Genomic DNA, 115,343 nt, shown 5'->3' on the forward strand with positions numbered 1-115,343 from the left:
CGCTGCGGTCCTTCACCCGCGGCGCGCTGATCAGCCTGAGCTACTTCGCGGGCTTCACCACGGTCTTCTTCGTTCTCGCCCTGTTCCTGCAGAACGCGGCCGGATACAGCGCGCTGGCCTCCGGTCTCACGGTGCTGCCCTTCGCGGTCTCCTCGGCGGTCGGTGCCGCCCTCGGGGGCCGGCTGGTGGTGCGCCACGGGCGCAGGCTGGTCGTCATCGGCCTCAGCGCAGTGGCGGTGGGGCTGCTCGGGATCGCCGCGGTGGCGTGGCTGGTGCCGCTGGAGGACCTGGGATGGGCCGCGGCGGTACCGATGATCATCGGCGGGATCGGCTCCGGTGTCACGGTCCCCCCCAATACGACGCTCACCCTCACCCTCGTCCCGGTGAAGCGCGCCGGCGCGGCCGGCGGGGTGCTGCAGACCGGCCAGCGCGTCGGCTCGGCGGCCGGGATCGCCGTGGTGGGCGCGGTGTACTTCGCCCACCTGGCGAACGGCGGCCCGGCGACCGAGGCGCTCCAGCTGGGCCTGCTCACGTCCGTCGGGCTCATCCTGCTGGCGTTGTGCCTGGCCGTCGCCGACCTGCGCGACCGCTCGCACGCGCCGCAGGACGACTGAACCCAGGAGGTCCTGGGCCGGCGCCCGTACGACCGGCGGCCTACGACCGGCGGCGGGGCTTCCCGCGTTTCGCCGGCTTGCCGGACTGGACGCGCTTGGCTCCGCCGGCTCCGGCCCGGCCCTGTGCGCCACGACCCGCCGCGGTCGCCTTCTGCAGCCGTTTCGGCTGCGTCCGCGCGCCCTGGGACCCCTGGGAGGGCTGTTCGGTCTGGCGGCCACGCGTGCTGTTGACCGTACGGCCGCGGACGATGCCGATGAAGTCCTCGACCAGGTCCGTGGTCGCCTCCTCGGGCCAGGACAGGGCGACCGTCGACCGGGGGGCGTCGGTGAGCGGCCGGTAGGTGAGGTCCCGGCGGTGGTAGAGCCTGGCCAGCGACTGCGGAACGGCCAGCAGGCCGACGCCGGCGGCGACCAGTTCGACGGCGTCCTCGGTGGTGGCCGGGCGCTCGAAGGCGGGCTCGCCGGGCGGTGCGTCCCAGTCGAGGACGTCGTCCAGGGGGTGGAAGAGGACCTCGTCGGCGAGGTCGGCGACGGTGACCTCCTCGGCCGCCGTGATCACGTGGTCCTTGGGTACGACGACCACCGTGGCCTCGGTGTAGAGGGGGATCGCGCTGAAGAACGTGCGGTCCACCGGGAGCCGTACCAGACCCGCGTCCGCGCCGCGGGCGCGCAGCAGGTCGGACGCCTCGGCGGGCGTGACCTGGTGGAGGCTGAGAGGAATGCCGGGCAGCCGCTCGTTCCAGATCCGAACCCATTTGGCGGGCGTCGCGCCGGGGACGTACGCGAGCCGGAACGACGGTGTTTCCTCCGAGCCTGTCACCTGGCCAGGTTAACCGCCCGGCGGCGGCCGCCCCGCACCGGCCGTGGCCGGCGGCCCGGCACCGGCCGTGGCGGGCCGCCCCACGTCAGGCGTGGCGGGCCCCCCGCGTCGGCCGTGGTCGGCGCTCACGTACCCGGCCGATACCCTTGACCTCATGAGTTCGCACCAGACCACCCAGACGATGAAGCCCGCGACCGCGGCGAAGAAGCTGGGTGTGTACCTGCCCGCCACGCCCGCCGCCTTCCAGGAGGGTGTCGTCTCGCGCGCCGAGCTGACCGGACTCCAGGCGGATCCGCCCGAGTGGCTGCGCGAACTGCGGGCCAACGGGCCGCACCCGCGTCCGGTGGTCGCGGAGCGGCTGGGCGTGTCCATCGCGGGGCTGACGCGCGGCGGAGTGACCGAGCCGCTCACCACCGAGCAGATCGAGGAGCTCAGGCGCGAGCGGCCCGAGTGGCTGGAGAAGGAACGCGCCACCCAGGCGGAGGTCCGCAAGGAGGGCGCACGCCTGAAGAACCTGAAGCGGGAGAAGGAGGCGCGGCAGGGCTGAGACCCTCGCCCGCGTGACATCGGTACGGCCCCGGTCCAGGCGTGTCCGCCTGGACCGGGGCCGTACGCGTACCTTGCCGCATGTCGTCGGACCGCCCCGCTCACCCGCGACGCGATGCGTTCTTACACCGCCGCCGAGGACCGCGCGGGGCGTTGTCAGTGCTCTCCCCTACAGTCGCCCTCACTTGATCACTGCGGTGCGGGGAGGCACGCATGGGGTGGGTGACGGCCGGGGACTACGAAGTGGCCCTGGACGACGGGAAGGTGATCTGCCGCAACGCGGCCGGGCGGCGGCTGAAGTCCGTGCCCGCGAAGCTCGCGGACGATCCGGCGGTGGTGGGACTGCGGCAGCTCTCCGAGTGGCTGGAGCGGCACGAACGGCAGTGCCTGGCCGATGTGGAGCGGTGGTTGACCCGTTCCCTGCCGGTGCCGCTGGAGGTCCTCACCCGCGTCTGGCCGGACCCCGCCTGGCAGGCGGCGCTGCGCGACCTGGTGGTCACCGGCGCCGACGGCGAGGTCGCCGGTTTCCTGCGGGACGCCGACACCGAGCGCGGGCTCGGCCTGGTGGATCTCGACGGCGACACCGTGCGCATCACACCCGACCTGGTCCGGCTGCCGCATCCGGTGCTCCTCGAAGACCTCGAGGAACTGCGGGAGTTCGCCGTCGAGCTGGGCGTCGAGCAGCAGGCCCGGCAGCTCTTCCGTGAGGTCTGGCACCGCCCCGCCGGCCTGGACGCGGACGCCACGCAGGTCGAGGAGTACGCGGGCGGGGTCTTCAAGGAGCTGCGCTTCCTGCACGGCAGGGTCACACAGTTGGGGTACCGGGTACGCGGCGGCCACGCGGTGTGCTCCGTGCTGGAGGAGGGCCGCGGGATCGAGGCCCGGGTGTGGGTCGGCGACTTCGACGCCTGCTACGAGACCGAGACCGGCCCCCTGGTGTGGACCGATCCGGCGGGCCGGGCGCTGAAGCTCAGTCAGGTCGGCCCGGTCGCCTGGTCGGAGGGCATGCGGATGGCGGCGGCGCTGTACGCCGGGCGGGACATCGAGGACGAGGAGCGGGCGGCATGAGCACGTACGACGACACCAGCACGGCCGCGCTGCTGGACGCCGGCGCGATCCTGCCGTCGGGCACCACCGGACGCGAGGACGCCGACGTCCTGACCGCCCGCACCTACACCCATCCCGCTCTGGACGACCGCCCGGTGGTGCGCCTGGTGCCGGGCACCCTCGGTGAGGCCGAGGACCTGGCCCTGGAGTTCCTCGGCCTCGCCCGGGAGCCCGAGGCGCCCGAGGTCGGTCAGGTGCGCCGGGAGACCCTGGGCTTCCCCGCCTGGGCACTGGTCCACGACCCGGCCAACGGCCATCACGCCCTCGCCCTGGTCAAGGACGTCGAGCGGCTGGCCCGGCAGGCCAAGTCCAGGCCGGGCAACGCGAAGGAGGGCTTCGAGGCGCTCGGCGAACGGCTGGGCCGGGCCGTCCCGCACTTCCTGCCGACCTTCTACGAGCAGGCCGCGCGGGTCTTCCTCCAGTACGAGAACACCACCTACGCGGCGGCCTTCTTCGGCAAGGCCCGCGAGGCGGAGCGGGTGCACGCCCTGGCCGTGGACGAGGAGCGGCAGCGTGCGGTGTTCCTGGAGTTCGCCTTCGCCGGGGCGCTCACCGTCAAGGCGCTCAAGGAATACGTGAGGGACCTCGCCCGACGGCTCGAACCGGGCACCGCCTGGGCCCAGTTCCGGCAGCTGACGGTGGAGCGCTGCGCGGCCGGCATGCCCCCGTACGCCTCGCTGCCGCAGGACGCGCGCGGGCTGATCAGGGCGGCGGGGCTCGACCGGGTCACCGAGGAGTGTGCGCTGGTCGCCGATCTCCTCGCCTCCCCGGCCGCTGTGCGGGCACCGGCCTCCTTCTGGAACGCCTACCGCGGTGTGCTGCCGGTCCTCACCCAGTCCCGGCCCGAGGTCCGGGTGCGGCTGCTGGAGATCATGCCGGCCGGGCTGGGCCGGGAGGTGGCGGACGACGAGTTCTGGCTGGCGCTGCTGGCCGAGTGCGGGGCGGATCTGCTGCTCACCTCCGACGCCGGGGCCGACGGGATCGACGGGGGCCTGAACGCGGCGGACTGGCTGAGCCGCTGGGCCCAGCACCGCAAGCACGGGGCGGCGTACTCGCATCGCTCCCCCGCCACGCTGGCGCTGGTCGAGCGGATGGCGTCCCGGCTGCGGGCCTCGGGGCGGCCCGTTGACCTGTACACCGGGCGCTGGCAGGCCGGGGCCGACCTCGACCTGCTGGACCTGTGCGTGGCGGAGGGCGTCGCACTGACCGCTCCGGACGCGGACACCCAGGTGCATCTGCCGCTGAGCGCCTGGCTGCGCGACGAGCGGCCCGGGCAGCGGGATCTGAAGGCGCTGGCCGCCGAATCCCGTTACCGCACCCTGCTGTCCGAGGCCGTCGAGGAGCTCGGGCGTGGGCAGGGACCCGCGGATCTCCCCCGGGTGAGCGCGCATCCGGTCCTCGGCGCGGTGCTGCGCGAGTGGCTGCGGGAGGCGACCGCTCAGTTCGCCGCCACGGCCGGACTGCCCGGCGCCGACGCGAAGCTGCAGCGGCTGCGCCCGTTCCGGGCCGTCATGCCGGAGAGCCCGCCCGCCGTGCGAGGGCTCACCGCGTACGACGTCGTCCCGGTCCTCGCCCGTACGCTCCGCGCCGGAATCCTGGACGAACTGGGCTGGCCCGCGCTGGAGGACGCGCTGGAGCTGCTCGACTCCGAGGTGCGCAAGGACCGCGACAACGCGCTGTCGGTGACCGAGGCGTGGCCCGCGCTGATCCTGGCGCGCGGCCACAAGGCGATCGTGGTCGGCCCCGAAGGGGTGCTGCTCACGCACGACCTGCGGCTGCCGGCGGACCTGGACCGCTGGCAACGGCCCCGGTTCCGTTACGCCGACGGCGAGTTGCTGGTGCTGTGGCGGGACGGCTCGAAGCAGTACGGCTACTGGTCGAACCGGCCGGCCGAGGTGTTCTCGCTCGGCGGTGAGCAGGTGCCCGGCTGGTGGTCCGGCATGGACGCGGCCAACGCGTCGATCCCGCTGCCCGGCGGCGGCCGGGCCACGGGCGGCCGCACCCTGCGCGCGGGCGACACGGTCCTGCCGCCGAGCCGCCCGGTGCTGGGCGACGGCACCACGTACTGGCGTCAGGGCAGGCAGGGGCGGCAGTCGGTGTGGCTGGAGTACGACCCGGCGACCGGTGAGCACGGACGCGCCTCGCTGCCGGCGCTGCTGGCCTCGGCCGTCCGCGAGGACGCGTCGCTGCTGCACGGCTCCTGCGAGGTGCTGCCGTTGCAACCCGGACTCGAGCACAGCCCGTTCGGCACCGACGGCACGGTCCTGGGACGCTGGGTGCGCACGGAGGGCGAGGGTGCCGAGGCCCGGACCGTCGCCGGTACGCCGGACGGGCGGACGGCGGCTCTGCGGGCGGACCGCGACGGCCGGGTCCGGGGGGTGCCGCTGGGCGGGCTGCGGCTGCCGGGCGGGGCCGAGCCGATGGCCGCGCAGACGCACCAGAGCGTGGCCCTGCACGCCGGCGACGGCACCGAACTCGGCCGGCTGTCCTTCGGCGAGGGCGGCGGGACGTACGCGGCCGGTACCCGGCTGGTGCCGCCGGTCGCGTTCTGGCACTCGCTGCGCCCCCGTGACGAAAGCGGCTCCGGTGCGCTGCGCGCCCTGAGCGACGAGGCGGCCGGCGCCCTGATGCGGGCGACGGCGACGGCACTGGACGAACGCCGGCAGGCGCTGGCCGGGGCCGGGCAGGACGAGCGGGCCAGAGCCGCGGTGCCGGCCGCCGACGAGGTGGCCGTGGCCGCGGTGGCACGGTCGCTGCCCGCGCTGACCGACCGCCGGCTGCTGGCCGGTGTCGCCTCCGTCGTCCGGGCTGCGCTGCGGATCGCCGAGTCCGCCGTGTCCCTGGCCACGCCCGCGCAGGAGCGGCCCCGGCAGCGGACCGAGGGGATGTTCGCCGACTACTCCCCCGAGCACGGCGGGGACCGGGCCCTGCACGACGCCGTCGCCGGAGTGGTCATGCTGCAGAACGCGTGGCAGAACGGCTGGGCCGCGCTGCGGCAGATCCGGTCGGTGAACCATGTGCTGTCCGGCAGGCCCGCCGACGGCAAGCCGCTGCCGGGACACGAGCAGCTCGCCGCCCTGGGCGACGGCTGGCTGAGCGACGAGCACACCGTCCCCGGCGTCGGCGCGATCTGGCCGGCCGTCCTGGGAGCGCTGCGCCCGCTCGCCTACCGGGCCGCCTCACCGGCCCTGACCGACGTCCAGCGCGAGCCGCTGCTCCTGCTGTTCGAGGCGCTGACCGAGGGACCGCTCGCCGGGCTGGGGAGCACGCTGCGCGAGGTGGTGCTGAGCGAACCGCACGCCAAGCAGCAGCGGGCGGGGCAGGTGCTGCGCCGGAACGGCCGAACGGTGGTGGTCCTCGGCTGCCAGAGCGTGGACGTCCGGCAGGGACAGGTCGAGTGGCTGGCCCTGGACCACGATCCGTCCGGGGCGTTCGGTGCCGTGGGGCACTTCACGCTGGTCCGGGGGACCCGGCACACCACCGGGATTCCGGCGGACCGGCTCGCGGCCCTGACCCGGCTGGTCCGGGAGAAGGGCGCCGCACCCTGGCGGCCCGAGGCCCCCGAGGTGCTGGTGGCCGCCACGGGCGGCGGGCTCGGTCCGCTCCAGGCCACCGTGCTGCTGGCCGGCCATCCCCAGGCTCCCGGCGCCGACGGGCTTGCCACCATCGGTCTCAAGCCTCGTCAGCGCGGCTTCGGCGCCGAGATGTTGAACTCCCTTGATCCGGCCGAGCAGCGGGCGCTGCTCGGCGCGCTCATGCCGGACGACCCGGCCGATCTGTGGACGTCCGGCCCCGCCACGGCGGCCGCGGCCCGGCTGTGGGCCGAGCTGCTCGGCACCCTGGTGCGCCTGCCGGAGGATCTCAGCACCGATCTGGCGGGCATGGGCGTCGGTCACGCCGAGGCGGTGCTCAACCCCGGACGAACCCCTTGGCTGGCCCGTACCACGGTGTTCCGGCCCGACGAGGACGGCGACCCGGCGCCCGCCGATCCGTCGGCGGTACCCGGTTCGCACACGCTGGCCGGAGCCGTGGAGAGCCTCGCGGCGCTCGCCTATCTGCTGCCGTACGGGCATCCGCTGCGAGCCGGGCTGACGGACGGGCACAGCGCGCTGCGCCGCCGGCTGGCCGACCCCGGGCTGCTGCTCGAACCGGGCCTGGAGTGGACGGAGAAGGGCGGCCCGACCTCCGTCCAGCTGCGCAGGGTCTTCGGCCTGCCCGAGTCCGGCGGCGCCGACGCCGACGGACTGACCCGGGCCGGTGACACGCTGGTGCTGCGCCCCTGGTACGCGGAGACGGAGCACGTCATGATCCGGCCCGCCACGCTGAGCGGAGCGGACGACCCGGTCCTCGGGCTCCTGGAGGGGCTGGTCGGCGAGGGGCGCACCACCGGGCTGCGCGCCCTGCGGACGATCCTCGGCGACGACCTGGCCCGCGCCCTCGCCGCCGACGGGCCCGCCGGGTACGCCCAGGACCCGACGGTCAGCGTGCCCGCGCTGGTCGCCGAGGTCGCCTCGGCCCAGGGTCTCGGCGAGGACGCGGCGGCGTTCTACCTCCAGTTGCTGGCGCTGCCAGACCCGACCGACCGCAACTGCGCGCGCTGGACAGGCTGGAAGCCCGCCCGGACGAAGAAGGCCCGCGCCGAACTGGCGGCGGCCGCTCTGGTCGTCGAGGCCAAGCGCCCGCGCGCCGGCCGCACCCTCTTCCTGCCGGGCGGCTGGCGCGACCTCAAGGCCCCGGCTCTGCCGGTGGAGACCTGGAAGGAAGCGCTCTACCCGGTCTCCGACGGCGAACGCACCCTCCCGCTGGTCCCGGTGCCGGAACTGTTCGCCCTCGCCTGGGAGCGCGTGCGGGCCGGGGACGCGCCCGCGTACGAGCAGCTGACCACGCGGGCCGCTCGCGCCGGCCGCCGCCGATGACCACGATCCGTACCACCGCGAAGGACGACCACCGATGACCGCCAGTGCCGCTCCGCTCCGCCAGATCGTGCCGCCCGAGGACCGGTACGCCACCGAACTGGCCTTCCTCGCCGCCTACGACGGCGGGCCGCGCCCGCCCGCCTGGCGGCTCACGCCCCGCGCCGTCGTCACCTTCGTCATGGGCAGCGACGGCCGGGCGCTGCGGCTGCCGGACGACGCCGAGGTGCCGGCCGGGGTGCCGCGCCGGCTGGTCGTGGCGGGCAAGTTCGTCGGCGACCGGGCCCTGGTCGAGCGCTGTGTGGTCACGCTCGCCGGGGAGCGGGGTCTGCTGCTGGTGGGCGAGCCCGGTACCGCCAAGTCGATGCTGTCCGAGCTGCTCTCGGCCGCCGTGTGCGGCACCAGCGGGCTGGTCGTCCAGGGCACCGCGGGCACGACCGAGGACCAGCTCAAGTACGGCTGGAACTACGCCCTGCTGCTCGCCCAGGGGCCCAGCCGGCAGGCGCTCGTCCCCTCCCCGGTGCTCACCGCGATGTCCCGGGGCGCCGTGGCACGGGTGGAGGAGGTGACCCGCTGTCTGCCCGAGGTCCAGGACTCCCTGGTGTCGTTGCTGTCCGAACGGCGCATCGCGGTGCCCGAACTGGCGGGCACCGAGGACGCGCTGGCGCACGCCGCGCCCGGCTTCACCCTCATCGCCACGGCCAACCTGCGCGACCGGGGCGTCTCGGAGATGTCGGCCGCGCTCAAGCGCCGTTTCAACTTCGAGACCGTGGGCCCGATCGCGGACCTGGACGCCGAGACCGCGCTGGTGCGCGGCCAGGCCCGGGCGTCGGTGGAGCGGGCCGGAGCGCCGTTCCAGGTCGACGACGCGGTGCTCGAGGCGCTGGTCACCGCGTTCCGGGATCTTCGGGAGGGACGGTCGGCGGAGGGCTGGGAGGTGGAGCGTCCGTCCACGGTGATGAGCACGGCGGAGGCGGTGTCGGTGGCGGGCGCGCTGGCCCTGGCCGCGGCCTACTTCCCCGGGGACCGCGATGTCCTCGGCCTGCTCCCGGGACATCTCCTGGGCGTCGTGCGCAAGGACGATCCCGCCGACGCGGCACGGCTGCGCGGCTACTGGGACGGTCCGGTGCGCCGGCGCGCGGAACAGGGCTCGGCGACCTGGCGCACCCTGTGGGACCTGCGCACGGTCCTGGAGGCGTGACCATCGTGACCGACTCCCCCGAGGCCGCTCTGGCGGCCCTCACCGACCCTGCCGGCCCGTACCTGATCGGCGTACGGCACCACGCGCCCTCCCTGGCCGCGGCCGTGCCCGAGCTGCTGGACGCCGCCGGGCCGGACGTGCTCCTGGTCGAGCTGCCCGCGGAGCTGCAGGAGTGGCTGCCGTGGCTGGCCCACGAGGAGACCCGGGCCCCGGTGGCCCTGGCGGCGGCACCGTCCGACGGCAGCGGCGGGCCGGCGTTCTATCCGTTCGCCGACTTCTCCCCGGAGCTGGCGGCGGTGCGGTGGGCGGCGCGGCAGGGAGTACCGGTGGTGGCCTGCGATCTGCCGCTGGCGGATCGGGGGTGGCACGAGGGGGAACGCACGGCGCAGGGGCCGGGCCGGCTGTCGGGCGCCCTGCGTTCCCGGCTCACCGGACGCGCGGGCGAGGACCTCTGGGACCGGTTGGTCGAGGCCGCCGCGCCCGGTTCGGCTCCGGAGGCGCTGCGGCGGGCGGCCCTGCTGACGGGGTGGGCGCTGCGGGCGGAGTCGGATGTGCCGGAGGTCGACCTGCGGCGGGAGGAGTGGATGCGTTCCCGGCTGGCGGAGGCCACGCGGGGCGGCGGCCGAGCGGCCGTGCTCGTGGGCGCCTTCCACACTCCGGCGCTGCTGAGCCCCTCCGGGGACGCGTGGCCGCGGTCGATGTGCGGCCACCACGAGGCGGGTACGACCGGCCCCCGCCCGGCCGCGGCCGGATGGGCCACCTCACTCATCCCCTACACCTACGCCCTCCTGGACGAGCGCTCCGGTTACCCGGCAGGCATCCGCGATCCCGAATGGCAGCACCTGATCCTCGAAGCGGCCGGTGAACCGGCCGCTCTTCAGGACGCGTTGACCAGTTCGGCGGTCCGGATCTGTGCCGGCCTCCGCGAGCTGGGCCACCCGTCGGGTCCCGCCGACGCCCGGGAGATCACCCGCCTCGCGGGAGATCTCGCCCGGCTGCGCGGCCTGCCGGCCGCGGGCCGCGGAGAGCTGGTCGAAGCGGTCCAGACCGTGCTGACGCAGGGAGAGCCCTACGGGCGTGGCCGAGCCGTGGCGCGGGCGATGGAGAGCGTGCTGGTGGGTACTCGTACCGGCTCGCCCGCGCCCGGCGCTCCGCGAAGCGGCCTGGCACCCGCCGTGGAGGCCGACCTCGCGGCCCTCGGTCTGCCCGGCCCCGCGGACCTCGGGCCCGCCCGGGACCTGCGGCTCGACCCCCTGCGCTCGGACCTCGACCGGCGCCGCGAACTGCTGCTGCACCGGCTGGCGTTGTGCTCGGTGCCCTACGCCGAGCACAGGCAGGTGACCGGTACCGGCGGTGCCGAGGCCCTCACCTCGCGCTGGGAGGTGCGCTGGACCCCGGCGACCGCCGCGATGCTGACGGCGGCCGGGGTCCGCGGGGTCACCCTCGTCCAGGCGGCCGAGGGCCTGCTGCGTGAGCGGAGCCGCAAGGAGCGGGAGGCGGGCGGCCCCACGGCGGCGCAGGTGCTCGACGGCCTGGAGCAGGCGGCCCGCTGCGGCCTGCCCGGCCTGGTGGACGAGCGGCTCGACGACACCGCGGCCGCCCTGCCGAACGCCGGCACCCTGCCCGAGCTCCTCACCGGACTGGCCCTGCTGGACCGGCTGCGGGCCGGTCATGTCGCCGGTCTCGGCACGGACGAGGACCGTACGGCCCGCGTGGTCGCCGCGGCCGAGCTGCTGACCGCCGCCGCGGTGCGCCAGGTGGACGGCCTCACGGGTTCCGAGGACCCGGCCGACGCCCGTGCGCTGCTCGAACTCGCCCATCGTGCCGATCTGTCGGGCGGGATCCGGCTCACCGACGCGCTGGCCCGGCTGGCCGCCGGCGGGTCCCCGTTGATGCGGGGTGCCGCCGCAGCCGTCCGGGTCCTGCTCGGTCAGGAGGACCCGGGTGACTTCGGGGGCAGGGTCGCTTCCTGGGTGGACGGGGCTGTCGACGCCGAGTCGTGTACCGTGCTCACCGCCCGGCTGACCGGGCTGCTGACGGCCGCCGGACGCCTGCTGGAGGCGGCCGCGCCGGCGCTGGAACCGCTGGTCGGCCGGGTGTCGGAGCTGTCCGACCGGGACTTCCTCGACCGGCTGCCGGCCCTGCGGGGCGGCTTCGACGCGCTGAGCCCGGCCGACCGCGGCCGGCTGCTGGCCGGTGTGGAGGAGCGTCTGGGTACCGACCGGGTGGCCGACACCGGCGCCGTCGACCCCGCGGCGCTGGCCATCTGGGCGCGGGCGGATCTCGCCGCCCGCGAGACCCTGCACACGCTCGGCCTGTTGCCGCCCCGCCGCAGACACGCGGAGCCCGCCGCCGTCAGCGCCGCCGCGCTCTTGGCGGACCATCGGCTGGCCCCCGCCGACCGCTGGCGCCTGCTGCTCGGCCGCCGCACCGATCAACTCCCCCCGCGGGCACGCGCCGTGGCGACCGCGCTCGACGAGTTGTACGGCAGCGGGCGCGGTGAGGGCAGCCGGGGCGGCCTCGGTGGCGGTACCGGCGGCGGGCGCGAGGCGCCGTATCCCGGGGTGCGGGAGTGGTCGCAGGAACTCGCGGCGCTGTTCGGGCCGGGTGTCCGGGAGGAGGTGCTGGCGGCGGCCGCCGCGGCCGGCCGTCAGGACGTGCTGGCCGAGCTGGACCCGGACAGCGTGCGCCCCTCCGTGGATCTGCTGCGCTCGGTGCTGCGGCACGCGGGCGGGCTGCCGGAGGCCAGGCTGGCCGCGCTGCGCCCACTGGTGCGACGCCTGGTCGACGCTCTGACCCGGGAGCTGGCGACGCGACTGCGCCCCGCGCTGCACGGCACGACGCTGCCCCGCCCCGGCAGGCGACCGGGCGGCGGCCTCGACCTGCCCCGTACGCTGCGGGCCAACCTGGCCACCGCCCGCCGGGCGGCCGACGGCACGGTCCGGGTGGTCCCGGAACGTCCGGTCTTCCGCACCCGGGCCCGGCGCGCGGCCGACTGGCGGCTGGTCCTGGTCACCGATGTGTCGGGGTCCATGGAGGCGTCGACCGTCTGGGCGGCGCTCACGGCCTCCGTGCTGGCCGGTGTGCCGACCCTGTCCACGCACTTCCTGGCGTTCTCCACCGAGGTCATCGACCTCACCGACCATGTCGAGGACCCGCTGTCGCTGCTGCTGGAGGTCAGGGTGGGCGGCGGCACCCATATCGCGGCCGGACTGCGGCATGCGCGCGAGCTGGTGACGGTGCCGTCCCGGACGCTCGTCGTCGTGGTCAGCGACTTCGAGGAGGGCTACCCGGTCGGCGGGCTGCTCGCCGAGGTCAGGGCGCTGGTCGGCGCGGGGTGTCAGGTGCTGGGCTGCGCCAGCCTCGACGACTCGGGGCACCCCCGGTACTCCACCGGGATCGCCGGACAGCTGGTGGCCGCCGGGATGCCGGTCGCCGCTCTCAGCCCCCTCGAACTCGCCCGCTGGGTGGGGGAGAAGATCGCATGAGCCTCGAACTGCCAGCGGTCGCGCCCGCGGTGACCGCCGAACTGGTCGCGGCGCTCTCGCCCCGGCTGCGCAAGCGGCTGGACGCGGGCGTCGCCAAGCTGGCGGGCCGCCCGGTGGTCCGGGACGGCGACACCGTGCGCGTCACCGTCGACGAGGAGGGCTCGGAGCTCGAACTGCACGCCCCCGGGGGCGTCGTGGCCGGGACGGCGGCCATCCGCTGCGGCTGTCTGCTGTCCCCGGACTGCCTGCACCGCGCGGCGGCGGCTTCGGCGGCACCGGTGGCGGACGCGCCTGCGCCCGCGCCGACGGCCGACGCGGCCGTCGCGGTGCCGGGCTCCCCGGAGACCGTCGATGAACCGGCGTCCGGCTCGACCGCACCAACGGCTCCCGCCCCCGCTCCGGCTCCCGCCTCCGAGGAATCCGCCACGCCCCCTCAACGCGTCGCCGCCGGAGCCGTTCTCGCCGCCGCGGCCGCTGTGCTCGACGCCGGCACGGACGGTTCCGGCGCGGTGCTCCAGGCGGAGCTGCTGCACGCCGCGCACGCCGCGCGTCTCGCGGGGCTCCCCCGGGCGGCCACGGCCGTGGTCTCCGTGGTCACCGCCCTGCGTGCGGTCCGCGCCGCCGACCCGGCGTTCCGGCTCGCCGAGCTGGTGGCCGCCCTGTCGGAGACCCTGTACGTGGCTCACCGCGTTCCGTCCGCGACCGGCCCGGAACTGACCGGGCTGCGCGGCACCGTACGGCAGCCGTACACCCCGGACGGTTCGCTGCGGTTGTACGGGCTGTTCTCCGAACCCGTGCTGACCGCGAGCGGCTACGCGGGCGCCGTCACCTGGACCGCCGACGCCGAGGGCCGCCTGTACACGGTCTCGGACGTGGCCCCGGGCGGCGCGGGCCGGGCGGTGGGCGCCGCCGACCGCGCCGTCCGCGTCGGCGACACCGCTCTGACGCACCGGGAGTTGGCGCGGGCGGGCCTCGCGGTGTCGGGCGCGACGGTGTCCGCGACCGGGCGGCTGGGAGCGGGCGCGGGGGTACGGGCCGTGCGCGCGTCCGGAGCGGGCTGGCGGGCCGAACCACTGGACCGGTTGTGGGCGGTGCCGGTGGCCGAGCAGGTCGGGCGTGCCCAGAGCGGCGGTCACGATCTGCTGTTCCTGGAGGTCACCCCGGCCGGTGTGGCACGCGAGGCGGCGGGCGACGCTCTGCTGGCCGACTGCGGCGGGGTGCCGCTGCGGCTGACGGCGGCACACGACCATCCGGCGCTGCCGCACCGCGACAACCTGCGGTTGCTGTCGGCGGCCCGGGGCGGTCGGCTGCGTGTGGTCGCGCGTCTGGTGTCCGCCCCGCACGCCCGTGCCCAGTTGCTCGCGACCGAGCATCCGACGATCGCCGGGAACCGTGTCGACGTGGGCCTGGACCGGCTCCAGCACGCGGACCTGCCGGCTCCGGCGGCGGCCTTTGCCGTGCCCACCGCCGAGGAGGCGCCGCTGCACCTGCTGCGCCGCAGGGTCGAGCAGGCGGCCGCGGGCGGCCGGCGGGTGCTGGCCTTCCCGGGGAACGCGACCGCGGACGTCCACCGGCTGCACCGGCACGGTCTCGCCACGGCCGGGGATGTCCTCCACGAGCTGCTCGCGGCCGCGGCGGAGCGCTCGCGCGACGCCTTCGGCCGCCTGCTGCCGGCCGACACGGGCCGGTTCGCGCGGGCGTGGCTGACCGCGGCGCGCTACGCGGACGAGGTCGACCGTGTGCTGTGTGCCGCGGCCTGGGGCGGCTGAGCGGGCCGACGACCGGACGCGGGCCGCCGCTCCCCCGTGCCGGCGGCCCGCACGACCGGAGTCGTCGCACCCGATCCCGGTGCCCGGTTGAAGCATGCGACAGCAGGCCGTCGCATGGGTATGCGTAGAACTGCGTAGGAGCGCGGGCGGAGAGGAACACGTGATACGAGGGCTGGACAGGGCCTACGAACGCCTCACGGGGCTCGCCGTGGCCGCGTTGAACGAGCGCGAGCCCGAACGGCTGTGGCCACTGCTCGCCGACGCGCTGACCGACCTGTGCGAAGGCGAGACGCTGATCTACAAGCTGGACGACTGGAACGAGAGCGAGGGCACGCTCGGCATGTCCGCCGCTGCCGCCGACGAGTTGGACCGGCTCGGCCACCGGGAGCTGGGCGTGCTCCGCTCGGGCTACCCGTTCGCCCGTCACTACGCGGCCGGCCCCGGGCGGGTGCCCGTCACGGCCCGCCGCCTCGCGGGCGGGGCCTGGACGGCGAGCGAGACCGCGCGGGTGCTCGGCCGGGCCCTGGACCTGGACCAGGTGCTGGCGCTTCCGCTGCCCGGGACGGTCGCGCCGATCACCGGCTGCCTGATCTACCGCTCCGGGGCGGACTTCACCGAGGACCACCTGCGCACCGCCGAGCGTGCCCAGCCGCTGCTGGCCGCCGTCGAGCGGCAGCGCCAACTGCTGGAGCAGTGGCGCGGGTCGGCCGCACCCGCCGACGAGCCGGAGGAGCGGGCGGCGGACTGTGCGCTGACGCCCCGTGAACTGACCGTCCTGCTCCTGCTCACCGATGCCCTGACGGCGGACGCGATCGGCCGGCGGCTCGGCATCTCGGCCCGCACGGTGCACAAGCACGTCGAGAACATCTACCGAAAGCTCGGCACCCGCGACCGTTTGAGCACGGTCCTCAAGGCCCAGCGTCTGGGTCTGGTGTCCGTCCCCGACCGGGCGGCGGACGGCCGTCGCAGCAGTGACCGGGGCCGGGAAATTGCGTGGACGGCGGTTCCGGCCGCCCGGCAGAGTGGCCGTCCATGACGAGCAGCGAGCTGTGGAGCCGTGCCGAGGCCGACCGTTACGACGCCGAGGAGACCGAGATGACCTCGGCGGCCGTGCTCGGGCCGACCGTCGAGTTCCTCGCCGGACTCGCCGGCCAGGGGCGGGCGTTGGAGTTCGCCATCGGCACCGGCCGGGTGGGGGTGCCACTCCGTGAGCGTGGGGTGCCCGTGGTGGGAATCGAGTTCTCCGAGCACATGGCGGCCGTGCTGCGCCGCAAGGTCGACGCCGCGACGCTGCCGGTGGTGATCGGGGACATGGCGACGACCACCGTGCCCGGTGAGTTCTCCCTGGTGTACCTCGTCTACAACACCATCTCGAACCTGCTCACGCAGGACGAGCAGGTCGAGTGCTTCCGCAACGCGGCGCGGCATCTGGCGCCCGGCGGCCGGTTCGTGATCGAGCTGGGGGTGCCGCCGCTGCGGCTGCTGCCGCCCGGTCAGACCGCGGTGCCCTTCGACGTGTCCGCGGGGCACATCGGTTTCGATACCTTCGACCTGGTCGGGCAGATCCTCGTCTCGCACCATCTCACCCGTGACGGCGAGGACGGCCGCTACCGCCGCGACGCCTCCCGGCACCGGTACGCGTGGCCGGCCGAGCTGGATCTGATGGCCAGGATCGCGGGGCTCGAACCGGAGCGGCGCGTCGCGGACTGGGACGGTTCCCCGTTCACCCGGGACTCGGCGAAGCACATCTCCGTGTGGCGCAGGCCGGCGTAGTCCGGGGAACGCGGGGCCGGAATCCAGCCGGTCGGCGCGTCCGGCGGGCGGGGCGGGTTCAGGCGCCGAGCCGCCCGGCGGAGGCCCAGGCGGCGTACTCCTGGCGGACGTAGTGGCGGTGGCTCTGCCCGGACGGGATCTCGTCGGGTCGGTGCGGCCCGGCCACCAGGTCGGGACGGGACCGGTCGTGCGCCAGGAGGTGTCCGGCGGTCTGCGCGGCGGCGCCCGCCGGGCCCGGGTCGGCGCTCTCCAGCGCCATCCGGTCCATGAGGGCCGCCCGGCGCAGCAGCCAGGCACGTTCGGCGACCGCGGCGTCGGCCGGCGGGTCGGCGACGGTCCTGGGCCCGCGGCCGTCACGCTCGGCCCCGAGGGCGAGCACCCGGTGCATCTCGCGGCGCAGGGCGGGCGCGTTCGCGTACGCCTCGTGCGGGGGCGGAGCGTCGATCTCGTCGCCGGTGTCCGGGGGCACATCCTCGCCCGGCGGACGGGGGCGGTCGCCCTGGCGTGCGGGGCCGGTCATGCCGAACACCTCAGGCAGGCGCGGACCTCGCGGCCGCCGCGCGTCTGGTGGACCTCGGTCGACTCCGCGAGGCACCGGACGATGCCGGTGCCGCGTCCGTGCTCGTCCGGGGCGATGTCGGGGCGGGGGCGCTCCACGGCGGTGCCGGAGTCACTGACCACGATGTGCAGGGTGCCGAGGTCGAGCACGAGCAGCAGGGTCATGCGCTCACGGCCGTACTGGGCGGCGTTGGCCGCGAGTTCGTCGACGATGAGCACGGCGGAGTCCCGCTCGCTCTCCGGAACGCTCCAGGTCTCCAGCAGATCGGCCGCGAAGTGACGAGCGGCGGGGACGTGCGCCTCCTGCGCGGGCAGGGTGAGCAGTGCCTCGCGGCGGCGGAGCGGGGAGAGCAGTGGGTTCAGGCGGGGGGCATCGGTTACAGACATGGTCTTCTGACTCTTCTGTGGGGGTTCCTGTAGAGGAGCGCTCACTCAGTTCCACGGATGACACATGCCGGACGGTTCGAGCAATTCGCGCCTTTTGCTCCGCTGTCTCACGCCTGGATCGTGACGAGTTTCCGGCCGTCGCCGGCGACGATCTCGAAGTGCTCGATGGCATTCGGAGACATGGGAACCGCCCCCGGGACCGTGGTGCCGGGAGGGTATTCGCCCGCCCGCCAGGTGGCGCCGTCCGCCCTGACCCCGCCGCGCCCGACGGCCTGCAGCCGGCAGGTGATCCCGGCGGGCGCTCCCTTGGCGGAGACCAGCAGGACGCTGCCCCAGGCGGAGGGCGAGACCTTCACCGAGGCGGTGACCCCGGTGGCGGGATCGCTTCCGGAGAAGGTGCGCGCAGGAGCCGGCGCGGTGGGTCCGGGCTGTTTCGCCTCACCGCCCAGGGACCCGACGGTCGCCAGCCAGGCGCCGGTGACCGCTCCCGCCACGAGCATCAGGGAGGCGGCGGCGCCCGCCAGCTGCATCCGCCAGGTCCTGCGGCGCCGAGCGGCGGCCTGTCCCAGCAGCCTCTCCAGCACCCCCGCCTCGTGCGCCTGCGGTGCCGCGGCCGCGACGGGCCGCTCGGGCGGAGCGGTCGGCGTGCCCTCGGCGGCCCGTGCCACCAGCCGACCGGCCGGGTCCCCGTCGGCAGCGGGTACCGTCAGGCCGGCGGCTTCGGTCGCGGTCACCGTCGCCAGCAGCGCGGGCAGTCCCGCCAACTGGGCGTGTTCCGCCCGGCACTCGGCGCACCCCGCGAGATGGCCGCGCACCCGTTCCGCCTCCTGCGGCGGCAGTGTGCCCAGGACGTAGCCTCCCAGCGCCAGCCGGAGGGTGTCGCACTCCGCACTCATGGTGCCCACCTCCCGCACGGCGTGGTCATGGCTCGATGCCCCGTTCCTGCAGCGCCAGCCGCAGGGCATGCAGGGCGTAGTACGTCCGCGACTTCACGGTGCCGAGCGGGATGCCCAGCACCCGCGCGGCCTCCGCCATGGTCCGGCCCCGGTAATAGGTCTCCAACAAAACGGCGCGGTGGTCAGGGGACAGCGCCCGGAGGGCTTCCGCCACCGCCCAGCTCTGCAGCGCCTGCTCGATCTCGTCCTCGCCCGGCGCCTGCTCCGCGACCCGCTCGAGCGCCTCGCCGCCGGCCTCGGCCGGCCTGGCCCGGCGGGCCCGGTGGGCATCGATGACCAGGTGCCGGGCGACCGTGCACAGCCATGCCCGGGCCGGGCCCCGCGCGGGATCGAACGCGTCGGGATGCTGCCACGCTCGCAGCAACGTCTCCTGCACGACGTCCTCCGCCCATTGCCGGTCACCCGAGGTCAGCCGAAGCGCGTAGTGGAACAGGGGCCCCGCGTGCTCGGCGTACAGGGTGCGCAGCAGTTCCTCGTCCGTGGTCGAAAGGGTCCCTTTACCAGAGACACGGTCCGTGGAGCGATCCGGATCGGTCCTCGGGTCACGTTTTCGGGAACGCCAGGACATAAGCCGATCATTGCGCAGACTCACCGCTTTGTCCTGTGATGCACCGCACTGGATCAGTCACTCCCCGTGAGCGTCATCGCCCCCATCCACACGGGGGCGAAAGGCGTCGAAAAAGGTGCAAACCGACCGAACCGTTCGTCCCCTGCCGCCCGTGAAGCCAGACGAGAGCCGACGAACGCGGCACATCCCGCCGGCGTCCCAGGCCGGTCCCGCCCACGGAAATTGTCCACGGACAGCGCCCGCGGACGGGAACCGCCGCATGGCGCCCGAGACTTCGCCTCGTCAGCGCACCCGTTCGGCGCACTGCCCGACTCCATCCGATCACGAGGAACGAACAGTATGTATGTACACCTTCGTACACCAGGCCGGCGGTCACTCACCGCCACCGGACTTGCCGTCGCCACCGCCGCCACCGCCGGCGCGCTGGGGCTCCTGAGCGCATGCGGCCAGTCGTCGCACGCCCCGTCCGCCGGGACCGTCGCCATCACACCGGGACGGGCCCAGCATCAGACCGCCGGGATGCCCGGTACCTCCGGACCGCGGAACGCGGCAGGCTCCGCTCCCGGCGCCTCGCCGATGCCCCACATGAGCATGCCCATGAGCCCCCCGAGCACCGGGACGCCGACCGTGCCGGTGGCCGGAGACGCCGTGGCGATCAAGAACTTCGCGTTCGCGCCGGCCGCGCTGAAGGTCAGGGCGGGCACGACGGTGACCTGGACCAACCAGGACAGCGACCCCCACACCGTCACCAGCACCCAGCCGGGCGGCCCGTTGCACTCGGCCGCCCTGACCAGCCACGCCACCTACAGCTACCGGTTCACCAAGCCCGGTACCTACGCCTACCTCTGCACCGTCCATCCGTTCATGACCGCCACCGTGGAGGTGACCCGATGACCGAGTACCTCGACCCTCAGCAGGCAGGACCCGGCGACGGCACCGAGCAGGGCACCGAGCAGCCGGCCCGGGAACACGACATGACCCGCCGCCAGCTCCTGCGGCATGCGGGATGGTTCGGCGGGGCCGTGGTACTGACCCTGACCGCCGGAGAGGTGGTCAGTCAGATCGCGGGCTCCGGGGACACCACCGCCGGGGCGGCCTCGGCGGCGGACGGAACGACGGCGAGCGGGGAGCTGCGCTTCGTGCAGGTCTCCGACAGCCACATCGGATTCCAGGGCCCGGCGAACACGGACGTGGTCGGCTCCTTCACCGAAGCCATCCACCAGGTCAACTCGCTCGGATTCCGGCCCGACTTCGTCATGCACAGCGGTGACCTCACCCACCTTTCCACGGCAGCCCAGTTCGACCAGGTCCGGCAGATGCTGACCGGCATGGAGACCGACCGCGTCTTCACCGTGCCGGGCGAGCACGACTCCATCGGCGACGGGGGCCGCGCCTACCGGCAGACCTTCGGCAAGGGCACGCTCGGCGACGGCTGGTACAGCTTCGACACCCACGGCGTGCACGTCATCGCCCTGGTCAACACCCTGAGCCTGGAGAAGCTCGGCCATCTGGGCGACGAACAGATCGAGTTCGTGCGCAAGGACCTGCAGGGACTGTCGTCGGACACGCCCATCGTCGTCTTCAGCCACATCCCGCTGTTCGCCATGTATCCGCGGTGGGGCTGGAGCACGGACGACGCGTTGCGGGTCATCGCGCTCCTGCGCCGCTTCTCCTCCGTCACCTGCCTCAACGGGCATGTCCACCAGCTGTTCACGAAGACGGACGGCAACATCACCTTCCACTCCGCCACCACCACGGCCTACCCGCTGCCGAAGCCGGGCCGGGCCCCCGCACCGACCCCGCAGGTCGTCCCCGCCCGACAGCTCAAGGACGCCCTCGGCATCCGCACCGTCGGCTACCGGCGGGGCGACCGGGAGCTGGCGATCAAGGACGAGAGGCTGACATGACGCCCGGAAGACTCCTCGACCCGGCCCTGCGCGTGGCGACCGCCGTCACCCTCGCCGCGAGCGGGTACCTCCACGCCCGGCTCTACGCCGACGGGTACCGCTTCATCCACGTCGTCGGCCCCCTCTTCCTGGTCCAGGCGAGCGTGTCCTTCGCGGTCGCCGCCCTGCTGCTGATCGGCATGCCGCCGCTGCTGTCGCTCGCCGCCGGCGGTGTGGCGCTGGGCGCCCTCGGCGGATTCGCCGCCTCCCGCACCGTGGGCGTCTTCGGATTCACCGAACACGGTCTGCAGCCGGCCCCGCAGGCCCTGCTCAGTCTCCTGGCCGAAGCCGGGACCCTGCTGCTCATCGCCGTCCGGCAGGCAGGCGTGGCCAGACGGCGCCGCGCCGGCCGGGCCCCCCGCCGACCGCCGGCCCGGGACCGCGTCACCCTCCACACCCCACCCAAGTGACAGAACCGAACGGAACCAAGGAGTCTCCCGATGCCACCGCAACCACACCCGGCAACCGACGGACCGAGCCCGCGGCCGCGCGGACTGAGCGAGCGCGTGCGCGCCCTGCTCGGCCTGGACGACGACACCGCCGTCGTGATCCGCGAGTTCCGGTACACCGAACCCGGCCGGCCACCGCGCAGGACCGTCGTCGCCGTGCTCCCCATGGACGGCGAGGCACACCGCTGGACGCTTCACCGCCCTCCCGACCAGATCACCGATCAGGCCCTGCGGGCCGCGCTGCTCCACCAGCCGCCCGCCTGAGCGGTCCGGGCCCGTCCCCGCCCGCGGTGAAGTCAGCCCAGGAAGCTCAGCCGGACCTGACGGTCGGTGTTGTCCTTGTTCGTGTCGACCAGGCACACCGACTGCCAGGTGCCCAGTGCCGGCCGGCCGTCGATCACCGGGAGGGTGGCGTGCGGGGGCACGAAGGCCGGCAGGACGTGGTCGCGGCCGTGGCCCGGGCTGCCGTGCCGGTGCTGCCAGCGGTCGTCGGCGGGGAGCAGGGTGTGCAGGGCGGCCAGCAGGTCGTCGTCGCTGCCGGCGCCGGTCTCGATGACCGCGATCCCGGCCGTCGCGTGCGGCGTGAAGACGTTCAGCAGGCCGTCCCGGCCGGCCGCGGCCTCGCGGAGGAAGGCCTCGCACTCCGCGGTCAGGTCGACGACCCGCTCGCGGGTCCCGGTGGTGACGTGCAGCACGCGTGTGGTGAAGGCATCCGGCATGCCCCCATCCTCGCGCATCCGCCGCACCGCCGGCGCACGCGGCCGCCGTGGCGGGAAGATCCGTGGCGCGCCTCCTGTTGGTGGAAGCGTGAACAACATGCGCGAGGTCGAGGTGGTCGTCGCGGGCGCTGGTCAGGCCGGTCTGTCCAGCGCCTATCACCTGCGCCGCACCGGTTTCGAGCCGGACCGCGACTTCGTGGTCCTGGACCACTCCCCCGCCCCGGGCGGCGCCTGGCAGTTCCGGTGGCCGTCGCTGACGTACGGCAAGGTCCACGGGATGCACGCGCTGCCGGGCATGGAGCTGACCGGGGCCGACCCGGCGCGGCCCTCCGCCGAGGTGATCGGCGCGTACTTCGCGGACTACGAGCGCACCTTCGACCTGCGGGTACGGCGCCCCGTTGACGTCCGCGCGGTGCGCGAGGGCGAGGGCGGACGGCTGCTCGTGGAGACGGACGCCGGGGACTGGTCGGCGCGGGCGCTGATCAACGCGACCGGCACCTGGGACCGGCCGTTCTGGCCGCGTTACCCGGGTCAGGAGACGTTCCGCGGCCGGCAGTTGCACACCGCGCAGTACGCCGGGCCCGAGGAGTTCACCGGGAAGCGGGTGGTGGTCGTCGGCGGCGGCGCCTCCGGCACCCAGCACCTGCTGGAACTCGCCCCGTACGCGGCCGCCACCACCTGGGTCACCCGGCGCCCGCCGGTCTTCCGTGAGGGGCCCTTCGACGAGGGCGCGGGCCGGTCCGCGGTGGCGCTGGTGGAGGAGCGGGTCCGGCAGGGGCTGCCGCCGCGGAGCGTGGTCTCGGTGACCGGGCTGCCCCTCAACGACGCGATCCGCCAGGGCCTGAGGGACGGTGTCCTGGACCGGCGACCGATGTTCGCCCGCCTGACGCCGGACGGGGTGGAGTGGAGCGACGGCAGTCGTGTCGAGGCCGACGTCATCCTGTGGGCGACCGGTTTCCGTGCCGCCCTCGACCATCTGACGCCGCTGCGGCTGCGCGAGCCGGGCGGCGGGATCCGGGTCGAGGGAACCCGTTCGGTCGTCGATCCGCGGGTCCATCTCGTGGGGTACGGCCCCTCGGCCAGCACCATCGGCGCCAACCGCGCCGGCCGCCAGGCCGTCACGGACATCAGGCGGCTGCTCGCGGGGGAGCGGGTCGCCGCGTGACACCCGGCCGCGCTGCCCCGCACGTGGGGCAGCGGCGTCTCAGCCGGACGGCTGCGCGGCCGACGGCGACCGCCGGGTGGTGTCCTTCGCCTCCGCGTTCTTCCGCTCCGCGTTGAACTCCGCGACATTGCGCTGGTGTTCGGCGTAGTCGGCGGTGAACCGGGTGTCCCCCGGCTTGACCGTGACGAAGTACAGCCAGTTGCCCGGCGTGGGGTTCATCGCGGCGCGCATGGCGTCCTCGCCCGGGTTGTCGATGGGACTGGGCGGCAGGCCCATGCGCTGGTAGGAGTTGTACGGGTTCTCGACACGGGTGTCGGCCACCGTGGTGTCGAGGGTGCTGCGGCCGAGGGCGTAGTTGAGGGTGGAGTCCATCTGCAGCGGCATGCCGCTCTGCAGCCGGTTGAAGACGACCCGGGCCACCTTCCCCATGTCGGCCTTGTCCGCCGCCTCGGCCTGGACGATGCTGGCGATGGTCACCGCCTGGTAGACGTTCATCGCGTCGCGCTGCGCACCGGCCGCGACGGGCGCCCCGCCGAACCGCTGGTTGGCGGTGTCGACCATGTACCGCAGCACGGACTGCGGGGTCGCGTCCTTGTCCAGCGGATAGGTGGCCGGGAAGAGATAGCCCTCGGGGTTGCCCCCAGCGTCGCCGGGCAGTTTCAGGCCCGCGTCGCCGACGGACTGCCTGGTGCTGCCCGCGGGAAGGGCGAGCGCCCTGTCGACGGCGTCGTAGACCTGGCTGGCGCGCCAGCCCTCCGGGATGACCAGGGTGGTGGGCCTGCCGGCCGCGCCGTGGGCCAGGACCAGCAGCGGCACCGTCACGGCGGCGCCCGCCACGACGACACCGACCGCACCGAGGAGGAGCCTGCCCCGACGCGTCAGCCGGACGGCCTTCCGCCGGATCGCCCTCGACCGGACCGTGTTCCGTCGGACCGCGCCCCCTCGGGCGGCTTTCCGTCGCGGAGTGTTCATCTGCATGCGGGAACGTTAGCCCGCAAACAGTCATAAACCCGACATATCGTCAGCTTGTCGGGCTCAGCTTGTCGGCGGAGTCACCCACTGCCGCCGCTCGGTCGCCCCGCCGGCGCCCCGGCCGTCTCGCCGTCTCCCACGGGGCCGCGTCGCCGGTCCGGCCCGGCCGCTCCCCCGCGGCCCCATCCGTCGCCTCCGACGCCGCCGCCGTCTCCACCCGGGCGTCCCGGCGCACCAGCGCCGCGTACCGTCCGTCGCGTTCCAGCAGCTCCTCGTGCGTGCCCCGTTCGGCCACCCGGCCGGAGTCGAGAACGACGATCTGGTCGGCACCGCGGATCGTGGACAGCCGGTGGGCGATGGTGACGGTCGTCCGGTTGGCCGACAGGGAGTCGATGGCTTGCTGCACCGCGTGCTCGGTGCGGGTGTCCAGGGCGCTGGTCGCCTCGTCGAGGATGAGGACCGGCGGATCGCGCAGGATGGTACGCGCGATGGCCAGCCGCTGCTTCTCGCCGCCGGAGAAACGGTGGCCGCGTTCGCCGACGACGGTGTCGTAGCCGTCGGGCAGTGCGGCGATGTGATCGTGGATCTGGGCCGCGCGAGCGGCCGCGCGAAGTTCCTCGTCGGTGGCGTCCGGCTTGGCGAAGCGCAGGTTGTCGGCGACCGAGGCATGGAAGAGGTACGTCTCCTGGGAGACGACGCCGACCGCGCGGGCGAGGGTGTCGAAGTCGAGGTCACGGACGTCGACGCCGTCCAGGGTGACCCGGCCGCCGGTGACGTCGTAGAGCCGCGGCACCAGGTAGCCGAGCGTGGACTTGCCGGCGCCGGTCGGGCCGACGACCGCCAGGCTGCCGCCGGCCGGGACGGTGAGGTCGATGCCGTCGAGGACGGGGCCGCTCTTGTCGTCGTAGCGGAACTCGACCTTCTCGAAGCGCACCTCGCCCTTCACCCGGTCGAGGTGGACCGGCTCGTCCCGCTCGGTGATGTCGATTGGCAGGTCGAGGTACTCGAAGATGCGCTGGAACAGGGCGAGGGAGGTCTGGATCTGCACGCCGGTCGCCAGCAGGCTCACGGCGGGCCGGAACAGGCCCTGCTGGAGCGAGACGAAGGCGACGATGGTGCCGAGCGAGATCCGCGGGCCGCCCAGGTGGAGCGCCATGCCGGCGGTCCAGTAGATGACGGCGGGCATCGCGGCCATCACGATCGTGATCACGGCCATGCGCCAGCGGCCGGCCATGTTCGAGCGCACTTCCAGGCCGACGAGCTGCTCGGACTCCTCCGAGAAGGAGGCAGTGAGCGAGTCGGCGCGGCCCATGGTCCGGCCGAGCAGGATGCCGCTGACGGAGAGCGACTCGGTGACCGTCGCGGCCATCGCGGCCATCTGCTTCTGGCGCTCGGTGGTGATCCTCTTGCGCTCGTTGCCGACCCGGCGGCTGATCCACACGAAGGCGGGCAGCAGGACCAGCGAGACGACGGTGAGCCGCCAGTCGAGGGCGATCATCGCGATGATCGTGGCGACCACGCCGGTCAGGTTGGAGACCAGGGAGGTGGCCGTCGAGGTGACGGTGGCCTGCATGCCACCGATGTCGTTGGCGATGCGGGACTGCACCTCGCCGGTGCGGGTGCGGGTGAAGAAGGCGAGCGACATGCGCTGCAGCCGGCCGTAGACGGCGGTGCGCAGGTCGTGCATGACGCGCTGGCCGACGGTGGTGGATATCAGCGTCTGCAGGACGCCGAAGACGCTGGTGAGGACAGCACTGAGGATCATGCCCAGCGCCAGCAGGCTGAGCAGTCCGGTGCGGCCCTGCGGGATGGCGGTGTCGAGGATCGCCTTCAGCAGGAAGGGCGTGGCGACCGACACCAGCGATGCGGCGCCGACCAGCAGGCCGACGATCGCGAGCCGTCCGCGGTAGGGGCGGAAGAGGCTGAGGATACGGCGCACCTGGCGGGGTTCTCCGGCCGAGGTGCCGTCTGGGGTCCAGTTGATCTCGTCTCGGGGCATGGCTCCTGCGGATGGGTGCGGTGTGTACGGATTCACGGAGCATAGCTCACTGTTACCTATGCTCACAATGAACATAGTCCTGATATTGTTCCCGTATGAGCACCCCCGACTCCGACGGCCCGCTCGCCGAGCAGTTGCTGCGCCTCACCCGCCGGGTGTGGCGTATCCAGAAGCGCCATCTGGCGGCGCGCGATCTGGGCGTCACTCCGGCCCAGTCTCGGCTGCTGCGCACTCTCGCGCACTACGACGCACCTCCGCGCATGGCCGACCTCGCCGCACGCCTCGAGGTGGTGCCTCGCGCGGTGACGACGCTGGTCGACGGCCTGGAGGCGAGCGGCAAGGTGTGCCGGGTACCGGATCCGACGAACCGCCGGGTGACCCGGATCGAGATCACGGACGAGGGGCACGCGACCCTGCGTGAGCTGCGCGCCGCCCGGAGGTCCGCGGCGGAGGAGATCCTCGCCCCGCTGTCGGAGGAGCAGCGGGAGGTACTGGGCGGACTGCTCGACACCCTGGTCGACGGGCCGGTGCCGGCGAGGCACTGCTGAGCCGCGTCGGAGCGGCTCACCCCGCCCGGTCTTCCGGAGGATGAGCCGCTCCCCGCTCCGCGGCCGCCGCTCAGCAGCCGTCGCGGTCCGCCGTCAGCACCCCCTGTTCGGTGGTCAGCGACCGGTCGTAGCACCCGCCGGATCCGTACAGCCGGAAGCGCTCGCTCGACGTGCCGACCGCGTGCCGCTGGTCGCGCGGCACGTTCAAGGTGTACGTCGCGTCGCCGCGGTAGGTGTCGTCCAGCCATGACCGACCGCCCAGGGGCGAGGTGACCGCCGCCCGGTCGCCGAGGGTCAGTCCGGTGCGCAGCCGGTCGTCGGCGCCGATCGTGATGGCCCCGCTCATCGTGTACGTCCGCCCGGTGCGCGTCGTCCGGGGCGCCCCGCCCGCCCGCACCGTGACACTCTGGTCGTCCGTCCAGACGGCGTCGAGCGCGTCGGTCGTCTCGCCGTCGTTCCAGCGGTGCGCGGAGGTGTTGGCCAGCGTCCGGCTGACGGTGGTGGTCACCCGGCCGTGCGAGGTGTCGACGTATCCGGAGACGGTCAGCCGGTGCCCGGCGCCGGTGTCGACCCGGTACTCCCCCGGACCCGGGGTGTACACCGAGGAGTTGACGGGTTCGGAGGCCCTCGCGACGGTGACCGCGCCGGTGACGCGGGCGCGGTGCGCGTCCTGCCAGACCAGCACGTTCACGGGGGCGCTCCAGCCGGCCTGCCCCTCGGGCACCCCGGCCACGGAGACCTCGACCCGGTGCGGGCGACCGTCGTCGAGCAGTCCGGCGAACGGCGTCAGGTCGTACTCGATCGGCTTGACGTCGAAGGCGCGGGGGGCCGGCACGACGTACCAGAGGAAGGGGTTGGACCAGCCGCCGGTCCACACGTTCGGGAACGGCGCGGCGATTCCGGCCGGCCGGCCGTCCACCGTGATCTGCACCTCCCGGTAGGGGCCGCGGTCCGCCTTGCAGGAGTACGACGCCGGGTCGGCGACCGTCAGGTACCAGAACTCCTCGCAGCCGCCGCCGGATCCGGTGGCGTACACCTCGGCGACGATGCGCTCGCTGTTGCGCGGGGTGGTCAGGGTGGTGCCGCCGTCGAGGGTGAGCACCCGGTCGGGGACCGTGGCCCGGGGGCGTCCCGCGTAGAACGTGAGCGTGGCCTTGACGTCGATGACGCCCGTGTACGTGTCGTCGACGACGTTGCCGATCAGCATCTCGACGTCCTGGGTGCCGCGGAAGGTGTCGCTGTAGCGGGTGACGTCCTTCTCCACGTGCCACTCGATGCCGTCCGGCGAGGGTTCGGGGGTGGAGGTGCGCAGCACCTCCACGCCTCCGACGTGCAGATAGCCGAGCCGGTCGTACTGACGGCCCTTCACCTTGCCGTCGAGCCGCAGCACCACCTCGCTCCAGCGTCCGCCGCAGCCCCGGGGCGGTGCGTAGGTGCCCCGGTAGGGCGTGAAGTCGCGGAACCGGGCCTCGGCCAGGGTGACTTGGCAGGACTTCGCACCCATGGGCACGGACACCGGCGGGGCGGCGGTCACCGGGTCGTGCCAGTCGGTGCCGAACTCCGCCGGGACGTCGGCCGCCGAGGCGGCCGGGGCGCCCGTGCCCAAGAGCGCGCTCGCCAGGAGGGTCACCCCGGCAAGCATGGACATGACGATCCGTCTTCTCATGGCCGGTGTTCTACGGGGAGTTGCCCCCCGACCGCAACGACGAGACCGGCCTACCACCCCCGCGGCGCGCGCACGCGCGCACGGATCTGCACGGGCACCCACCAGAGGTGCATATGGTGCTATAAACCGATCCTGCTGCCACAGTGCTTCCATGGAGATCACGACCGGTCGCGTCCGCCGCGTGGCCCTCGCCCTCGCCCTCGGCGGTGCCACCGCCCTCACCTGCGACGCCGTGCTCGCCGGCCTCCCGCACCGGGACCACGACTCCCCCGCCCCCGGCCCCTCGGCCGCCGCCTCCGGCCCGGCCCCGGCCCCGGCCCCGGCCCCGGCCCCGGCCCCGGCCCCCGGCGCGCCGGGTATCGGCGATCCGCTGATGCCCCTGGACGGCAACGGCGGCTACACGGTGCGCCGTTACGCACTCGACTTCGACTGGCAGGCACCCGGGACGCCCTTCGAGGCCGGCGCCACCATCAGCGCGACCGCCACGCAGGCGCTGTCCCGCTTCGACCTGGACTTCGCCGGCAACACCCTGCACAAGGTCACCGTCGACGGCACACCGGCCACGGCCGTACGGGACGGCGACGAACTCGTCGTCACGCCCGCCCGGCCGATCCCGCGCGGCCGCGCGTTCGCCGTCCGCGTCACCTACACCGCCGACCCCACCCAGCGCCGGCGGCGCGGCGACGCGATCCGGGAGTACGGCTGGGTGCCCACCGCCGACGGGACCCTGCTGTATGCACAGCCCGACGGCGCCAAACTGGTCTTCCCGGTGGACGACCACCCCAGCCTGCGGGCGCCGGTCGCCTTCCGCATCACCACCCCCGCGGGGCTCCGCGCGGTGGCCAACGGACGGCTCGTCGAGCGCGCGCCCCGGCCCGGCGGACGCGTGCGGTGGACGTACGACTCCGAGGAGCCGCTCGCGGCCCAGCTGATCCAGGTGGCGATCGGGAAGTTCACGGTCCTCGACAGCACCGGTCCGCGCGGACTGCCCGTCAGGGACGTGGTGCCGGACGGCCTGGTCGCGGACACCGCGGCCGACCGCGCGCTCACGGCGGATCACCTCGCCTGGCTGGAGGAGCGTCTCGGGCCGTACCCGTTCCGTCGCTACGGCGTCCTGGTCGGGGACACCGACCTGCCGGTGGCGCTGGAGACGCAGTCCCTGTCCGTCGTACCGAAGGACGACCTGCTGGGCGACCGCGTCGACGCCGAACGCAATCTCGTGCACGAGCTGACCCACCATTGGACCGGGGACAGCGTCGCCATCCGGCGGTGGTCCGACCTGTGGCTGAGTGAGGGTCATGCCCGCTACTACGAACGGCTGTACTCCGACGAGCACGGCGGCGTCCGCATGGAGGACGCCATGCGGGACGCGTACGAGCAGCACGACCAGTGGCGCCACGACGACGGGGCACCCGCCGAGCCCACGGAGCCGACGCTCTTCAAGGTGATGCGCTACGACGGCTCGGCACTGGTGCTGTACGCCCTGCGGCAGAAGGTAGGTGACGAGACGTTCGACCGGATCGAACGCACCTGGGTGACCAGGTACCGGGGCCGTGCGGCCGGCACCAAGGACTTCGTCGCGCTCGCCTCGCGGGTCGCGGGCGAGGATCTGACGCCCTTTCTGACGGCCTGGCTGTACGGGCCGGACACCCCGCCGATGCCCGGCCGTCCCGACTGGCGGGTGGATCCGGTCGAGGACTGAGTCCGGACGGTCCGCGGCCACCCCCTCGGATGCCGATGCGCTGCCGCCGACCGGGTGGCCTCTGCCGGACCGCTGGTCCACCCGGTTGACGTTCGGCGCGCCGTGCCGCGCGGGACACGGAAGCGTACGGGGGGTGGCATAAGGGCAGTCCCTTCGCCCTGGTTGCGACGAGCGTGGTTGGAGACCCTCAGCAAGCGGTTGGAGACCCTCAGGTATGAGAAGAACTGTCGCCCAACGTGTCCCCGGCGGCCTGCGAACCTGCCGACTGACGGCGTGTCTGCTCGCGACGGCCGCGCTGCTGCCACCGCTGCTGATCCTCCCGGCGTCGGGCGCCGACGAGGCGGAGGACCAGCGCCTGCAGAACGCCTTCACGGACGCCGCCCGCGAGTTCCACGTCCCGAGCAGTGTGCTCCTGAGCGTGTCCTACATGCAGTCGCGCTGGGACTCCCACCCCGGCACCCCCAGCGTCGCGGGCGGGTACGGGCCGATGCACCTGGTGGAGACCGGCGGCGGCACCGGCGGCGCACCGGCGACGCCGGACGGCCGCGAGAACAGCGCCGTCGCCGGGACGGTGTTCGCCTCGGGCGGGCACGCCGTGCAGCCGGCGGACCTGGATCGCGCCGCCCGCCTCATCAAGGCGCCGCCCGCCGTCCTGCGATCGGACGCCGTCGCCAACGTACGCGGCGGCGCGGCCCTGCTCGCCGCCGCGCAGCGGCACCTCGGCAAGCGGCTCAGCAAGGACCCGGCGGACTGGTGGCAGGCGGTGGAACGTTTCCCCGGCACCCGTGACGTCGCCACGGCGACGACGTACGCCGACGACGTCTTCGCCCTGATCCGCCGGGGTGCCCACCGGACCACCGCCGAGGGCCAGGAGGTCACGCTCCCCGCGAGTCCCGGTGTCCGCTCGAACCCCGGGCCGCAGGTCCCGCGGCGGCCCAAGGAGGTCGAGTGCCCTCCGGAGCTGGCCTGCGACTGGCTCGCCGCGCCGTACGTGCAGATCGACGAGGACGGCGACTACGGCAACCACGACCTGGCCGACCGCCCCCGGGACCAGAAGATCGAGTACATCGTCATCCACGACACCGAGTCGACGCTGCCGAACATGTTCAAGACCGTGCAGGACCCGACCGAGGCGTCCTGGCACTACTCGATCCGCTCCACCGACGGCCACGTCACCCAGCACGTGCGGACCAAGGACGAGGCCTGGCACTCGGGCAGCCAGTTCGTCAACGCCCGTTCGATCGGCGTCGAGCACGAGGGGTTCCTCGCCCACCCCGGCGCCTGGTACACGGAGCGGATGTACCGGTCCTCGGCCCGTCTGGTGCGCTTCCTGGCGAAGAAGTACGGCGTCCCGCTCGACCGGCAGCACATCTTCGGGCATGACAACGTGCCCGCCCCGACCGGCGACAGCATCCCCGAGATGCACGAGGACCCCGGCCCGTTCTGGGACTGGCAGCACTACTTCGACCTGCTCGGCGCTCCGCTGAAGGCCTCGGCCGGACCGGCCGGCGACATGGTGATGATCCTGCCCGACTACGCCACCCACAAGCCCCGGTACACCGGGTGCGACGGCGCGGGGAAGCGGTGCCAGCCGCACGGCTCCAGCGCCGTCCGCCTGCACACCCAACCGGCCGACGACGCCCCGCTGATCCAGGACCCGGGCCGCAGGCCGGACGGCGAGGAGTCCACCGAGGACGTCAGCGACCTCGGTTCGCGGGTCTCCACCGGCCAGACCTTCGCCGTCGCCGACCGCCGCGGCGAATGGACGGCGATCTGGTTCCAGGGCAACAAGGCCTGGTTCAAGAACCCCAAGGACCACCCGACGGCCGTCGGTGCCAGCGGCCGCATGGTGACCCCGAAGCAGGGACTGGACGAGATCCCCGTGTACGGGCGCGCCCTGCCGGAGGAAACCGCCTACCCCGAGGGGATGGAGGAGGAGTCCGACTCGCCGCTCCCGTACAGCCTCCGGGCCGGCCAGCGATATGTGACCCAGTCCGGCGTGGAGGGTTCCTACGTCGACAGGTCGACCTTCTCCGACATTCCCCAGCCCGTGGTACTGGGTCGGGAGAAGTACTACGAGATCCAGTTCGGCCACCGGCTCGCCTACGTCCGGGCGAACGACGTGGACCTGGTGCACACCAGCACCGGATCGGCGGGGACACCCGAGGTGAAGCCCGGCACCGCCGGCCGGTGATCCCGCGCGGCACCCGGTGCCCCGCTAGGCCAGCAGGTCCGCCCGGTCCCCCATCACCACTACGGGGTCACGGTCCGGGTCGAACGTGCGGAGCAGGACCCTCATGGCCTCCTCCGGGAGGCCGATACAGGCCGAGGTGCCGCCGCCGTGGTCGAGGTGGAGCCAGATCTTGCCGCCCCGGCCGGCGCCCCAGGGGCGGGTGGCGTCGTGCGGCGGCGCGCCCCGCAACCGGTTGTAGTCGATGGCGATGACGTAGTCGAAGTCGTGCTGGTACGCCGCGCTCCAGTAGGGCGGGGGCACGTAGGCGGCCCTGTCGTGGGTGTAGGAGAGCCTGGTGCCGGGGTCGGGGAGCACACCGCCCGCGTCGCTGACGGTGAACACGCCGACCGGGCTGCGCCCGTCGCCCGCGTAGTGGTCGGTGGTCCAGCCGTTCCGTCCGTTGTGCGCGGGCCAGCTGCCCACCGGGCGCCAGCCGTCGTCCCCCAGGACGTACAGCACGACCGTGGAGTCGGCCGAGTCCCGGCCCTCGCCGTACACGACCAGAGCCTGGCCGGATCCGGGAGGGATCCCCGTGTGCAGGCGCTCGCCGACGCCGGGCAGCGTGGCCGGGTCGCCGACGGGGACGGACGCGGCAACGGGTACGGCCGGACTCGGCCGCTCCGCCGGGCCCCTCCCGGCGGCTCTGCCGGGTGTGCCCGGCACGCCGTTCTTCGCGCCGGCGCCGCTCTCCGGTCCCCCGCACCCGCCCAGGGCCATCAGGAGGGCCCCGAAGGCCACCGCCGTCACGGCCGCCGCACGCCGAACGTTTTTGATCTGCACCCGGTCATCCTGGCATCACATAACATCACATTGAATTACTTTCCTGACATATGCCGCGTGTTGGATGGTGAGCCCTGGCCGGAAGGCGGTGGATTTCGCCGATCGTCCAGGAAAACCGTTTGATTTCGACCACGCCCCGACGCGAACCTTTCACGGCTTGTCGCCACCTTTCCCCCCGACACGAGCCGCTGGGACGTCATGCACATTCAAGATCTTCCGTATTCCGATCCGGGCGTGCCGGACGCACGTTCAGGTCCCCGGTTCCTGTGGTGGCTCGGGCGGAACCAGCTCGGCGGCCAGCTGAAGGCGCTGGCCTGGGGACTGCTGCACTTCGTGGCCGTCTCCGCGCTCCCCTTCTGCGTGGGGTTCGCCGTGCAGGCCGTCGTCGACCGTTCCGGTACCCGGCTGGCGCTGACGGGCGGTCTGCTCGTGCTGTGCGGCGCGGCGATCGCCGTCGGCGACACCTTCCTGCACCGCGCCGCCGTCACCAACTGGATCACCGCGGCCGCCCGCGTCCAGCAGCTGCTCGCCCGCAGGGCCACCCAGCTCGGCTCGGCCCTGACCCGACGGGTGGCGGCCGGCGAGGTGGTCGCCGTCTCCACCGGCGACGTGGAGAAGATCGGCTGGTTCGTCGAGGCGGTCTCCCGGTTCACCGCGGCCGCCCTGACCGTCGTCGTGGTCGGCGTCGGCCTGTTCTTCTACCAGCCGGCGCTCGGCTGGGTGGTCGCCGCGGGACTGCCGCTGGTGGCCATCGCCGTCCTGCCGCTGCTGCCCCGGGCGACCCGGCGCGCCGACTTCCAGCGGGCGAAGGCCGGCCGGGCCACCGAGTTGGCCTCGGACACCGTGGCGGGCCTGCGGGTGCTGCGCGGCATCGGCGGCGAGGACCTCTTCCTCGACCGCTACCGCCGGGCCTCCCAGGAGGTACGGCGGGCCGCCGTGCGCAGCGCCCGGATGTGGTCCCTGATCGCCGCGATCCAGGTGCTGGTACCCGGGCTGCTGCTGATCGCGGTGGTCTGGCACGGCGTCCACCTCGCCCGGCAGGGCCGGGTCACCGTCGGCGAACTGGTCACCGTCTACAGCTCGGTCATGATCCTCAACTACCCGTTGCAGCACTTCACCGAGATCGCCATGGCGTACTCCTTCTCGCGTCCCTCGGCGAAACGGGCGGCCCGGGTGCTCTCCCTGGAGCGGGCCACCGGCACCGGCGGCTCGCGCGCCGCCGCGGTGCCGGACGGCGACCTGTACGACCCGGACACCGCTCTGCTGGCCCCCGCGGGCCGGCTGACCGCCGTGGTCTGCGGCGACCCCGACGCGGCCGGCCGCCTCGCCGAACGGCTGGGCGGCCACCCGGCCGAGAGCGCGGCCTCCGTGCTGCTCGGCGGTGTACCACTCGACGAACTGCCGCTGGAGACCGCCCGTACCGCGGTACTCGTCCAGGACAAGGACCCGGTCCTGCTCTCCGGTTCGCTGCGCGAACTGCTCGACGTGCCGGCCTCCGGCGCCGTCCGGGCCGAGGACGCGCTGGCCGCCGCCCAGTGCGCGGACGTCCTGGACGCCCTGGTCCAGGGTTCGTTGGACGTCACCGACCCGATGGACGCCCGGATCACCGAGCGGGGCCGCTCCCTGTCCGGCGGCCAGCGCCAGCGGCTCGCGCTCGCCCGGTCGCTGATCACCGACCCCGAGGTGCTCGTCCTGGACGAGCCGACCTCCGCCGTCGACTCGCACACCGAGGCGCGGATCGCGGAGGGCATCCGCGAGCTGCGCTCGGGCCGTACGACCGTGCTGTTCACCTCCTCGCCGCTGCTGCTCGACCGGGCCGACCGGGTCGTGCTCATCCTCGACGGCGAGGTCGAGGCGGTAGGCGTGCACCGCGAACTGGTGCGCACCGAGCCCCGGTACCGGGCGGTGGTGACCCGGGAGACGGACGACGACGCCGACCTGCGAGGCGGCGCGTTCAAGGAGAAGGAAGCCGCGCTGCGGAGCGGCGCGCTGGAAGAGATCGAGGAAAGCGCATGATCGGCGTCGCACCACCGGCCTACGACCCGGCGGCCCCGACGACGGCCACCACCCTCCCCGTCGGCGCCGGCTCCACCGTGCGCGCCTACGTGGCCGAGCTGTTCCGCCGGCACCGCCGGGCCTTCACCGTCCTCGTCCTGGTCAACACGGTGGCCGTGATCGCCTCCATGGTCGGCCCGTACCTGCTCGGCGGACTGATCGAGCGGGTGTCCGACGGTGCCCGAGAACTGCATCTGGGCCTGACCATCGGCCTGTTCGTGCTCGCGCTCGCCGTCCAGGCCGTCTTCGTCCGCGAGGTACGGCTGCGCGGCGCCGTGCTCGGCGAGCGGATGCTGGCCGACCTGCGCGAGGACTTCCTCGTCCGGTCGGTCGGGCTGCCGCCGGGCGTCCTGGAACGGGCGGGCACCGGCGATCTGCTGTCCCGGATCACCACCGACATCGACCGGCTCGCCAACGCCATGCGGGAGGCCGTGCCGCAGCTGTCGATCGGCGCCGTGTGGGTGGTGCTGCTGCTCGGCGGGCTCGTGGTCACGGCGCCGCCGCTGGCCGCCGCCGTACTGCTCGCCCTGCCGGTCCTGATCGTCGGCTGCCGCTGGTACTTCAGGCGGGCCCCCGCCGGCTACCGCTCCGAAGCCGCCGGTTACGCGTCCGTGGCCGCCGCTCTCACCGAGTCCGTGGACGCCGGGCGCACCATCGAGGCGCACCGTCTCGGCGCCCGGCGCATCGCCCTGTCCGACCGCCGGATCAAGGAATGGACCAGCTGGGAGCGGTACACCCTGTGGCTGCGCTCGGTCCTCTTCCCCGTCACCAACGCCACCCACACCACCGTGCTCGGCTCGGTGCTGATGATCGGAGGCGTCTTCGTCCTCCACGGCTGGCTCGACGTCGGCCAGCTGACCACGGGCGCCCTCATCGCCCAGATGCTCGTCGAACCGGTGAACCTGATCCTGCGCTGGTACGACGAGGTGCAGGTCGCGCACGTGTCGCTGGCCCGGCTGGTCGGCGTACGGGACATCGAGCCGGAGCCCGGCGACGCCGCGCTGACACCCGAGGGCCGCGAGGTGCACGCCGACGAGGTCCGGTTCGGCTACCTGCAGGGCGTCGACGTGCTGCGCCGGGTCTCCCTGGAGGTCGCGCCGGGCACCCGGCTCGCCCTGGTCGGCCCCTCGGGCGCGGGAAAGTCCACCCTGGGCCGGCTGCTCGCCGGGATCTACGCACCCCGCGACGGCCGGATCACCCTCGGCGGCGCCGAGCTGTCCCGGATGACCGCCGAGCGGGTCCGTTCCCATGTCGCCCTCGTCAACCAGGAGCACCACGTCTTCGTGGGCTCGCTGCGCGACAACCTGCTGCTCGCCCGGACCGGCGCCGAGGACGCCGAGCTGTGGGCGGCCCTGGGCGCCGTCGACGCCGACGGCTGGGCGCGGGCCCTGGAACAGGGCCTGGAGACCGAGGTGGGCTCCGGCGGCCTCACACTGACCCCGGCGCAGGCCCAGCAGATCGCGCTGGCCCGGCTGGTGCTGGCCGACCCGCACACCTTGGTCCTGGACGAGGCGACCTCGCTCCTGGACCCGCGGGCGGCCCGCCACCTGGAACGGTCCCTGGCCCGGGTCCTCGACGGCCGCACCGTGGTCGCCATCGCGCACCGGCTGCACACCGCCCATGACGCGGACGTCATCGCCGTGGTCGAGAACGGCCGGATCAGCGAGCTCGGCAGCCACGACGAGCTGGTGGCGGCCGACGGCGCCTACGCGGCGCTGTGGCGGTCGTGGCACGGGTGACCGGCCCTGGCACGGGGTGCGCGCCGCAGGTCGCGCCCCGTGCCGTTGCGCGGGTACGAGCAGGGGTGGAAGGCTGGAGAGCGGCACCGGTTCGGGGGCGGGCCGGGAACCGGAGGGTTCGCGGCGCGTGAGGCCCGTGCCGAGCATGCCGGCGGGCCGCCCCTCGGACCGCCGCCTCACCCCCTGGAGGTAGCCGTGACCACCGCCGACGGATGGGGGGACGACGTCTACCAGCCCGACGGATCCGAGATCCGTGAGGACACGGGAGTGCTCGACGTGGAGGACACGCTGGAGTCCGACGGCGTCAGCGATCCCCTGGACCGGGGCTGGTCCCCGCCCGAACGGCCGTGGGCCGTGGAACACACCGGGGTGACCGCGGCGGAGGGCCACCGGGGCGAGACCCTGGACCAGCGCCTCGCCGAGGAACTGCCCGATCCGGCCGCCCCCGACGGCGACGGCATCGGAGACTGCCAGGGCAGTGACGGCGAGCTCCTGGACAACGAGGTCGGTGATCTGCGCTCCGGCCGTCTCGTGGCACCCGATGAGGGGGCGCACGAGGACGACGAGAGCGGCCTCGTCGCCACCGACGTCGGCATCGACGGCGCCGGGGCCTCCGCGGAGGAGGCCGCGATGCACATCGTGGACGAGGACACCGCCTACGGCTGACGCCGGACCGCCCTGCTCGTCCGCCCCGACCGACCTGTCCGCCTTGCCGGAGGAGACGCCATGCAGCAGGACAAGCAGCCCGACTACCACCCCGTGGTCTTCCGCGACCGCGCCGCCGGGTACGCCTTCCTCACCCGGTCCACCGCAACCAGCGACCAGACCATCGACTGGGACGACGGCGAGACCTACCCGGTGGTCGACGTGGAGATCTCTTCCGAGAGTCACCCCTTCTACACCGGGAAGGCCCGCACGGTGGACACCGAGGGCCGTGTCGCCGCGTTCGAGCGACGCTACGGAGGCGGTTCCCCGCAGGCCGGCTGACCCCCGGGCCCCCGCGCTCAGATCACGTTCAGGGCGGCGGCGCAGCCTATGCCGCCCAGCACCATGAACACCGGCATCAGCACCTTGATCTCGACCCAGCTGCCCGCGCGGAACCGCATCACCTTCGGCGGGCCCAGCGGGTACCAGCGCTTGCGGCCGATCGGGATGGGCCACAGGATCGGGCAGCCGGAGACGGTCAGCGCGTCCCCGATGTCGTGCACCAGCGCCCCCAGCACCACCGGCAGCCCCAGCCACAGGTACTCCTGGCCGGGCTGGGTGAACAGCCAGTCCGAGCCGTTGCCCGGTTTGTCCAGGATGCCCGCCAGGATCCAGGCGCTGGTCCCCGCGAGCAGCCACACCAGCACGTCGCTGCTGGAGCCGCGGGCGGCCCGCCACAGCAGGCCCTCGATCGCCAGCACCATGTGCGCGAAGAGGATCGCCAGGACCGCCCAGCGGCCGCCGAGGATCGCCGCGGCGGAACAGCCCCCGCCGATCAGCACCGCCCACACCCAGGTGTGGGTCAGCGTGCGGTGGCCGCCGGAGCGGCGCGGGTCGCCCGGCTTCCGGGTCGACTTGTAGGCGGCGTAGGAGAGCTTGTCGACGATCTCGCAGAGCCAGCGCGACAGCGGCCCGAAGGCGCGCGAGATGGTGGCCGCCTTGTGGTCGAGGTCCGGGGCGAGCGCCGCGCCGGCGCAGATCAGTGCCCCGACCAGGAGCACCGGCCAGGGCATCCCGTGCCCGGCCGCGGCCGCCGCGGCTCCGACGCCGAGCCAGGCGGCGGCTCCCGACAGTGAGTGTGCTGGTCCCATCATGGCCGCTGTGCGCCCCATTCCTCGTGTGCCGCTGTCCAGTTGACCGGGTGCGATGACGCTCCGTCGGCGACACAGCATAGGCGTCGTGATCATCGGCCTCGAAGCCGATTCCCCCCTCGGGGGTCGGGCCAGGCAAGATGGGTGCGTGACCCTCATCGATCGACTGCCGCCCACCGCCGACCCCGACGCCCTGTACGAAGCCTTCGAGTCCTGGGCGCAGGAGCGCGGTCTCACGCTCTACCCCCACCAGGAGGAGGCGCTGATCGAGGCGGTCTCCGGGGCGAACGTGATCGTGTCGACGCCGACCGGCTCCGGCAAGAGCATGATCGCCGCGGGCGCGCACTTCGCCGCCCTGGCCCGGGACGAGGTCACCTTCTACACCGCGCCGATCAAGGCGCTGGTGTCGGAGAAGTTCTTCGAGCTGTGCAAGATCTTCGGCACCGAGAACGTCGGCATGCTCACCGGCGACGCCTCCGTGAACTCCGACGCACCCGTCATCTGCTGCACCGCCGAGGTACTCGCCTCCATCGCCCTGCGCGACGGCAGGCAGGCGGACGTCGGCCAGGTCGTCATGGACGAGTTCCACTTCTACGCCGAGGGCGACCGCGGCTGGGCCTGGCAGATCCCGCTCCTCGAACTGCCGCAGGCCCAGTTCATCCTGATGTCCGCCACCCTCGGTGACGTCTCCTTCTTCGAGAAGGACCTGGCCCGCCGCACCGGCCGTCCCACCTCGGTGGTCCGCTCGGCGACCCGCCCGGTGCCGCTGTCCTACGAGTACAAGTTCACCCCGCTCACCGAGACGCTGACCGAACTGCTGGAGAGCAGGCAGGCGCCGGTGTACATCGTGCACTTCACGCAGGCGCAGGCGGTGGAGCGGGCGCAGGCGCTGATGAGCATCAACATGTGCTCGAAGGAGGAGAAGGAGCAGATCGCCGAACTGATCGGCAACTTCCGCTTCACCACCAAGTTCGGCCGCAACCTCTCCCGGTACGTGCGGCACGGCATCGGCGTCCACCACGCCGGCATGCTGCCCAAGTACCGGCGGCTGGTGGAGAAGCTCGCGCAGGCCGGCCTGCTGAAGGTCATCTGCGGTACCGACACCCTGGGCGTGGGCGTCAACGTGCCCATCCGCACGGTGTTGTTCACCGCCCTCACCAAGTACGACGGCAACCGGGTGCGCACGCTGCGCGCCCGCGAGTTCCACCAGATCGCCGGGCGGGCGGGCCGGGCCGGCTTCGACACGGCCGGGCTGGTGGTCGCGCAGGCGCCCGAGCACGTCATCGAGAACGAGAAGGCGCTGGCGAAGGCGGGCGATGACCCGAAGAAGCGGCGCAAGGTGGTGCGCAAGAAGGCACCGGAGGGCTTCGTCGCCTGGTCGGAGACCACGTTCGAGAAGCTGATCGCGTCCGAGCCGGAGCCGCTGACGTCCCGGTTCCGGGTGACGCACACGATGCTGCTGTCGGTGATCGCCCGCCCGGGCAATGCCTTCGAGGCGATGCGCCATCTGCTGGAGGACAACCACGAGCCGCGCAAGCAGCAGCTGCGGCACATCCGCCGGGCGATCGCCATCTACCGCTCGCTCCTCGACGGCGGCATCGTCGAGAAGCTCGACGAGCCGGACCCGACCGGCCGTATCGTCCGCCTCACCGTCGACCTCCAGCAGGACTTCGCGCTCAACCAGCCGCTCTCCACGTTCGCCCTCGCCGCGTTCGAACTCCTCGACCCCGAATCGCCGTCCTACGCGCTCGACATGGTGTCCGTCGTCGAGTCCACCCTGGACGACCCGCGGCAGATCCTGGTCGCCCAGCTGAACAAGGCGAAGGGCGAGGCGGTGGCCGCGATGAAGGCGGACGGCGTCGAGTACGAGGAGCGCATGGAGCGCCTCCAGGACGTCACCTACCCGAAGCCCCTGGAAGAGCTGCTGTTCCACGCGTACGACACCTACCGCAAGAGCCACCCCTGGGTCGGCGACCATCCGCTGTCGCCGAAGTCGGTGATCCGGGACATGTACGAACGGGCCATGTCCTTCACCGAGTTGGTCTCCTTCTACGAACTGGCCCGGACCGAGGGGATCGTGCTGCGCTACCTGGCGAGCGCGTACAAGACGCTGGACCACAACATCCCCGACGACCTCAAGTCCGAGGACCTGCAGGACCTGATCGAGTGGCTGGGCGAGATGGTCCGCCAGGTCGACTCCAGCCTGCTGGACGAGTGGGAACAGCTCGCCAACCCGGAGGAGATGACCGCCGAGGAAGCCCAGGAGAAGGCCGACGAGGTCAAGCCGGTCACCGCCAACGCACGGGCCTTCCGGGTCCTGGTCCGCAACGCGATGTTCCGCCGCGTGGAGCTCGCGGCCCTCGACCACGTCGACGAGCTGGGCGAGCTGGACGCGGAGTCCGGCTGGGACGCCGACGCCTGGGTCGAGGCGATGGACAAGTACTGGGACGAGTACGAGGACCTGGGCACCGGTCCCGACGCCCGTGGTCCCAAGCTGCTCGTGATCCAGGAGGAGCCGCAGAACGTGCTGTGGCGGGTCAGGCAGATCTTCGACGACCCGAACGACGACCACGACTGGGGCATCAGCGCGGAGATCGACCTGACGGCGTCCGACGCCGAGGGCCGCGCGGTCGTCCGCGTCACCGATGTCGGCCAGCTCTGACCACAGGAGAACTCCACCCATGACCAACCCGGCCGAGAGACTGGTCGGCCTGCTCGACCTGGAGAAGATCGAGGTCGACATCTTCCGTGGCCGCAGTCCCCAGGAGTCCGTCCAACGGGTCTTCGGCGGGCAGGTGGCGGGCCAGGCGCTGGTCGCCGCCGGCCGCACCACGGAGGGCGACCGCCCCGTGCACTCGCTGCACGCGTACTTCCTGCGCCCGGGCCGGCCCGGGGTGCCGATCGTGTACCAGGTCGAACGGATCCGGGACGGGCGGTCGTTCACGACACGCCGGGTCACCGCCGTGCAGCAGGGCCGCACGATCTTCAATCTGACCGCCTCCTTCCACAAGCCCGAGGTGGGAGCTTTCGAGCACCAGCTGCCGCCGGCCCGCGAGGTGCCGCACCCGGAGTCGCTGCCGACGCTCGCCGAGGAGATCCGCGAGCATCTGGGCCAGCTGCCCGAGCAGTTGGAGCGGATGGCACGCCGCCAGCCCTTCGACATCCGTTATGTCGACCGGCTGCGCTGGAACACCGAGGAGATAGCGGGCTCCGACCCGCGCAGCGCGGTGTGGATGCGGGCGGTCGGTTCGCTGGGTGACGATCCGCTGGTGCACACCTGCGCGCTGACCTACGCCAGCGACATGACCCTGCTGGACGCGGTACGGGTCCCCGTCGAACCCCTCTGGGGGCCGCGGAACTTCGACATGGCCTCGCTGGACCACGCCATGTGGTTCCACCGGCCGTTCCGTGCCGACGAGTGGTTCCTGTACGAGCAGGAGTCGCCCATCGCCACGGGGGGCCTGGGACTGGCCCGCGGCCGGGTCTACGACCTGGAGGGACGGCTGCTGGTGTCGGTCGTCCAGGAAGGGCTGTTCAGGGCCCTGCGGTAGAGACGCAACCAGCCGCGAAGACCCCGCGGGTGCCCCGGTTTCGCCGGTGCCCGGAGCGGCGACCGGGTGGCGGCCGGGTGCGGTCGCTCCGTCGGGCGGGGCGCGGGCCGGACGACGCGGGCCTCCGCCGCTGCCCGTGCCAGGTCGTTGCGGAACCAGTCGATCTCGTCCGGCTCCTCCGCCGTCATCAGCTCCTCGGCGAGCAGCGCGCTCGGCGACCCCGGTGCGCCGTGGGCGGGCGGGGCCGGACGGAGTGCCTTCACGTGCGCACGCTCGTGGGGATCCGCCAGAGCGTCGTCGATCTCCTCGGGACCGAGGAAGGCCGCCACCGCCCCGGCGCGCTCCCACGGCCCGTGCGCCGCCCGCAGCAGGAAGCCGCAGTGGCGTCCGCGCCAGTTGCGGGCCCGCTTGTCCGCTCCCGTCCTCAGCCGGTCACGCAGCTCCTCGGGTGTGCGGCCGGTCAGCAGAGGCGCGTTCTTCTCGTCGGCCGCGAACTGCCGCAGTTCCTCCGCCAGATAGAGCCAGACCACGGCCCGATAGCGGTTCGGGTACCAGTTCACCGGAGTCACCAGGCCGAGTTTCGCCAAGCGGGTGAACCGGCCCGCCGGGATCTCCATCAGGGCGGCGCCCTCGGTCGTACCGACGGCTCGTACGCTCGCGCGGAGGCTGTCCGCCCGGTCCTGGAACCGCTCGATCTCGGCCAGGGCGACGCGGCGGCCCCTGCCACCGCCCTCGTCGGGCACGGTGCGGATCCGGCCAAGGTGTACCGCGAGGTCGAACTCGCCTCGCCTGAGGCCCAGTTCATGGGCGGCTCGGCTGAACGTGCAGCTGGCCGGGCGGGTTCGGGCGATGGTGGTGACGGACATGGTCGTACTCCCCCGTGGAGTGGTGACTCGCGCCGGATGCGCTCGCCGTGGAAAAACGGTAGCCGCTCCGGCGGATCTCCTGGCGGGCCTGTGGACAACTCCGCGCCGGGGGTGAAACAGCAGGTCAGAGGTCCACTGCGGAGGAACGCTCCGGTTGCCGGGCGTCCACCCCGAGATGTTCGCCGACCCGGTTGACGAGCAGTGTCATCTCGTAGGCGATCTGGCCGATGTCCGCCTCCGCGCCGCTGAGCACGCACAGACAGCTGCCGGTTCCGGCGGCGGTCACGAAGAGAACCGCGTCGTCGTACTCGATCATCGTCTGGCGGACCTGGCCCGCCCCGAAGTGCCGTCCGGAGCCCTTGGCGAGGCTGTGCAGCCCGGAGGCGACGGCGGCCAGATGCTCCGCGTCCTCCCGGCGAAGGCCGTTGCTCGCTCCCGTGACCAGCCCGTCGTTCGACAGGACCAGCGCGTGCCGTACGTGCTCCACGCGTTCGGTCAGGTCGTCGAGCAGCCAGCCGAGTTTCTGGTTCTGCGCCATGTCGTAGCGTCTCCCCGTGTGCCGTCTCCCCCTGGCGGGAGGATCTCACCGCCAGCCTTCCCCACCACCGGCGTCCGGGCAAGGAGGATGGGGGCATGGCACAGAAGATGACCGACGAGGAATGGCGGGCGTTCGTCTCTCAGGGCACCCGCACCGGCAAGCTCTCCACCGTCAGGGCCGACGGCAGCCCGCACGTGGCCCCCGTCTGGTTTCTGCTGGACGGGGACGATCTGGTCTTCAACACCGGCAAGGACACCGTGAAGGGGCGCAACCTGGCCCGCGACGGGCGGGTCGCCCTGTGCGTGGACGACGACAGGCCCCCCTTCCATTTCGTGGTGCTGAGCGGGACCGCCCGGCTGTCGGAGGAACCGGGTGCGCTGCGCGACTGGGCCACCCGGATCGCGGCCCGTTACGTGGGCGAGGATCACGCGGAGGAGTTCGGCGCCCGTAACGGCGTCCCGGGCGAGCTGCTGGTCCGGGTCGCCGTGGAGAAGGTGGTGGCCCTCAAGGACCTCACGGGCTGAGTCTCAGCCCACCGAGTCGAGAAGCCGGGCGGTGTGCATCCGCCCGGCGTACTCGACGAGCCGGATCAGCACCTCCTTGCCGGAGTCCCGGTCACGGGCGTCGCACAGCACCACGGGCGTGCCCTGGTCCAGGTCCAGGGCGTGCGAGACGTCACGCGCGCCGTAGGTCCGGGCTCCGACGAAGCAGTTGACGGCGACGACGAACGGGATGTGCCGGTGCTCGAAGTAGTCGACCGCCGGGAAGCAGTCCTCCAGGCGCCGGGTGTCGGCGAGGACGACGGCGCCGAGGGCTCCTTGCGACAGCTCGTCCCAGAGGAACCAGAAACGGTCCTGGCCAGGGGTGCCGAAGAGGTACAGGGAGAGCCCGGAACGGATGGTGATGCGGCCGAAGTCCATGGCCACGGTGGTGGTGACCTTGTGGTCCACGCCGTCGGTGTCGTCCACCAGCTGGCCCGCCTCGCTGAGCAGTTCCTCGGTGCGCAGCGGCCGGATCTCACTGACGGCACCGACCAGGGTCGTCTTTCCGACGCCGAAGCCGCCGGCGACCAATATCTTGAGCGCCAGGGCCGACGTGTCGTCGGCGGCGGACTCGGGATGCTCGGTGACCATGATCACTTCTCTCGTGAGGGCCGGCTGCGGACGACATGCTCAGGAGGCTCGGGACGCGAAGCCAGCATCATGACAACTGCGGTCGCCTCGCGTGCGGTTGGACCGGAACGCGTCTGTTCTGACCGGCGGCTGCGCGGTTGGTTCCGGATGCTCATCTACAGTGCCCGCAATCCCGCGATGACCTCGCGCAGAATCCGCTCGTCGGGAAGCTGGGCCGGTGGCACCGGACGGCTCACGGTGACGCAGCCCCCTTCGAGCAGATCGCCCAGGAGCACCCGGACCACGCCCACCGGAAGGTCCGCGCCGGCCGCGAGTTCGGCGACGGACTGCGTCTCCACCCGGCACAGGTCGATCAGCGCGCGGTGTTCGGGGCCGAGCGCGGTGTCGCCGTCGGCGCCGGGGGCGCCCGGGTCGAGCGTGACGAGGGCGATCAGGTCGAACCTGACTCCGGTGGGGCCGGGTCTGGTGCGGCCGCCGGTCATGGCGTAGGGACGGACGAGGGGCCCGGCCTCGCCGTCGTACCACTGGATGCCCGCCTCGCGCGGGGCGCCGGTCGTGTACTCGGTCATCGGGGACGCTTCCGGCTCATCCGGCGGCGGGCGGCCGGGCGGCGACCCGCGGTGCGGTGTAGAGGTGCTCACCGACGCGCTTGACCAGGCGTGCCATCTCGTAGGCGACCAGGCCGATGTCGGCGGTGACGGCGGTGAGTACGGCGAGGCAGGAGCCGTCGCCGGCGGCGGCCACGAAGAGGAAGGCGTCGTCCATCTCGACCATGGTCTGGCGCACCCCGCCGGCCCCGAAGTGCCGTCCCGTGCCCTTGGCGAGACTGTTGAAGCCGGAGGCGACGGCGGCGAGGTGCTCGGCGTCCTCACGTCCGAGGGCGGTCGAGGCGCCGACGGCGAGGCCGTCGTTGGAGAGCACCACCGCGTGCCGTACCTCTTCGACACGCAGCACCAGGTCGTCCAGCAGCCAGTCGAGTTCACCGGATCGGTGGTCGGCCCTCAGGCCCGGGTCCTGGATCATGCGCGGTCTCCTTCGGTGCTGTCGGTGCCCTCTTCGGGTTCCGGGGTGGCTGCGCGGCCGGGCTGCCTGCCGCCGCCGCGCGCCCAGCCGTCGCGGTAGGCCGTCATGCGGTCGCGGACGAGTTCGGGGGTACGTTCGTCCCCGCCCCGGGCGGGCGTGGGTTCCTCGGCGCGTGGATCGCGCAGTTGGGGGGCGAGGCTCGCCTGCCGCACCCGGCGTGGCAGGTCGTCGTCGCGGGGTTCGGAGGCGTGCGGTGGGCGGTGCGGCCTCAAGGTCGTGACTCCGGGGGGTGGTGGCTCGGGCGCCGGGTGCGCAGTGGTGCGGGTGGTGGGGGTCGTGGCGAGGGCGGGACGGGCGGCGGGGGCGACGGGGGCCTGCGGGGAGTCGGTGCCGGGCACGCGCGCGTCCTCCCCGCCTTCCGGTGCCTGTCCGACGCCGGCCGCCGGACGGCCGGAACGTTCCGCCGGACCCGCGTGCAGCAGGGCCTTCGGCAGCAGGACCACCGCGGTGGTGCCGCCGTAGGGCGAGGTCCGCAGGTGCACCTTGATGCCGTGGCGGGCCGCGAGCCGGCTGACGACGAACAGGCCGAGCCGGTCGCTGTCGAACAGGTCGAGGGCCTCCGACTGCTCGATCCGCCGGTTGGCCTCGGCGAGGGTCTCCTGGCCCATGCCGAGTCCGCGGTCCTCGACCTCCAGGACGTAGCCGTTGCCGACGGGTTCCCCGCAGACGCGCACGCGCGTGTGCGGCGGCGAGAACTGGGCGGCGTTCTCCACGACCTCGGCGAGCAGATGGGTGAGGTCGGCCACGGCCGCGCCGACGACGGCCGCCTCGGGGAGCCGGCGTACCTCCACGCGCGCGTAGTCCTCGACCTCCGACACCGCGGCCCGTACCACGTTGGTCAGGGAGACCGGCATGCGCCAGGCCCGGCCGGGGGCCGCCCCGGAGAGGATGATCAGGCTCTCCGCGTGGCGGCGCATCCGGGTGGTGAGGTGGTCGAGGCGGAACAGGTCGCTGAGTTCGTTCGGGTCGTCGGAGCGGCGTTCCATGCTGTCCAGCAGGCTCAGCTGCCGGTGGACCAGGACCTGGCTGCGACGGGCGAGGTTGACGAACACGCCCGCGATGCCGCTGGCGAGTTCGGCACGCTCCACGGCGGCGCGCAGGGCTGCCCGGTGCACGGTGGCGAGGGCCTCCGCGACCTGTCCGGTCTCGTCCTCCGCGGGCGGCCCCGGTGGTGCCTCCGCGTGGACGTCGATCTCCTCGCCGGCCCGCAGTCTGCGCATCGCCTCGGGGAGCTTGCGCCGGGCGATCTCCAGTGCGCCGTTGCGCAGGCTCACCAGCTCGATGACGAGGCCGCGTCCGATGCGTACCGAGATGACGAGCGAGGCGGTCACCGCGAGGAGCCCGAAGAGGACGGCGGCTCCGGCCGGGGTGAGCAGGCCGCGCGCGAACGGATCGGCCCGGCCCGCGACCGCCCGTGCCGTACCGGTCTGGATGGTCCGCATACCGTCCCGCACGCGCGCGTGAGCGGCGTCCCAGGTCGCCTCCGGGGCCGCGTCCAGCGCCTTGGCTCCGGGCCGGCTCGCGAGGATCCGGTCCTCGGCGGCCCCCAGGGCGCCGTAGTCGTCACCTGCGGCGAGCCGACTCCAGGCGGTGCGCTGTGCGCCGGGCAGGTCCGCGACGGCCGCGTCGGTCAGGGCTCGGCGGGTGTCGACGGCGCCGGTGAACAGGCGCAGCGGCTCGCCGTCCAGGCCACCGGTCGGCCGGGCACCGGCGAGGACCGCGTCCTCCTGGGCCAACGCCTCTCCCGCGCGGGAGAATTCGAGCAGCACGCGCGCGTCGGCGCCCATGTCGTTGGCCTGGACGCCGGTGAGGGAGCCGTCCACGGCGAAGGCCCTGGCGATGGTCTGCGTGTACCGCCCGTAGGTCTCGTCCCAGCCGGCGCCCCGGCCCGGTACCGCCGTCCGGCGGGCGCGCAGTCCCTCGGCGTCGGTGACGAAGACCTGGAGTCGCTGGGCGACACCGGAGGGCAGTTCCCCGCTGTCGGCGACGGTGCTGTCCTTGCCGAGCCTCAGCTCTGCCACTGCCCGGTCGGTACGGGTGCCGAGCCTCTTGAGGTCACCGCCCCGTTCGGCGGTGGGGTCGGTGGCGTAGCGGACGGCCGCGGTACGTTCGGCCTGGAGCGCGGCGACGGCGTCGGCGACCGGGGTCCGCAACGCGGCGTCTACGCGTTGGGACTGGCGCAGCCGGGAGACGTCCTGAGCGGTGGTGACCGTGGCGTACGCCCACAGGGCGAGCAGCGACATGACCGGCACCATGAGCAGGCAGACGACCTTGGCCCGCACCGTCCGGGGACGGATCCGCCAGCCTCCGGCGGGCGCGTTGCCGGACGTGGTGCCGGCGACGTCGTCGACCGGTTCGTCGGCCGGTGCTCCGGCGTGCGCGCGGCGGCCGCTGGGTGGCCGCGGGGACGGTGTCCGCGGGTCTGCCGTGGGGGTCCTACGGGGTGTACGCATGGCCTCCTCGCTCGGGAGTGGGTCGGGGACCGCGGGCCCGGGCCGCACCGGGTCGCGTGCGGCGGCCGGTCGCTGCGGCGCGGGGCCGGTCACCGCGCGGTGCTGGTGACGGGCCGCTGGGCCGAGGCGGACGCCGCGCGCTCGCCGGCCGTGGGAGACAGCGCGACGAAGGCCGAGGTGAGGAACAGATAGGACCCGAGGCCGACGGCGAGCGGGAAGATGAACTGCATCGCCGTGGCTCCGGACAGGGCGGCTCCGGACGGGGTGACGCGCACACTGACCGCGAACATCCCCGTGTAGTGCATGCTGCTGACGGCCGCGCCCATGACCAGTGAGGCGACGGTGACCGCCACGGGTGACTTGATGTTGAGCGCCGCCCACAGGGCCGCGGTCGCGGCGGCCACCGCGATGAGCACGGAGAGCCCGACGAGCATCGGGTCGTAGTGCACGTCACCGTGCAGCCGGACCGCCGCCATGCCGAGGTAGTGCATGCTGGCGACGCCCAGGCCGGTGGTGAGCCCGCCCAGCAGAAGTGCCCGGTTGCGGTCGCGGCTGTAGCCGACGGCGAAGACGCCGGCGGTGACCACGGTCACGGCGACGAGCAGGCTGAGGATGGTCAGCGGCACGTCGTAGCGGATGTCGGTGCCACTGACGCCGAAGCCGAGCATGGCCACGAAGTGCATGGTCCAGATGCCGGTGCCGAGTGCGGACGCCGCGGTGAGGAGCCAGTTGCGGCGCGAGCGGCCGGTGCTGCCGAGTGCACGGACGGTGCAGCGCAGCCCCAGTGCGGCGCCTATGCAGGCCATGACGTACGACAGCACGGGGGTAAGCCAGCCGAAGGTGGCGTGGTCCAGGTGTCCCATGGCCAAGGGACGCTAGGGGGCACGGAAGCATGAAGGGGGCGCATTTCGAAAGGTGTTGCAATATGACCCGGAGATGTGCCGGAACGATCGCGTCCGGCTCGAACGTGCGCGCAGGTTCGTCCTCCTTGACGGTGAGGGAACATGCGGACCATGAGCGATGACCACACGCACGTCCAGGAGTTCTTCACCGCACGAGCGGCCGACTGGGACAGCAGGTTCCCCGACGACAGCCCCGCGTACGCGGCGGCCGTGACCGAGTTGGGGCTGCGCGCGGGTGACCGGGTGCTCGACGCGGGCTGCGGTACGGGCCGCGCGCTGCCGCCGCTGCGCACCGCCGTCGGACCCTCGGGCGCGGTCCTCGGAATGGACCTGACCCCGGCGATGCTGCAGGCCGCGGTACGCGCCGGGCGCCACCGTGACGGACGGCTGCTGCTCGCCGACGTCGCCGCGCTGCCCGTGCGCTCGAAGTCACTGGACGCCGTGTTCGCCGCGGGTCTGATCGCCCACCTGCCCCGGCCCGCCCGGAATCTGCGGGAGTTGGCGCGTGTGGTCCGCCCCGGCGGCACGCTCGCCCTGTTCCACCCCATCGGCCGGGCCGCCCTGGCGGCGCGCCAGGGACGGCGGATCACCCCCGGCGACCTGCGCGCGGAGGGCAACCTCGGTCCGCTGCTCGCCGGTTCGGGCTGGCACATGACCTCGTACGTGGACGAGGACACCCGTTTCCTGGCACTCGCGGTCCGCGGCGACTAGCCGGCGACCGCCGCTCCCCCCGAGGCCGGGCCGGGGCCGGTCGGGACGGGTCGGCCATGCCCTCTTCTGTCGCCGGGGCTTCAACTCTACGTTCGGCAGAGGAAGACGAATGTTCGCGGGCGACAGTCATGCGACAGCCGACGAAGGAAGGTGGCCGGCATGTTCGACCGGATGCGCAGGTACGCGGAGAGGGTTCGTGGCGCCGGGGGCACGCGGGTGCCGGAGCGTCGTGAGAAGCGTGCACACAACTTGTTCGAGGCGGCGGCCGCCTATGTGGCGGCCCGCGCGGAGGACGACCAGGACCGGATCGACGAGACGGCCGGCTGGGTGTCGCCGGAGGCGCTGTCGTTCGGGGTGAGCGAACTGGCCTGCCGTGCCGTCGTCACGCTGGCGCGGGAACGCGGGCAGTCGCCGCGGACGGTGGCACGCGACCTCCTCGGACTGCCGGTCGCCTGATGCTTCGCCCCGCCGAGGTCGTTTCGTCCCCCTCCCGGTGGAAAGCTGCAGCTCCGGCTGTGGTGGCCGGTCGTGACAACGGCCTTCCGATCGCACTAGGGTGCGCGCCGTTGGACGAACGACTGGGAGGCAGGCATGGCCGGGACGGACGAGGAGGCCCTCGCCGCCGCGGACGAGGCGCTGTACGTGCTCACCGCGGTGCTGCTGACGCCCGCGCAGTTTCCGAGCGTCTTGGGCGACGACTACCCGGAGGCCTGCGCGGCGCTGGAGCTGGCACCGCGCGCCGACGGCTACGGCCTGGTGCTGGGCCAGGACGGCGGTGGGGCGCGCTGGACGGTCGTCGTGGACGACGTCTCGCTGGTCGCGGTCGCGATCGCGTCCTGGGACTGCGGCATGGAGCACGACCTCTCCCCGGACGAGCGCACCGTGGTCGCCGCCCTGCCCGGCTGGCCGCTCGCGGTCGCCGTGGCGGCCCCGAACGTGCCCGCGCCGCACGACCCCGGCCCCGAGATCGCCGACCGTGCCCCGCTGACCCCGCCGGACACCAGTTCCTGGGGCCCCGCGCAGCGGCGGCTGGGCGCGGACGAGATCGCCCTCCAGTGGGCGGTCTGGCGGGAACAGATCGGCGAGGACCACTTCCCGGCGCTGGACGAGGCACCGAAAGCCGCCGAGGAGGCCCCTGGGGACGGCGTGACGGCCGCGAAGGGGCACCTCGGGATCCGGCGGGTACTGGCCGAGGCGCGCGCCTACGTGGACACGCCTCCGCCGCTGGGCCGGGTCCGCTCGTCGTTCGCCCCGGGTGACGCGCGGACCCTGCGCGCCGACGGGCCCGGCTGGTCGATGGTGGCCCGCACCGACGACATCGCCTTCGTGCTTCTCGACGCGGAGCCCGGGGAGGTCCTGCCCGTGGGACGTGGCCCCGAGCTCCCCGGCCTCCTGGAGGCCCTGGACAAGATGGCCGTACGGCCCCTGTGAGCCCCTCCGGGCCGCGGTCCCGCCGAGGGGTCCGCGGCCTCGGGCGGGTGGCTCAGCGGCCGATCTCCTTGCGCGTCACCCTGCGCAGCCTGCGCCGCTGCGAGGGATCCAGGGTGAGGTAGGCGGCCACCGGGACGCCGACCACGATCAGGAACGTCACCCACCAGGGCAGCCATATCAGCAGGATGAGCCCGACCGCCACACCTCCTGCGGCGATCTTCGCGTTCTTCGACATCAGCGTCGCCTCCTTCGCGGCCACTGCCGCTCTCTGATCTGAAAACGGGCCCGCGCCTCCCGCGGTTCCGGACCGCGACCCTGAGACATCCCTGACGAGCGACCCCTACTGGTCCCTGATACCGGGTCGAACAGTTTGTGAAGCAGTCCCACTCCCAGCGTAGTCACTCCCGCCCCGGTGTCGGGGCGGGTTGTCCCCCGGTGTTCCGCCGCCCGCCGGTGCCGCGGAACCGGACGGCCGGCCTGCGGAAAACCCCACTCACAGCGGCCGGTTGGCCGGATGTTCCGTCGCGCCCGGGATTCGTACGGTCACGGTATGAAGCCGATGAGGCAATTGGGGCGAACACGCGGGATATTGATGGTTTCCGCCGTCGCGGTGGCGCTCACTGCGGGCAGTGACGGCGGTGGTCGCACAGGGATCGGGCACACCGAGGGCCGCCGCCCTCGCGTCGGCGAGGGCCGGGGCGGACGCGTCGCGAGGCACGCCGGTGTCCGTCGAGCGACTGCGGACGCTGACCGCCCGGGAGGTCGCCGCCGAACTGGCGGGCGACGAGGGGGGAGCCTGGGACACCGGCGCCGTCCACTACGGCCTGGACACCTTCCGGATCGTGTACCGCACGGTGGACCCCCACGGCCGGCCCACGCTCGCCGGCGGACTGCTGGCCCTGCCGCGCAACGGTGAACGGCGACTGCGCACCGTGTCGTTCACCCACGGCACCGAACTGTTCAAGGGCGACGTGGCCTCCGTCGCGGCGGACGTCTGGAACCAGGCCCCCGCCCTGACCTACGCCTCGGCCGGATTCGCCGCGGTACTCCCCGACTACCTCGGCCTGGGGCTGGGCCCCGGCCACCACCCCTGGATGGACGTGCCCTCGGAGACGACGGCCGCCCTGGACATGCTGCGGGCGTCCCGCGCCGCCGCGACCGCGCGGGGGCACGAACTTCGGCGCGAGGTGCTGGTCACCGGGTTCTCCCAGGGCGCTTCGGCGACACTGGGACTGGCCCGCTCGCTCCAGGAGGGGAGCGACGGATGGTTCCGGCTCCGCGCGGTGGCGCCCGTCAGCGACGCGTACGCGTTCCGGGACGCGGAACTCCCGGCGCTGCCGGCCGGGCGGACCCAGCCCAAGGCGAGCGTGGTCTACACGGCGCTGGCACTGGTCGCCTTCAACCGCCTGCACCACGTCTACGACCCGCCGGCCCAGGCGTTCCGGGCACCGTACCACCGCACCGTGGAAGGCCTGCTCGACGGGACACACACCGGTCAGGAGGTGGTGGCCGGCACCCCGGACTCCCTCGACGGGCTGCTCACCCCCCGGGGCCGGGAGATGCTGGCCACCCCACCGGGGGCTGGCCGCGGCCCTGCGGATCACCGACGGCGTCTGCACCGGGTGGACACCGAAGGCGCCGGTCCGCCTCCACTACGCCGACGGCGACGAGCAGGCCGTCAACGCGAACACGGCCCGCTGCCACGCCGCCCTGCGCGCCCACGGCGCCGACGCCCCGGTGGTCGACCTCGGCGAGCGGGACTACGGCGGTTCCCGGCACCTGGGTTCCCAGCAGGCGGGAACCGCCGCCGTGGTGCGGTGGTTCGGGTCACTGGACTGAGCCGGAGGGCCGGAACCGCGGGCGGCCCCGGCCGGCCGGGGGTCACCCCGGCGGCGAGGGCAACAGCGAGTCCAGACCGCTCGGCAGCCCGCTGGGGAGTTCCGACGGCCAGGTGGAGGGCAGTTCGCTCGGCAGCCCCGAGGGCAGACCGCTGGGCAGTCCCGAGGGCAGACCGCTGGGCAGCTCCGTCGGGAGGCTGAAGGACGGCCGCGCGGAGGCGGACGCGGTCGGGCTGCTCGTGGTGGACCTGTCACCGGGCGAACCGTTGCCACCGGACACCATCAGAAAGACGACGGCCACGGCCACCGCGGCCACCAGCACGGTCAGCACGGCGTACAGCGGTCCCCTGCGCCGGCGGGGCGGCTCCGGGGGCGGACCGGACGCCCAGTCGACGGTGGTGGGCGGGTCGTGGTCCCCGAATCCCCCTCCGGAGGGCGGTCCGAAGCCTCCGTACGGAGGCGGGTCGTAGCCTCCGTCCGAGGGCGGGGTGCCGTTCGGCGGGCCGGGCGGGCGGGGCGGTACGGGTGGCAGGGCCATACCGCCAAGAGTCACCGCGTACCGGTCATCGCGCGAGCCCCGAGCCGGAGTTGATACGGACTCATGCAACGGACCGCACGATTCCGGAGCATTTCCCGCGCGGACCGGTCGCGGGGAGCGGGCAACCGGTCGCGCGGGTGCGGGCAACGGCACGCGCGCGTGCGGGTGTTCGCTCCGAGAGCGGCCCTCACGCGCGCGTACGGGTTCAGCCCCGGGCGCCCAGCAGGTGGTCCATCGCCAGCTGGTCGAGCTGCTCGAAGGCCATCCCGCGCGCGGCGGCCGCCTCCGCGTCGAACTCCTCGAACGCCGCGCGGTCCGCAAGGAGCGCCTGGAGGCCGTCCGCGGCCGTCGGCTGCGCCAGCTGGTCCAGGCGGGAGGCGCGCAGGGCCTCCTGGACCTCCGGGTCGGCGCGGAAGGCGGCCGCGCGCTCCTTGAGCATCAGGTAGTTGCGCATGCAGCCGGCGGCAGAGGCCCACACGCCGTCGAGGTCCTCGGTGCGCGGCGGCTTGAAGTCGAAGTGCTTCGGGCCCTCGTAGCCCGCGCTCTCCAGCAGGTCGACCAGCCAGAAGGCGGCGCGCAGGTCGCCGGCGCCGAAGCGCAGGTCCTGGTCGTACTTGATGCCGGACTGACCGTTGAGGTCGATGTGGAAGAGCTTGCCCGCCCACAGCGCCTGCGCGATGCCGTGCGGGAAGTTCAGGCCGGCCATCTGCTCGTGGCCCACCTCGGGGTTGACGCCGTACAGCTCGGGGCGCTCCAGGCGCTCGATGAAGGCGAGCGCGTGGCCGACGGTGGGGAGCAGGATGTCGCCGCGGGGCTCGTTCGGCTTGGGCTCGATGGCGAAGCGCAGGTCATAGCCCTGGGAGGTGACGTACTCGCCGAGGAGGTCGAAGGCCTCCTTCATGCGGTCGAGAGCGACGCGCACGTCCTTGGCGGCGCCGGACTCCGCGCCCTCGCGGCCGCCCCAGGCGACGTAGGTCTCGGCACCCAGCTCGGCGGCCAGGTCGATGTTGCGGATGGTCTTGCGCAGGGCGTAACGGCGCACGTCACGGTCGTTCGCGGTGAACGCGCCGTCCTTGAAGACCGGGTGGGTGAAGAGGTTGGTGGTGGCCATCGGCACCTTCATGCCGGTCGCGTCGAGGGCCTGGCGGAAGCGCTTGATGTGCGATTCGCGCTCGGTGTCGGAGGACCCGAAGGGGATCAGGTCGTCGTCGTGGAACGTCACACCGTGGGCGCCCAGTTCGGACAGGCGCTGCACCGTCTCGACCGGGTCGAGGGCACGGCGGGTGGCGTCGCCGAACGGGTCCCTTCCCTGCCAGCCGACGGTCCACAGGCCGAAGGTGAACCTGTCCTCGGGGGTGGGCTGGTAGCTCATGCCGCGGCTCCTTGCTCGGGGGTTCTGCGCGAAGACTGTGCCGGACGACTGTCGTGCCGACTATTTCGTCATGGCGGTTTACAAATTAGTATGCCGACGCGTCCCTGGGAAGGGTCACCCTGTCCCCGAAGGACGAAAACCGGGTCGCGACACCCCGTCGGACCGGAAAAACTGCAGGTCAGGTAAACCGCGAGCCGCGGAAAAAGGGAGAGCCCGATGTCAGCAGCCGAGGGTCCGCTCGTCGTCGGCGTGGACACGTCCACCCAGTCCACCAAGGCGCTGGTGGTCGACGCGTCCACCGGCCAGGTCGTGGCGAGCGGCCAGGCGCCGCACACCGTGTCCTCCGGCGCGGGCCGGGAGAGCGATCCGCGTCAGTGGTGGGACGCGCTGTGCGAGGCGCTGCGCCAGTGCGGGGACGCGGCGCGCGAGGCGGCGGCCGTGTCGATCGGCGGGCAGCAGCACGGTCTGGTCACGCTGGACGAGCGGGGCGAGCCGGTGCGCCCGGCCATGCTGTGGAACGACGTCCGTTCGGCGCCCCAGGCCCAGCGGCTGGTCGAGGAGCTGGGCGGGCCGAAGGCCTGGGCGGAGCGCACCGGCAGTGTTCCGGGCGCGTCCTTCACGGTCACCAAGTGGGCCTGGCTGGCGGAGCACGAGCCGGAGGCGGTCCGTGCGACCAGGGCCGTCCGGCTCCCCCACGACTACCTCACCGAGCGCCTCACCGGGCAGGGCACGACCGACCGCGGTGACGCCTCCGGCACCGGCTGGTGGGCGTCGGCGACCGAGGCGTACGACGAGGAGACCCTCGCCCACGTGGGCCTGGACCCGGCGTTCCTGCCCCGGGTGGTCCGCCCCGGCGAGATCGCCGGCACCGTGCGCGACGGTCACGAGCTGCCGTTCTCCAAGGGCACCCTGGTGGCGCCGGGTACGGGCGACAACGCGGCGGCCGCGCTGGGTCTCGGGCTGCGCCCCGGGACGCCGGTGCTCAGCCTCGGCACCTCGGGCACGGTGTACGCCGTGTCGAAGCACCGTCCCGCCGATCCGACCGGTACCGTCGCGGGCTTCGCCGACGCGCACGGCGACTGGCTGCCGCTGGCCTGCACACTGAACTGCACCCTCGCGGTCGACCGGGTCGCGGCGCTGCTCGGCCTGGACCGGGAGGCCGTCGAGCCCGGTACCTCGGTCACCCTGCTGCCGTACCTGGACGGCGAGCGCACCCCCAACCTGCCGAACGCCTCCGGGCTGCTGCACGGCCTGCGCCACGACACCACCGCCGGACAGCTCCTGCAGGCCGCCTACGACGGCGCCGTGCACGCCCTGCTCGGCGCCCTGGACCTGGTGCTCGACGCGGACGCCGACCGGACCACGCCGCTGCTGCTGATCGGCGGCGGGGCCCGGGGCCGCGCCTGGCAGGAGACGGTACGGCGGCTGTCGGGACGTCCGGTGCAGGTGCCCGAGGCGAGGGAACTGGTCGCCCTCGGTGCCGCCGCGCAGGCGGCCGGGCTGCTGACCGGTGAGGACCCGGCGGCGGTGGCCCGGCGCTGGAACACGGCGGCGGGACCGGTGCTGGACGCCGTGGAGCGGGACTCGGCGACGCTGGCGAGGATCTCCGGGGTACTCTCCGACGCGGCCCCGCTGCTGGACCGGGCGCCGCAGGAGCGGTGACCGCGCGGGAGGCAGGTCGCAGGACCGTCCAGGAGACTGAGGATTGATCGAGGCATGACCGCACCGCTGCACGAGGCCCGCCCGACGACGACCGGCCGTGCCCTGCCGGACACCCAGCAGGGCATGCGCCGGCGCAACCTCGCGCGCGTGATGCACGCGGTCAGCGCCGAGGGTTCGCTGTCGCGGGCCGCGGTCGCCTCACGCATCGGTCTGACCAGGGCGGCGGTGTCGACCCTGGTGGACGAGCTGGTCCGCTGGGGACTCCTGGAGGAGCTGGGGCCCGAGCGGCCCAGCCGGGTCGGACGGCCCGGTTCCGCGCTCGCGGTGAGCGGGCGCGGCCCGGTCGGCATCGGGGCGGAGATCGGGGTCGACCACCTCGCCGTGTGCGCGGTGGACCTGCGCGGCGAGGTACGGGCGCGTGCCGTGCGGCACGGCGCGAACCGGGGCCGGGCGCCGGAACCGGTGGTCGAGGAGCTCTCCGAGCTGGTCCGGCGGGTCGTGGCGGACGCGGAGCGCGAAGGGCTGTGGCCGGCCGGTCTCGCGGTCGCCGTCCCCGGCCTGGTGGACCGCGACGGGCACACGGTCGTCCACGCCCCGAACCTCGACTGGCACGACACCGACCTCCGCGCGCTGCTGCCCGCCGACCTCCCGCCCGACGTCGACAACGAGGCCAACTTCGGTGCCCTGGCCGAACTGTGGCTCGGCGATGCCACCCCACCGGACTTCCTGCACGTGTCCGCGGAGATCGGTATCGGCGCCGCGGTCGTCGTCGGCGGCCAGCTGCTGCGGGGCAGGCGTGGGTTCGCGGGCGAACTCGGCCATGTGCCGGTCCACCCCGACGGACCGCACTGCGCCTGCGGCGGGCGCGGGTGCCTGGAGCAGTACGCCGGTGAGGAGGCGGTGCTGCGCGCGGCCGGTCTCGCACCCCGCGAGGACGCGGTGGGTCTGCTCGCGCTGCGGGCGGGCGAGGACCACGAGGGAGTACGCCGCGCCCTGCACGACGCCGGTACGGCCCTGGGCATCGCCCTGACCGGCGCCGTCAACCTCCTCGATCCCGAGACGGTGGTTCTGGGCGGCGCCCTGGCCGGCCTCGCCCCGTGGCTGCTTCCGTCCCTGGAGACCGAACTGGCCGACCGCACGACCGGCCCGGCCTGCCCGGTCGCCGTCTCTCGCCTCGGGCCCGAAGGCCCGCTCCTGGGCGCCGCCCACTCGGTGGTCCGCGCCGTACTGGACGATCCGGCGACGGTGGCGGAACGGGTCTGAGGGCGATCGCCGGGCCGGGCGCCGGCTCCTTCCCCCGTCCGGGTGACGACGTTTTCCACCAGCGCCACCCCGTCCACAGAGCCACTTCGCGCCCTCCTTCCCCACCCGTCGGCGCCGTAACGTGTTGCACGCGAAGCGGTCCGTGGGACCGACGGGTGCACGCACGGGGGACGGCGGCATCGCCGTCGGCCGAGGTGTGCGACACCAACCACACCTGTGTGGCCGAGCTCCGCAAGGAGTGGCCGCCCGCGCGCGAGACTTACCGCGGACCGCACGCGCGGCCGCGCGAGACCGCGGTGGCCCCGCGCCGCCGACCGCGACTCCCCCGTGCTTCGGGCACGCTTCGGAAAGGGACCTCATCCATGGACCGGGCACGACCGCTCCCCACCAGGCGACTGCTCCTGAAGGGCGCGGCCCTCGCCGCCGTCCCCTACCCGCTGCTCCCCGCCCGCCCCGCGGGCGCGAGCACCGGAGTCATCGACTACCCCAGGGCCGAGTGGCAGGCGGCGAGCGACGAGAACCGCACGTCGGCCCAGCGCCCCGACGGGTGCGGCATCGACCGGGTGATCATCCATGTGACCCAGTACGCGTACGCCGGCACGCTGTCCATCTTCCAGAACCCGAAGAATCGGGTGTCCGCGCACTATCTGCTGCGTTCGGCCGACGGCCATGTGGCGCAGTGCGTCCGGGAGTCGGACGTCGCCTGGCACGCGGGGAACTGGGAGTACAACACGCGCAGCATCGGCATCGAGCACGAGGGCTGGGTGGAGAAGCCGGAGTACTTCACCGACGCCCTGTACGCGGAGTCGGCGCGGCTGACGGCGTCCATCTGCGACAGATACGGCATCCCGAAGGACCGTGACCACGTCATCGGCCATGCCGAGGTGCCGGGGACCGATCACACCGACCCGGGTACGCACTGGGACTGGGCGCGCTACATGAGGCTGGTCGGACTGTCCTCGGAGTGAGGGCGAGGCAGAGCGGTCGAAACGGTTGTCGGACCGAACACCCCGGGTGACGATGTCCCCAGCCGCATCGCCTTCCGGGAGGCCGAGTTGACCGATCAGTGGGTGGCTCTGGAGCCGGGGGCCGACCCTGCCGCGCGCGTCCGGGTGCTGCGCCGGGCGCATGAGACGTTCACGACGGCGGGTACGGTGCCGCGCCCGGTGCGGTCAGTGGTGGCCGAGTCGTGGCGGCGTTCGGCACGGGCCGGGGTGGGACCGGACGGCGCGGCCCGGGTGGAGCTGACCGACGGGGACCTCGGGACCTACCGGGCGGAGCATCCGCTGGCCAGGGTGATGCCGCTGGTGCGGGAGCTGATGGGCACGTTCGCGGCGGACGGCGAACATCTGCTGGCGGTGTGCGACGCGGACGGCAGGCTGCTGTGGGTGGAGGGGCATCCGGCGACCCGGCGGCGGGCGGACCGGATGAACTTCGTGCCGGGCGCGCGCTGGTCGGAGAGCGCGGTCGGCACCAACGCGCCGGGGACGGCGGTGGCCGTGGACCGGCCGGTGCAGGTGTTCGCGGCGGAGCACTTCATCCGCCGGGTGCAGCCGTGGACGTGCGCGGCGGCGCCGGTGCACGATCCCCGCACCGGGCGGGTGCTGGGCGCCGTCGACATCACCGGCGGCGACCGGCTGGCGCATCCGCACAGCCTGGGTTTCGTGCAGGCGGTGGCCCGGGCCGCCGAGTCGCAGCTGGCGCTGCTGGACCCGCCGGCGCCCGCCGACGAGTCGCCCGCGTTGGCGGCGCTCGGCCGTGACGAGGCCGAACTCCGGCTGGGCGGGCATCGGATCAGGCTCGGCCGCCGCCACAGCGAGCTGCTGGTGCTGCTCTCCCGCCATCCGGAGGGACTGACCGGCGACGAGCTGCTGTGCGCGCTGTACGAGGACGAGTCGGTGACGCCGGTGACACTGCGGGCCGAACTGGCCCGGCTGCGGAGGCTGCTGGGGCCCGGGCTGCTCGCCTCCCGGCCCTACCGGCTGACCGCTCCGGTCGAGTCCGACGCGAGCGTCGTGGAGCGGCGGCTGGAGGCGGGGGCGGTGACGGCGGCGGTGACGGCGTACCCGGGTCCGCTGCTGCCCGCTTCGCAGGCGCCCGCGGTCGTACTGCTCAGGCGACGGCTCGCGGACGGGCTGCGGGCCGCGCTGATCGCGCGACGTGATCCCGATCTGCTGGCGGACTGGGCGCACGCTCCGTGGGGCGAGGACGACGTCCAGGTGTGGCGTGCCCTCGCGGCGGTGCGGCCGACCCCGGTGGTCCGCAGCCGGTTGACCGCGCTGGAGTCGGAGTTGGCGGCTCCGGCGCGCTGACCTGCGGTGCAACGGGGGCGCAACGTCCGCTTCCCTAGCCTGCGCGCCGGAGCTGCCCAACGGCGGGCAGCGCATCTGCAAGGAGGCAGGCCACCATGACCCGTTACACGGCGCCCGGCACCGAGGGTGCGATCGTCTCCTACCAGGCGCGCTACGACCACTTCATCGGCGGCGAGTACGTGCCGCCGGCCCGGGGACAGTACTTCGAGAACCCCTCGCCGGTGAACGGGCAGCCGTTCACCGAGGTCGCACGGGGCACCGCCGAGGACGTGGAGCGGGCCCTGGACGCGGCGCACGCGGCCGCGCCGGGCTGGGGCCGTATGTCGGTGACGGAGCGCTCCGACATCCTCCTCAAGATCGCCGACCGAATGGAGGCCCACCTCGAACCGCTCGCGGTCGCCGAGAGCTGGGAGAACGGCAAGCCGGTGCGGGAGACACTGGCCGCGGACATCCCGCTCGCCATCGACCACTTCCGCTACTTCGCGGGGGCGATCCGCGCGCAGGAGGGTTCGCTGGGCGAGATCGACGACGACACGGTGGCGTACCACTTCCATGAGCCGCTCGGGGTCGTGGCGCAGATCATCCCGTGGAACTTCCCGATCCTGATGGCGACGTGGAAACTCGCGCCCGCCCTGGCGGCCGGCAACGCCGTCGTCATCAAGCCGGCCGAACAGACCCCCGCCTCCATCCACTACTGGATGAGCCTGATCGCGGACCTGCTGCCGCCGGGCGTGGTGAACATCGTCAACGGCTTCGGCGTGGAGGCGGGCAAGCCGCTGGCGTCGAGCCCGCGGGTGGCGAAGGTGGCGTTCACCGGGGAGACCACCACCGGGCGGCTGATCATGCAGTACGCCTCGGAGAACATCAAGCCGGTCACCCTGGAACTGGGCGGCAAGTCCCCGAACATCTTCTTCGACGACGTCTGGGCGCACGACGACGACTTCCGCGACAAGGCCCTCGAAGGCTTCACGATGTTCGCGCTCAACCAGGGCGAGGTCTGCACCTGCCCCTCCCGCGCCCTCGTCCAGCGCGGTCACTACGCCGAGTTCATGGCGGCGGCGGTGGCCCGCACCCAGCAGATCAAGCCGGGGCACCCCCTCGACACCGACACGATGATCGGCGCCCAGGCCTCCAACGACCAGCTGGAGAAGATCCTCTCCTACCTGGACATCGGCCGGCAGGAGGGCGCGAAGATCCTCACGGGCGGTGAACGCGTCGAACACGACGGCGAGTTGAAGGGCGGCTACTACGTCCAGCCTACGATCTTCGAAGGCGACAACCGGATGCGTATCTTCCAGGAGGAGATCTTCGGCCCGGTCGTCTCGGTCACGTCCTTCGACGACTTCGACGACGCGATCAAGATGGCGAACGACACGCTGTACGGCCTCGGGGCGGGCGTCTGGACCCGTGACATCAACGCCGCGTACCGCGCGGGCCGGGCGATCCAGGCGGGCCGGGTGTGGACGAACTGCTACCACGCCTACCCGGCGCACGCGGCGTTCGGCGGCTACAAGCAGTCCGGGATCGGCCGTGAGACCCACAAGATGATGCTGGAGCACTACCAGCAGACGAAGAACCTACTGGTGTCGTACTCACCGAAGAAGCTGGGCTTCTTCTAAAGGCTAGCGAAAGGGTGCCTGACCTGGGAAACTCCCGTCAGGCACCCTTCGGAGCCATCATTCAGACAGCGAGGCGAAATGCTTCCTTACTCCCACTTTGCCCCACCGTCATCCCACCGCTGACCAGTTGGTCCGGGGTATTTCCGGGCCAACTCACAGATAACTCGGCCTCATCCGACGCTGGAGACTCCTCCCAACGGTTCATGGAGTCCTCGATCAGTTGGTTGGCACGGTTGTGTTCCAGCCAGGAACTTCGCGTAGTACCGGAAGAGCACCTGGATGCTCTGCCCGGCCCTGCGTGCGCACTCGGCCGGGTCCACGCCCGAGGCCGGCCAAAAAGGAAATGCCGGCGTGACGCAGGTCATATGGGCGCTTCGCCAGGTTCAACACGTGTTCGTCCATGGTGAGAGTGGCCTCCCTCGCGCGCCCCCAGGTGACGCCGTAGGCAGCGGCGTCGATGTAGTTGCCGGAGGCGTTCTGGAAGATCCGGCCGTCAGCGGTTACCCCGAATCGGGCGATGTGCTCAATGAGCATCCGCACGAGCACCGGCGGGATGGGAACAGGACGAGTGGTCTTGGCGGAGCGACGCTTCAGCGAGTGCGTTTCATGGACAGCGCCGTCGTCCGACCATTCCTTTCCCGCGGTGACGATGCCTCCTTTGAGATTGAGCAGCCCCCAGCCGGTTCGGGGAAGTCGGCACTGGGACTTCCTGAGGTTGATGACCTCTGCCGGGCGCATCCCGGCGTAGTACATGCAGCCGAAGAAGGCGTAGAGATGGGGGCCGCGCCCTGGAAGCTGCCGCACCGCTTCCAGCAACCGCCTCACCTGCACGGGATTTGGCACGCAGTCAGGGTCGACTTCGTCATCCACCGCAGGAGCCGTCCACCCTAGGCCGATGAGCGGGTTGTGGGTGAAATGGCCTCGCTCCACCGCATCAGCAAAGACCTCGTTGACAGCGGCTCTCTTGCGCTTGGTCGTCTTGGCCGCCGAGACGGTGCCGTCGAGCTTCCTGCACAGCGCATCCAGCCCCGACGCAGCACCACAGGATCGTCGAGTTCCGCGACGGGTAGCGACCTGTGCTCCAGCCACTCCAGGGCTGCCCGCCACTCCTCGCGGGGCTCGTTCACCCAAGCCTTCTTGTTGAACGCCCACGAATAAACCGCCCTGCGTAGCACACGGGAGTCGTGGTACACGGCCTCCTTGTCCACAAAGGCAACCGTGATCGTCGCCAGCGCCTCGGCCAGCGTGCGTCGAGTGTTTCCTGGAGTGCGCTCCCAGCGCGTCCATGTGCTCCCGGGCCACCGCATACCACGTGGTCCGCTGGCGCAGCGCGCGCAGCTCCGACGTCGGTAGTCCCCCTTCGGGTCGAACGGCTCACCGTCGCGCGCGGCGGTGATGAGCTTCGCTTTGCGGCTCTCCGCGAGGCCCTTGGCCAGGAACGATTCAGACTTTTCGCGGCCGTTGACCGTCCAGCGCACCTCGAACGCCTTGGCCCGGTCCGCCCGTTCGCGTATCTCCCAGAACCGGACCTTATAGCTCAGTACCATTCAGGCGTTTCCCTTTCGCGCACTTCCCACCAAGCGTCCAAGTCGGCACGACGGCACCGCAGTTCTCCATTCGGAAGCTTGATCATTCGCGGCGCCTGGCCTCGGGCACGCAGACGGTAGAACGCCGATGGGCTCATGCGGATCTCTGCCAAGACCTCGGCTAGTTTCAGGGCGGGTGGACGGGGCAACGGGAAATCCTTGGGTTCGAGACGAGTGCCGCATCCATCCGATCCATCACCTGGAACTCGGGTAAGCGAGACAGGCTGACCGGCGAAACTCTGAAGGTAACGACTCCACCCCGAAGGGCAGTCGAATGCGGACACCCTCAACAGTCTCCAGAATCCCCGGTTTGGCCAACCGGCAATCGTCGTCTGTGTTCCGCTCGGAGCTGGCGGCAATCCTCATCGTTCACCGGCCAAGACATCCTGCGGCGATCCCCTCAAGCCTCCGGTGGCCCGCTGATCTGCCGACTACGTGACCTTCCCGAGGTGTTGTACGTTGACATAGCCTTAGGTCGGATTCCAGTCTTCTGAAAGACTTTCTCGTCTGCCGTGAGCGGATCTTCCCCTTGGAGAAGTCGTAACAGCTGGTCAGGTACCGCTTCCTCCGCGAAGGCCGTGCCCCTCGGGCGGTTCCCTAAAGGCGCGCAGATCAATAACGCGTGGCTTTCCGCTCAGTGGCGCGCTGGCCAGGCATGAGCACACTTAGAGAGCCACAGACCGTGCTGGCAGTCAATTTCGGGCAGTTTTGCCGCACCTGAGCGAGCGGCAGCGTCGCCTATTAATACCGGCGGAGGCCCGATCCCTCGGTCACGGCGGGATAAGCACCGTCGCTCGCGCTACTAAAGGGTGTTGCACAAGGCCGTGATCTGGGCATCTCCGGTGTATGACTGGGGTGTTAAGGGTCGAGCGGGTGTGGGTGGAGACGTTCACCGGACTTCAAGTGACACAGTTTGCACGCCTGTTGAAGGTGGTGCGGGAGCGGGGCGGTGACGGCACCTTGAGGGGCTGGCCGTGGTCGCTGCCGCGGGCCGAGCGGGTGCTGGTGGTTGCGGTGTACTACCGCACCAATCTGACGATGCGGCAGCTGGGACCGCAGTTCGGCGTCTCATCCTCCACGGTGTGCCGGGTGATCCAACGGCTGGGGCCGTTGCTCGCGATCGAGCCGACCTCCCGCCCGGCCGATACCCCGGAGCGCATGTGGATCGTGGACGGCACGCTGATCCCGCTCCGCGACCGGTCGGTGGCCGCATCCAGCCGCAACTACCGGTTCTCGGCGAACGTGCAGGTCGTCGTGGACGCGGACACACGGTTGGTGATCGCGGCAGCTCGCCCGGTCCCGGGCACCACGGCGGACGCCCATGCCTGGCGCGCGTCCGGACTGAGCCGGCACTGTGAGGGCGTGACGGTGCTCGGCGACGGCGCCTACCTCAACTGCGGCATGGCGTTACCGCACCGAAAGCGCCCCGGGCGGGCTCCGCTCCCGGGTGAGGAGGACGACAACGCCGCCCACCGCAAGGTCCGCGCCCGCGTGGAACACGTCATCGGCCGCCTGAAGAACGACAAGATCCTCCGCGACTGTCGCCAGCGCGGCGACGGCCTCCATCACGCCGTCCAGGCCGTCGCCCACATGCACAACTGAAGCGCTCCGGGATCGGTGGAGGCTCTATGCGTTGGCTCCAGCCGCCGGTTGGGGCTGGTGTTGAGCGTAATAGTTGGTCTCGTGCTCGTGGGGCGGGACGCCTCCGATCGCTGTATGGAGGCGCTGGTTGTTGAACCAGTCGACCCATTCCGCGGTGGCGAGTTCGACGTCAGAGAGGCCGTGCCAAGGCTTGCTGGGCTTGATCAACTCCGTTTTGTAGAGGCCGATCTGGGATTCCATGAGCGCGTTGTCCAGGGCGTCGCCGACGGTGCCGATCGAGGCGTCGATGCCGGCGTCGAGGAGGTGCGCGGTGAAGGCGAATGACGTGTATTGGGCGAGTTCAACTGGTCGATGGAGTAGCCCACGATCCTGTTGCTGAAGACCTCCTTGATCGCGCAGAGGTTCAACTTGCCTTGGCCGGTGGTGTGTTCGGTGATGTCGGCAAGCCACAGCCGGTTCGCGCCGGTCGCGGTGAAGTTGCGGCTCACGAGATCGTCGTACACCGGACGGCCGGCCTTCTTGCCTCGGCCACGCCATCGGCCAGGAACCGGTAGCCGAACTCCGGATCGTCGCGCTGGGCGTCGGACCGGGTTGTCTGGCGAGCTCTAGCACCCGGCACGTCACCGTGACGGGCACCCGGTCCACGGCCGGCTCTTCCGGACAAGGCTTGGGCACAGCGACATCCTTTGCACCCGCCCTACAGGGCGAGCCAGTTCAGATGTCACCCGACCGTGTGCCAAAGGATGAGCCCCGGAGCGCTTGGGCGATCTCGGCGATCGGGCCGGGCCGCAGCAGTTCTCCGTGCATGGCGTCCACGGTGACTTCGTGCATGCCGCCAGGCAGGAAAACGTCCCAGTCGCGGGGTGAGACTGTCCACCGTCCGGCATCCCGGCCGGCTCGGACGAACAGCACGCGACCGGCGAACGGCCGGGGCCGGAAGGCGGCGGCGAGGCGGACGTTGTTCTCGTAGACCCGGACCACCGCCGCCAGTTCCTCGGCGCCGAGGGCGGCTTCGAGGCCGTTGCGCGGGGTGTGCCCGAGGGCTTCGGCGATGGCGGTGCGGACGGCTTGCTCGTGGTCCGGCGCCGGCTCCTGTGCGCCGGCGGGCACCCGTTCGGCGGACCGCGGGTAGCTGTCCAGCAGGCAGAGCACCTCCACCGACTCGCCCTGTTCTTCCAACAGGCTGGCCATGGCCTGCGCGACCAGGCCGCCGAAGGACCAGCCGAGCAGCCGGTACGGGCCGGCGGGCTGGGTCTTGCGGAGCTGTTCGACGTAGTCCGCGGCCATCTGCTCGACGCTGTCGGCCAGTCCGTCCACGCCGGACAGACCACGAGCCTGGAGCCCGTAGACCGGCTGTTCGGGATCCAGGTGGCGGAGCAACGCCGAATAGCACCAAGCCATGCCGCCGCCGGGATGGACGCAGAACAGCGGCCGCGTGCTGCCACGTGGCCGGATCGGCAGCAGGACCTCGAAGGCTGAGACGTCGACGCCCTCGTCCAGCCGCGCGGCGAGCGCGGCGGCGGTCGGGGACTCGAACAGATCCCTGATACTGACCGCGGCTCCGAGTACCGTGCGGATCCGGTCGATCAGGACGGCAGCCGTGAGCGAGTGCCCCCCGGAGGCGAAGAAGTCGTCGCCCGGCCCGACGCGCGCGACGCCCAGGGCGTCGGCGAACAGGTGACACAGGATGACAGCGCGGGGCGTGACCGGTCCTTGCGACGCTTCCGTTCCTTGCAGCCCCTCAAAGGTCGCAGTCGGGGTGTCATCGGGTGCGGGTAGGGCGCGGTGGTCGAGTTTGCCGTTGACGGTGAGCGGCAGCCGGTCCAGCTCGACGAAGTCCGCTGGGATCATGTGGTCCGGCAGCAGGGCGGCCGTGTGCGCATGCAGCCCCGGGACGTCGACCTCGCCCGCGGCGGGCACCAGGTAGGCGACGAGCCACTCGTCATGTATGCGCACGACGGCCTGCCCGACATCGGGGTGTCGCGTGAGCACGGACTCGACCTCACCCGGTTCGACGCGGTACCCACGGACCTTGATCTGGTTGTCGGCGCGGCCGACGAACACCAGGTCGCCGTCAGCGCTCCAGCGGGCCACGTCTCCGGTCCGGTACATGCGGCTGCCCGGGGCGCCGAACGGATCGGGGACGAAGCGTTCGGCGGTGAGGCCCGGCCGGCCCAGATAGCCGCGGGCCACGCCGGTACCGGCCAGGTACACCTCCCCCGCCACGCCGGGCGGCAGCAGCCCGAGCGCGTCGTCGAGGACGTATACCCGCATGTTCGGAAGTGGCCGGCCGATGGGGACCGGGCCGTCCGGCACCGGTTCGCCGGGGGCGATGCGGTGGTGGGAGGCGTTGACGGTGCCCTCGGTGGGCCCGTAGGCGTTGTAGACCACCGCTTCGGGATGACGCCGGCGCCAGTGCGCGAGTACCTCGCCATGGAGCGGTTCGCCGCCGAGGACAAGCTCTTCGACCGGGGACAGCGCTTCGGGCAGCACTTCCAGCAGCGCCAGCTGGCTGGGTGTGGTCTTGAGGAACGTGACCGGGTCGGCCGCGCTGTCGGCTCGCAGAGGCGCCAGGCGGACGCTGCCGCCGCTCACCAGCGGTGTGAACAGGCCGGTCACGGTCAGGTCGAAGGCCGGCGAGCTGGGTACCAGGGCCCGGCCACGGACACCTGCATAGGCGTCGGCCGCGCCGCGCAGATAGTCCGCAACCGAGCGGTGCTCGACGACCACGCCCTTCGGCGTGCCGGTCGAGCCGGAGGTGTAGATCAGATAGGCGGCGTGACCCGGAGCCGGCGGCGCGTTGCGGTTGTGGTCGCAGACGTCAGGCGCGCAGGGTTCGGCCAGTGCGGCGGCGACGGCGGGACTGTCCAGTTCCAAACGGGGCGGGGCACCGGGAAGGCGTCCCTCGTGTTCCTCTCCGCCACCGGTCGTGATCAGCAGGCGCGCGCCGGAGTCCGTCAGGAGGAACGCGGTCCGCTCAGCCGGATACGACAAGTCAAGGGGCAGGTATGCCGCACCGGACTTCAGGACCGCCAGGAGCGCCACCGCCAGATCTGCCGACCGGGGAAGGGCCACGGCCACGACGTCCTCGGGACCGATGCCGCGCGACATGAGCAGGCACGCCAGGCGGCCGGCCCGTTCGTCGAGCTCGCCGTAGGAGAGCTCTGTCGGCCCGGCGGACACCGCGACCGCGTCCGGCTTCCGGGCCGCTTGCGCCTCGAACAGCGCCGTCACGGTGGTCGGAGCCGTCTGCGCCGCGGGCAGCGCTGGACCGATGGAACGGGCCAGCGCCTCGTCCCGCCCCCGGTCATCCAGGAGGTCCAGCCGGCCGAGCGGACAGTCCGGCCGGTCGATCGCCTCGGACAGCAGGCGCAGCAGCATCGCGCCGACCCGGCGCACGGTCGCGGCATCGAAGAGGTCCGCGGCGTATTCGAGGGCGATCGCCATACCTGCGGGCTCTCCGCCGGAGTCATGGTGCTCGGTGTAATAGCAGCTCAGATCGGAGCGAGTCGTGTCGGTCGGGTACACCTCCTCGGCCGTCTGCACGCCGGGCAGAACGAGGTCGCTCGACGTGTGCTGCACCGCGATCAGCATCACCTGGAACAACGGGTGCCGGGACGGCGACCGCTCCGGGTTGACCGCCTCCACCACCCGGTCGAACGGCACATCCTGGTGGGCGAAGGCCGCGAGGTCGGCAGCGCGCACCCGATCCAGCAGGGTCCGGAAGCCGGGGTCGCCGGACAGGTCGGTCCGCAGTACCAGGGTGTTGACGAAGAAGCCGACCAGGTCGTCGAGGGCGGCGTCGGCGCGGCCGGCCGCCGGCGCGCCGATCGCGACGTCCTCGCCGGCGCCAAGGCGGTGCAGCAGCGCAACCAGGGCAGCCTGGACCACCATGAACAGGGTGGTCCCGGTCTGGGCCGCCAACTCCAGGACGCGTGCGTGGACCGCCCGGTCCACGGTGAACCGCTCGACGCCGCCGCGGTGGCTCTCCACCGCCGGACTGGGCCGGTCGAACGGAAGCGCCAGCCGGTCCGGCAGACCGGCCAGCGCCTCACGCCAGTACGTCAGCTGCCGGGAGATCAGCGAATCGGGATCGTCGGCCGTGCCGAGCAGCTCCCGGTGCCACAGGGCGTAGTCCGCGTACTGGACCGGCAGCTCCGGGAGGTTCGCAGTCTCCTGGGGCGCTTCAGCGCTCCGGGCTCGGTAGAACGCGGCGAGGTCACGCCACAGCGGCGCGACGGACCAGACGTCGATCGCGATGTGGTGGATGGTCAGCATCAGCCGGTGCTCCCGCGGGCCGCTGGACACCAGCAGGGCCCTGACAGGGGGTTCAGCGCCGAGCTCGAAGGGCCGGCACGCCTGCGCGGCCAGCAGCGCGGCGGCGGCCTCGGCCGAATCGGCGGCGACCACGGTCACCGGCATCCCGGCGTCCGGGGCGAGGATCACTTGACAGGGCTCGTCGCCGGTCGGCGGGAAGAACGTGCGCAGGCTCTCGTGGCGGGCGACGAGGTCGGCGAGCGCCGCGGTGAGCGCCGGGACGTCCAGGTCACCGTCGAGGCGTACGCACAGCGGCAGGTTGTACGTACTGCTCGGGCCTTCGAAGCGGTCGATGAACCACAGACGGCCCTGCGCATGCGACAGCAGGAGGCGGTCCGGTCGGGCCACGGGCGCCAGTGCCGGGCGTCGTCGGTCACCGCCGGCGCTGCGGCTGCCGAGTCGGTCGGCCAGGCCTGCGACAGTCGGGGCCTGGAAGACCGTGCGCACGTCGATCTCGACGCCTAAGGCGTCGCGGATCCGGCTGACCAGTCGGGTGGCCGACAGGGAGTGGCCGCCGAGGTGGAAGAAGTCGTCGTCGACGCCCACCCGCTCCAGCTCCAGCACCTGGGCGAACAGGTCGCAGAGCAGTTCCTCGGCCGGGGTTCGCGGGGCGCGGCCGCGCGCGGCGGCGGCGAAGTCCGGGGCCGGGAGCGCGCGGCGGTCGAGCTTGCCGTTGGCGGTCAGCGGGAACTTGTCGAGGACGACGAACGCCGCGGGCACCATGTGCTCCGGCAGCCGTTCTGCGAGGTACGCGCGCAGGGCCGCCGGCTCGGGAGCCGACGTGCCGGTGACCACGAGATAGCCCACCAGTCGGGCGTCGCCGGAGTCGGCATCATGGATCCGCACCGCGGCATGCGCCACCTCGGGGTGGCCGGCCAGCGCGGCCTCGACCTCCCCCAGCGGGAACAGCTCCGGCCAGGGATCAGGCTGCACCGACACGTCCCACTCCGTCCCGCGGACCGGCACCCGGTGGCCGCCGCACGGCCATGATCCCGGACAGGCTGACGCAGTATCAAGACGCAGCAGGAATTGACCACCAGAACCCACCGGTGTGTCAGGGGTCTCGCTCACTTCATGAACCCGCAGCCCACAGCCACAATTGACACCACCACCGAATCCTTGACGACGCGCCATCGGGCTGGCCCTGCAGCCAGGCCGGCGCCGGAAGTAACGGCCGGATGACCTGCCACTCCAACTCGCTCACAGCCGAGCCGTAGCACGAAGTCCGGTCCATCCGGTCCGCAGCGTTTCCGAATCGGTGTGCGGGACAATCCCCTGGCGATATACGGGAGTTGGACGTGGCAGGCGCGGTCACGCAAGGCTGCGACAACAGGGTCTCCCGGGGTGCCCGAGTGGCTTCGCAACCCCGAACTATCGAGGAGACCCTGACTTCATGCGCCGACGCCGCCGCGATTACCCGATCCAGAGCCCCAGTTCGGCTAAAACATACCTCCGACCGGTGCGCGGAAGCCTTCTGACCACTACGCCAATGGACTGATACTCAGGTAGCCTGCCGTCTGGATCACCCGGATGAGCAGGTCGCGGTGACCGCGGTACGAGCCCGAACGACGCCCGAACGACAGGCTGTTCAATCCGGACGACGCCGAAAGGTACTTCAACCTCATGCAGCGGATCCCCACGATTGGACCTGCGAGACTTGACCATAGATCGGCAGCCAGATACCTCCTTGCGCTGATCGCACGTCAGAAGGCGGGCATGATCTGGGCGACTCTGACGTCCGGGATCTGGAACACGAGCCAGGTGATCATTCCGGTCGCGATCGGGTGGGCGCTGGACCACGGCATCGGGCGGCATGACAGTGGCGAGGTGATCCTGTGGTCTGTCGTCATCCTTCTGCTGGGCGTGGTGAGAGCGGTTACCGGGACCGCGTTCTACCGGCAGTCGACCATCACCGCCACCCTGTCCGGTTGCCTGACCATGCAGTTGGTCACGCAGCACCTGATCGCGCTCGGCGCCTCGCTCTCGCGGGAGCAGGACGTCGGCAACCTGACGGCGACCGCCACGTCGGATGTCACGGCCATCGGCAATGGGCTGCGACACGTCGGCCGGGTCGTGGGCTCGGTCATCGCCGTCATCGTCATCACGGTGATCATGTTCATGATTAAAATCCCGCTGGGACTCCTGGTCCTGGTGACCGTTCCCGCCGTCGTACTGCTCGGCGGTCTCCTGCTGCGTCCGCTGCACCGGCACCAAGGCGACTACCGGTCTCAGCAGAGCCGACTGGCGGGACGGGCTGTCGACATCGCTTCGGGGCTGCGGGTGCTGCGCGGGATCGGCGGCGAAAGGCAGTTCGCGAAGGCGTTCCACTCCGACTCGGCACAGTTGCGGGTCGCGGACGCCCGGGTGGCACGCGCCGAGGCGAATCTCAGTGCCACGGATGTCCTCATGCCGGGTCTGATCGCCGTGATCGTCACGTACGCGGCGGCTCGCTTCGTGCTCAGTGAGCAGGTGACGGTCGGCCAGTTGGTCGAGTTCTACGCGTTCGCCGTCTTCCTCACCCTGCCGCTCCACGACATCATGGAAGGCGCCAATCAGATCACACGGGCGCTGGTCTCCGCCGGCCGTGTGACAGCGTTATTGAACACGCCGGCGCCGGACCGGGGAAGCCCGGCGTCGACTCCCGAAACCCGGGGAACGGCGCACCTGGTCGACACCGACTCGGGATTGGACCTTCCGCCGTCGACCCTGATGGCAGTCGCCTGCGCTCAGTCCTCGGATGCCGAGATGCTGGCCCGCCGGTTGGCCCGCTTCGAGGACTCCGGCAATGTCAAGTTGGGCGACGATTCGTTGTCGTCCCTGCCGATCGCGGTCGCACGTTCCCGTGTCCTGCTGGCACGGAACAACGACCGGTTCTTCGCCGGCACGATCCGACATGAGATCGAACCGTCGGGAACCGCCGAGCCGGAGAAGGTCGCGGACACCCTGCGGATCGCAAGCGCGACAGACATCATCGACGCGCTGCCCGACGGTCTGGACACACAGATGACCGGGCGTGGCAGGACCTTCTCAGGGGGTCAGTTGCAACGCCTGAGACTCACCAGGGCACTTCTCACCGATGCGGACTTCACCTTGCTTGTCGAGCCGACGAATGCTGTCGACGCCTACACAGAGCACGCCATAGCGAGGAATCTGGCCCAGTATCACGAGTCAGGATCCTGTCAGCGAAGTACGGTCGTGTTCACGGTCAGCCCACTGATACTCCAGCAGGCGCAGGTGGTCGCCTACGTGGACGGTGGTCACGTGGTGGCGACCGGGTCCCACGAAGAACTTCTGGACGGGCACCCGGAGTACCGGAAGCTGATGGCGCGCGACGAGGCGTCGGTGGTCGGGCAGTGAGCGCCCGCATACTTCCCGTAGCTGACGGGCGCGCGATCCGCCGCTTTCTGTCGACTGCCGCGCGTCGCCGGAAACGAGAACTGGCCTGGACTCTGCTGCTGTATGCGATGGCCTCGGTCTGCGGCCTTGTCGGCCCCCGGTTGTTGGGGTCCATGGTCCAGGGCATCGAGAACGGAACGGCGACGGCGGGCAGTGTGACGGCGCTCGCGGGCGTGTTCGCCGGATTCATCCTGCTGCAGACCTTCCTCATCCGCCATGCGTTCCGGGCCGCGGGAGCGCTGGCCGCGGTCGTCCTGGCCGAAATCCGCGAGAAGTTCGTCGACGACACACTCGCGCTTCCGCAGAATGTGGTCGAAAGGTCCGACGAGGGCGATCTGGTCACGCGCGCCACGGGGGACACGGACAGGCTGCGACGCAGTGCGCAGCTGGCCGTGCCCTCGGTAACCGAGGCGTTGGTATGGCTCGTGCTCAGCATCGGCGCGCTCCTGCTGGTGTCGTGGCTGCTGTCGCTCGCGGTTCTGATCATCGTGCCGCCCCTCGTGCTGGTCACTCGTTGGTATCTGGCCCGTGCGCATCAGTCCTATCTCCGCGAAGCCGAAGCCTCCGCCAGCCTCACCGAGGGTCTGACGGCGACCATCGAGGGGGCGGCCACCATCGAGGCATTCGGCCTGGAAGCAGACCGGATACGCCGGGCCGAACTCGATGCCCAGGCGTGGTACGACGCGGTCTACAACAGGCTGCGGATCCGGACAGTGCTGTACACCACCGAAGAGTTCCTGTTCGTCCTGCCGCTGACCCCGATCCTGCTGCTCGGCGGATACGCCTACACCCGAGGCTGGGTCGACCTCAGCCAGGTCACCGCCGCCACCGTGTACACGCTGCAGATGATGATCCCTTTGGAGACCCTGCTCGACTGGGTCGGGACGCTCCAGATGGGAAGAGCGTCACTGGCGCGCATTCTCGGCGTCTCGGACACGCACACCCAGCGGACACCGGCGAAGCACGGCGACATCACCTCGGCGGATCTGTCCGTGCGGGACGTCCGGTTCGCCTACGAGAACGGACCGGAAGTCCTGCACGGGATCGACCTGGCGGTGCGGACCGGCGAGCGGATCGCGATCGTCGGCCAGACCGGGAGCGGCAAGTCGACGCTGGCCCGGCTGCTGTCCGGCGTCTACCATCCACGCGCGGGCAGCATCGACATCTCCGGGGTGCCGCTCCAGGAGATCGCGCCTCGCGAACTGCGCAAGCACGTGGTGCTGGTGACTCAGGAGCAGTACATCTTCGGGGGCTCACTGCGGGAGAACCTCGAACTGTCCGCCGCCTACGCGGATCGGGAACCGCAGGCGGCATCCAACGACCTCGCGCTGTGGAACGCGCTGAAGGCGGTCGGTGCCGACGAGTGGGTGGCCGGCCTTCCGGAGCAGTTGGACACCGCGGTGGGCGCGGGCGCGGAGGAGGTCAGCGACGCGCAGGCGCAGCAGATCGCCCTGGCCCGGCTGCTCCTGGCCGATCCGCCGGTGCTGATACTCGACGAAGCGACCTCCGAGATGGATCCGGGCTCGGCACGGCATCTCGAGCGGGCGCTGGCCACCGTCCTTGAGGGACGGACCGTCATCGCGATCGCGCACCGCCTGCACACGGCCCAGGACGCGGATCGCATCGTCGTCATGGAGAACGGCCGCATCGCAGAGGTCGGATCCCATCAGGGTCTGCTCGACCAGGACGGAGCCTACGCCCGGCTGTGGTCGGCGGGCGCCGAGTCGGCGCCGTCCTGCTGAGCGTTCCAATGAGCTACGAACCCTTCGATCGTCGGGAACTCCAACAACGTGACGATGTCGGTCTCGATACCCAGCGTCGACTTCAGCTCCTCGACGAGCGATATCAGCAACAGCGAGTTGCCTCCGAGGTCGAAGAAGTTCGTGTCCACGTCGACCTCGGAGACGTCGATCCCGATCACCTCGGCCACCACCTGCGAGACCTTTTGTTCGTGCGCCATCATGGTCGGCAACCTCCCGTACGTAGTTTCCGTCACCGACATCCGCCGGTCGGACTCGGACTGCTCATGCGCCGACACCACTGGGAGCCTGTGCCCACCGATGTCGATCAGACAGTACCGGCCAATCCGCCGGCGCGAAGGGAGCGTAGAAGAAGTTGTCAACTGATCGACTGCTCCAGGTGATCTCCGGACCGACGACTGGTCTGCTCGTGTTCGCCTTCCCACCGTCGGGTTCAGGCCCGGCGTTGTTCCGGCGGTGGCTTCCGGTCCGGCCGCCCGGGCTCGAGCTGGTCGCGATCCACACCCCCGGACGCGAGAGCCGCTTCTCCGAGCCCCCGGTCTCCTCGCTCATACCGCTGGCAGACGACATCGCCGCGGCGATCGACGCATACGCGGAACGTCCCTACGTGATCTTCGGGCACAGCGTGGGAGCGCTTCTCGGCCGCGAGGTCGCCTGGCGACTGCGACGGCGTTCGCGTCCGTTGTCCTTGCTCGTCGCCGCCGGCTCGGCCGCGCCGGACGTCGTGTTCGACACCACTTTGGCCGACGCCGACGACCAGACCCTCATCGAGGCGTTGCGCGAATGGGGCGCAACCCCCGATGACATGGTGGACGAAGACGTGGCAGAGGTCATCCTGCCGGTCATGCGAGCCGACATGGCCGTGGCCGAATCCTGTCGCCTCGGCCGCCCGCCCACGGCCGACGATCGCCTGGACATACCGATCATCGCGATCACCGGCGACAAGGATCCCGGAGCCGAGATCCACTGCCGGAGCTGGGCTGCGTGGACGGATGCCGCGCACGCCGCGCACGTGGTGCCCGGCGGCCATTTCTTCCCCTTCGAGCAGCCTGCGGCGGTCCTGGAGATCCTGGCCCGTGATGCCGGCCGACTGGGCGGACCCAGGCCGACGGTCGGCTGAGGCTTCTCGCCAAGGCCGTGTCCTCGCCCGATCACCGCGGGGCGAGGACATGATCGCCTGGAGACGACGGATCGTCGGCGTCAGTCGACGCGGTTCACGAACCCCGCGTCGACCGGGACGTTGGTGCCGGTGATGTAACGGGAATCGTCGGAACACAGAAACGCGACGGTGTTGCTGATGTCAGAGGGCTCCAACAGCTCGACCGGCATCGCGTTCTGCGAGTGCACTCCCCGCGCGGCCTCCGCGGCCAGGAACGCCTCCATCCCCGGATTGGTCGCCATCAGGGTGTTGACCGCGGTCGGGTGCACGACGTTCACCCGGATGTTGTCCTCGGCCAGTTCATTGGCCAGGCCGCGCATGATGCCCACGACGCCGTGCTTGGCTGTCGTGTACGGGCCCGCGCCCACGCCACGCAGCCCCGCGGTCGAGCCGATGAGGATGATCGACCCGCCCCGGTTTCCGGCGAGCAGATACGGGATGGCCGCCTGACAGGTGTGCCACACGCCGGTCAGGTTCACGTCGATGACGTCATTCCACGCCTGAATGTCCTCTTCCAGCGTCGTCATCTTGAACTGGGCGGCGCTGATGCCGGCGTTGGCAACGACGAAGTCCAGGCGGCCGAGCTGCTCGACGCCCTCCTGCAGGGCGGCGCGCAGGCCCACCGCGTCACGCACGTCCGCAACCCGGGTGAAAACGCGCCGACCGAGCTTCTCGATCTGCCGCGCCGTCTCGGCGAGGTCCTCCTCCGACGACATCGGGTAGGGCGCGGATTCGAAGTCACGACAGATGTCGATCCCGATAATGTCCGCGCCTTCCTCAGCCAGCCGAACGGCATGACTGCGGCCTTGTCCACGACCGACCCCGGTGATAAAAGCGACCTTACCCTCGAGACGCGACACAAACTCCCCCAATTGGAATTCTTTGATTTCGGTGTCTATTCGAACTTACCGACATCGGGCAACGTCGGCAACAGCCTCCTGATACCGAAGGCGTCATCAACAACCTGCCACAATGCGGCACTTCTAGTCCCCGGCAGGCGTGCTCGGAACCAGACCTTTGCGATTCGCCTTGCCCGATTCTGTCTGCGGCAGGCTCGAAACCAGCTCGATGTGCTGGGGAATCATATGTCGGGGAAGCTTTGTGGCCAGGGCCCGTCTGATTTCCCGGATCGCGCGACCCGACGCTTTCGGGTCGCCTGACTCAGGGCTCTGCTCCGCCCGGCCCGCAGCGGGCGGATCGGCAACGACGTGGGCCAGCAGGCTCGGAGCGCGGCCCGGGGAGTTGTGCAGTACGACGGCGGCCTCGAACACGCCGGGACAAGCCCGCAAACATGCCTCTACCTCACCCAACTCGATGCGGTGGCCGTTCACCTTCACCTGATCGTCGATGCGGCCGTGGTAGACGTAGCTTCCCGTTTCCTCGTCCCACCTGGCGGTATCGCCGGTGCGGAAACAGCGCACCGACGATCGGTCCGCCGACGCCAGCTCGACGAAGCGCTCCCGGTTGAGTTCGGGCCGGCCCAGGTAGCCGTCGGTCACGCCCACCCCGTCCAGCAGGATCTCGCCGATGTCCCCTTTCTCGACCGGTCGCATCTGCGAGTCCACGAGCCGCATCCGGGCGTGCGCCAGCGCCGTGCCGATCAACGTGCCCGGGTCGGTCCTGGTGAAGTCGACCTCTGTCATCTCTCGGAGCGTCACGTGCACTGTCGACTCGGTGATCCCGTACATGTTCAAGGCCACTGGTCGCCGCTGGGCCGGCTGTGTCGACAGCCACTTCGAGACCGAAACCGGGTCAACGGCTTCGCCCGCGAAGATGACCTGCCGCACCGCCAGTTCGTCCTGCGGTCCGGCGCCCGAGGCGACGAGATGCCGGAAGACCGTCGGAACCATGCTCAGCACGGTGACCCGGCAGGCTCTCAAGAACTCGATGCAGCCGGCCGGGTCCACCCGCGCGTGCTGCGGCACGGTGGCGATGCGGGCACCCGTCAGCAGGGCGCCCCACATCTCGTACACCGAGACGTCGAAGGAGAACGAGTGGAACAGGGACCAGACATCCGTGGGCCGGTAACGCACGCGTGTGTTGGCGGCCTGGACGAGGCCGAGCACGTTCCGATGCCGGATCGGGACACCCTTCGGCCGGCCGCTCGATCCCGACGTGTAGATGACGTACGCCGGCGAGTCGGGGCCCAACGGCGGGCGGGACGTCGACCGTCTCCGGGCCTGCGCGCCCGGCATGTCCACGCGCAGCGGGCTCGACGGGAGATCGGCGCCCGCCGGATCGCCGAGGATCAGCTTCAAGCCCGCGTCCTCCATCATCATGGCAAGACGTTCGTCGGGATACAGCGGATCCAGGGGTACGTATCCGCAACCTGTCTTCAGCACGCCGAGGATCGCGGCAACCCATTGCGAATCGCGAGGGAGCAGGATACCGATGAGACCGCCGGGTACGGCACCCGCGGCCATGAGGTCGGCGCAGACGGTGTCGGACCACTGATCCAGTTGCGCGTACGTGGTGAGCTGACCGCCGTCGTCAAGCGCGACCGCGTGCGGCGTCGATTGTGCCTGTCGCTCGAACTGCGCGACCAATGACATAAGACCAGCCATGTTCACCCGTCCAGCAGAGCGATTTGAGGTGTGGACAGCCATCGCCTTGCGAGTCGGACGCCAGCGTGAGCCGGGAGCGGCTCACGCACGTCCTGTCGGCGGCAGGGAACGGTAGATCTGAACCATCCCGCCGAGCACCCCGCTCAGGCGTGGCAGTGACGCGTACGCCGGGTCCTGCGCCAAGATCGCGTCGACCTCGCGCAGGCGCCACATCGGCGTCCTGGGGAACAGGTGGTGGGCCAGATGAAAACCCTCTCCGTCGATCTCGCCGAACAGGAAGCGGGTCACGAACCCGTACTCCCGGTTCCAGGACATGTAGAGGTCGACGCGCGGCGCGTTCTCGATGAGCGGGAAGTGCTCCATCAACTCAGCGACCGCGCCGATCCAAACCTGCGTCGTGGCCAAGGGCACGAACCAGAGCAGGATCAGCCACAGCCACCAGCCGGCGATCACCGACCACGCCAGCACGGCCACGATCAGGGCGATGCGCACCACCCGCTCGGCCGGCGCCTCGCTCTTCGAGTAGATCCGGTGCCTCAGCAGATAGAGGATGTACGCGCCTGTCTGGCGTGGGCCCACCACCTTGCGCAGATAGCGGTTCAGCGCCGGACGCCCCAAGTTGTCGCCGCACAGGCCGTTGTCCTTGTACTGCCGGTAGTCGGGATCGCGTTCCGGGTCGCCCAGGCTGCCATGGTGTTCACCAAGGTGCGAGGCCCGGTACGCCGTGAAGCTCTGCAACACCGGGTAACCGCCGAAGACGGCACCGAGGAGGCTTTCGAGGCGGTGGTGAGCCATGAAAGCGCGATGCGTGGACATGTGCAGCGCACCCGCCAAGGCGCGCTGACGTCCGCCGATGAAGAAGGCGGCAACGAGATATACCGGGATCGAGGCCAACAGCGGCCAGTTGCCGAACGCGAAAACCGCCGTAGCGGACCAGAACGCGATCCAGAACCAGTGCCGAACGAGCTCGACGGGTCCGTGCCAGTTGTCGAGGCGAGATGCCTGACGAACACTGTCCAGTATCTCCGGCGCGAACCGATGTCGAGTCCCTCGACCCCCCGTTATGGAGTCAGTGACGCCTTGCGACATATGAGCAAACGTACCTAGCGCCTGATGTGGAGTCAACGGGCCCTGAACAAACCCTCGTTGGAGTACCACCGTTCGCGAGCGTTTCGATCTGCGGATCGCGAACCATGACAGCCGGTCGGGCGGCACCCACCACGAACTGGCGCCTGCCGGACGCGGCGCGGTGCCACCGCGAGCCGCGCCCGGCAAGGATGCCGACTCCGTTCTTCGCCGGTTGTGGATCACACCGTCATCCGGCGCCGTTCACGGCATCCGGGTCGAGGTGGAGCTGGGGCCGGCGCCGGTGCAGGAACCCGAGCATCGCGGGCACCGGACTGACGATGCGCGGCTGCGCGTCGAGACGGTTCTGCTGCCGCGCTTTGACATCCGGCATCCGGGACCAGTGCGAGCCTGGACTGAGGTGGTGCTCCTGGTGGAATCCGTCGTTGAAGGTGAGGAAGTTGTAGACCCGGTTGTAGTGGCTCACCGAGTCCGCCGCGCGCACATCCGGGTTCGCCCCGAAGTGGCGGTAGTAGTTCTGCACGTTGACCAGGGTCAGCGCCGCGAAGAACGCGGGGAGGTAGCAGAACAGGGTCCACTGCCACGAGATCGCCGTGAACAGTGCCAGGGAGACGAACAGCACGGCCCGGTCGGCCTGGACCTGGCGCAGTTCGCGGCTCCTGCCCTGATCTCTGCGCGAGGCCAGGGTCAACAGGTTCTCCTCCTTGCTCCCGACCTTCCACAGGCGCACGACGGCGACCGTGTCCTTCACCCGCGTGTACAAGGAGTCGACGGCGCCCCCGACCGCATAGGGCAGCAGCGGCCGGTGCCGACCGTTCTTCCCTTTGGAGTACGTCGACGTGGTGTCGCGGGTGGTGCCGTCCGGGGCCGGCCGGTCGTTGTTGAACCGGTGGTGGTTGCGGACGTGGGTCAGGCGGTATGCCTGCACCGACTGGCCGATGTTCACGGAGTTCACCAGCGACACCAGGGCATTGAGTCGCCAGCTCACGAACCAGGGCATGTGCGTGAAGAGGTGGGAGACCACGATGATGTTGTAGGTCATCATCAGGGTCACCAGTACTCCGCCGGCCACCCTGGCCGCGGGCGAGGCGTTCGCCCAGCTCAGAGCCAGGACCAGCGTGACGGCGAACTGTGCCGCGCTGATCGCCGCCAGGAAGAAGTCCTTGCGGGAGGTTCTCCATATCTGCACGGTCCGCTCCTCGCTCTAGAAGTACGACTCGAGGGTGCCGCGCCGCCGCACGTCGAGCGTCGCGCAGTGGAAGGACCCGCCGAAGCTGTTGAAGTTGCGGAAGTCGCACGGGATCGGGGTGAACCCGAACTTGCGCACCGCCTCGATCATCGGCTCGTCCTGTCGCTCGACGACCACCCGCTCGTGGTCGAGCATCAGGATGTTCATGTTGAGCCACTTGCTCGTCATGTACAGGGGGTGCCCGTCCGGGATCACCGGCGTCGGCGCCGTCATCACGTCCCAGCTCTTGAACAGCTCGGGGACCTCGGGGACCCGCTCGGGGTGGATGAGCAGCTTGCCCGGCGCCATCGGCACCAGGGTGGCGTCTATGTGCATGGGGTGTGAGTCCTTGAACTCCAGCACGTGGACACGGTATTCGTCGCCCAGTTGGCGACGGAGCCACTCGATGCCGAACTCGTTGGTGACGTTGCTCTTCTGGGCGATGATGTCGCGACCGCACCGGGTGAAGTCGGCCGCATCGAAGGTCGGCTCGAACTCGGTGACGACCAGCCGCGGCGGATCGTCCTCGCCGGGGTCGGTCCAGGTCTGGTCGAACTGCGCGTCAGTGAGCTCCGGCTTCGGGCCGGCGCTCCACTTGGCCCCGCCCTGGAAGTACTCCTTGAGCAGGGGCCGGTACGCCAGCGACTCGTAGTACCGGGACCGCCACGCCATCGGGCACTCGATGATCTCGGTGCCCACGACCAGGAGCGCGTCCCGGGGCATCGCCGCGTACAGCCCCGTGCTGGCCCAGTCCAGGGTGCTGTAGACCTGCCGCTGCGCGATGGGCTCGGGCCGCCGGACCGTCACCCCCTCGCCCTCCAGGATGCGGACGAACTCCTCCAGCTCGCGGCGCGCGGCCTCGACCTGGTGCGGCGGAAACGGACGTCCGGCCTGGCTGCGGAAGGTCTCGACCTGGCCCTCCGGCAGCACCGACGGAAGTGACATGTGCCAGGTCGGGAAGCTGGCGTCGTCGACGATCCCGACGATCACCTCCTCCAGCGGATCCCACTCGTTGTACGAGGAGACAGGACTGTCCAGCAGCGGTGCCTTCTCGCCGATGGCTACTGCCTCCCGGCGGTCTGGTATCGACATCTACTCCCTTTCCTGTGCCCTCTGGATCATTCGTGCCCTCTGGATCGTGCCGTGGCGGATCGCGGCGCGGTGCGCGCCGGATCAGCCGTTGTGCGGTTGGCGGTGGGGACGCGGGCCCGTCCGCGTCCTCGGCAGAAGGGGCCGGAGGAGCCCGTTGTCACTCCGGCGGGCTCGGTCGCAGGCGCTCGACTGCTCGCGGCAGGATCTGCCGCGGGAACGCCGGCTCCACAGGCCACCGCCGTTGCGATCTTTCCCGGGGATAGCCGAGCGACACCTCGTCGAACCTGACCGCGTCGTGCCAGGTGGTCCGAGGAATGTGCAGGTGGCCGTAGACCACTGAGACGGCCCGGAACCTCCGGTGCCAGTCCTCGGTCCGCGTCGTACCGCACCACTGCGCGAATTCCGCGTGGTGGAGGATCTCGGTCGGGTGGCGGGTCAGGGGATAGTGGTTGACAAGGACGGTCGGCAGCTGCGGATCGCAGGCCGCGAGCCGATCCTCGGTGGCCGCGAGTCTCGCCTCGCACCAGGCCTGCCGGCTGGGGTAGGGGTCGGGGTGCAGGAAGTACTCGTCCGTGCACACTACGCCCGCTTCACGGGCCATTGCCATGCCCTCGTCAGGCGTCGCGCACCCGGGGGGCAGGAAGGAATAGTCGTAGAGCACGAACAACGGAGCCACCGTGACCGGGCCGCCGTCCCCGGTCCAGACCTCGTACGGGTCCTCCGGAGTCAGGACCCCGATATTGCGGCAGGACTCGACGAGGTGCTCGTAGCGCGCCACCCCGCGTAGCGTGACCGGATCCTTGGGATGGGTCCACAGCTCGTGGTTGCCGGGCGTCCACACCACCCGGGCGAACCGGTCGCTCAGGACCTTGAGAGCCCATTCGACGTCGGAGACCCGCTCGGCCGTGTCCCCGGCGATGATCAGCCAGTCGTCGTCGTGCTCCGGGACCAGGTTCTCCTCCACGAGACTCCGGTTTTCCGGATAGGCGACGTGCAGATCGCTGACCGCCAGGAGACGCCCAGCTCGTACGGCGCCCGCACTCACCGCGTCGGCAGGCAGGCTCGCGTCCGCGACGGCCGGCACGGTGTCGGCCCGACTTCCATCAGAGCCCTGACTTCGACTTCCATGTCCGTGAACGACCCCGGCCGCCGGTCGGCGAATCGGACCCCGTCGGTGCTCACTAAGGGCATGAACAGCTCCTCCGCAATCGATCTCTCCGGCAGGATGCTACCGGTCCGCCTGCGGCGCTGTTCGGATTTCGTGTTCGGATTCGATCTCGGTAACGACGCGGGCCGCTTCGCGTATGGTGGGCGCCGGCGGGTCGCGGCGCCGACGCGCGGTGCGTGGTTCGGGCGACCGATCCAGTGCCAGAGGTTTCGCGCGTCCCAGCTCCCTGACAGCGTCACCCAACGGATCGACCGTCGACCGCACCAGCCGATGACAACCCGACGACAGCCCTGCACCGATGGCAACACCTAGATCAGATGTCTGCTTTCGTGATAGGAACATGCGCTGGGCCGCGTGCAGCGTGCCCGGCAGCTGAATGCGAGGGACGCACCGTGAGGGAAGCCCGGGAATCGTTCACCGATGTGAGCTTCGAGGAGCCGCAGGGTTCTCTGGAAAAGGCGATCGCGGATATTCAGGCGGAGATTCTCGACATCGACCGGGTGGGACGGTCCGACAGTTTCTACGACCTGGGCGGCACCTCGCTCCAGGCCATGCGAATATGCGCCCGGATAGAGCGCGATCTCGGCGTCCGGGCATTGCCGGTATGGCTGTTCGACGCCGACATCCTGTCCGATTTCGCCGAGCGGGTGGCGGCCGAGGGACAGGCGGCAGATGCCTGACGAGCGCACCGTCCACGGGGCCATCTCCCGGCACGCCGCCCGACAGCCCGACGCCACCGCGTTAGTCGCCGCCGGTGAGCCCGTCAGCTATGCGGTGCTGAACCGGGCCTCGGACGGCTACGCCGCCGAACTGCAGGACCTGGGTGTCCGTGCCGGCCAGGTGGTTCCCACTCTCCTCCCCCGCTCGGCCCTGCTGGCCGCGCTCCAACTGGCGATCCTCAAATGCGGCGCGGCCTACACGGGTATCGATCCGCGGTGGCCGATCGAACGGGTGCGGATGCTCGTCGAGCAGACCGGCTCTCCGGTTGTGGTCGGCGGCCCGTCGCCGGCGACCGAGGGCCTGCGGACCTACCGGCCCGAGATCGAGGACCTGGCAGCGGCCGCCGACCGCAGCGGAGGGTTCACCGGGCCTGCGGTCGACGCCTCCGAGCCCGCCACCGTCTTCTTCACCTCGGGGACGACGGGCCGGCCGAAGGGTGTGGTGGCACCGCACCGGGCGGTGACCCGCATGTTCACCGAGGGCGGCCTGGCCGGGTTCGGCCCGGGACACGCGACACCGCAGGCGGCTCCGCTGCCGTGGGACATGTACGCCTTCGAGCTGTGGGGCCAGACGGTCGCCGGCGGGACGTCGGTGCTGGTCGACGGCGACCACCTGATGCCGGGAATGCTGCGCGAACTGATCAGCCGGCACGGTGTGGACACTCTCTGGCTCACCACCTCGTTGTTCAACATGTTCGTCGACGAGGACGAAGACTGTTTCGCCGGGCTCGGCCGGGTCTACACCGGCGGCGAGAAGCTCTCCCCGCACCATGTGCGGCGCTTCGTCAGGCGGCACCCGGAGATCCCGCTGTACAACGGCTACGGTCCGGCGGAGAACTGCATGCTCACCACGACCTGGCCGCTGAGCGAGGCGGACTGCGACCTGCCGGGCGGAGTCCCGGTCGGGCTCGCGGCGCCGGGTACCCGGGTCATCCTGCTGGGACCGGACGACAAGCCCTGCGCGCAGGGCGAGAGCGGGGAGATCTGCGCCGCCGGGGACGGTCTGGCCGTCGGCTATCTCGGCAACCCCGAGCTGACAGCGGAGAAGTTCCCCACCATCGACGTGGCGGGAACCCCGGTGCGCGTGTACCGGACCGGTGACGTCGGAGTGACCGACGACGCCGGAGTGCTGCACTTCCTGGGGCGCGTCGACCGGCAGGTGAAGATCAGCGGGCACCGGATCGAGCTGGGCGAGATCGAGGTCGCGGTACGGGCTCTGGGCGGTATCCGGTCCTGCGCGACCATCGCGGTGCCGGGGCCGGACGGAAGTGCCCAGGGACTGGCCCTGTTCTACGTGCCCGACGGCCCCGCCGAAGCCGACGGCGGGGATCCGCTCTCGATCCGCAAGCAGCTGGCCGATTCGCTGCCCTCCTACCTCGTGCCCGCCGTCGTACGCACCGTCAGCCAGCTGCCGGTGACCGGCAACGGCAAGCTGGACCACGCCGCACTGACCGAACTGGCACTCCAGCCCCGGCGCAGAGGCCGCGCGTGAGTGGCACGAAGGTCTACCCGATGACCTTCGAGCAGGAGTCGGTCTGGCTGGACGAGCACCTGTCCGGCGAGCCGTCCCGCTATCTGGAGTCCTGGGCGTACCGGCTCCACGGGGCCGTGGACGCGGACGCCGCGCAATGGGCGCTGAGCCGGATCGTCGACCGGCACGAGTGTCTTCGCAGCAGGCTGACCATCCTGGACGACCAGCTGGTGCAGGTCGTGGAGCCGGTCCACGAGACCGTACTGGAGCACCTGAATCTGCGCGAGAACGACCTGGACAAGGAGTTACGGCGCCTCACGCGGCGGCCCCTGGACCTGGACGTCTCGCCGCTGCGGGCCGGCCTGCTGCACATCACGCCGACGGAGTCGGTTCTGCTCGTCCAGTTCCACCACGCCGTGGTGGACAGATGGTCCTTCGAGATCCTCGACGCCGAGTTCACCCGCCTTTACTCGGCACGCGTCGCGGGCCGCCCGGCAGAACTGCCGCCGGTCTCGCCGCAGTTGGGAGAGTACGCGCTGACGCAGCGCGCGGCGGACCTCGACCCCCTCGCCGTGGACTACTGGCGGGAGCGCCTGCACGACATCCCCGTGCCGCTGGCACCGCTCGCCGATCGGCCCCCGCCGACCAGGCCCAGCTCACGCAGCGGCACGTATCACTTCACGATCGCACCGGAAGTGGGACGACAGATCCACGGCCTGGCCCGAACCGCGCGCACCACTCCGTTCACCGTCTTCACAGCGGCCCTATCCGCGCTGTCCTGCGGCTATCTCGGCGCGGACGAGACGGTCATCGGCACGCCGGTGTCCCGTCGCAGGGACGACGACCTGGACGGCATGATCGGCTGCCTCACCGACCTCGTCCCGCTGCGGTGTCCGGTACCGGCGCGGCAGCAATTCGCCGGCCTGGTCGCCGAAACCCGGACGACGGTGCTGGGCGCGATGACCCACGGCACTCTGTCCTACTCCCAGATCATGGCCCGGACCGGCGTTCGCAGGCGGTTGCGCAACGCGCCGCTGTGCCCGACCGTACTCGGACTGGACGACGACAGTGTGCGCCGGTTGGACCTGCCCGAAGTGAGGGCGGAACGGATCGAGGTCCACCCGCACGGCAAAGGTGCCCTGCAGCTGGACCTGGCCGTCGACAAGGACGGTTACGACGCCGTCCTGAAATACGACCCCGACCGCTACGACCCGCCGACGGTGGGCCGCATCGCCGAAGACCTCTGCGCCGTGCTGGGCACGGCGGTCGCTCATCCCGACTGGGAGACGGCGGAGATTCTCTCGAGCAATGGAGTGAACTGATGCCGCAGGTGTCCAAGAGCCCGTGGTTGCCGTTCGCGGTGTCTCCCGGCGCCAGGATCGCGCTGCTGTGCCTGCCGCACGCGGGAGCGGGCGCCGGATCGTACCGGGCCTGGGGCGCCGGACTGGCACCGCACGTCGGTGCCTACCCGGTTCAGCCGCCCGGCAGGGAGAAACGGCGTAACGAGGCTCCGATCCGCGAGGTCGCCCGATACGTCCGCGAGCTCGCCCCGGAGATCACCGCTCGCCTCGACACGCCCTACGCCGTGTTCGGTCACAGCACCGGCGCCATCTGCGCGTTCGAGCTGGTGAGAGAGTTCCGCCGGCTCGGCTGGGCCCTGCCGGAGCGGCTGTTCGTGGCCGGCCGCCGGGCCCCGCACCTGCCGATGCCGCGCCACCGCCTGGAGGAGCTGCCGATCGAGGAGGTGGCCGAGTTCCTGGGCGCGCTGGGAGGCACCCCGCCGGAGGTGCTGACCGACCACCTGCTGCTGAAGCAGCGCCAGCCGCTGATGGGCGCCGACTTCCAGGTCAACGAGGAATACCCGTACCAGCTCCAGGAGCCGCTTCCGGTACCGATCACGGCCTTCGCCGCCACGGAGGACGAGTGGAGCACCCCTGATCTGGTGAAGGGCTGGGTCGAGCACACCAGCGCCGACTTCGAGATGTGCACGCTCAGCGGCGGCCATTTCGCGATCTTCGAACAGGCGGAGACGGTGCACGACGTGATCACCACCCGGCTGACGGATCCGTCGCGGGGGCCGCTGCCGGAGCCGAGGCCATGAGTCCCCTGACGGACGAGCTGGCGATCGGCCCGCTCCAGGAGGACATGTGGCTGTTCTGGAGTCGGCACCGCACGAGCTCGGTGTACACGATGCCGGAGGTGTTCTTCTACGACGGCGCCTTCGACGTGGCGGCGGCAGAGTTCGCGCTCAACGCGACGATCCAACGGCACGAGGCCCTGCGCACGGTGTTCCGGCAGACGGATGCGGGCGTCGTCCAGGTGGTTCAGGACCCTGATCCGGTGCCCATCGAGGTGCTGGACCTGCGGGATTCGCCGGAGGAAACGCGGTCGGAACAGCTGCAGGCGGCCATCGACACGGTGTCGGCCAGGCCTTTCGACCTGTCGGCCGGTCCGCCGATCAGGCTCGCCGCCATCCGGGTCTCCGCGGACCGGACGTGGCTGGTCCTGGTCGTCCACCAGATCGCGTGCGACGGGGAGTCGATGGTCGTCGTGCTGGAGGAGTTCGGCGAGCTGTACCGCTCGGCGCGCCGGGGGACCCCGCCCGATCTCGGGCCGGCCGCTCCGGGGTACGGGGTCTTCGTGCGCGAGCAGCTGGCGGCCCTGGCCGACGGCGGCCTCGATGAGGAGACGGAGTTCTGGCGGGAGCGGCTGGCGGGGATGTCCGGCAGCACCCTGCCGGGGACGGAGCGGGCCACCGAACGGGACTCGGCGGCGCTGGGCACGGTCATGCTGCCGACGATGCTCCCGAGCGAGCTGTCGGACGCGGTGCAGGCGTTCGCGCGCCGCACCAGCGCGACGCCGTTCGCCGTCCTGCTGTGCGCGATGGACGTCATGATCGTCGCCGCCACCGGTGACGGCGACGTGACGCTCGGGACGGTGACCAGTGTCCGCCCGCCGCGGTTCGCGCGGACCGTGGGGATGCTCACGAACATGGTGGTCCAACGGTCGCGGATCGACCTGTCTCGGTCGTTCGCCGCCGTGCTGGCGGAGGTGTCCCTGGACTTGATGGATTCCATCGACTACCAGGACCTGCCTTTCACCCAGGCGATTGCCGGCCTACGGGAGGCCGGCACTGGGCTCGGCAGTGCCCTGATCCGGACGACGTTCTCCGCGGGAGCCGTCGGCGGGCTGACCCTCGACGAGGGAAGCGTGTCGGACGTGGTGACGGCGGCGGCCGAAGGGCTGTACGACCTGTCAGCGGTCTGCGAAATCACTCCCGCGCACATCGCGGTGGACTGGAAGTTCGCGCTGTGCACGTACTCGCAGGAGGCCGCGCAGGGCTACTGCGCCGCGTACCAGGAGATCCTGGCGGTGCTGCTCGACCACCCCGAGGCAGCGATGGATTCCCTGGGTCTGACCGGGATCGCGGCCCGAGCCGCCGCGACCGGGCCGGAGCGGACCCCCGAAGCAGTTCCAGGCCATTCTCCTCTCGCGGAAAACTGACGGGTGACTGTGTCGAATCAACCCACGCGTGCTGAAGTACTCGGTGCCTACCGGGCTCTGCCGCCGCGGCCGGACGGGCCTGCCGCGGACCTCTCCTGTGACGTGATCGCGTGCGGCGACGAGGGCATGCGCGAGGCCGCGCTCGCCCTGGGCCGCGATCTCGGCCGCCCGGTGGTGGACGTCGACGTCGCCTCCGGCTGGCTGTCGAGGACACCGACACCGACGCCGACCTCGGTGCTGCTCATCGCCAGTCGCCACACGCTGGTGGCCGAGACGGTGCGCGAGTGGGTGACGTCGTCGGCGCGGCACGATGTGCCCGTGGGGTTCGTGCTCGCCGCCGATCTCGCGGAAGCCGAGTTCCAGGCGTCGAAGATCACGCTCGCCCACACGCGCGTCCCCGCCGGAGAGGACGTCCTCATCGACGCGGTCAACGGGGTGTGCGGACCGCCCGACGACCTCAAGGTAGCCCGCCCCGAGCGGCTCGGGGCGATCCTGGACGCGCCGTGGCGGGTGCTGTCCGTGTGCGGCCACTCCGACCTCGGCCACATCAGCCTGGGTTCGCTCGTCGTCTGCGGGGCCAACGGTCCGGAGCGGGTCGACGGAAAGCTGCTGACCGACGGCTGTGATCCGGGCGCGGACCGCTGCCGGAGTACGACGAAGCTGCTGCGCACCGCGGTGCCGGCGGCGGGGCTGCACGCGGCCGTGGTGGCCCTGATGGGCTGCAGTACCTTCGATGTGGCCGTGGGCGAACATCCGACCACGAACAGCCTGTGTGTCAGTGCTCTGAGCGGACTGACCCTCGCCGCCATCGGCACGCTGGGCCAGCTGCACGCCGACGCCGACACCGTCGGCCTGGTGGCCGCGTACCTCGCCGAGGGTCTCAGCCTCGGGGAGACCGTGCAGCGCCTGAACCACGTGCATCGCATTCCCACCGGGTACGGCATAGCCCTGGCCGGCGATCCGGCACTGCGGTTCCCCGCCCGCACACCGGCCGAGCCCGTCGACAACGGTGCCGCTGTCGACGCCGATCGCCTCCGGACTCACGAGCAGGCGCTCGCGCTGTATCAGGACATGATCGGACGCAGCAGGACGGTGGAGCGCGTCCGGCACGCTCTCGTCGCGGTCGCCGAGAACTCGCTGGACGAGGATCTGGAGGACAGCCTCGAGGACCTGGGGCGCACGAACGAGCAGGTGCAAAGCGCCGCCTGGGAAGGCATCGGCCGGATCCGTGAGGCCTTCGACCTCGACGCCTGGCGCACGGCCGACGCCGTCACGGCGAGGCTGGACCGGGCGGTGCGGCGCTGGGACGAGGCGTTCCTCGCGACGGCGAAGCTGGCCGCCGGTAATGACATGTACGCGGCCTTGCACACCTATCTGCGGCTGAGCGACGCTCGCGTCGAGGGAGCGTGCACGCGGTGCGGGTCGCGGATCCAGGTATTCGAATACGACGATTCGGAGTCGGCCGGCGGGCGGCGCGTCGCGGCCGAGTGCTGGCTGTGCGGGCCGGTGCGGGAGTCGGCGGGCGCGGGTCCGGTGATGGCGATCGCGGCGAGCGGCCTGCACTCGCCGGGCGGCGTGGTTCGTCCGGTGCTGTCCGTGCGGGGAACGTCCGGGGAGCCTGACCGGCCCGGCCACCTGGCCGTGATTCTCAACGACCGGCTCACCGACCGGGTCCTGGCGACTTTCCACACCGAGTGCACCCTCGCGGACCTGCCCGAGCCGACGCTGACGATCCCCGAGGACACCCAGAGCGACCTGCACGCGCTGTGGGCGGTGTGGGTCGGCCAGGTCACGGTCACGTTCGCGGGGACCAGGCTGGGCGTCGTCCGGACCGTCGAACAGGCATGAGCTCGCCACTCCTGTAGCGCAACCCGAGCGAGAGGAACCGCCCATGGGGGGCTTGTCCAAGGTCGGAACGCAGATGTCGCGCATGTCCGGGCTCAGGAGCCTGATGGAGGACGTGGCGAGTGCGATGGCGAGCACCTCCGACACCAAGTGGCTCAACCTGAGCATCGGCAACCCCGCGGCGATCCCCGAGGTCACCGCGATGTGGCGGGAGGCGGCCGGCTGGGCGGTCGCCGAGAGCTTCTCCGACGCCGTCGCGTACGGGCCATCCCGGGGCTCGCCCGCCCTCGTCAAAGCCATAGCCGACCACTTCCGCCGGCACCTGGGGTGGACCATCGGCCCGGAGAACATCGTCGTCGGCCCGGGCAGCCAGATGCTCTGCTTCGCCGCCGCCGCGCTCTACGCCGGGGAAGACGGCAGCGGGGCGCGCCGGGTGGGGCTACCGGCGATCCCCGACTACACCGGCTATCAGGGCATCTGCATGGCGCCCGGGGGGATCGCCGGAGTCGAGTCCGGGTGGCGGGCCGGGCAGGACCGGTCGTTCCACTACGAGCTCGATCTGGATGCGACGGCCCGCCGGACGGACCTGGGCATGCTGTTGCTGTCCAGCCCGTGCAACCCGACCGGCCGCAGCCTTCGCGCCGACGAGCAGGACGCGCTGATCGCGATCGCCCAGCGGATGGACGTACCTCTGTTCCTCGACCACGCCTACGGCCGGCCGTTCCCCCAGATCGGCCCGACGTTCTCGCCACCGGTGCTGAATCCGCACGTGGTCAACTGCTTCAGCCTGTCCAAGGCCGGGATGCCCGGGGAACGCGTCGGATTCGCCGTCGGCCCCGAGCGGTACATCACCCCGCTGGTGTCCTTCCTGTCCAACTCCGTGCTGCACGCCTCAGGGCTGGCACAGGCCATGGCTGCCTGGGCCCTGTCCTCCGGCGCACTCGACGAAGTGGTCGCCTCGGCCATCAAGCCGTTCTACGCCGAACGCCGAACCCTGACCGAGCAGTTGCTCCTCGACGCAATGCCGGCGGACGTGAACTGGCGCCTGCACGCGAACGAGGGAGGCATGTTCGGCTGGCTGTGGATCGACGAGGACTGGTTCAGCGACGTCGACCTCTACGCCGATCTCAGGAAACACAACGTCTTCATCGCACCGGGACGGAGCTTCTTCTCCGGGCCGCCCGAAGCCGGCAGGCATTCCACACAGTGTTTCCGCATCACGCTCACCGTGGACGAGAAGGACCTGCGCGAGGGGATCAGCCGCATCGGCGGGGCCGTCGGCGAGGCGAGTCCGCACCGCGTGGTCTCGCGCCCTCCGCTGAGCCGGTAGCTTTCCGCGAACACCTACCGGCTGATCGTCCTCCTGGCTCACCGCCGTTGGATGATCAGCCGGTCCGGCAGGGTCCGCCGCGAGCGCAGGACTCGGCGGCCTACCCGGCCGACAGCGGCAAGCCGTCGACGCGCTCGTCGGGATCGGCCAGGCCGGCCCCGAGCAGCGTCCACAGGTGCTGCTGCCACTGCTGCGCCGAGGCCTGGTCGAACCGGTCGGCGGCGTACTCGACCTCGCCGGTCCAACCGGCGGCGGTCTGCCGTGCGGCCCAGCTCAGTGCGACCTTCGCGGTGCCCGAGTGCACGAACACCTCGGAGATCTCCAGGCCTTCGATGTCGCCGCTGTCGTCCAGCGGGGTGGACTGCAGCGAGAAGATCGCCTGGAATAGCGGGTTCTGGCCGGCGTCCGTGCTCTGCGCGGCGACCTCCACGGCGTCGGCGAACGGCAGCTCCTGGCGGGTCAGTGCCTCGGCCAGGACCTCGTCGGTGCGCGCGACCAGTTCGCGGAAGCTCATGCCCTCGGTGAAGCGCATCCGCAGCACGACCGTGTTGACCAGGTAGCCGATCAGGTCCTCGGTGCCCGCCCGGTTCCGGCACGCGACGGGCACGCCGACCGCCACCTCCGGTGCCTCGGCCGTCCGGTGCAGGGCCGTGAAGAAGGCCGCGAGCAGGACGACGAACGCCGTGGTCCCGCACGAGCGGGCCAGCTGGTCCAGGGCAGCCGGGTCGACGGCGTCGTCGGGCAGCGGCAGGGCGAAGCCGTCGGTGCCGATCCATCCGGCACCGGCACCTTCGCGCCGGGAGCCCACTTCGGCGGCCGGCGGGGCTCCGGCGAGCCGGGCCCGCCAGTAGGAACGCTGCTCCTGCGCCTCCGCTCCGCGCAGCCAGCGCTCCTGCCAGACCACGTAGTCGGTGTACTGGACCGCCGGCTCGCTCAACGGCTTCCCTGTGTAGAGGGCGACGAACTCCCGCCAGAACACCCCGAGCGACCAGGCATCGAACACCGTGTGATGCACGTTGAGCAGCCACAGGTGCTCCTCGGCGTCGACGCGGTAACAGGTCGAGCGCAGCAACGGGCCCTGAGCCAGGTCGAACGGACGCCTGGCCTCCTGCTGCGCACAGCGGACCGCCTCGTCGAGATCGGCGACCTCGGTCACCACGGTGTGCACCGCTGCCGGGGGTTGGATCCGTTGCCAGACCTTGCCTTCGCCGGTCTCGAAAACCGTACGCAGCGCCTCGTGTCTGCCGACGACCGCAGTCACCGAGGCGTCCAGCCGCTCCATGTCGAGCGGACCCCGGATCCGGTAGGCGACCGGGATCGCATAGGTTGGCGCACCCCTGTGCACCTGGTCCAGGAACCAGAGCGCCTGTTGCCCGCGCGCGGCGGGACGCCGCTCGCCGCGCTCCCCCGACGGCACGACCGACGCGACCGTCGACGCGCCGCGCTCGTGTTCGCCCTTGACCAGGGCCGCGATCCCGGCGACGCTCGATGCGGCCCGTAACTGCGCGAACGACAGCGCCACGCCGGTCACCTCGGTCACCCGGCTGAGCAGCTGAAGGCCCCGCAGCGAGTCGCCGCCGGCGGCGAAGAAGTCGTCGTCCGGCGGAAGCGGCGCGGTGCCGAGCACATCGCCGCCGAGGGTGCCCAGGACGCGCTCCAGCGTCGTCATCCGCAGCCCGTCCGCGCGCGCCAACGGCGCAGCAGGCCCGGCGGGGACCGGCGGGAGGGCGGAGCGAGCCACCTTGCCGTTCAGCGGCGAGCGCGGGATGCGGTCCATCATCACGAACGTCTGAGGCATCATGGCCGCGTTGAGCCGGCTGGCGAGTTCGGCGCGGATCACCGCCTCGGACCCGCCGTCCTCGGCTTCGACGTACGCCACCAGGCGCGAGCCGAAAGGCGGGTCGGCGACGGCAATGACGACCGCGTCCCGGACCCCCGCGCAGCGCATCACCGCGCTCTCCACCTGGCCGGGCTCGACGCGGTATCCGCGGATCTTGACCTGGCGGTCGGAGCGCCCGAGGAAGACCAGCGTCCCGTCGGGCCGCCGGCTGCCCCGGTCGCCGGTGCGGTACATGCGCGAACCGGGCGGGCCCTGGGGATCGGGCAGGTAGCGCTCGGCCGTAACGACCGGGTTGCCGTAGTAGCCGCGGGACACCGGCGGGCCGCCGACCCACAGGTCCCCCGGCTCGCCGTCCGGCACGGGCTGCAGATCGTCGTCGAGGATGTAGATCGCACTGCTCGCGAAGGAATACCCGATGGGAACCAGCGCGTAATCGTCCGGATCGCCGTCGGAGGTCTTCTCTTCCGGGGTCGGCCGGTGCAGCAGGACACTGATGGTGGTCTCCGTCGGCCCGTAGTCCGAGACCCAGTCGACCGCCTCCGCTCCGGGCACCCGGTACCAGGCGCGGAGCTTGTCGACGAAGATCTTGTCGCCGCCGATGAACACGATGCGCAGACTCGGGGGCAGGCTGACCAGACCGGCCGTCAGATCGTCCACCCACTGGTGCCAGTAGGCACTGGGAAGGCTCACCATCGTCACCGCCAGGCGGTCGATCAGGTCGGTGAACTCCACGCTGGTGAACTGGCGCCGGTCCGGCACGACGACCGCGCCGCCGGCGGCCCACGCCGGCAGGATCTCCTCCAGCGCGGCGTCGAAGGCGATCGCCGTGGACTGCAGCACCCGGTCGGCCGCACCGATCTTGAGCTCGTCCCGGAGCGAGACGGCGTGGTTGGCGAAGCTCGCGTGCTGCACGGCGACCAGCTTGGGCTTGCCGGTCGAGCCGGAGGTGAACACGCAGTACGCGAGGTTTGCCGGATCGACGGCCACGGCCGGGGAGGTGTCCGGCCGGCCGGCCAGGTCGAGCGTGTCCACGTCCACCACGGGTACGCCGTCCGGAGCCACCGCCGTCTGTCCGTCCCGCACGAGCAGGACGACACCGGCGTCGGTGAGCATCGCCTCGGCGACACCGCGGGGCAGAGAAGGGTCGACGGGCACGTACACGCCGCCGGCCTTCCAGATCCCCAGCATCGTGACCAGCAACAGCGGCGAGGGTTCCATGATGACGCCGACCAGGCGCTCAGGTCGCACACCGGCGCCGACCAGCATGGCGGCGAACCGGTTGGCCCCCTCGTCGAGCTCACGGTAGGTCAAAGTGCCGTCGTCCCAGGCCACGGCGACGGCATCGGGCGTCAACGCGGCTTGTGCTTCGTAGAGTTGGTGAATGCAGCGACTGGGCATCAGTCTCTTACCTCCGATTCCGACTCGCGGCCGTTGCAGGCCTGCTGATCCATCAGAGCCCGAACGCTCGCCGGGCGCATGTCCGTCCACAGCTCGTCGATCGGGTCCAGGCGGACGGACCGGACGGCCGCGTCGCCGACCGCCCCCAGCCCGCGGGGATCTCCCGGTCATTGCTCCAGATCGAGTACTGGTCCTCGTGATTGCGCACGACGAAGTCGAGGTCATCAGTGCCTGGCATGGAAGCTTGCGCCCTCGCCCGTAAGTGATCTGACAGGCCATCAGGACTCCGTGTCGTTGCGGCCCGCCGTCGATCGGTCCCACCTCATCAAGGTCACGAAGGCGGTGTCAATAGTCGACAGCCCCGTAGCGCCGCCGATCGGCTCCCTGAGCCATGTCGGCCGGCTGATCCGGATTCGAGCTCGTTCACCCTTTCCTATGGCACTGCATGCCACTAATCTCGAAGTCACTCGTGGCACAGGAGGAGACATGGACGAACAGACGGCTGTGGCAGAGCCCTTCGACGTTGCCGTCGAGCAGGACCCGGCTGAGGATCTCGTCGAGGCCGACGACCTGATCGAAGAGGTCTCCATCGACGGGATGTGCGGCGTCTACTAGATCGCCCACCATGCCCACCGCATCGGTTTTCGACCTGGATCGCGCATGGGACCTGCACCCCCAGGTCTCGGTGCGGCCCGAGCCTTTCGGCGCGCTGCTGTACCACTTCGGCACCCGGCGGCTGTCCTTCCTGAAGGACCGCGGGCTGCTCTCCGTCGTGCAGGCGCTCGCGACCGCGCCCACAGCCCGCGCCGCCTGCCGGGCCGTCGGCGTCAGCGAGGACGACATGCTGCGGTACACCCGGGCGCTGGCGGTGCTCGCACGTTCCCACATGCTGACCGAAAGGCACCCGGACCCATGACGGTGAAGTCCGAACGTCTGGTGGATCTGTTCGAACACGGCCTCGAGGCCCCGATCTGCCTGACGTGGGAGCTGACGTACGCCTGCAACCTGTCCTGCACGCACTGCCTGTCCAGCTCGGGACGGCGTGACCCGCGGGAGCTCAGCACCGCCGAAGCCAAGGCCGTCATCGACGAGTTGGAGGCCATGCAGGTCTTCTACGTCAACGTCGGCGGCGGCGAGCCGACCGTACGCCCCGACTTCTGGGAACTCCTCGACTACGCCACCGCCCACCACGTGGGCGTGAAGTTCTCGACCAACGGGGTCCGGATCACCCCGCAGTTCGCCCGGCGCCTGGCCGCCAACGACTACGTCGACGTGCAGATCTCGCTGGACGGCGCGACCGCGGAGGTGAACGATGCGGTCCGCGGGCACGGCTCCTACGACACGGCCCTGCGCGCCATGGCCCATCTGGCCGACGCGGGCATGAAGAACTTCAAGCTGTCGGTGGTGTGCACCCGCCACAACATCCCGCAGCTGGACGCCTTCCGGGAGATCGCCGACCGGTACGGCGCCCAGCTGCGGCTGACCCGGCTGCGTCCCTCCGGCCGCGGCGCCGACGTCTGGGACGAGTTGCACCCGCTGCCCGATCAACAGCGCGAGCTCTACGACTGGCTGGTGGCCCACGGCGAGACCGTGCTCACCGGCGACTCCTTCTTCCACCTGTCCGCGTTCGGCGGCGCGCTTCCGGGACTCAACCTGTGCGGTGCCGGGCGGGTGGTGTGCCTGATCGATCCGGTCGGCGACGTGTACGCCTGCCCCTTCGCCATCCACGATGAGTTCCTTGCCGGCAACGTCCGAGGCGAAGGCGGATTCGCCGAGGTCTGGCGACACTCGGAGCTGTTCCTCGGCCTGCGCGAACCGCAGCAGGGCGGAGCCTGCACTTCGTGCTCGTTCTACGACACCTGCAAGGGCGGATGCATGGCCGCCAAGTTCTTCACCGGCCTGCCTCTGGACGGGCCGGATCCCGAGTGCGTGCAGAGCCATGGCGAGTCGCTGCCGGCCGATCGGCGCGACGTCCCCAAACCCTCCGGCGACCACTCGCACCGCACCGCCGCCTCGCGCCCGGTGCCGGTCACCATTTCCCGGTCGCGCCCGCCGGCGAGCCCGTGCGACGAGTCGCCGCTGGCCGGGGCGCAGGTGCGTTGATGTTCCGCAATCCGTGGTTCGAGACCGTCGCCGAGGCGCAGCGCCGGGCCAGGAAACGTCTTCCGTACTCGGTCTACGGCGCGCTGCTGGCCGGATCCGAGCGCGGCAGCACCCTGACGGACAACGTCCGCGCCTTCGCAGAGCTCGGATTCGCGCCCCGGGTGGTGGGCCAGCACGCCGTCCGCGATCTGACCACGACGGTGCTGGGGATGACAACGGCGATGCCGGTGCTGATCTCGCCGGTCGGCGCACAGGGTGTGCATCCCGGCGGTGAGGTCGCGGTGGCCGGCGCCGCGGCCGGGCACGGCGTGATCATGGGACTGAGTTCGTTCGCCTCCATGGGCGTCGAAGAAGTGGTCGCGGCCAATCCGAACACCGCGTTCCAGATCTACTGGAGCGGCGACCGCGACGCGATTGTAGGGCGCATGGAGCGAGCCCGGGCCGCCGGATGCAAGGCGCTCATCGCGACGCCGGACTGGTCGTTCTCGCACGGCCGCGACTGGGGCAGCCCCACGATCCCGGAGCGCATCGACCCCAAGACCATGCTGAAGCTGGCTCCCGATGTGCTCTCGCACCCGGGCTGGCTGTGGCAGTTCGCGCGGACACGCCGGGTCCCTGACCTGACCACCCCGAACATGCGACGGCCCGACGGCACCGTCCCGACGTTCTTCGGTGCGTACCGCGAGTGGATGGACACTCCCCCACCTACCTGGGAGGACATCGCCTGGCTCGCGAAGGAATGGGGCGGCCCGTTCCTCCTGAAGGGCGTGAGCCGGGTCGACGACGCCCGGCGCGCGGTCGACGCGGGCGTCACCGCGCTGTCGGTCTCGAATCACGGCGGCAACAACCTCGACACCACCCCGGCGACGATCCGGCTGCTGCCGGCGATCGCCGAGGCCGTCGGCGAGCAGATCGAGGTGCTGCTCGACGGCGGGATCCGGCGCGGCGGCGACGTGGCCAAGGCCTTGGCCCTCGGTGCGCGGGCGGTGCTGATCGGCCGGGCGTACCTGTGGGGCCTGGCCGCGAACGGCGAGGCCGGCGTCGGGAACGTCCTGGACATCATGCGCGGCGGCCTTGACTCGGCGGTCCTGGGTCTGGGACACGCGTCGGTCGGCGCGTTGCATCCCGGCGATCTGGTGATCCCGGAGGGCTTCACGCGCTCGGCCGGGGCCCCGCTTTGAACGCCTCGCTGAGCCGCGCCGTGTGGCCGGAGGTACCGACAGCCGACGCTCTCGTCCTGGTGCCGGTCGGGTCCACCGAGCAGCACGGCCCGCACCTGCCGCTCACGACCGACACGGTCATCGCCCGCGCCGTCGCCGAACGGGTGGCGGCCCGCCTGCCCGGGCGGGCCGTGGTCGCACCCGCGATCGCCTACGGCAACAGCGGCGAGCACGCGGACTTCCCCGGCACGATCTCCATCGGGCACGAGGCGCTGCGGACGGTGCTCATCGAAACGATGCGCTCGCTGGCGCTGTGGGCGTGGCGGGTGGTCTTCGTCAACGGCCACGGCGGCAACGTCCGGACCCTGGACGAGGCCGTCTCGACGCTGCGGGAGCAGGGCCATCACGTCGCCTGGACGCCCTGCGTGTTCCCCGGCGACGCGCACGCCGGCCGGTCCGAGACCTCCGTGATGCTGCACCTGGCCCCGGACGAGGTCCGCCTGTCGGCCGCGGCCGCCGGCGACACCCGCCCCCTGCCCGTGCTCATGCCGCACCTGGTCGAGAGCGGCGTCCGGTCCGTCGCCCCGAACGGCGTGCTCGGCGACCCGGCCGGCGCCGGGGAGCAGGAGGGCCGCGCCCTGCTGGACGTGCTGGTCGACGACACGGTCCGCCGGGTCACCGCCTTCGCGCCGGACAGTCGTGGACGCCTGAGTGAGTCCGCATGACCCTGCCCGAAGGATTCGTCGTCGTCCTGGACGCCAAGACCCGCGTCGTCGACGGCGGCCGCGCCCTGCTCGGCGGGGCCCCCGTCACACGTCTGGTACGGCTGACCCCGCGGGCCCGGAAGATCCTCCAGGGCCGGACGGTGCGGGTGCGCGACGCGGCCGGCGCCGCACTCGCCGACCGGCTGCTCGAACTCGCGATCGCTCACCCGTACACCGCCGAGCTCCCGCCGCACCCGGACCCCCGCTGCACCTACGTCATCCCGGTGCGCGACCGGCCGCGGCAGCTCGACCGGCTGCTGGCCGGCCTGGGCGCGGGCCACGAGGTCATCGTCGTGGACGACGCCTCCGCCGACCAGGCCGCGATCGCCACGGTCACCCGCCGGCACGGCGCGCGGTACGTCGCCCTGCCGCACAACGTCGGCCCGGCCGGGGCCCGCAACGCCGGCCTGCGGCTGGTCCGCACGCCGTTCGTCGCGTTCGTGGACTCCGATGTCGTACTCGACAAGGACACGGTGCCGACGCTGCTCAAGCACTTCAACGACCCGCGTACCGCGGTGGCGGTACCGCGCGTCACCGGGCTCCGGACGCCGTCCTCGCAGAGCTGGATCGGACGCTACGAGAACGCCCGCGGCTCGCTGGACCTGGGTGCCAGACCCGCGTCGGTCCAGCCCGGATCGTATGTCTCCTGGGTCTCCTCCGCTTGTCTGGTCGCGCGGGTCGACGCGCTCGGCGACGGATTCGACGAGAGCATGCGGGTCGGTGAGGACGTCGATCTCGGATGGCGGATGGTCGCTGGCGGCTGGCGGGTGCGGTTCGAACCGTCGGTCGTCGCAGCACACGAACACCGCGCCCGGTTCGGCGCATGGTTCGTGCGAAAGCTGGACTACGGCACCGGGGCGCACCCGCTGGCCGTACGCCATCCCCGGTCGGTCGCCCCGGCGATCCTGGCGCCGTGGAGCGCGGCGCTGACGGTCGCCGTACTCGCTCAGCGCCGCTGGTCGGCGCCGGTGGCGGCGGCCGTCTTCACGGTGACCGCAGCACGGATCTCCGGCAAGCTCGACGTCGAGGAATCGGCAAGCCTCGGTGTGCGGCTCACCGCCGGTGGCGCGGTCGGCTCACTGCTGCAGACCGGTGCCCTGATCACCCGGCACTGGTGGCCGGCCACCGCCGTCGGCTGTCTGGTCTCCCGTCGGGTACGCCGCGCTGTCGTGGTCGCGGCCGTGGCGGACACCGTACTGGAGTACGCGACCAGCCGGATCGACCTGGACTTCCCCCGCTACTGGCTCGCGCACCGTCTCGACGACGTCGCCTACGGAAGCGGGGTGTGGCTGTCGGCCCTACGGGGACGGTCGGCCGCGTCCCTGCTACCTCAACTGCGGAAGCCTTCCTCAAGCCGCCGGAAGACGCCGTCCAACAGCTCCGCCAAGTCGGCGGACTCGTCGTCGAGCCACAGCTCGTAGGCGGTGACGGCGGCGGCCAGCGCGAGATGGCCGATCAACCGCGGCGAGGCCGCGGTCACCGGCACGCCTTCGCGCGCCGCCACGAACTCGGAGATCGCCATCTGCCACGAGGCGTAGCGCAGCGTCGAGTGGGCGCGCAGCGCGGGTACACGCAGGATCAGGTGCATGCGCCGGCGGTGCCAGGGCACGACTGCGCTGTCGAAACGGTTGAACTCCGTCACTACCTCGCGCAGCGCCTCCATGACCGGCACGTCGTCGGCCACGGCGGCCAGCAGCGAGCGCAGCCGGACCAACCGCTCCTCGAACTCACCCCAGACCAGGTCATTCTTCGAGGCGAAGTACCGGAAGAACGTCCGCCGGCCGATCCCGGCCGCCGCGGCAATGTGGTCGATGGTGGTGTATTCGAAGCCCTGCCGCTCGAACAGGGCGAACCCCACCCGCTCGAGCTCGGCGTGCGACGCGACGCGCGGACGCCCGCTTCGGATCGTCTGCTGCGCCACGGCATCTCCACTCCGCCGATCGCGCCCGTTCCAGGCGCGGCTTCCGCGGCGTCACGCTAACACCGGCACGGTCGGCCGCCGCGACCGCTGCGGGCAACGACATCGGGTCGTCGAACAGACAAGACGCGACATCGCCGACGCCGCCCACGATCACGCCGACCGCAGCGATCGCCACGCGACCTGGGACCCCATGGGCGGCATCGGATCGTCACGATGGATTCGGGGGTAGGAAATCAGCCAGCCAGCCGGCCGGCAGTACGGTTACGGTCCCCAGAATCGTTGATCACCGGCGCATCATCAAAAACCGGGGCCGCGGCCCCCTCCGACGAACCCGGCTCCGGCGGAACCGGCTTCGCCCTGGTCATCGCCGCCAGTCCCTCCGCGCCTCCGGAGACCACCAGCACCTACCCATACAAAACTGCGGTGGACGACCGCTTTCGGCTCCGATCGCGAGTCGGACGTGGAGGACTATTGCGCACGCAACGCCGTGCGATGCACATGGTTCGACGGCATCCTGCGGACCGAACAGATCCGGCCGGAGGCAGATCGGTCGAGGAGCAGACTCCCGATCCGTAGTCGGTACGCGGTGTTGAATTCGCCCGGTACGGCGCGTTCTCGTCGAACACGATGTCGCGGATCGGGCGAAGTCCTCGCGGTCCGCGATGCCGGCCCCTGGGAAGTACAGCGCGCCGTGCCCGGTCAGGGTGACGCCGATCTCGGATCTGTGCCCTGCCGGCCAGTCCAACGTCGCCCGGATTCCCCCGTGGGACACTGCCGCAAGGTCGACCGTCGGCGGCTCCGTGCCGTCAACTCGAACACGTAGAAGGTTCGTTCATCGCTTTCATCTCGGCTCTCGCATTGGATCGGCCCGGTGTGTGACAGCCGACGGCGGGTGAGCCGGACCCTCCTGGAGACGTTCGGCGTTCGACGCCCTGGGCTTGCGAAGCAAGTAGATCCGGGGTTCCAGCTTTCCGATCATCTGGTAGACACCCCAGAGCGCGTTGCCAAGCTCGACGCGGTAATCGGAGTCGCCCAGCTCAGCTCGCAGCACCGCGGACTCCCGCAACAGTCGTGCGGCGTATAAGAGTTGACGGGACGTCAGGTTCGTGCCGTCTTCCTCGGACGCTTCGCGGAACTCGGAGCCGACGACATCGACCATCTCGATGGTGAAGCCGGCCTCCAATGCCCGCTTCTCGAAGTCGTCCGTCTCCATTCGCTCGGGAACGACTGCCAAGTCGGCGTAGAGGCGAGCCCGCTCACCCGGCTCCAGCAGATCGGTGGCGAACGACTGGTACACCAGCAGGTGCCCGCCGGGTTTGAGGACACGGTGGCCCTCGGCGAGTGCCCGGTCGGCATCCACCACGTGGAAGAACATGTCGTGACTGAAGATGAGGTCGAACTCGCCCTCGGAGCCGGGGGTGTCTTCCATGACGCCAGGCCTGATCGACACGCGCGATCCGGCGGCATGCTCGGCCACAGCCGTCCGCGCACGATCGTTGTTGCTGTCCACCGGGTCCACGCAGACGACGCGACATCCGAACATCTCGGCCAGCGCGAGCGAATGCGACGCGTGGCGACCGCCAATGTCGAGCACGACATCGGCGGGCCCGATGTCGAGATCGTCGATGATGGCGAACATCAGACGACTGCTTCGCGGGTTGTAGCTGCGGTTGAGCGCCCGGTCCACCGCGTCGACGCCCCCGGGGTCGTACATCTCGTCGAGAGTGATCGCCTCAACCTGCCCCATGGGCTTGTACGTTACTACCCCGTCGCGATCTCCACCACGGCCGTGTCAGGGTGCGGATCCAGCCTGAATCAGCACCTGTTCAGACGACCCTTGAGACATTCCTCGCCACGACCTAGGCTGATCCTGATCGATCGCCGGAAGTACACGAGGGGTGAGCGTGAACGAGGGTGCTGAGGACAACCGGGCGTACTCGGTCGTGACCAACGACGAGGAGCAGTACTCGATCTGGCTCGACGGCAGGTCGCTGCCGGCCGGCTGGCACGCGGTCGGCAAGACGGGGAGCAAGAGCGACTGCTTGGACTACATCGCCGAGGTCTGGACCGACATGCGACCCAAGAGTCTGCGACAGTCGATGGACGCTCGTGACCTCTCCGCTGCCGGCTAAGGGCTGTCCCGTAATCCCCGGTGGATCAGCGCGCGGCGTCAGATGCGGTACATCGCAAGGCGGAGGGTCGTCCTCATACTGGGCGTATGCGGGCGATCCGACAACGCGGCGAGGTGCCGTAGCTGTCGTCGTGCGCCCGCCGGGGATTACGGGACAGTCCTTAGCCTCGGCTTTCCCGCGAAGCGGTGGTATGGGGCCTGCGCGGTTCCTTGACGCGACACGAGATACCCGGTCGTGCCGGTCGGGCTTCGCAGCCGACACGCCACAGGTGCGCCACCCGAGAAAGAACCGGCGACCCACTCGGCTGCGCGGGTGCCCGCACCACGTGGTCGGCGGCGGTCTCGCCGAGGACCTGGCGGCGCTGGGCGAGGAAGCTCGGGCAACCACCGGTGACGAACCTGGAATCCCAAGAACGTAGAACCCGGCCCGTCTCCGCGCGACCTTGATGCGCGGGAGGCGTTCGGTCCAGGTGCCGCCTGGGCTGAGCCGACTTCAGTGAGTGCGGGCGTAGAAGGAGTCGTTCGTGGCACCGAGTGGATCAGGGAACTGCGAGACCCCGCCGTTATCCTCGATTCTTCAACAGGTGATGATCGCTGATCGCTTTGACGATTCACCCGTAATGTCCTCGGGGTCGTTGGGGTGGGCCGTCGTATGACACTGCGGGGGCGAGCCGGCGATCCGGGTCATCTTGGAGATGTCGGTCGCGGTGACGGAGTAGCGCCGGCCCGTCCTGATGTCGAATGGGGTGAGCTTCTTGAGCCGCCGGCCGGACGGCTTGACCCGCCGCACGATCAGCCGCATTTCGCTCTCGGGCAGCTTCGCGCTCGGGGAGCCGAGGACCTGCGCGAGTGCGTCAGTCAGAACCCGGATGTGGTCGGCGAGGGTGTTGCTGCCGGCGTTGCCCTCGCGCAACAGCACGGCCAGGTACTTGGACGTGTTCGCGCACCAGGCAGCCAGGGGATGAAAGCCCCACGTCTTCTTGAACGTCACCGCCGATTCCTGCTTCTTGGACGCGGCAGTGATGATCGTGGCGTCGATGTCGATGACGATCCACCCGGTCAGCCGCTTGCCCGCCACCCCTGGGCGAGGGAAGCAGCCCGGCCGCAGGTGCAGCAGCGACCACACGTGCCGCCGTACCCGCGCGCGGACTCCCGCGATCTTCGCGAGCGTGGCCTCGTCCAGTGCGGCGAGCGTGCGAGAGAGGATGGAATCGGATGCGGCTGACGCGAACAAGCCCTGGTGGTGAACCTGGAGTTGTTCGGCCTCGGAGATGCAGTGACCACAGGCAGCCGCCGGTCGCTCCCGGTACGCTCCGCCATCCGAAAGGTGTCCTGTCTCTGCAGCGGAAACGGTCTCGGCAAACGCATCCTTACAGCTCAGGGCACCTTTCACTGATGAACGATCAGATCGAGCTCACCGTCGGCGAATAGCCGGGGTTATCGCAAAAGCCTGGCCTGACTGGCAAAAGATGCCGTAATCAAGCCTCTGCCGCTTGTCACAGACCATTTCACAAGATCCCCTTGACGCGACCCGCGACCCTCGTCAAGGGTGTCGAGGGCAACGAGGGGAAATCGGGAGGCAGTTCGGACACTCGCGCAAAGACGAACCCGCACGCGCATGGGCCGTTCGTCCTCAAGACAATGGTCTGCGGTCTTCCCGTCAAGGACATCACTCGACCTTGGAGAGGTCTGCCCTCGTGACTGATTTCGTGCTCGAACGCATCAAGGACATCGCCGCCCGCGAGCCGGGCCGGCCCGCGGTGCGCGTCGGCGTTGGCACCCTGGACTACGGCGGTCTGACCGCGGCCGTGACCGGCCTGTGCGATCTGCTGCGCGCGCAGGGCGTCGGCCCGGAGGACGTGGTGGCCACGACACTGCCGAGAGGCGGCAATCAGATCATCGCGATGCTCGCCATCTGGATGTCCGGGGCGGCGTACCTGCCGGTCGACGCGGAGTGGCCCGAGGGCAGGCGTCAGCTGCTCGCCGAGACGGCCGCCTTCGTCCTGGAGGAGTCGGCCGAGGCTGACGCGCATGTCGCCATGCAGGGCGAGTCCGGGCTCCGGGTCAGGCCGCTGACCGAAAGTCGCGAACACTCACCGGACAACAGCGCGACCGAGCGCAACCTCGCCTATGTCATCGGTACTTCCGGATCAACGGGGACGCCCCTGGCCGTCGGTGTCGAGTTCGCCGCGCTGCACAACTACGCGCAGTATCTCCTGGACCTGGTGAAGCAGCCGGAGATACCCGGCGACGGCGACCTGCGTGTGCTGCTGTCGGCCGATCCGTCGTTCGACGCCGCACTGCGGCCCGTCCTCCTGCTCGCGGTGGGCGCCGAACTCATCATCGCGCCGGACGGTTCGCCGCAGGACCACATCGACTGCATCGCGGCCCATGGAGTCACCGTCCTGAGCGGCGTGCCTTCCTGGTACTCGGGCGTTCTCGGCGCCGGGTTCGTGCCGGCTGACTCCTCCGTGCGGCTCGCCTTCATCGGCGGCGAGGCGGTGCCAAACGGCGTCGTCCGCAAGCTCGCCTCGGACAGCCGTGCCGTCGTGGTGCAGTACGGCCCCACAGAGACGACGATCGCGGCGACCGGAGGCCGGCTGCTCAGCGACGAATTCCTCGAGCCGCCGATCGGCCAGGCCCTGCCAGGGGTGGAGGTCCACCTCTACCAGAACGCCGATCTCGACCCGGCGGTCGACGGCGAGTCGGCGTACCTGTACGTGAGCGGGGCGGGCGTCGCGCGCGGGTACATGAACGATCCGAGGACGACCGCCGAGCGATTCGTTCCGAACCCGTCCGGCCCGCCCGGGTCGCGGATGTTCCGGACCGGCGACCTCGCAAAGGCACTGCCCCAGGGCGGATACAGCTTCCTGGGACGGACGGACGACCAGGTCAAGATCAATGGTCGCCGGATCGAGCTGACCGAGATCTCCTCGGTCCTGAACCGCCACCCGGCTGTCGCGCAGTCGGTTGCCTTCGTGCACCCGGATTCCGCCCAGCCCCTGCTGGCCGCCTGCTACGTCGGGGGCAGCGGCGAGGAGGAAGCCGCGGTCGAGGCGAGCCTGCGGGAACACCTCGCGGGCGAACTGCCCGGCTATCAGGTGCCGGCCCTGGTCAAGCGGGTGGACACGCTGCCGTTGACCGAACGCGGCAAGGTGGACGTCGCGGCACTCGCGGTGCTCGTCCGACCCGTGCAGGTCCCCATCGTGGAAGTGGACGACGACAGCGCTCTGACCGACGTCGAGAGGACGGTGATGGTCATCGTGCGCAAGATCCTCGACGTCCCGTGCTCGATCGACGACGAACTGTTCGCCCTCGGCCTCACGTCCCTGGACTCGCTGAAGATCTTGGCGCAGATCCGCGAAGAGCTCGGAGTGCGGGTGCGGCTGCGTGACTTCTTCCAGGCTCGCACCGCGCGCAATGTGTGCAGGCTCATCGGGACCGTCAACTGACGACGATCATCGCAGGCGACCTGGTACCGCGGGACGCCCACCCGCTGCGGACGGCACTCGGCGGCAGGTCGACCGCCGCCGCCCCGGCGTGCGCGCGGCGTGCCGGGTCGCCGTCCGTCCTGCTGCCGCACAAGGCGTGAACCCGTGCCGATGCGGTCCGAAGGAAAGAGGGAACAGATGCGTGAGTCGCTGGCCATCGTCGGCATGGCGTGTCGAGGTCCTGGAGCGACCGACTATCGCGCGCTGTGGGCCAACGTCGAGGCCGGCTCGACGGGAATGGTCACGGTCAGCGAGCAGGACCGGCAGCAGGAAGCGATCAGCCTCCCGGCGGAGGTGAGAAACCCGTATGTGCCCGTTGCCGCTCCGCTGCAGGACTACGACAAGTTCGACAGTGCGGCTTTCGGCGTCCCCTCCGGGGAGGCCGACGTCATCAACGTCAATCACCGCGTGATGATGGAAGTCGTCCTGGAGGCGCTGGAGGACGCCGGCTGCGACCCGCTGCGCCATCCCGGTCGCATCGGGTTGTTCGCCGCCGGCGGGGCCGCATCGCCGATCACGGTCCTGAAGCACCTCGACGACGCGAGATTCGGTCACGTCGGCAGGCCCCTGAAGTCCTCGGAAGCACTCAACTGGGTATCGTTGCTGGACCACGACTTCCTGGCCACGCGGATCGCCTACGCGCTCGACTTCCGTGGTCCGTCGATGACGGTCCAGAGTGCGTGTTCCAGCTCGCTGGTCGCCGTGCACCTCGCCTGCCAGAGCGTGCTGTCGGGTGATTCCCACGTGGCCCTGGCCGGAGGTGTGAACATCGAGGCGCCGCACCGGGCGGGCTACTACCACCAGCCGGGCAGCATCTGGTCCTCTGACGGCAGCTGCCGGCCGTTCGACGTCTCCGCCGGCGGCACCCTCACCGCGAGCGGGGCCGGCGCGGTGGTGATCAAACGCCTCGACGACGCGCTCGACGCCGGTGACGCCATTCACGCCGTCATCCGCGGCAGCGCCATCAACAACGACGGAAAGCGCAAGGCCGGGTTCACCGCGCCCAGCGTGAACCAGCAGAGCCTGGTCATCAGCGCGGCGCTGGCCGCTGCGGACGTGGACAAGCGCGACATCGGATATGTGGAGGCGCACGGAACCGGCACCGAGGTCGGGGACGTCGTCGAATGGCAGGCTCTGGAACGCGCGCTCGGCTCCGACGGCGCGCGGTGCGCGATCGGCGCGGTCAAGGCGAACGTCGGCCACCTGGGCGCCGCGTCGGGCGTCTTCGGACTGATCAAGGCCGCGCTGGTCGTCAGCTCCGGGCGGATTCCCCCGGTGGCGAACTTCGTCCAGCTCAATCCGCAGATCACGCAGGCCGGCTCCAGATTCTTCGTGCCCGGTGACGCCGGCCCGTGGGAAGACGGACAGCATCCGCGACGAGCCGGAGTGAGCTCGATGGGTGTCGGCGGAACCAACGCGCACGTCGTCCTTGAGCAGGCGCCGACGGTCCGGACGCTCGACGGAGCGGACGACGGTGTCTTCGTCGTCCCGGTCAGCGCCGCGTCCGCGCGCAGCGCCGTAGACACCGCGGACCGCTTGGTGGAGTTCGCCGAGGCGAACCCGGAGAGCCTGGGCAGGCTCGCCCACACGATGACCACAGGCAGGCGCGTGCTCGCCCACCGGCAGGCGCTCGTCCTCGTCAAACGCGGTGAGCGGCTCGACTCCTGGCGGACGGGAACCCGGCGGGCGAAGCGGGGGCACGACAGCGTCTTCGTCGTCCCCGGCAACGGGACCGCGCTCGGTGACCTGACCGGCGCATATGCAGAGATCGACGGATTCGCCGACGTGTTCTCGGAGGCACTGGCGAGCCTGCCGGCCGACGACCGGCAGCCGGTGCGCGACTGTCTCACCGGACAGCCCGGGAGCGAGTCCGCCCCACGGATCTCCGAGCTCGCCATGCTCGTCCGATCCGTGACAGTCGCCAGGTCGCTGCTCGCCGACGGCATCCAGCCCCGGTCCCTGTGCGGATACAGCCTGGGCGAGGTCGCCGCGGGCGTCGTCGGCGGGGTGCTCACCCTGGCCGAGGCCGCCGAAGCCATCACCGAGCGCGCCCGCATCCTGGCCGACGCTCCCCCGGGCGCGATGATCCGGGCGCGGCTGCCCGAAGCCTCGGCCGGCCGGTATCTCGGCGCCGGTGTGTCGCTGGCGATCGTGCCCGGCACCAAGGACTGCATGTTCAGCGGCGAGCTGGCGGCGATCGAAGCGCTCGCCGCCGAGCTGCGCGCCGCCGGCATCGCCTCGGTCCGGGTTCCCGTCGCGCACCCGTTCCACAGCACGACCCTGGAGCCCTTCGTCGAGGAGTACGCCGCGACGTGGGCCAAGATCGACCTGCGGCCCCCGACGCTGCCGGTGATGTCGCCGACGACGGGCGACTGGCTCGACGAACAGACTGCTCGGGACCCCGCATTCTGGGCGAGCCACCTGGTCCGCACGGTTCGTTTCGGCGACGCCATGAGAGCGCTTCGTGAGAACGGCACAACCCTGGCCTACGTCCTGGATTCGAGTGCGGGCATCACCCCGTTCGCCGAAGCGGTGTTCGGCGCGGACGCCCAGGCCATGACCACCGCCGGACAGGCGGGCTACGACGCGGTCTCCCGCGCGCGACTGCTGGCGACGGCCTGGACGGCCGGGCAGAATGGCGTCCTGGCGGCCGAGTCCAAGACCGGCGCGGCCGATGCTCCCGGCACAGCCACGGTCGTCGTGCACGCCCCCACCTACGCTTTCGACCGAGGTGCCGAGGAGCAGCGCCGGCCCGTACAGACCGCAGCACACCCGCCGCTGGGCTCCGACCGCCCGCAGCCGTCGGCAGAGTCGGCGGCCCCGATCGCGTCGCCGACTGCGACCGCGACCGCGGCTCCGATCACAGCCCCGGTTGCGACGGCGGCGGCCACCGCAGCTCCGGCCACGGCGCCGGCTGCGAGCACCCGTGTGTCGTCGGCCGACCGGGCCGATATCGAGACGCGCGTACGCCGGATCGTCGCGCAGCTCGTCGGAGGCACTCAGGAAGACGTGAAGCCCGAAGCGTCCTTCATCGACCTCGGGTACGACTCGTTCCTGCTGATTCAGCTCGCCGACGCCTTGTCGACCGAGTTCCAGACCGACATCGACCAGCAGCTGCTGTTCTTCGACAGGGATTCGTCCGCGAGCCTGGCCGAGTTCCTGGCGGACGTCGCGCCGCCGGCCCCGACGACCGGGTCGGTCGTGCCGGCCGCGCCGGATCCGCGTCCCGCACGAGTCACCGCCTCCGTCCCGCAGCAGCCCGCGCCGGCCCGCGCCCTCGACCGGACCGCCGCGCTGCATTCGGAGGAAGAACTCGAGTGGGCCCGGCGGACCCCGGTGTCCAAACGGGTCACCGAAGAGGACCGCTTCACCCTGGCGGACCAGCGGAACCTGGTGTTCTCGCTGCGCACCGGCCGCCGAGAGGTGAGCTACCCGGTGGTCGGTGTCCGTGGCGAGGGCTCCCATTTCTTCGACGTGGACGGCCGCGAATATCTCGACCTGTGCATGGGCTTCGGTGTCACCCTGCTGGGACACGCGTCCGATCCGGTGAAGGAGGCGCTGCGCACGTTCGAGGCCTCCGACTTGTTGCTCGGCCCGCAGTCCTCGACCGCCGGCGACGTCGCCCGCGGCATCGCGGCACTGACCGGGGTCGACCGGGTGGCTTTCGCCTCCTCGGGGACCGAGGCCGTCATGGGCGCCGTGCGGGCGGCTCGTGCGAAGACCGGCAGGGACCTGATCGCGGTGTTCGCCGGTTCCTTCCACGGCACGTTCGACGGCGTGTTGGTGGCACCGCAGGCAGGCGGGCTGCGAGGCGAGGCGACGACCCTCGGCCGGGGCACGACGGCCGGGATGGTCCAGGACGTCATCATCCTGCCGTACGACGAGACCGCGATCCCGATCCTGGAGTCCTACGGCGAACAACTGGCGGCGGTGCTGGTCGAACCGGTCCAGAGCCGGCGCCCCGGGTATCAGCCCGCAGAGCTGCTGCGGCAGCTCCGCACCCTGACCAGCGCGCAAGGCGCCGTGCTGATCTTCGACGAGATCATCACCGGATTCCGCTGCCACCCCGCCGGCGCGGCCGGGTATTTCGGCGTCCATCCGGACCTCGCGACGTACGGCAAGGTCATCGGCGGCGGCATGCCCATCGGGGTCATCGCCGGCGACGCGGAGTTCATGGCGCCCATCGACGGCGGGCGATGGCGGCAGGGCGACGCCGGGTTGCCGCAGCGCCCGAGCATGGTGTTCTCCGGCACGTTCAGCAAGCAACCGATGGCCATGGCCGTGGCGCAGCACGTGATCGGATACCTGAGGAAGGAATCTCCCCTGCTGCAGAACACCCTCACCGAGCGAACAGCCGATCTGGCCAGGGAGATCAACCTCCACGCCGAGGCGAAGGGCTATCCGATCGACGTCGACCACTTCTCTTCTCTGTTCCGTATCAACGTCAACGGATCCGAACGGTCGGAGAACGTCTTCTTTCTGGGCCTGCTCAGTCGCGGCGTATACGTGTGGGAGGGGCGCACGTGCTTCCTCAGCGCCGCGCACGACGACGCGGATCGGGCCCGCGTCGTGGAGGCCGTCGCCGACACCGCGGCCGAGGTGGCCGCGCAGGGCCTGTGGGCAGAAGACAAGGCGACGATCGCGCCCGTCCCCGCGCCACGCGCACCGGCTCCCGTCGGGCAGGCACCGACCGTCGGGCAGGCTCCGCTCACCGACGGCCAGAAGCTGCTCTGGATGAGCAGCGAGCTGGGCGGCGATCGCGCCGCTTCCTACGGGATGTCCGACGTACGTCGGGTCGAGGGCGTCATCGACGCGGACCGGCTGGCGCGGGCCATCGACCAGGTCGCTCGACGGCACGAGGCGCTGCGGATCGGGTTCGAAGAGGACGGCACCGCCCAGAACTGCGTCGAACACGCCGTTCCGACGCTGTCCACCACCACTCTGCACGACACCGCGCCGGGCGAGGTCGAGGCACTTCTGTCCCGGTTCGGGCAACGGCCGGTGGACATGGCGTCCCCCTCGCTGTTCCAGTTCCAGCTCATACAGACGACTGAGGCCGCCTACCTCCAGGCCACCGCGCCGCATGCGGTCGTCGACGGCTGGTCGTTCGAGGTCTTGTGGGAAGAGCTGTCGTCCTTCTACCTGGGGAGTGGCGAGGACGGCTCCGTGCGCGAGCCGGGCCGCTTCCTGGAGTTCGCGCGGTCGAAGCGCAGCGAGGAGGACGCGCGGTTCGAGGCGAACGGCGCGCTGTGGCGGCCGAGGTTCGACAGGGTCTGGCAGTCGTCGGGCCGCATGCTCGACGGCACCAAGCCCTTCACGCCGGTCACCCGCTTCGACAACCTCCCGCAGAGCTGCCTCGCGGACCTGCGCGCGTTGTCGCGTTCAAGCAGGTCCACGATGCACACGGCGGCGTTGTCGGCGGTGGCGGTGGCCTCATCGCTGCTCATGGCCGCCCCGCGGGCGATCGTCATGGCCCACCGGACCAGACAGCCTGTTTTCAGTCACGGGAAGCCGCTCATCGGCTTCTGCGTGGACCTGCTGCCGGTGATCGTCGAACTCCCCGACGACAGCACTCTGATGGACGTGACCAGAGACGTGCAGCGGCAGCTCGTGGTCGGCGCCGACACCGTCTCCGGCCTGTATCAGGTGTTGCAGGAGCGTCGGTACCGCCAGCGTCCGGCCATTTTCCTCGCGTTCGACTACGCCCTCGAGAGCCCGGGGACCTTGTTCGGCGCCGCGGCCGCTCCGGTGGCTCTGACGCGCGAGCGCATGCCGAATCCGGCGTTGGTGACCGTCGAGGAACACAGCGACGGGATCGAGATCATCTCGGAGATCTCCGAGGAGAGTGCCCTGGCGCCGTACGGAGCGGATTTGGCCGTGCGGGTGGAGCAGATACTGGCCGATCCCACTGTTCCACTCGGTGACCTGCGCCGACGATGAGTCCGACTCTCCGTCCGCCCCTGCCTCCGGACCGTCGCCCCGACGTACTCATCGTCGGCGGCGGCGCGGCCGGCGCGGTCTTGGCCGCCCGGCTCAGCGAGGACCCCGAACGCGACGTCCTGCTTCTGGAGGCGGGCCCGGCCCCACAGTCCGCTGCGGACTTCGGCGCCGACCTGCTCGACGCCCGGCTCGTCCCGGGCGCACGGCCGGACCAACCCGGCACCATTCTCCACGGCGTGCACCTCACCCCTGAGCGCCCGTGGGCGGTGGTGCGCGGCCGGATCCTCGGCGGCTCCACGACCGTCAACGGCGGGTACTTCATACGTGCCCGACGCCAGGACTTCGACCGCTGGGCTGCCGCCGGGAACCCCGTCTGGGCCTACGATCGCGTTCTGCCGTCGCTGCGCGCCGTGGAGACCGACCTCGACTTCGGCGCCGGGCCCCTGCACGGCGGCGACGGCCCGGTCCGCGTCGCGCGCACCGACTGGGAGCATCCCGCAGCCGCTGCCTTCCACGACGCCGCCCGCGCCGACGGCCATCAGCAGGACCCCGACAAGAACAACCCCGCCGCGCCGCCCGGCATCGGCCCGGTCCCCTCCAACTCGGTGGCCGGGATACGAAGCAACACAGCCCTCAACTACCTGACTCCACAGGTCCGCTCCCGCCCCAACCTCAGTGTGCGCGGCGACACCGCCGTGGTCCGGGTGAGCATCACTGGCAGCCGCGCCACCGGGGTCGTGCTCGCGGACGGAAGCGAACTGCACGCCGGTGAGGTCGTACTGTGCGCCGGCGCCCTGGCATCGGCCCACCTGCTTCTTCTGTCCGGCATAGGCCCCCAAGCCGACCTGACGCGGATCGGTATACCGGTGGTGCACGACGCCCCGGCGGTCGGCGCCGCGCTGAGCGACCACCCGCAGGTCGTTCTGGACTGGACGCCGATGCGGAACCTCCCGGATCCGCGGGAGAACTGGCTCGGCGGATGCCTGCACCTGGCATCCGGCGTCGGCGAGTTCGGCGCTCCTGACGGCCCCGGAGATGTCGAGATCCTGCAGTCCCTGGTCCCGATGGCCGGCCTGACGGGCGGCCGGACCGGCACCGCGGGCGAGGCGCTGCCGTTCATGGTGGCGGCCCAAGCGCCACGTCGGTCAGGTCGCCTGCGGCTCGTGTCCGCGGATCCCGGGAGCCTCCCCCACGTCGACCTCGGGTACCTCGCCGGGCCCGAAGAGCGCGTGCGGATGCGAGCGGCCGTCACGGCCGCGGCCTCCGTTCTCACCGCGAGCCCGATGACCGCTCTCGGACGGCCCGGGCCCACCTTTCCTGGCACAGAGGTCCCCGGTCACGCCGTCGAGCTCGACCGCTGGATCGCCGAGCACCTCGGGACCGCACAGCACACCTGCGGAACAGTGCCGATGGGCCCGGCCGACGAACCCGAGCACGCCGCGGTCGACCAGTACGGGCGAGTCCACGGCATCGCCGCGCTGCGCGTCGCGGACACCTCGATCCTGCCCGACGCCCCACTACGCGGTCCCGCGAACACAGCCGTTCTGATCGGCGAGATCATCGGCGACGCGATGTGCCGAGCGCTGCCCTGAGCACGGCCGAGGTGTCGTATGGCAGACATCGGGTTTGCTCTGGTACGGCTCAGTGATCGACGATACCGCTGCAGGAGGCCCGGGTTGCCCTGCGCCGGCAGCCTGAGGATTTGCGTCACCAGCGGCGTTTCGCGATCGGCGCGATCGGCTTGGTGCTGATGGGCGGTGGGCGGTCGGGCACGGCGTTCCGGCATTGGACCGTCGAGGACTGACGAGCCTGATCGGCACCGGCGCGCAGGAGCCGCGTAGACGATCAGGGCGCCGCACAGCCGCTCGACGCCGAGCAGGTTGTCGACGGCGAGGCCGAAGGCGCGGTCCAGCCAGCCGGTGCCACCGCCCTGGACGAACCGCCGACACCGGTCGTGGAGACCCGGCCGCCGGTGGTCGCGAGGCCGTGCTCCTGGATCGCGCCGTCCGCCAGCCGAGGGACGGTTGGCTCGACAAGGGCACTCGCCCCTACGCCCTGGCCTGGGGATATCTGCCGACGGAGTGCACCGGGCTGCACGGCGTCGGAACCGAGGACCGGTGTGCCTCGGCGACCTGCCGGCTGTCGCTCGGAGGGCGGCAGTGCGGCCGGCGTCCGCCGCGGCCATCTGGCCGTGGCCCGGCTCGGGTTCGTCACGCCTGCTGCGACCATCGGCTCGGGCCCGGTCGCCGCGATCGACCGGGTGAGCGTCGGCGACCACGTCGAACGCGTCCCGGCCGGGCGGCCCGGCGAACCGGTGGAGCCCGAGAGCAGGACCGGCTGTCTGCGGATGACCCGCACCGACCGGCCCGGATCCGCGCGTGATCGCCGACGACGTGTGGGCGAAGCTGTTGTGGGCCGGACTGAACCTGCCGGAGCCTGGACCTGGCCTTCGCCGCCGGCTGCGCCTACCCGCCGGAGCCCGTCCGCGCCGTCGCCCTCGCCGGGCTGTCCACCTCGGACGGCGGCCGCCACTCCCGCCTGAGCAGCCCGAAGACCCACGAGTCAGAGACATCGCCGTTGACGACGCAGTCTTCCCGCAACGTCCCTTCGCGCACGAAGCCGACCTTCTCCAGCACGCGGGCAGATGCCACGTTGCGCGTATCGGTCTCAGCCTGGACGCGATTCAGGTCCAGCGTGTCGAATGCCCACCGCAGCAGAGCGCGCGCGGCCTCGGTCGCGTAGCCGTGGCCCCACGCCGCATCGTCGAAGCAGTAGCCCAGCGACGCGCTGCGGAAGTCCGGATTCCACCTGTTCAGGCTGCACCAGCCGATGAACGCCCCGTCGGAGACACGATCCACGGCCAGCCGCGCCCCGGTGCCCTCCCTTTCCATCTCTCGGCAACGGGTGATGAACTTCTCGGCGCGCGCGCGTTCGGTCCACGGTGGACCGTCCCAGTAGCGCAGCACGTAGGCGTTGCTCTGCAGGGCGAAAAGGTCGTTCGCGTCCGAGTCTTCGAAGGCACGCAGT

92 protein-coding genes and 1 pseudogene (2 of these 93 running past the window's edge) are annotated in these 115,343 nt (G+C 71.4%); 54 read left to right on the top strand and 39 right to left on the bottom strand.

Annotated features, from left to right (window positions below; all coding sequences use genetic code 11):
- A protein-coding gene (locus ACZ4O3_RS12640; protein ID WP_467722133.1) for an MFS transporter crosses the window boundary here: on the top strand, window positions 1-614 show its end. Its footprint begins 829 nt before the window's first position; 614 of the gene's 1,443 nt are visible here — the last part of the coding sequence; the start codon falls outside the window, past its left edge; it ends in the stop codon at window positions 612-614.
- A gap of 40 nt (window positions 615-654) precedes the next feature.
- On the opposite strand, the gene ACZ4O3_RS12645 is transcribed toward ACZ4O3_RS12640, so the two are convergent.
- Complete coding sequence (locus ACZ4O3_RS12645; protein ID WP_467722134.1) at window positions 655-1,434, bottom strand: LysR family substrate-binding domain-containing protein; 780 nt, start codon at window positions 1,432-1,434, stop codon at window positions 655-657.
- Window positions 1,435-1,588: 154 nt separating this feature from the next.
- On the opposite strand from ACZ4O3_RS12645, the gene ACZ4O3_RS12650 reads away from it, so the two are divergent.
- From ACZ4O3_RS12650 to ACZ4O3_RS12685, 8 genes are all read left to right on the top strand, one after another.
- Window positions 1,589-1,981, top strand: a complete 393-nt coding sequence (locus tag ACZ4O3_RS12650; RefSeq protein ID WP_467722135.1) for a DUF5997 family protein — start codon at window positions 1,589-1,591, stop codon at window positions 1,979-1,981.
- A 212-nt stretch (window positions 1,982-2,193) separates the two neighbouring features.
- The gene (locus ACZ4O3_RS12655) at window positions 2,194-3,048 is read left to right on the top strand and encodes a DUF4132 domain-containing protein (RefSeq protein WP_467722136.1); all 855 of its coding nucleotides are present in this window, start codon (window positions 2,194-2,196) and stop codon (window positions 3,046-3,048) included.
- Window positions 3,045-8,003 carry a hypothetical protein gene (locus tag ACZ4O3_RS12660; RefSeq protein WP_467722137.1) on the top strand — a complete coding sequence of 1,653 codons (4,959 nt, stop codon included), beginning with the start codon at window positions 3,045-3,047 and terminating at the stop codon, window positions 8,001-8,003. The genes ACZ4O3_RS12655 and ACZ4O3_RS12660 overlap by 4 nt, the downstream gene beginning before the upstream one ends.
- Window positions 8,004-8,037: 34 nt before the next feature.
- Window positions 8,038-9,201, top strand: a complete 1,164-nt coding sequence (locus tag ACZ4O3_RS12665) for an ATP-binding protein (protein ID WP_384995017.1) — start codon at window positions 8,038-8,040, stop codon at window positions 9,199-9,201.
- Window positions 9,198-12,689 carry a DUF5682 family protein gene (locus ACZ4O3_RS12670; RefSeq protein WP_467722138.1) on the top strand — a complete coding sequence of 1,164 codons (3,492 nt, stop codon included), beginning with the start codon at window positions 9,198-9,200 and terminating at the stop codon, window positions 12,687-12,689. The genes ACZ4O3_RS12665 and ACZ4O3_RS12670 overlap by 4 nt, the downstream gene beginning before the upstream one ends.
- Entirely contained in the window at window positions 12,686-14,458 is a 1,773-nt protein-coding gene (locus tag ACZ4O3_RS12675; RefSeq protein ID WP_467722139.1) for a hypothetical protein, read from the top strand. The genes ACZ4O3_RS12670 and ACZ4O3_RS12675 overlap by 4 nt, the downstream gene beginning before the upstream one ends.
- A gap of 160 nt (window positions 14,459-14,618) precedes the next feature.
- Window positions 14,619-15,494: a helix-turn-helix transcriptional regulator gene (locus ACZ4O3_RS12680; protein ID WP_467722140.1), complete on the top strand. Its 876-nt coding sequence runs from the start codon at window positions 14,619-14,621 to the stop codon at window positions 15,492-15,494.
- Entirely contained in the window at window positions 15,491-16,231 is a 741-nt protein-coding gene (locus ACZ4O3_RS12685; protein ID WP_362732757.1) for a class I SAM-dependent DNA methyltransferase, read from the top strand. The genes ACZ4O3_RS12680 and ACZ4O3_RS12685 overlap by 4 nt, the downstream gene beginning before the upstream one ends.
- A 58-nt stretch (window positions 16,232-16,289) precedes the next feature.
- Here the strand turns inward: ACZ4O3_RS12685 and ACZ4O3_RS12690 are convergent, their stop codons facing one another.
- The 4 genes from ACZ4O3_RS12690 to ACZ4O3_RS12705 all read right to left on the bottom strand — a co-directional run bounded on the left by ACZ4O3_RS12690 (window position 16,290) and on the right by ACZ4O3_RS12705 (window position 18,700).
- On the bottom strand, window positions 16,290-16,751 hold the full coding sequence (locus tag ACZ4O3_RS12690) for a hypothetical protein (protein WP_467722141.1): 462 nt from the start codon (window positions 16,749-16,751) through the stop codon (window positions 16,290-16,292).
- Window positions 16,748-17,176 (bottom strand): ATP-binding protein, encoded by a 429-nt coding sequence (locus ACZ4O3_RS12695; RefSeq protein WP_362732928.1) that lies wholly within the window; start codon window positions 17,174-17,176, stop codon window positions 16,748-16,750. Before ACZ4O3_RS12695 ends, ACZ4O3_RS12690 begins: the two co-directional genes overlap by 4 nt.
- Before the next feature lie 107 nt (window positions 17,177-17,283).
- Window positions 17,284-18,072, bottom strand: a complete 789-nt coding sequence (locus ACZ4O3_RS12700) for a zf-HC2 domain-containing protein (protein ID WP_467722142.1) — start codon at window positions 18,070-18,072, stop codon at window positions 17,284-17,286.
- Window positions 18,073-18,097: 25 nt separating this feature from the next.
- The gene (locus tag ACZ4O3_RS12705) at window positions 18,098-18,700 is read right to left on the bottom strand and encodes a sigma-70 family RNA polymerase sigma factor (protein WP_467722143.1); all 603 of its coding nucleotides are present in this window, start codon (window positions 18,698-18,700) and stop codon (window positions 18,098-18,100) included.
- 597 nt (window positions 18,701-19,297) lie between these two features.
- Between ACZ4O3_RS12705 and ACZ4O3_RS12710 the strand changes: the two genes are divergently transcribed.
- From ACZ4O3_RS12710 to ACZ4O3_RS12725, 4 genes are read left to right on the top strand one after another with little or no spacing between them, the layout of a single operon-like run.
- The gene (locus ACZ4O3_RS12710) at window positions 19,298-19,594 is read left to right on the top strand and encodes a plastocyanin/azurin family copper-binding protein (RefSeq protein ID WP_467722144.1); all 297 of its coding nucleotides are present in this window, start codon (window positions 19,298-19,300) and stop codon (window positions 19,592-19,594) included.
- Window positions 19,591-20,607 (top strand): metallophosphoesterase family protein, encoded by a 1,017-nt coding sequence (locus ACZ4O3_RS12715; RefSeq protein WP_467722145.1) that lies wholly within the window; start codon window positions 19,591-19,593, stop codon window positions 20,605-20,607. Before ACZ4O3_RS12710 ends, ACZ4O3_RS12715 begins: the two co-directional genes overlap by 4 nt.
- Complete coding sequence (locus tag ACZ4O3_RS12720) at window positions 20,604-21,056, top strand: hypothetical protein (protein WP_467722146.1); 453 nt, start codon at window positions 20,604-20,606, stop codon at window positions 21,054-21,056. Before ACZ4O3_RS12715 ends, ACZ4O3_RS12720 begins: the two co-directional genes overlap by 4 nt.
- Before the next feature lie 30 nt (window positions 21,057-21,086).
- Window positions 21,087-21,359, top strand: a complete 273-nt coding sequence (locus ACZ4O3_RS12725) for a hypothetical protein (RefSeq protein ID WP_467722147.1) — start codon at window positions 21,087-21,089, stop codon at window positions 21,357-21,359.
- A 32-nt stretch (window positions 21,360-21,391) separates the two neighbouring features.
- Here the strand turns inward: ACZ4O3_RS12725 and ACZ4O3_RS12730 are convergent, their stop codons facing one another.
- A complete protein-coding gene (locus ACZ4O3_RS12730) occupies window positions 21,392-21,814 on the bottom strand; it encodes a secondary thiamine-phosphate synthase enzyme YjbQ (protein WP_384994986.1) in 423 nt (140 codons plus the stop codon).
- A gap of 88 nt (window positions 21,815-21,902) precedes the next feature.
- Here ACZ4O3_RS12730 and ACZ4O3_RS12735 point away from each other — a divergent pair, with 88 nt between their 5' ends.
- The gene (locus ACZ4O3_RS12735; RefSeq protein WP_362732789.1) at window positions 21,903-22,979 is read left to right on the top strand and encodes an NAD(P)-binding domain-containing protein; all 1,077 of its coding nucleotides are present in this window, start codon (window positions 21,903-21,905) and stop codon (window positions 22,977-22,979) included.
- A 39-nt stretch (window positions 22,980-23,018) separates the two neighbouring features.
- Here the strand turns inward: ACZ4O3_RS12735 and mltG are convergent, their stop codons facing one another.
- Both mltG and ACZ4O3_RS12745 read right to left on the bottom strand, forming a co-directional pair.
- Window positions 23,019-23,957 (bottom strand): endolytic transglycosylase MltG, encoded by a 939-nt coding sequence (gene mltG, locus ACZ4O3_RS12740; RefSeq protein ID WP_467722148.1) that lies wholly within the window; start codon window positions 23,955-23,957, stop codon window positions 23,019-23,021.
- A 43-nt stretch (window positions 23,958-24,000) separates the two neighbouring features.
- Window positions 24,001-25,950 carry an ABC transporter ATP-binding protein gene (locus tag ACZ4O3_RS12745; RefSeq protein WP_467722149.1) on the bottom strand — a complete coding sequence of 650 codons (1,950 nt, stop codon included), beginning with the start codon at window positions 25,948-25,950 and terminating at the stop codon, window positions 24,001-24,003.
- A 95-nt stretch (window positions 25,951-26,045) separates the two neighbouring features.
- Between ACZ4O3_RS12745 and ACZ4O3_RS12750 the strand changes: the two genes are divergently transcribed.
- Complete coding sequence (locus ACZ4O3_RS12750; RefSeq protein WP_362728484.1) at window positions 26,046-26,498, top strand: MarR family winged helix-turn-helix transcriptional regulator; 453 nt, start codon at window positions 26,046-26,048, stop codon at window positions 26,496-26,498.
- Window positions 26,499-26,568: 70 nt separating this feature from the next.
- Here the strand turns inward: ACZ4O3_RS12750 and ACZ4O3_RS12755 are convergent, their stop codons facing one another.
- The gene (locus ACZ4O3_RS12755) at window positions 26,569-28,164 is read right to left on the bottom strand and encodes a peptide-N4-asparagine amidase (protein ID WP_467722150.1); all 1,596 of its coding nucleotides are present in this window, start codon (window positions 28,162-28,164) and stop codon (window positions 26,569-26,571) included.
- A 151-nt stretch (window positions 28,165-28,315) separates the two neighbouring features.
- Here ACZ4O3_RS12755 and ACZ4O3_RS12760 point away from each other — a divergent pair, with 151 nt between their 5' ends.
- Both ACZ4O3_RS12760 and ACZ4O3_RS12765 read left to right on the top strand, forming a co-directional pair.
- Complete coding sequence (locus ACZ4O3_RS12760; protein ID WP_467722151.1) at window positions 28,316-29,866, top strand: M1 family metallopeptidase; 1,551 nt, start codon at window positions 28,316-28,318, stop codon at window positions 29,864-29,866.
- A gap of 214 nt (window positions 29,867-30,080) precedes the next feature.
- Window positions 30,081-32,060 carry an N-acetylmuramoyl-L-alanine amidase gene (locus ACZ4O3_RS12765; RefSeq protein ID WP_467722152.1) on the top strand — a complete coding sequence of 660 codons (1,980 nt, stop codon included), beginning with the start codon at window positions 30,081-30,083 and terminating at the stop codon, window positions 32,058-32,060.
- Between the two features lie 24 nt (window positions 32,061-32,084).
- Here the strand turns inward: ACZ4O3_RS12765 and ACZ4O3_RS12770 are convergent, their stop codons facing one another.
- A complete protein-coding gene (locus ACZ4O3_RS12770; protein WP_467722153.1) occupies window positions 32,085-32,879 on the bottom strand; it encodes a L,D-transpeptidase family protein in 795 nt (264 codons plus the stop codon).
- 198 nt (window positions 32,880-33,077) lie between these two features.
- Here ACZ4O3_RS12770 and ACZ4O3_RS12775 point away from each other — a divergent pair, with 198 nt between their 5' ends.
- The 4 genes from ACZ4O3_RS12775 to ACZ4O3_RS12790 all read left to right on the top strand — a co-directional run bounded on the left by ACZ4O3_RS12775 (window position 33,078) and on the right by ACZ4O3_RS12790 (window position 37,660).
- Window positions 33,078-34,895, top strand: coding sequence for an ABC transporter ATP-binding protein (locus ACZ4O3_RS12775; protein WP_467722154.1), 1,818 nt, complete (start codon window positions 33,078-33,080; stop codon window positions 34,893-34,895).
- Window positions 34,892-36,673 carry an ABC transporter ATP-binding protein gene (locus tag ACZ4O3_RS12780; protein ID WP_362731562.1) on the top strand — a complete coding sequence of 594 codons (1,782 nt, stop codon included), beginning with the start codon at window positions 34,892-34,894 and terminating at the stop codon, window positions 36,671-36,673. Before ACZ4O3_RS12775 ends, ACZ4O3_RS12780 begins: the two co-directional genes overlap by 4 nt.
- Window positions 36,674-36,868: 195 nt before the next feature.
- Window positions 36,869-37,339 (top strand): DUF5709 domain-containing protein, encoded by a 471-nt coding sequence (locus tag ACZ4O3_RS12785; protein WP_362721649.1) that lies wholly within the window; start codon window positions 36,869-36,871, stop codon window positions 37,337-37,339.
- A gap of 60 nt (window positions 37,340-37,399) precedes the next feature.
- Window positions 37,400-37,660, top strand: a complete 261-nt coding sequence (locus ACZ4O3_RS12790; RefSeq protein ID WP_362721622.1) for a type B 50S ribosomal protein L31 — start codon at window positions 37,400-37,402, stop codon at window positions 37,658-37,660.
- A 17-nt stretch (window positions 37,661-37,677) separates the two neighbouring features.
- Here the strand turns inward: ACZ4O3_RS12790 and ACZ4O3_RS12795 are convergent, their stop codons facing one another.
- Window positions 37,678-38,472, bottom strand: a complete 795-nt coding sequence (locus ACZ4O3_RS12795; protein WP_384994962.1) for a metal-dependent hydrolase — start codon at window positions 38,470-38,472, stop codon at window positions 37,678-37,680.
- Between the two features lie 145 nt (window positions 38,473-38,617).
- Here ACZ4O3_RS12795 and ACZ4O3_RS12800 point away from each other — a divergent pair, with 145 nt between their 5' ends.
- Together ACZ4O3_RS12800 and ACZ4O3_RS12805 are read left to right on the top strand one after the other, a co-directional pair.
- Window positions 38,618-41,131 carry a DEAD/DEAH box helicase gene (locus ACZ4O3_RS12800; RefSeq protein ID WP_467722155.1) on the top strand — a complete coding sequence of 838 codons (2,514 nt, stop codon included), beginning with the start codon at window positions 38,618-38,620 and terminating at the stop codon, window positions 41,129-41,131.
- Between the two features lie 19 nt (window positions 41,132-41,150).
- Window positions 41,151-42,020 carry an acyl-CoA thioesterase gene (locus tag ACZ4O3_RS12805; RefSeq protein ID WP_362721631.1) on the top strand — a complete coding sequence of 290 codons (870 nt, stop codon included), beginning with the start codon at window positions 41,151-41,153 and terminating at the stop codon, window positions 42,018-42,020.
- On the opposite strand, the gene ACZ4O3_RS12810 is transcribed toward ACZ4O3_RS12805, so the two are convergent.
- A complete protein-coding gene (locus ACZ4O3_RS12810) occupies window positions 41,954-42,886 on the bottom strand; it encodes a DUF6397 family protein (RefSeq protein ID WP_467722156.1) in 933 nt (310 codons plus the stop codon). The two genes, ACZ4O3_RS12805 and ACZ4O3_RS12810, sit on opposite strands and share 67 nt — an antisense overlap.
- Window positions 42,887-43,010: 124 nt before the next feature.
- On the bottom strand, window positions 43,011-43,424 hold the full coding sequence (locus ACZ4O3_RS12815; RefSeq protein WP_362721636.1) for a roadblock/LC7 domain-containing protein: 414 nt from the start codon (window positions 43,422-43,424) through the stop codon (window positions 43,011-43,013).
- A 95-nt stretch (window positions 43,425-43,519) separates the two neighbouring features.
- Between ACZ4O3_RS12815 and ACZ4O3_RS12820 the strand changes: the two genes are divergently transcribed.
- Complete coding sequence (locus tag ACZ4O3_RS12820) at window positions 43,520-43,948, top strand: PPOX class F420-dependent oxidoreductase (RefSeq protein ID WP_362721638.1); 429 nt, start codon at window positions 43,520-43,522, stop codon at window positions 43,946-43,948.
- Window positions 43,949-43,951: 3 nt separating this feature from the next.
- Here the strand turns inward: ACZ4O3_RS12820 and ACZ4O3_RS12825 are convergent, their stop codons facing one another.
- The 5 genes from ACZ4O3_RS12825 to ACZ4O3_RS12845 form a co-directional block, all read right to left on the bottom strand.
- Complete coding sequence (locus ACZ4O3_RS12825) at window positions 43,952-44,557, bottom strand: GTP-binding protein (RefSeq protein WP_467722157.1); 606 nt, start codon at window positions 44,555-44,557, stop codon at window positions 43,952-43,954.
- Window positions 44,558-44,712: 155 nt separating this feature from the next.
- Window positions 44,713-45,126, bottom strand: coding sequence for a DUF742 domain-containing protein (locus ACZ4O3_RS12830; RefSeq protein ID WP_362721643.1), 414 nt, complete (start codon window positions 45,124-45,126; stop codon window positions 44,713-44,715).
- A 16-nt stretch (window positions 45,127-45,142) separates the two neighbouring features.
- Window positions 45,143-45,580 carry a roadblock/LC7 domain-containing protein gene (locus ACZ4O3_RS12835; RefSeq protein ID WP_384994942.1) on the bottom strand — a complete coding sequence of 146 codons (438 nt, stop codon included), beginning with the start codon at window positions 45,578-45,580 and terminating at the stop codon, window positions 45,143-45,145.
- Complete coding sequence (locus tag ACZ4O3_RS12840) at window positions 45,577-48,093, bottom strand: sensor histidine kinase (RefSeq protein ID WP_467722158.1); 2,517 nt, start codon at window positions 48,091-48,093, stop codon at window positions 45,577-45,579. Before ACZ4O3_RS12840 ends, ACZ4O3_RS12835 begins: the two co-directional genes overlap by 4 nt.
- 89 nt (window positions 48,094-48,182) lie before the next feature.
- Window positions 48,183-48,956 carry an MHYT domain-containing protein gene (locus ACZ4O3_RS12845; protein WP_467722159.1) on the bottom strand — a complete coding sequence of 258 codons (774 nt, stop codon included), beginning with the start codon at window positions 48,954-48,956 and terminating at the stop codon, window positions 48,183-48,185.
- A gap of 150 nt (window positions 48,957-49,106) precedes the next feature.
- Here ACZ4O3_RS12845 and ACZ4O3_RS12850 point away from each other — a divergent pair, with 150 nt between their 5' ends.
- The 3 genes from ACZ4O3_RS12850 (at window position 49,107) to ACZ4O3_RS12860 (ending at window position 51,137) form a co-directional block, all read left to right on the top strand.
- Window positions 49,107-49,706 (top strand): class I SAM-dependent methyltransferase, encoded by a 600-nt coding sequence (locus ACZ4O3_RS12850; RefSeq protein ID WP_467722160.1) that lies wholly within the window; start codon window positions 49,107-49,109, stop codon window positions 49,704-49,706.
- Between the two features lie 159 nt (window positions 49,707-49,865).
- Window positions 49,866-50,162 carry a hypothetical protein gene (locus ACZ4O3_RS12855; protein ID WP_467722161.1) on the top strand — a complete coding sequence of 99 codons (297 nt, stop codon included), beginning with the start codon at window positions 49,866-49,868 and terminating at the stop codon, window positions 50,160-50,162.
- A 135-nt stretch (window positions 50,163-50,297) separates the two neighbouring features.
- On the top strand, window positions 50,298-51,137 hold the full coding sequence (locus ACZ4O3_RS12860; protein ID WP_467722162.1) for a hypothetical protein: 840 nt from the start codon (window positions 50,298-50,300) through the stop codon (window positions 51,135-51,137).
- A 52-nt stretch (window positions 51,138-51,189) separates the two neighbouring features.
- Here the strand turns inward: ACZ4O3_RS12860 and ACZ4O3_RS12865 are convergent, their stop codons facing one another.
- Window positions 51,190-51,372, bottom strand: coding sequence for a hypothetical protein (locus ACZ4O3_RS12865; protein ID WP_181809683.1), 183 nt, complete (start codon window positions 51,370-51,372; stop codon window positions 51,190-51,192).
- Window positions 51,373-51,859: 487 nt separating this feature from the next.
- Between ACZ4O3_RS12865 and ACZ4O3_RS12870 the strand changes: the two genes are divergently transcribed.
- Complete coding sequence (locus ACZ4O3_RS12870; protein WP_467722163.1) at window positions 51,860-53,176, top strand: alpha/beta hydrolase; 1,317 nt, start codon at window positions 51,860-51,862, stop codon at window positions 53,174-53,176.
- A gap of 542 nt (window positions 53,177-53,718) precedes the next feature.
- Here the strand turns inward: ACZ4O3_RS12870 and xylA are convergent.
- Window positions 53,719-54,885: a xylose isomerase gene (gene xylA / locus ACZ4O3_RS12875; protein ID WP_384994922.1), complete on the bottom strand. Its 1,167-nt coding sequence runs from the start codon at window positions 54,883-54,885 to the stop codon at window positions 53,719-53,721.
- A 216-nt stretch (window positions 54,886-55,101) separates the two neighbouring features.
- Here xylA and xylB point away from each other — a divergent pair, with 216 nt between their 5' ends.
- The 5 genes from xylB (at window position 55,102) to exaC (ending at window position 61,741) form a co-directional block, all read left to right on the top strand.
- Entirely contained in the window at window positions 55,102-56,547 is a 1,446-nt protein-coding gene (gene xylB / locus ACZ4O3_RS12880) for a xylulokinase (RefSeq protein WP_467722164.1), read from the top strand.
- 54 nt (window positions 56,548-56,601) lie between these two features.
- Window positions 56,602-57,810, top strand: coding sequence for an ROK family protein (locus ACZ4O3_RS12885; RefSeq protein WP_467722165.1), 1,209 nt, complete (start codon window positions 56,602-56,604; stop codon window positions 57,808-57,810).
- A 362-nt stretch (window positions 57,811-58,172) separates the two neighbouring features.
- Window positions 58,173-58,778 (top strand): N-acetylmuramoyl-L-alanine amidase, encoded by a 606-nt coding sequence (locus ACZ4O3_RS12890; RefSeq protein ID WP_362733053.1) that lies wholly within the window; start codon window positions 58,173-58,175, stop codon window positions 58,776-58,778.
- 87 nt (window positions 58,779-58,865) lie between these two features.
- Window positions 58,866-60,122, top strand: a complete 1,257-nt coding sequence (locus tag ACZ4O3_RS12895) for a GAF domain-containing protein (RefSeq protein WP_467722166.1) — start codon at window positions 58,866-58,868, stop codon at window positions 60,120-60,122.
- A 95-nt stretch (window positions 60,123-60,217) separates the two neighbouring features.
- Window positions 60,218-61,741, top strand: a complete 1,524-nt coding sequence (gene exaC, locus ACZ4O3_RS12900; RefSeq protein ID WP_467722167.1) for an acetaldehyde dehydrogenase ExaC — start codon at window positions 60,218-60,220, stop codon at window positions 61,739-61,741.
- Between the two features lie 216 nt (window positions 61,742-61,957).
- On the opposite strand, the gene ACZ4O3_RS12905 is transcribed toward exaC, so the two are convergent.
- The 3 genes from ACZ4O3_RS12905 to ACZ4O3_RS12915 are packed head-to-tail and all read right to left on the bottom strand — an operon-like array spanning window position 61,958 to window position 63,476.
- Window positions 61,958-62,611, bottom strand: a complete 654-nt coding sequence (locus ACZ4O3_RS12905) for a site-specific integrase (RefSeq protein WP_362721111.1) — start codon at window positions 62,609-62,611, stop codon at window positions 61,958-61,960.
- A 17-nt stretch (window positions 62,612-62,628) separates the two neighbouring features.
- The gene (locus tag ACZ4O3_RS12910; RefSeq protein ID WP_362721109.1) at window positions 62,629-63,288 is read right to left on the bottom strand and encodes a hypothetical protein; all 660 of its coding nucleotides are present in this window, start codon (window positions 63,286-63,288) and stop codon (window positions 62,629-62,631) included.
- Window positions 63,279-63,476 (bottom strand): helix-turn-helix transcriptional regulator, encoded by a 198-nt coding sequence (locus tag ACZ4O3_RS12915; protein ID WP_467722188.1) that lies wholly within the window; start codon window positions 63,474-63,476, stop codon window positions 63,279-63,281. The genes ACZ4O3_RS12910 and ACZ4O3_RS12915 overlap by 10 nt, the downstream gene beginning before the upstream one ends.
- A gap of 697 nt (window positions 63,477-64,173) precedes the next feature.
- Here ACZ4O3_RS12915 and ACZ4O3_RS12920 point away from each other — a divergent pair.
- Window positions 64,174-64,929 (top strand): transposase family protein, encoded by a 756-nt coding sequence (locus ACZ4O3_RS12920; RefSeq protein ID WP_362721106.1) that lies wholly within the window; start codon window positions 64,174-64,176, stop codon window positions 64,927-64,929.
- 24 nt (window positions 64,930-64,953) lie between these two features.
- Here ACZ4O3_RS12920 and ACZ4O3_RS12925 read toward each other — a convergent pair whose 3' ends face one another.
- Window positions 64,954-65,466 carry an integrase core domain-containing protein gene (locus ACZ4O3_RS12925; RefSeq protein ID WP_467722189.1) on the bottom strand — a complete coding sequence of 171 codons (513 nt, stop codon included), beginning with the start codon at window positions 65,464-65,466 and terminating at the stop codon, window positions 64,954-64,956.
- Between the two features lie 177 nt (window positions 65,467-65,643).
- Complete coding sequence (locus ACZ4O3_RS12930; protein WP_467722168.1) at window positions 65,644-70,380, bottom strand: amino acid adenylation domain-containing protein; 4,737 nt, start codon at window positions 70,378-70,380, stop codon at window positions 65,644-65,646.
- Between the two features lie 582 nt (window positions 70,381-70,962).
- Here ACZ4O3_RS12930 and ACZ4O3_RS12935 point away from each other — a divergent pair.
- Together ACZ4O3_RS12935 and ACZ4O3_RS12940 are read left to right on the top strand one after the other, a co-directional pair.
- A complete protein-coding gene (locus ACZ4O3_RS12935) occupies window positions 70,963-72,603 on the top strand; it encodes an ABC transporter ATP-binding protein (RefSeq protein WP_362713627.1) in 1,641 nt (546 codons plus the stop codon).
- Complete coding sequence (locus tag ACZ4O3_RS12940; protein WP_467722169.1) at window positions 72,600-74,384, top strand: ABC transporter ATP-binding protein; 1,785 nt, start codon at window positions 72,600-72,602, stop codon at window positions 74,382-74,384. The genes ACZ4O3_RS12935 and ACZ4O3_RS12940 overlap by 4 nt, the downstream gene beginning before the upstream one ends.
- Here the strand turns inward: ACZ4O3_RS12940 and ACZ4O3_RS12945 are convergent.
- Complete coding sequence (locus ACZ4O3_RS12945) at window positions 74,336-74,605, bottom strand: acyl carrier protein (RefSeq protein WP_362713623.1); 270 nt, start codon at window positions 74,603-74,605, stop codon at window positions 74,336-74,338. The two genes, ACZ4O3_RS12940 and ACZ4O3_RS12945, sit on opposite strands and share 49 nt — an antisense overlap.
- Window positions 74,606-74,781: 176 nt before the next feature.
- On the opposite strand from ACZ4O3_RS12945, the gene ACZ4O3_RS12950 reads away from it, so the two are divergent.
- Complete coding sequence (locus ACZ4O3_RS12950) at window positions 74,782-75,522, top strand: thioesterase II family protein (protein ID WP_362713634.1); 741 nt, start codon at window positions 74,782-74,784, stop codon at window positions 75,520-75,522.
- A gap of 80 nt (window positions 75,523-75,602) precedes the next feature.
- Here ACZ4O3_RS12950 and ACZ4O3_RS12955 read toward each other — a convergent pair whose 3' ends face one another.
- The 6 genes from ACZ4O3_RS12955 to ACZ4O3_RS12980 form a co-directional block, all read right to left on the bottom strand.
- The gene (locus ACZ4O3_RS12955; protein ID WP_467722170.1) at window positions 75,603-76,433 is read right to left on the bottom strand and encodes a mycofactocin-coupled SDR family oxidoreductase; all 831 of its coding nucleotides are present in this window, start codon (window positions 76,431-76,433) and stop codon (window positions 75,603-75,605) included.
- Between the two features lie 111 nt (window positions 76,434-76,544).
- On the bottom strand, window positions 76,545-78,107 hold the full coding sequence (locus ACZ4O3_RS12960) for an amino acid adenylation domain-containing protein (protein ID WP_362713619.1): 1,563 nt from the start codon (window positions 78,105-78,107) through the stop codon (window positions 76,545-76,547).
- Between the two features lie 99 nt (window positions 78,108-78,206).
- Window positions 78,207-79,214, bottom strand: coding sequence for a fatty acid desaturase (locus ACZ4O3_RS12965; protein WP_362713618.1), 1,008 nt, complete (start codon window positions 79,212-79,214; stop codon window positions 78,207-78,209).
- A 226-nt stretch (window positions 79,215-79,440) separates the two neighbouring features.
- Window positions 79,441-80,400 (bottom strand): fatty acid desaturase family protein, encoded by a 960-nt coding sequence (locus ACZ4O3_RS12970; protein WP_362713616.1) that lies wholly within the window; start codon window positions 80,398-80,400, stop codon window positions 79,441-79,443.
- A 15-nt stretch (window positions 80,401-80,415) separates the two neighbouring features.
- On the bottom strand, window positions 80,416-81,531 hold the full coding sequence (locus ACZ4O3_RS12975) for an amidinotransferase (protein WP_362713614.1): 1,116 nt from the start codon (window positions 81,529-81,531) through the stop codon (window positions 80,416-80,418).
- A 157-nt stretch (window positions 81,532-81,688) separates the two neighbouring features.
- Complete coding sequence (locus tag ACZ4O3_RS12980; protein ID WP_362713632.1) at window positions 81,689-82,576, bottom strand: metallophosphoesterase family protein; 888 nt, start codon at window positions 82,574-82,576, stop codon at window positions 81,689-81,691.
- 515 nt (window positions 82,577-83,091) lie between these two features.
- Between ACZ4O3_RS12980 and ACZ4O3_RS12985 the strand changes: the two genes are divergently transcribed.
- From ACZ4O3_RS12985 to ACZ4O3_RS13015, 7 genes are all read left to right on the top strand, one after another.
- A complete protein-coding gene (locus ACZ4O3_RS12985) occupies window positions 83,092-83,379 on the top strand; it encodes a phosphopantetheine-binding protein (RefSeq protein WP_362713612.1) in 288 nt (95 codons plus the stop codon).
- Entirely contained in the window at window positions 83,372-84,910 is a 1,539-nt protein-coding gene (locus ACZ4O3_RS12990) for an amino acid adenylation domain-containing protein (protein ID WP_362713610.1), read from the top strand. Before ACZ4O3_RS12985 ends, ACZ4O3_RS12990 begins: the two co-directional genes overlap by 8 nt.
- The gene (locus ACZ4O3_RS12995; RefSeq protein WP_362713608.1) at window positions 84,907-86,211 is read left to right on the top strand and encodes a condensation domain-containing protein; all 1,305 of its coding nucleotides are present in this window, start codon (window positions 84,907-84,909) and stop codon (window positions 86,209-86,211) included. Before ACZ4O3_RS12990 ends, ACZ4O3_RS12995 begins: the two co-directional genes overlap by 4 nt.
- On the top strand, window positions 86,211-86,990 hold the full coding sequence (locus ACZ4O3_RS13000; protein ID WP_362713606.1) for a thioesterase II family protein: 780 nt from the start codon (window positions 86,211-86,213) through the stop codon (window positions 86,988-86,990). Before ACZ4O3_RS12995 ends, ACZ4O3_RS13000 begins: the two co-directional genes overlap by 1 nt.
- Window positions 86,987-88,393 (top strand): condensation domain-containing protein, encoded by a 1,407-nt coding sequence (locus ACZ4O3_RS13005; protein WP_362713604.1) that lies wholly within the window; start codon window positions 86,987-86,989, stop codon window positions 88,391-88,393. The genes ACZ4O3_RS13000 and ACZ4O3_RS13005 overlap by 4 nt, the downstream gene beginning before the upstream one ends.
- Before the next feature lie 102 nt (window positions 88,394-88,495).
- Complete coding sequence (locus ACZ4O3_RS13010) at window positions 88,496-90,241, top strand: hypothetical protein (protein WP_467722171.1); 1,746 nt, start codon at window positions 88,496-88,498, stop codon at window positions 90,239-90,241.
- Between the two features lie 43 nt (window positions 90,242-90,284).
- Window positions 90,285-91,568: an aminotransferase class I/II-fold pyridoxal phosphate-dependent enzyme gene (locus ACZ4O3_RS13015; protein WP_362713600.1), complete on the top strand. Its 1,284-nt coding sequence runs from the start codon at window positions 90,285-90,287 to the stop codon at window positions 91,566-91,568.
- Window positions 91,569-91,668: 100 nt separating this feature from the next.
- Here the strand turns inward: ACZ4O3_RS13015 and ACZ4O3_RS13020 are convergent, their stop codons facing one another.
- Entirely contained in the window at window positions 91,669-94,806 is a 3,138-nt protein-coding gene (locus tag ACZ4O3_RS13020) for an amino acid adenylation domain-containing protein (protein ID WP_467722172.1), read from the bottom strand.
- A 52-nt stretch (window positions 94,807-94,858) separates the two neighbouring features.
- A complete protein-coding gene (locus tag ACZ4O3_RS13025; protein WP_467722173.1) occupies window positions 94,859-95,044 on the bottom strand; it encodes an MbtH family NRPS accessory protein in 186 nt (61 codons plus the stop codon).
- A gap of 248 nt (window positions 95,045-95,292) precedes the next feature.
- On the opposite strand from ACZ4O3_RS13025, the gene mftA reads away from it, so the two are divergent.
- Genes mftA through mftF form a run of 6 tightly spaced genes read left to right on the top strand, consistent with a single transcriptional unit; the run spans window position 95,293 to window position 100,254 of the window.
- On the top strand, window positions 95,293-95,421 hold the full coding sequence (gene mftA / locus ACZ4O3_RS13030; protein WP_362713596.1) for a mycofactocin precursor MftA: 129 nt from the start codon (window positions 95,293-95,295) through the stop codon (window positions 95,419-95,421).
- A gap of 10 nt (window positions 95,422-95,431) precedes the next feature.
- The gene (gene mftB, locus ACZ4O3_RS13035; protein ID WP_362713594.1) at window positions 95,432-95,722 is read left to right on the top strand and encodes a mycofactocin biosynthesis chaperone MftB; all 291 of its coding nucleotides are present in this window, start codon (window positions 95,432-95,434) and stop codon (window positions 95,720-95,722) included.
- Window positions 95,719-96,909, top strand: a complete 1,191-nt coding sequence (gene mftC / locus ACZ4O3_RS13040) for a mycofactocin radical SAM maturase (protein ID WP_362713592.1) — start codon at window positions 95,719-95,721, stop codon at window positions 96,907-96,909. The genes mftB and mftC overlap by 4 nt, the downstream gene beginning before the upstream one ends.
- Window positions 96,909-98,090, top strand: coding sequence for a pre-mycofactocin synthase MftD (mftD, locus tag ACZ4O3_RS13045; RefSeq protein WP_362713590.1), 1,182 nt, complete (start codon window positions 96,909-96,911; stop codon window positions 98,088-98,090). Before mftC ends, mftD begins: the two co-directional genes overlap by 1 nt.
- Entirely contained in the window at window positions 98,087-98,794 is a 708-nt protein-coding gene (gene mftE, locus ACZ4O3_RS13050) for a mycofactocin biosynthesis peptidyl-dipeptidase MftE (RefSeq protein ID WP_467722174.1), read from the top strand. Before mftD ends, mftE begins: the two co-directional genes overlap by 4 nt.
- Window positions 98,791-100,254, top strand: a complete 1,464-nt coding sequence (mftF, locus tag ACZ4O3_RS13055; RefSeq protein ID WP_467722175.1) for a mycofactocin biosynthesis glycosyltransferase MftF — start codon at window positions 98,791-98,793, stop codon at window positions 100,252-100,254. The genes mftE and mftF overlap by 4 nt, the downstream gene beginning before the upstream one ends.
- Here the strand turns inward: mftF and mftR are convergent.
- Together mftR and ACZ4O3_RS13065 are read right to left on the bottom strand one after the other, a co-directional pair.
- A complete protein-coding gene (mftR, locus tag ACZ4O3_RS13060; protein ID WP_362718295.1) occupies window positions 100,164-100,754 on the bottom strand; it encodes a mycofactocin system transcriptional regulator in 591 nt (196 codons plus the stop codon). The genes mftF and mftR overlap by 91 nt on opposite strands.
- A gap of 841 nt (window positions 100,755-101,595) precedes the next feature.
- Window positions 101,596-102,501 (bottom strand): class I SAM-dependent methyltransferase, encoded by a 906-nt coding sequence (locus tag ACZ4O3_RS13065; RefSeq protein WP_362718298.1) that lies wholly within the window; start codon window positions 102,499-102,501, stop codon window positions 101,596-101,598.
- A gap of 157 nt (window positions 102,502-102,658) precedes the next feature.
- Here ACZ4O3_RS13065 and ACZ4O3_RS13070 point away from each other — a divergent pair, with 157 nt between their 5' ends.
- Window positions 102,659-102,886: an MbtH family protein gene (locus tag ACZ4O3_RS13070; protein ID WP_362718301.1), complete on the top strand. Its 228-nt coding sequence runs from the start codon at window positions 102,659-102,661 to the stop codon at window positions 102,884-102,886.
- 576 nt (window positions 102,887-103,462) lie between these two features.
- Here the strand turns inward: ACZ4O3_RS13070 and ACZ4O3_RS13075 are convergent.
- Window positions 103,463-104,278, bottom strand: a complete 816-nt coding sequence (locus ACZ4O3_RS13075; RefSeq protein ID WP_362718304.1) for a transposase — start codon at window positions 104,276-104,278, stop codon at window positions 103,463-103,465.
- A gap of 304 nt (window positions 104,279-104,582) precedes the next feature.
- On the opposite strand from ACZ4O3_RS13075, the gene ACZ4O3_RS13080 reads away from it, so the two are divergent.
- From ACZ4O3_RS13080 to ACZ4O3_RS13090, 3 genes are all read left to right on the top strand, one after another.
- A complete protein-coding gene (locus ACZ4O3_RS13080; RefSeq protein WP_362718306.1) occupies window positions 104,583-106,337 on the top strand; it encodes a non-ribosomal peptide synthetase in 1,755 nt (584 codons plus the stop codon).
- A 177-nt stretch (window positions 106,338-106,514) separates the two neighbouring features.
- The gene (locus ACZ4O3_RS13085) at window positions 106,515-112,316 is read left to right on the top strand and encodes an aminotransferase class III-fold pyridoxal phosphate-dependent enzyme (protein WP_467722176.1); all 5,802 of its coding nucleotides are present in this window, start codon (window positions 106,515-106,517) and stop codon (window positions 112,314-112,316) included.
- Window positions 112,313-113,908 (top strand): GMC family oxidoreductase N-terminal domain-containing protein, encoded by a 1,596-nt coding sequence (locus ACZ4O3_RS13090; protein ID WP_467722177.1) that lies wholly within the window; start codon window positions 112,313-112,315, stop codon window positions 113,906-113,908. The genes ACZ4O3_RS13085 and ACZ4O3_RS13090 overlap by 4 nt, the downstream gene beginning before the upstream one ends.
- Window positions 113,909-114,180: 272 nt before the next feature.
- Here the strand turns inward: ACZ4O3_RS13090 and ACZ4O3_RS13095 are convergent.
- Window positions 114,181-114,323 (bottom strand): annotated as a pseudogene (locus tag ACZ4O3_RS13095) (FAD-binding protein); the annotation flags it as partial.
- Window positions 114,324-114,781: 458 nt separating this feature from the next.
- Window positions 114,782-115,343: the 3' portion of a GNAT family N-acetyltransferase gene (locus ACZ4O3_RS13100; protein WP_362719614.1), read on the bottom strand. 41 nt of this gene lie beyond the right edge of the window; only the last 562 of its 603 coding nucleotides appear in the window; the start codon falls outside the window, past its right edge; the stop codon is at window positions 114,782-114,784.

The sequence above is a fragment of the Streptomyces sp. NPDC026515 genome (assembly GCF_055567595.1).

Coding starts and splice junctions, on each gene's coding strand:
- ACZ4O3_RS12650 (WP_467722135.1), top strand. CDS start 1,589: ATGAGTTCGCACCAGACCACCCAGACGATGAAGCCCGCGACCGCGGCG.
- ACZ4O3_RS12655 (WP_467722136.1), top strand. CDS start 2,194: ATGGGGTGGGTGACGGCCGGGGACTACGAAGTGGCCCTGGACGACGGG.
- ACZ4O3_RS12660 (WP_467722137.1), top strand. CDS start 3,045: ATGAGCACGTACGACGACACCAGCACGGCCGCGCTGCTGGACGCCGGC.
- ACZ4O3_RS12665 (WP_384995017.1), top strand. CDS start 8,038: ATGACCGCCAGTGCCGCTCCGCTCCGCCAGATCGTGCCGCCCGAGGAC.
- ACZ4O3_RS12675 (WP_467722139.1), top strand. CDS start 12,686: ATGAGCCTCGAACTGCCAGCGGTCGCGCCCGCGGTGACCGCCGAACTG.
- ACZ4O3_RS12685 (WP_362732757.1), top strand. CDS start 15,491: ATGACGAGCAGCGAGCTGTGGAGCCGTGCCGAGGCCGACCGTTACGAC.
- ACZ4O3_RS12690 (WP_467722141.1), bottom strand. CDS start 16,751: ATGACCGGCCCCGCACGCCAGGGCGACCGCCCCCGTCCGCCGGGCGAG.
- ACZ4O3_RS12695 (WP_362732928.1), bottom strand. CDS start 17,176: ATGTCTGTAACCGATGCCCCCCGCCTGAACCCACTGCTCTCCCCGCTC.
- ACZ4O3_RS12700 (WP_467722142.1), bottom strand. CDS start 18,072: ATGAGTGCGGAGTGCGACACCCTCCGGCTGGCGCTGGGAGGCTACGTC.
- ACZ4O3_RS12705 (WP_467722143.1), bottom strand. CDS start 18,700: ATGTCCTGGCGTTCCCGAAAACGTGACCCGAGGACCGATCCGGATCGC.
- ACZ4O3_RS12710 (WP_467722144.1), top strand. CDS start 19,298: ATGAGCCCCCCGAGCACCGGGACGCCGACCGTGCCGGTGGCCGGAGAC.
- ACZ4O3_RS12715 (WP_467722145.1), top strand. CDS start 19,591: ATGACCGAGTACCTCGACCCTCAGCAGGCAGGACCCGGCGACGGCACC.
- ACZ4O3_RS12720 (WP_467722146.1), top strand. CDS start 20,604: ATGACGCCCGGAAGACTCCTCGACCCGGCCCTGCGCGTGGCGACCGCC.
- ACZ4O3_RS12725 (WP_467722147.1), top strand. CDS start 21,087: ATGCCACCGCAACCACACCCGGCAACCGACGGACCGAGCCCGCGGCCG.
- ACZ4O3_RS12730 (WP_384994986.1), bottom strand. CDS start 21,814: ATGCCGGATGCCTTCACCACACGCGTGCTGCACGTCACCACCGGGACC.
- mltG (WP_467722148.1), bottom strand. CDS start 23,957: ATGCAGATGAACACTCCGCGACGGAAAGCCGCCCGAGGGGGCGCGGTC.
- ACZ4O3_RS12745 (WP_467722149.1), bottom strand. CDS start 25,950: ATGCCCCGAGACGAGATCAACTGGACCCCAGACGGCACCTCGGCCGGA.
- ACZ4O3_RS12750 (WP_362728484.1), top strand. CDS start 26,046: ATGAGCACCCCCGACTCCGACGGCCCGCTCGCCGAGCAGTTGCTGCGC.
- ACZ4O3_RS12755 (WP_467722150.1), bottom strand. CDS start 28,164: ATGAGAAGACGGATCGTCATGTCCATGCTTGCCGGGGTGACCCTCCTG.
- ACZ4O3_RS12760 (WP_467722151.1), top strand. CDS start 28,316: ATGGAGATCACGACCGGTCGCGTCCGCCGCGTGGCCCTCGCCCTCGCC.
- ACZ4O3_RS12765 (WP_467722152.1), top strand. CDS start 30,081: ATGAGAAGAACTGTCGCCCAACGTGTCCCCGGCGGCCTGCGAACCTGC.
- ACZ4O3_RS12775 (WP_467722154.1), top strand. CDS start 33,078: ATGCACATTCAAGATCTTCCGTATTCCGATCCGGGCGTGCCGGACGCA.
- ACZ4O3_RS12780 (WP_362731562.1), top strand. CDS start 34,892: ATGATCGGCGTCGCACCACCGGCCTACGACCCGGCGGCCCCGACGACG.
- ACZ4O3_RS12790 (WP_362721622.1), top strand. CDS start 37,400: ATGCAGCAGGACAAGCAGCCCGACTACCACCCCGTGGTCTTCCGCGAC.
- ACZ4O3_RS12795 (WP_384994962.1), bottom strand. CDS start 38,472: ATGATGGGACCAGCACACTCACTGTCGGGAGCCGCCGCCTGGCTCGGC.
- ACZ4O3_RS12805 (WP_362721631.1), top strand. CDS start 41,151: ATGACCAACCCGGCCGAGAGACTGGTCGGCCTGCTCGACCTGGAGAAG.
- ACZ4O3_RS12810 (WP_467722156.1), bottom strand. CDS start 42,886: ATGTCCGTCACCACCATCGCCCGAACCCGCCCGGCCAGCTGCACGTTC.
- ACZ4O3_RS12815 (WP_362721636.1), bottom strand. CDS start 43,424: ATGGCGCAGAACCAGAAACTCGGCTGGCTGCTCGACGACCTGACCGAA.
- ACZ4O3_RS12820 (WP_362721638.1), top strand. CDS start 43,520: ATGGCACAGAAGATGACCGACGAGGAATGGCGGGCGTTCGTCTCTCAG.
- ACZ4O3_RS12825 (WP_467722157.1), bottom strand. CDS start 44,557: ATGGTCACCGAGCATCCCGAGTCCGCCGCCGACGACACGTCGGCCCTG.
- ACZ4O3_RS12830 (WP_362721643.1), bottom strand. CDS start 45,126: ATGACCGAGTACACGACCGGCGCCCCGCGCGAGGCGGGCATCCAGTGG.
- ACZ4O3_RS12835 (WP_384994942.1), bottom strand. CDS start 45,580: ATGATCCAGGACCCGGGCCTGAGGGCCGACCACCGATCCGGTGAACTC.
- ACZ4O3_RS12840 (WP_467722158.1), bottom strand. CDS start 48,093: ATGCGTACACCCCGTAGGACCCCCACGGCAGACCCGCGGACACCGTCC.
- ACZ4O3_RS12845 (WP_467722159.1), bottom strand. CDS start 48,956: ATGGGACACCTGGACCACGCCACCTTCGGCTGGCTTACCCCCGTGCTG.
- ACZ4O3_RS12850 (WP_467722160.1), top strand. CDS start 49,107: ATGAGCGATGACCACACGCACGTCCAGGAGTTCTTCACCGCACGAGCG.
- ACZ4O3_RS12855 (WP_467722161.1), top strand. CDS start 49,866: ATGTTCGACCGGATGCGCAGGTACGCGGAGAGGGTTCGTGGCGCCGGG.
- ACZ4O3_RS12860 (WP_467722162.1), top strand. CDS start 50,298: ATGGCCGGGACGGACGAGGAGGCCCTCGCCGCCGCGGACGAGGCGCTG.
- ACZ4O3_RS12865 (WP_181809683.1), bottom strand. CDS start 51,372: ATGTCGAAGAACGCGAAGATCGCCGCAGGAGGTGTGGCGGTCGGGCTC.
- xylA (WP_384994922.1), bottom strand. CDS start 54,885: ATGAGCTACCAGCCCACCCCCGAGGACAGGTTCACCTTCGGCCTGTGG.
- xylB (WP_467722164.1), top strand. CDS start 55,102: ATGTCAGCAGCCGAGGGTCCGCTCGTCGTCGGCGTGGACACGTCCACC.
- ACZ4O3_RS12885 (WP_467722165.1), top strand. CDS start 56,602: ATGACCGCACCGCTGCACGAGGCCCGCCCGACGACGACCGGCCGTGCC.
- ACZ4O3_RS12890 (WP_362733053.1), top strand. CDS start 58,173: ATGGACCGGGCACGACCGCTCCCCACCAGGCGACTGCTCCTGAAGGGC.
- exaC (WP_467722167.1), top strand. CDS start 60,218: ATGACCCGTTACACGGCGCCCGGCACCGAGGGTGCGATCGTCTCCTAC.
- ACZ4O3_RS12910 (WP_362721109.1), bottom strand. CDS start 63,288: ATGGTACTGAGCTATAAGGTCCGGTTCTGGGAGATACGCGAACGGGCG.
- ACZ4O3_RS12920 (WP_362721106.1), top strand. CDS start 64,174: ATGACTGGGGTGTTAAGGGTCGAGCGGGTGTGGGTGGAGACGTTCACC.
- ACZ4O3_RS12925 (WP_467722189.1), bottom strand. CDS start 65,466: ATGGCGTGGCCGAGGCAAGAAGGCCGGCCGTCCGGTGTACGACGATCT.
- ACZ4O3_RS12930 (WP_467722168.1), bottom strand. CDS start 70,380: ATGGCGCGTCGTCAAGGATTCGGTGGTGGTGTCAATTGTGGCTGTGGG.
- ACZ4O3_RS12935 (WP_362713627.1), top strand. CDS start 70,963: ATGATCTGGGCGACTCTGACGTCCGGGATCTGGAACACGAGCCAGGTG.
- ACZ4O3_RS12945 (WP_362713623.1), bottom strand. CDS start 74,605: ATGATGGCGCACGAACAAAAGGTCTCGCAGGTGGTGGCCGAGGTGATC.
- ACZ4O3_RS12965 (WP_362713618.1), bottom strand. CDS start 79,214: ATGTCGCAAGGCGTCACTGACTCCATAACGGGGGGTCGAGGGACTCGA.
- ACZ4O3_RS12975 (WP_362713614.1), bottom strand. CDS start 81,531: ATGTCGATACCAGACCGCCGGGAGGCAGTAGCCATCGGCGAGAAGGCA.
- ACZ4O3_RS12990 (WP_362713610.1), top strand. CDS start 83,372: ATGCCTGACGAGCGCACCGTCCACGGGGCCATCTCCCGGCACGCCGCC.
- ACZ4O3_RS13000 (WP_362713606.1), top strand. CDS start 86,211: ATGCCGCAGGTGTCCAAGAGCCCGTGGTTGCCGTTCGCGGTGTCTCCC.
- ACZ4O3_RS13005 (WP_362713604.1), top strand. CDS start 86,987: ATGAGTCCCCTGACGGACGAGCTGGCGATCGGCCCGCTCCAGGAGGAC.
- ACZ4O3_RS13015 (WP_362713600.1), top strand. CDS start 90,285: ATGGGGGGCTTGTCCAAGGTCGGAACGCAGATGTCGCGCATGTCCGGG.
- ACZ4O3_RS13020 (WP_467722172.1), bottom strand. CDS start 94,806: ATGCCCAGTCGCTGCATTCACCAACTCTACGAAGCACAAGCCGCGTTG.
- ACZ4O3_RS13025 (WP_467722173.1), bottom strand. CDS start 95,044: ATGCCAGGCACTGATGACCTCGACTTCGTCGTGCGCAATCACGAGGAC.
- mftA (WP_362713596.1), top strand. CDS start 95,293: ATGGACGAACAGACGGCTGTGGCAGAGCCCTTCGACGTTGCCGTCGAG.
- mftB (WP_362713594.1), top strand. CDS start 95,432: ATGCCCACCGCATCGGTTTTCGACCTGGATCGCGCATGGGACCTGCAC.
- mftC (WP_362713592.1), top strand. CDS start 95,719: ATGACGGTGAAGTCCGAACGTCTGGTGGATCTGTTCGAACACGGCCTC.
- mftD (WP_362713590.1), top strand. CDS start 96,909: ATGTTCCGCAATCCGTGGTTCGAGACCGTCGCCGAGGCGCAGCGCCGG.
- mftF (WP_467722175.1), top strand. CDS start 98,791: ATGACCCTGCCCGAAGGATTCGTCGTCGTCCTGGACGCCAAGACCCGC.
- ACZ4O3_RS13065 (WP_362718298.1), bottom strand. CDS start 102,501: ATGGGGCAGGTTGAGGCGATCACTCTCGACGAGATGTACGACCCCGGG.
- ACZ4O3_RS13085 (WP_467722176.1), top strand. CDS start 106,515: ATGCGTGAGTCGCTGGCCATCGTCGGCATGGCGTGTCGAGGTCCTGGA.
- ACZ4O3_RS13090 (WP_467722177.1), top strand. CDS start 112,313: ATGAGTCCGACTCTCCGTCCGCCCCTGCCTCCGGACCGTCGCCCCGAC.